This is a genomic window from Clostridium neonatale (genome assembly GCF_001458595.1).
Lineage (GTDB): Bacteria > Bacillota > Clostridia > Clostridiales > Clostridiaceae > Clostridium > Clostridium neonatale.
The window spans coordinates 173,015-288,357 of sequence record NZ_LN890326.1; the positions used below are offsets into that span (position 1 = coordinate 173,015).

Sequence of the window (115,343 nt, forward strand, 5' to 3'; positions counted from 1 at the left end):
TAGTTAAGTTTTTAATTAATCCTGTTTTAAAATCAACTTCTAATTCATCACCAGCATCAATATTCTTAACTGCTTCATCACATTCTAATATTGGTAATCCTATGTTTATTGAATTTCTATAAAATATTCTTGCAAATGTTGATGCAATAACACAGCTTACCCCTGCTGTCTTTATTGCAAGCGGAGCATGTTCTCTTGAAGAACCACATCCAAAGTTTTTATTCGCTACAATTATATCTCCATCAGTTACATTTTTTACAAACTCTGTATCAATATCTTCCATACAGTGTGCTGCAAGTTCTTTAGCATCTGATGTGTTTAAATATCTTGCCGGAATTATTACATCTGTATCTACATTATCTCCATATTTGAATACTCTACCTTTTACGCTCATTACTAAATACCTCCTACACTAATTCTGGATCAGTTATTTTTCCAGTTATTGCAGATGCTGCTGCAACAGCTGGACTTGCAAGATAAACTTCCGATTCAACATGTCCCATTCTTCCTACAAAATTTCTATTTGTTGTTGATACACATCTTTCACCTTTTGCTAATATTCCCATATGTCCACCTAAACATGGTCCACAAGTTGGAGTAGAAAAAGCAGCTCCAGCTTCAATTAAATCTTTAATAATTCCTTCTTCTAAAGCTTGTAGATATATTTTTTGAGTTCCTGGAATAACAATACATCTTATTTTCTTGTTAACCTTCTTACCTTTTAATATATCTCTAGCAACTCTTAAATCTGAAATTCTACCATTTGTACATGAACCAATTACAACTTGATCAATTTCAACATCGCCAGTATTATCAATTGTTCTTGTGTTATCTGGTAAGTGAGGGAATGAAACTGTCGGTCTTAATGTACTTAAGTCAATTTCATATACTTCATCATATTCTGCATCTTCATCTGCTTCATACTTCTTCCATTCTCTCTGTGCATGTTCTTTTAAATATTCTTCTGTTTTATCATCTACAGGGAAAATTCCATTTTTTCCACCTGCTTCAATAGCCATATTAGCCATTGTGAATCTATCATCCATAGAAAGATATTGTAATCCATCTCCTACAAATTCCATTGATTTATATAATGCACCATCAACACCTATCATTCCAATTATATGTAGGATTATATCTTTACCACTTATCCATTTAGCTGGCTTATTTTTAAGAACAAACTTTAATGCTGAGGGAACCTTAAACCAACATTTTCCTATAGCCATTCCAGCTGCCATGTCAGTTGATCCTATTCCTGTTGAGAAAGCTCCAAGTGCTCCGTAAGTACAAGTATGTGAGTCAGCTCCAATTACTACATCACCTGCAACAGCTAATCCTCTTTCTGGTACTAAACAATGTTCTATCCCCATTTCTCCAACTTCAAAGAAATTTTCTATTTCCATCTTATTTGCGAATTCTCTGATATATTTTACTTGTTCTGCTGCCTTTATATCTTTATTAGGAGTAAAGTGATCTGGCACTATAGCTATTTTGCTTTTGCTAAATACCTTATCTGTTCCAAATTTCTTAAATTCATTTACAGCTACTGGAGTTGTAATATCATTTCCTAATACTAAGTCTAGATTTGCTTCTATTAATTGTCCGGCTTTTACGCTTTTTAATCCAGCATGTGCTGCTAATATTTTTTGTGTCATTGTCATACCCATCTTAAAATCATCTCCTTAAAAATATGTTTCTAATTTTCTTTGAATATCTTTAATTAATTTATATTCTATTGAATCTACCAAAGCTATCCAACTAGCTTGAATTACGTCTCTGGATACCCCAACTGTACTCCAATTTTCTATACCGTCTGTTGATTCAATTAAAACTCTAACTTTTGCTTCTGTAGCACTTTCAGAATCTAAAACTCTAACTTTATAATCTACAAGTCTTGTTTGTTTTAGTTCTGGATAAAATACTTCTAATGCCTTTCTTATTGCCTTATCTAATGCATTTACAGGGCCTTCACCTTCTGCAGCTGTCATTTCAGTCTGTCCATCAACTGTAATATTTATTACTGCTGTCGAACTAAATTCTTCTGAATTATAAGGCTGTTCTCCAATTATCTTGAAATGATTTAATTTAAAGAACGGTTTATACTTTCCAATAATTTTTCTTATTATAAGTTCTACAGTTCCTTCTGCCCCTTCAAACTGATATCCTTCAAATTCCAAGTCCTTCAGCCTATCAGTAATCTTTTGAACTTCTTTATCATCTTTAGATATATTAGGAAAGACTTTTCTTATTTCCTGTAATATAGTGCTTTTCCCACTAACTTCAGACACTAAAAATCGTCTTTTGTTTCCAACCAATTTAGGATCTATATGCTCATATGATTTAGGTGATTTTGTAACTGCATCAATATGCATTCCACCTTTATGAGCAAATGCTGAATTTCCTACAAATGGGCTTTGATCCTCTAATGTAATATTGCATATTTCTGAAATTGCTCTTGCTGTTTTTGTTAATTCCCCCAATTCATTATTTCCAAGCACATTATAATTAAGTTTTAACTTTAGTATTGGAATTATGCTGCTTAAATTAGCATTTCCACAGCGTTCCCCTATTCCAATAAAAGTTCCTTGAACCTGATTTGCACCTGACTGCACTGCTACTATAGAATTTGCTACTGCCATTCCCATATCATTATGACTATGGATTCCTATTTCAATATCTACTTGGCTTCTCACAAATTTAGTAATACTCGCTATTTCTTCTGGAAGCATTCCACCATTTGTATCACACAGTACAACTGCCATTGCCCCATTTTCTTCGGCAGATTTTACTGTTGACATTGCATATTCTTTATTAGCCTTAAAACCGTCATAAAAATGTTCTGCATCAAATATTACTTTTTTCCCTTTATCTGAAAGATATTTTATTGTATCTTTTATCATCTCTAAATTTTCATCCAAGGTTGTCTTTATTATATCCGTAACTTGAAAATCCCATGACTTGCCAAATACAACAACTGTATCACATTCTGCAGAAAGTAAATCTTTTAAATTTTTATCATCTTCTACTTTAATATTTGGTCTTCTAGTAGAACCAAAAGCAACAACCTTTGAATGCTTTAAATCTATTGTCTTTATTAGCTTAAAGAATTCCATATCTTTGGGATTAGATCCTGGATTTCCAGCTTCAATATAATCTATCTTCATTTCATCCAGTAGTTTTACTATTTTTATCTTATCCTCTAAAGAAAATGAAATTCCATGGCCTTGAGCTCCATCTCTTAAAGTAGAATCAAATATTTTTACCGACCGCTTGTCCATATATTGAATTCCCCCTTAACTTATTGCCATTCATTAATTTTTACAGCTTAAATTACTCTAAATCTAATTCTTCAACACTTTTCTTTAGTGTTTTTTCCCCTCTTTGAAGAGCTGTTATTCCAGTCCTAACCAATTCCTCTATTCCATACTCTTCCATAAGACTTATTAATGCTGATACTTTATCTTCATCCCCAGTTAATTCAATAGTTAATGTATTCGTAGAAAGATCTATTATTTTACTTCTAAAGATTTTTACAGTTTCATTTATTGCTGCCCTATTTTCAGCATTTGCCCTAACCTTTATGAGCACTAGCTCTCTATACACTGATTCATTGTCATTTAAATCCGTTACACATATAACATCTTCCAGCTTATTCAATTGTTTCTTAACTTGTTCTAATACATCTTCGTCTCCGTTCAAAGCAATAGTCATTCTAGAAATATTTTGATCTTCAGTTCTTCCTACAGTTAAGCTATCGATATTATATCCTCTTCTAGAAAAAAGACCACTTACTCTGCTAAGCACCCCTGATGAGTTTTTAACTAACACAGACAACACATGCTTATCCATATAATTCCTCCTCAAAAATAGTTAAAAAAAACCCACCCTTAATGATATAAATCATAAGAAGTGGGATAAATTTCCGCCTTACATAATATCACTAGGTTCTAACAAACCCTTGCATATAACGGATGCACACCGGATATCTTTTACTCAAGAATTAAATTCTCTTTCTGGATTCTGCTCTGGAGTGATAATTATAAAATTAAAGTATCGATTCTCACCTGCCATCGACTCTCTGAAACTTTTTATCTTTTTTATAACTTTCTCCTTCTCAGCATTTTTTGCTAAAGGATATATTAATTTTTTGTTGTTACGTTAAAGTTTACTACTGTAAATAATCTATGTCAATAATATAAAAAAATTTTTCCACTCTGGTTTTTTAAGATAAGTTTTTTGAAGATTATTTATCTAATTGTTATTAAATTCTTTATTTTTTTAACATTTCGATACATGTTTTCTTATAAATTTAGTATTTTATCTAAATGTATCATATATACTTTTTATTATGGTAGAATAATAATTTTATTTCATTTCTCCATATGGTTCCATAATATCAACCGATTCAATATCTGCTAAAACCAAATCTAGATTGTAGTCATTTATATTAAAATCTATATCCTTTTGGATTAATTTTGATATTATCTCTTCTTGTTCCTCTTCAAATACTATATCTGATTCTATCTTTTTTATAAAATCATCTATCTTATAAATTTTGCAAATTCCTGTCTCAGCACCTGCTTGAGTACATATATTAACTCTTGGTGCTTCTCCTCCAATATCAGTCAAGTCATTATAATCATTTTTTACTATTTTATGATCAATAAATCTTTCATAATACATATTTACATATGATTTTGCCCCTTCATAATCAGTAAATCCCTTGCATGTTCCATCTGGCTCTACTAATAAATACTCATTATAAGATAATACTTCACTCATAACTAAATTCTCCTTACATAATTAAATTTCAAAGCATAAAAATTGTCCCTATTATTATTCCCATGAAAAATATTAATTATAGCAATTATTAATCTATTATAATAAAGTCAGCATAAAATGAGCATATTCTTATATTCCTAAGAATTTATATTATTGTATTCTTAGGCATGGATCTCAAATCTTGCATTTAGTGCGAATCGCTAGCATTTAACACTTAGTGAGGTACGAACTTAGTGGTAAAGCCCGCATTTTTCTGCAAGAAAAATACGTTTCTACTAATATGAGTAAGTGTTTCCTAAAAAAATCCCCTCTAGACCTCATAAAATAAGCAAATTCTTAAATTCTTAAATTCTTAAATTCTTAAATTCTTAAATTCTTAAATTCTTAAATTCTTAAATTCTTAAATTCTTAAATTCTTAAATTCTGGGAATTTTATTTTACTTAACAATGTTTGTCTACTTTTTATTTAAAAATATTTTCACTATATGTTTTTATGTATGCTATAAAGTAATATATCAAAAAAATAGATAAAGATGTAACTAAAAATAAATTTTTTTAATTACACCTTTATAAAAAAGACTACATTTTATTTTAATATACAAAATATTTTGCTGTTTCCAGAGTTAATTTTTATTTTGGTATCATTTTCTTCTAATATAAATTCTGCACCTTCTACAGATTCTACATTAACAACATCTTTTAATACCAATGTCCATTCTTCCTCTGTCCCTGTTGATTCAATTACTATTTTATTACCATTCTTTAAAACCTCAACAGAAAGTTTTTCTTCATTGTTCATATCAAAAACTTTTGCACATGCTTTAGTATTTTCTTTTAATTCATATGCTAATAATGAAACATCTTTTCTATAATCATAATCAGGTTTACTATCTTCAGCACCAACTGCAATAATACTATTTTCTTTAATCATCATAGGTACACTTAAGTAGTCATGTTTTTCTTTAATCCATCTTCCACCTTCATATTTCTTTCCAGTGATGAAATTTGTCCACTTTCCTTCTGGTAAATAGTATTTTGCTTTACCTTCATCATTAAATATAGGTGCTACTAAAATTGATTCTCCAAGCATATATTGTTTATCTAAATAAATACATGCATCATCATCTTGATATTCTAAAACCATTGATCTCATAACTGGAATACCAGTTTCATGAGTTATCTCTGCCATTCTATATAAATAAGGCATTATGCTACATTTTAATTTAGTGAAGAATCTAACTACATCACAAGCTTCTTCATCATATAACCATGGTACTCTATATGATTTACTTCCATGTAATCTACTATGAGATGATAGTAATCCAAATGCAACCCATCTCTTATAAACATCAGCTGTAGATGTGCTCTCAAAGCCTCCTATATCATGGCTCCAAAATCCAAATCCAGACATACACAATGATAATCCACCTCTTAAACTTTGCTCCATAGATTCATAGTCAGCTTCACAATCTCCTCCCCAGTGTACAGGGAATTGTTGTCCACCTGCTGTAGCTGACCTTGCGAATAATACAGCTTGATCATCACCTTTGTATTTCTTAAGTGTTTCAAATACCACTTTATTATACATATAAGTATAGTAGTTGTGCATTTTCTTTGTATCTGATTTATCAAAGTATTGTACATTTTCTGTAGGTATACGTTCGCCAAAATCAGTTTTAAAACAGTCTACTCCCATATCAATTAATTCTTTAAGCTTTCCTGAATACCATTCACATGCTGATGGATTTGTAAAATCAACCAATCCCATTGCTGGTTGCCACATATCCCATTGCCATACATCTCCATTAGGTTTCTTTAAAAGATAACCATGTTTCATTCCTTCTTCAAATAGCTTTGATTCTTGTCCTATATAAGGATTTATCCATACACATATATTTAATCCCTTTTCTTTAAGCCTCTTAAGCATTCCTACTGGATCTGGGAACACATCATCATCCCATTCAAAATTACACCAGTTAAAGTCTTTCATCCAGAAACAATCAAAATGAAATACTCTAAGTGGAATATCGCGTTCTGCCATTCCATTAACGAAGCTTGTTACTGTTTCTTCATCATAATTTGTAGTGAATGATGTTGTAAGCCATAATCCAAACGACCATGCTGGTGGTAATGCCGGCTTTCCTGTTAATGTTGTATAATTCTTAACAACTTCTTTCATTGTTTCTCCACCAATTATAAAGTAATCTAAGCACTCTCCTGGAACACTAAATTGAACTTTATTAACATTTTCTGATGCTACTTCAAATGATACCTTTTCTGGATGATTTACAAATACACCATAGCCTTTATTAGTAATATAAAACGGAATATTTTTATATGATTGTTCTGTACTTGTTCCTCCATCTTCATTCCATACGTCGATAGTTTGCCCATTCTTAACAAAGGCTGTAAACTTTTCTCCTAGCCCATAAACTAGTTCTCCTGCACTTAAACGTAACTGCTCTCTCATATAAACACCATCTTCTACAATGTTTATAAAATCTTCCTCTTGTATAGTTTTGATATAAGCAAGTCCTTTATTTTCGCTACAAGTTAATTTTTTATTACCTTTATAGAATGCCATTTCCCATTTTTCTTTACTGAGTATCATTTTAGTATTTCCAGATTTAAATATAACTTCATTTTCATTATCTTCAATTAATACTTTAGTATCTTTGTTTTCATGTATTTCAAAACTAGGTGATTTCTTTTGTTCTCCCATAAAATGATATGCTCTAACTCTAATTACATCTTCCATTGGTGATGTAATCTTATATGTGATGACCGCACCTCCTAAAGTATCACCTCTTGTATTTATTTTAGTACAAGGTGCAGATACTGTTAATGTATCTCCTTCTATTTTTATTCTATGAACTTCTTTTGGGCTATAAATTTTTACTCCTTCTTTATCTAACCAACATCCATTACTAAATTTCATAAAGTTCTCTCCTTTTCATAAATATAATCCTGATTTAAAAATCGTATTCTATGTTATAATATCCCTTTTCTAAATTTATAATTTTCACTATTTTTTATTAAATCATTTAGAAGATATATTAATTTTTATCCCTTTACAGATCCTGCTGCTACTCCTCCAACAATATATTTTTGACCTAAAATAAATACTATTAATACTGGAAGTAATGTTAGCATAATGTCTGCACTAACTAGATTCCATGAATTTTCAAATGCTCCAAAGAAGTTATAAACTGCTAGAGTCATTGGCCATTTTGCTGAATTATTTAAGTAATACAATGGCATTGTGAAATCATTCCATACAGCCATGAAATTTAAAACAAATAATGTTGACATTATAGGTTTTAACAAAGGTAATATTATTTGTACAAATAATTTAATTGGACCACATCCATCAATTACTGCCGCTTCATCTATCTCTCTTGGAATAGTTGATATAAATCCATAGCATAAGAATAAGCTAAGTGGTATATTTATAGCTGCATAAACTAATATAACTCCAATTCTTGTATTAACAAGATTTAATGCTTGCAAAACTTTCATTAATGCAACATTATTAATTGGTATTGCTATACCGGAAATAATAAAGTAGTAGATAAGATTATTTATGCCTTTACGATTTCTAGCAATAACAAAAGCTGCCGCTGATACTACAATTACTATTATTACTACACTTACTGTTGCATATAGAAGACTGTTAAAAAATGAAGATACTAGCTTTCCTTGCTCAATTACTGTCTTATAATTTTCAAACTGCCATGTACTTGGTAAGGCTAGAGACATCTTATTAGATTCTCCCTGTGTCTTAAAGGAGTTAAGAAATAAAACCACTAATGGTATTAATATTATTAAACTTATAAATATTGTTGCAGTATTTGCTACTATTGACTTTATAGTTTTCTTTGAACTCTTCATTAAGCTTCAACCTCCTTATTTTCCATGGATTTAAGAATATAATATAACAGTAGTAGTAATATAAAGAATAGAATACTAGACAAGGTTGTACCCATTGCATAATTTCCTTTTGAAAATTCTTTATATACTGCCGTATTAATTACTCCAGTTGCATTTCCTGGTCCACCATTTGTTAGTGAATAGATCATATCAAATACTCTAAAGCCATATGTTACGTTAAGTACAGTAACATTCACAATAATTGGTTTTAATAAAGGTAATGTTATGCTCTTAAATCTTTGCCAGAATGTAGCTCCATCAATACTTGCTGCTTCATAATACTCTGGTGCAATTGACATTATCCCAGCTATTATTACAACCATTATATATCCCATACCTTTCCAAGTATCTACTGCCATTACAGTTGGGAATACAACCTTTAAGTCTGTTAACCAATTTTTTGTTAAAATATCTAAGCCCATTGTTCTTAGGAAATTATTTAAGAAACCTGTTGTTGGATGTAACATGCTTTTGAAAACAAGACCAACTACTAGATAAGACATTACTTGAGGAGAAAATATAATCATTCTATGAAGATTTTTGAATTTTATTATTTTCTGCGTTAATAAAAGTGCTAATCCTAACCCTACTATTGTTTTTAATGCTGTTGTGACTACTGTAAATATAACCGTATTCCAAATATATGTGCGATATTCTGGTTTACCTCTAAATACTTCTATATAATTCTTTAATCCAACAAAATTCACTTCACTAGAAAAGTTATTCCAATCAGTAAAAGAATAAAAAATACCTATAATTCCTGGTAAAAAGCAAAGTAAAAAGAATATGACTAATGCACCACTTGTAAAATACCATGGATATAACTTTTTTCTGTCCATAATTATGCCTCCTATTTTTAGTAATTTTTTATTTAATAGTCCTGCTGACAATGAAGGAAATCAAACTTATTATTTTCATTCCTTCATTATTCATTTTTTTGCAGAACCCTATGAGCAAACCTTAATATAAAAAATCATTTCTGCTCATTATTATATTGTTAATAACTTCTAAACTTTGTACATAGTCAAAGATTATTTTGTCCAATACTCATCCTTTTGTAAATTTGCTTGTTCTGTCCTTCTATCTATTATTGTTTGTAGTACTTGTTCTGGAGTCATAGCACCAGTATACATAGACTCTAAATCCTTACCAACTTCCATCCATTGGCTATCAACATATTTAACACCAGCTTGAACAACCATGCCTTTTTCCAAAGAATCAATATAAGCTTGGTCTTCATCTGAATATTTTGATTTTATTTCAGGCCAGCATACTTCTGACAATCCTGGTTGTCCATCTAAACGTTTTTGTAAATTTTCTGGTTTTGCTAAAAATTCAAAGAACTTTAATGCAGCATCTACATTTTTTCCATTTTTATTTATAAAATAAGCATTACTAGCTGGATTTACACCAATTGTTTGATTATCACCCCAAGGCATTGTAAAAATGCCTAACTTACTAACATCAAAATCAGGGAAATCTGCTTTTACTTCATCTCTCCAAGCTGATTCAGCCATGAACATTGCTACATTACCATTTGCCATAGCTTCTTTAGCATTTTCAACTGAATTACTTAAATAATCATCACCATAAAATCCTAACTCAGAAAATTCCTTTAATTCTTTTATTATTGTTAATAATTCTGGAACAGAATCTAAGTCAACTTCGTTTTTATTAAGCTTTTCATATAAGTCAGGATGCTTTGCTTGATACATAGCTCCTGTTTCAAATAATGGAAGAACTTGATGCCATCCATTTTGAGTTCCTTCATAAATAGGAGTTGTTCCCGAATCTTTGATTTTTTGACATACATTTTTAAACTCTTCATATGTCTTTGGAATTTCTAATCCTAACTTTTCAAATATTTCTTTATTGTACACATAAAAATACATTTTCTTTCCCGGGAATGTTATACCATATACCTTATCATTATATGAAATTGATGGAATAACATTTGGATCCATTCTTGATACCCATTCTTGATCAGTTACATCCACACAATATTTTTCTGGATTTACCCTAGTAACTAAATTTAATGGATCAGCATCTGCACAAAATATATCTGGTGCTTCACCTGAGTCTAGTTTTACCTTTAAAAGATCACGCCATTGGGCATCTGGTGAAATTTGAAAGTCTATCTTTATTCCTGTCTCTTTCTCAAATTCTTTCGCTAAATCTTGTACCACTCCTGATGTTGGAAGACCTGATTGATGAGAACCAAAAGTTAACGTTACAGAACTTCCGTTGCCAGAAGCTGACGAATCAGATGAGCCTCCACATCCTGTAAGAATACTCCCTGCCATTACCCCCATCATAATAGCACTTAACACTTTTTTTAAACCTTTTACCATATTAAATACCTCCATCCTTTTAATATTTTCATTTACCATGTTTATCATTGTCCATAGCTTTATGATATCATTTACATCACCTATATTACATAGACAAAACAGAACTTTCCTTTGCACTTTTTTGAACTGTATTATATAATACACATTAAAAGGAGGCTAAAAAATGAAGCGTGAATTTTATTATTCTCAAAAGACTTATTTATTCTTTATTTACGGGCTTTTAGTAACAACATTACTATCAATTTTCTTCATTTGTTTTTACTCATTTTACAAGGATAATATAGTAAGTGATTCAAAAATAAAATCCGAATCATTATGTACTTCTATACAGAACTCATTAAATAGTGAATTAAATAATATGTCTACAATATCCATGAATATTGTTTACTCAAATGCATTAAAAAAGAATTTTACTAGCTTTTATAAGAATTATAATTCTAATGAACTAAATACATCAACATTTTCAACATCAAGAGAAAACGTTTTATTAATATATGATATTATTACTGCTATTATAGGCCCATTTCAATCTGCTACCCAAGTAAATATTTACACATTAAATGGGACATGCATCGGTTCTGGTTATTTTCAAGGGGTAACTCAAATTAATTTAGCCGAATTACCTTGGTATGAACCAACTATAAATAAAAATGGATCTAAGCATATATCCACAATATCAACTCTTCCAAATAGCAAAAATTTATATACTGGAATATCTAAATATATCACTTTAACTCGCTTATTTTTTGACAGCAGTGGAGAAGCTGAAGGAATAGTTGAGGTAATACAGGATGGCGATATTGTATTTTCTTTAATTTCAGAATTACAGCAGAAAAACCCATCTACATCATTTTATGTATATAACGAAAATAACGAACTAATATATCCATACAACGTTAAAGAAGATGATAACATAAACTACTTAAAATTAATTAATGAAAATTCACTCATCCCATCTTCTGCTCAATTTGTGAATACAGGTTACATGAAGGAATTTCTAGTATCATATGAAAAAATTCAGCCATATAATTGGACAGTAGTTATAAGTGAACCTAAAAATATAGTTTTTGAATCATTAAATTCTTTTAAAATAAGCTTTATAGTTATAATTTTTCTTTCAGTTGGATCTACACTAATTTTATGTTTCATTATTTCTAGTCGAATTACACACCCTTTAAGCAATTTAAGTCATGCTACTAAAAAAATAACAATTAACAATGTACTTGATGAAAACGAAACTATAATTACTCCTATTCATTCAAATATTCAAGAAATCTCTGAATTGTACACATCCTTTATAGATATGTATAGCAAACTTAGAGATTCTTCACATGAAATTTTATTATTAAAATCTGAAGAAACACGAGCAAAGCTACAAGCTACTCAATCATTATTAAATCCTCATTTCTTATATAATAGTCTAACGAATATAAGTGTTATGGCAGAAGAAAACATGAATAATGATATAGTACGTATGTGTGATTCTCTTTGCAGTTATTTTCGATATATAAGTACTAGTGATGAGACTATAGTTTCTTTATTTGAAGAAATTTCATTTACAGAGCAATATATAGAATGTATGAAAATAAGATATGGTAATGATTTTATATACCATTCAGATATTAATGAAAATACAAAAGACATATTTATTCCTAAATTAATAGTTCAGCCATTTGTTGAAAATGCCTTTAAATATGGCTTCAGCGCTTCTCCACCTTGGTATCTTAAGATAAGCTCAAATATTGAAGATGAAAAATGGATAATTTGTATTGAAGACAATGGCGGATGTTTAACCAATGATAAACGTATAGAATTATTATCTAAATTCTATAATCTAGATAAAAACAAAGAGCTAAAGTCTTTGAAAATAGGCGGTATGGGATTAAAAAACGTATATATTCGTTTAAAGATTCTTTATGGAGATGAAAGTATCTTTTATATAGATAATTCAATTTATGGTAAGACAGTATTTATAATTGGAGGTCCAATTTATACAAATAAGGAGGAGTTTTATAATGACCACACACAAATATAAGTATATTGTAGTAGAAGATGAACATCTTATTAGAAAAAATCTAATTAAAAAAATCGAATCTTTATCCATTCCTCTTGAGTTAGTTGGCGAAGCTAATAATGGAGAAGATGCTATTGGCTTGGTTAATGATTTATGCCCATCCATTGTTATTACTGATATTAGAATGCCTCGTTCAGATGGATTAGAGTTAATAAAATATATCCATCATAACTATCCATATATAAAGACAATGGTACTTAGTGGATATAATGATTTCAAATATGCCCAAACTGCACTTAAATACGAAGCCAAAGATTTTCTTTTAAAACCAGTAAAAATAGATGAGTTAAACTCTTCTCTTCAAAACATTTTAATTTCGCTTGATTCAGAAAATAAAGAAGAAGCTAGCTTCTCAATTGATCCACATAACTTAAAGCCAGAAAGGTTAAGCAAATTACTTGAAAATTATTTGATTAACAATTATTCATCAATAACTTCAATTAATGATATTTCTGATAAATTTGGATTCACAAATGAGTATTTAAGCAAAATCTTTAAGAAACATATTGGAGAAACTCCACTTAAATACATCACAAAAATTAGAATAAACAAAGCAAAGCAACTTTTACTGAATCAACCAGAATTAGAAATCAAGAAAATTGGTGAATTAGTAGGTTATAAAGATGCATTTTATTTTAGTCGTGTATTCAAATCAAATGTTGGTCTATATCCTTCTGATTATCGTGAACAAAAACTCAAAACTAATAATAAGTAAAGCAAAAAATGCACTAGAGAACAAATCTCTAGTGCATAACAAAATCATGCTCTATAAACTCTTCTCTTATCTCTAGTCTAAAATGACTACAGGAATTAGCACCATATAAAATAATAAATGAATAATTTTATTGGTTGCCGGGCTTCAAAGGGCCAGTCCCTCCACCTATCTTGATAAGAAATATTTATTTTTTTAAATTATATACTTGTCTGATTATTATTGTCAAGTATGTTAATTAATATCTTCTCAATTCTTTTTTCATTAAATTTATCTATTTTAAAGTTTATATTTTTATAATTAATATCCATCTCATCTTCTTTAGATGGGATTTTTCCAATTAAATTTATAATAAAACCACTTAATGTGTCTACTTCCTTGCACTCTAGTTCTAATTGAAGTTTTTCATTTATTTCATCTAGTGGCGTTATTCCATCTACTAAAAATGTTTTTGAATCTATTTGCTTTATTTCATCATCATCATCATCGTCACAGTCATTTAATTCACCAGTAATTTCTTCAATTAAATCTTTTACTGTAACTATTCCTGAGAAGCCACCATATTCATCAATTACTACTGCCATATGCATTTTAGATGACTGCATTGACTTAAGCAATGAATGTATATTTTTCCCTTCATGAACGAAGTATGGCTTTTGAAGTATTTCTCTAATATTGACATTTTCAAATCCCTTTTTCTTAGCCTCTATTATAAAATCTTTTATATAAAGGATTCCTATTATATTATCAATACTTTCCTCATATACTGGAACTCTAGAAAATTTTGATTCTAATAATTCATCTAAATATGATTCTAATTCATCTTCTATATCTATACAATAAACTTCTGTTCTAGGTATCATTATCTTTTCTGTCTTTTTATCATTAAATTCAAAGATACCTTCTATCATGTCTTTCTCACTTTCATTTATTGCACCATATTCTTCGCCCTCTTCTATCAGTGATTTAATTTCTTCCTTAGTAACCCTCTGCTCATCACCTTCACTATCTAATCCTAAAAGTTTAACTATTAAATAAGTTGACATAGATAGAATCTTCACAAAAGGTAACACTATTTTACTTATAAGCAATATTGGTTTAAGAGATAACATTGCTATAGTTTCTGATTTTTTTAGTGCTATTCTTTTAGGTACCAATTCTCCAAATACTAATGTGAAATAAGATAAGATAATTGTGACTCCTGCAAATGCTATCTCACTTCCATATGGTATTCCCATATTACTTAAGAATTGTCCAAAATCTTGAGATATTCCTGTTGCAGCTGAAGCACTGGCAAAAAATCCAGCCAATGTTATTCCTACTTGAATAGTAGATAAGAAATTTGTTGGTTCTTCTATCAGTTTGTACAAAATAGCAGCTTTCTTATTTCCTTCATTAGCTAGCATCTTCATCCTATTTTTGTTCAAAGATACTATAGCCATTTCTGCTGATGCAAAAAAAGCATTAATTGCTGTTAATAAAAATAGTATTGAAATTTGAAATAAATAATTGTTGGTCAGGACCGATTCACCGTCCATAGTTTTCCCTCCTAAATTTTTATGATTATAAATTATTATATTTTTAATAATATCATAATTAGAATACAATCGGTATATTTATTTAAATATTTTACATAAATTTCATTTATTATTAAGACTGTATTCATAATTCATAACAAAATCGCCAAAGCGACTATGATATAATCCCTATAAAACATAAATCCGATATAATACGATAACTTAAATTTAAAAAAATCCTTTAGCCATCGATTTTTTTCAACGCATACTGGATTTTCTGAGCTTGCCAAAGAAAAGGCCAGGCGCATATATTTTATTTTTTTATTCTTTAGGTTCCATAGTATTAGTTTATTACAATATTTTTCAAGTCAGTCTATCCACAGATTTTCAATGAATATAATTTCCTAAAGAATAAAAAATAAGCATTTAAATATCTTGAAATGTTTAAATGCTTATTTAGTAATTCATCCATCTATTTAATTTGCATATTTCTTTTCTATTAACTCAGCTAATCCATGAGCCATCTTATCAATTTCTTCTTGATCTTCACCTTCTAGCATTACCCTTACTAGTGGTTCTGTTCCTGAAGGTCTTATAAGAACTCTTCCTACTCCATCAAGAGCATTCTCTATTTTTTTTATTTCTTCTTGGATTTCATCATCAGCTAGGTATAAGTTCTTCTTTTCATTTGGAATTGTCGCATTAGCAAGTACTTGTGGTAATTCCTTCATCACTGAACATAATTCTGATATTGAAGTCTCTTTTTTCTTTGCTATTGTTGCAATTTGAAGTGCAGTAACAAGACCATCACCTGTTGAATTATAATCTAAGAAAATTATATGTCCTGACTGTTCCCCGCCTAAAACATATTTATCTTTAAGCATTTCTTCTAAAACATATCTGTCACCAACACTAGTTTTAATCAATTTAATGCCTTCTCTTTTACAAGCAATGTCTAATCCTAAGTTACTCATAACTGTTACTACAATTGTATCATCTTTTAGCTTTCCGATTTCTTTTAAGTACATTCCGCATAACATTAAAATAAAATCACCGTTAATAAGATTTCCTTTTTCGTCAACAGCTAAACATCTATCGGCATCTCCATCAAAAGCAAATCCCATATCGCATTTTTTTCTAACCACATAATCCATTAATTCTTCTGGATGTGTTGATCCGCAATTTTCATTTATATTTGTTCCATCTGGATTATCGTTGATTATAAATACATCTGCACCTAAATCTCTAAATGTCTTTACTGCTACGTTATAAGCAGCTCCATTTGCACAGTCTAAAGCTATTTTTAAACCTTTTAAACTATATGGAACTGTACTTTTAGCAAATTCTATATAATCATCTAAAGCTGTTTTTTCAACTTTTTCTCTTTTTCCTATTTCAGTTCCTGTTGGACTTGGTACATTCTCAAATCCGTTTTCTATAACCCTTTGTATTTCATCTTCCAATTCGTCTGAAAGTTTATATCCTCTATCATCAAAAAACTTTATTCCATTATATTCTACCGGATTATGTGATGCAGAAATCATAACACCTGCATCTGCCTTATACTTTCTAGTTAAATATGCTACAGCTGGTGTTGGAACCACTCCAAGAACTACAGCTTCTGCTCCTACTGATAATATTCCTGCAATTAATGCAGCTTCAAGCATATCTCCTGATATTCTTGTATCCTTTGCAACTAATATTTTAGGCTTATGAGCTCCTTCTGTTAATACATATGCACCTGCTCTTCCTAAATTATATGAAGTTTGAGCTGTTAATTCTGTGTTAGCTATGCCTCTAACTCCATCAGTTCCAAACATTCTACTCATATTTTTCCCTCGCTTTTTATAATTATATTATTATACTTTATTCTATAGTATTTATTATATTCTTCAAACTCTACACTATTTTATCATATTCCTTATAAAGTATAATATTTTTTATAATTTTTTACAACGCTATCTCCTAAATAAACAATTAATATGTGTCTATTTTTATAAATCATTATCCTTCATTCTCTCTAAAACCAAATTATACCCATCACTTCCATAATTAAGACATCTATTTACCCTACTAATAGTAGCCGTGCTTGCTCCTGTTATTTGGGCAATTTCAGAGTATGTTTTCTTTTCATCAAGTAATCTAGCTACATACAATCTTTGTGCTAAAGATTTAACTTCATTTATTGTCGCCACATCCTCAAAAAATTTATAGCATTCTTCTATATTTTGAAGCTTTAATATACCTTGGAAAAATAAATCTAATTCTTTACTTTTTATTTTTGATTCTAAATCACTCACACCTATCACCTCTACTATTGTTCTTTATCTAGATTATACATATATATCATTCTCTTTACAACTTTAATATAGCAAAGTAATAAATATCATTGTGTGTAACCTCCCAAAATATTACTTTCTATAATTACTCACTTGATTATTTGTAGTATTAAAGTATAATAAAAATGTTCAATATGCTAATTTATTGTAATTGATATTAATTATAGAAAAAAATCAATACAAAAGTTCCTTATATTTGTAGTGTATAAAACTTTAGGAGGAAATATTATGACATTTAACTCGCCAAACTTTCTTATATTTTTCCCAATAGTGGCTCTTATCTATTTTTTGATAGTCCCAAGATTCAGATGGATATGGCTTTTAGTATCAAGCTATTATTTCTATATGTGCTGGAACCCTAAATATGCAATAGTTATTGTATTTTCAACAATAGTAACATATATCACCGGATTATTAATACATAAAAGTAATTCTATCATTAATAAGAAAAAATCTATTTTTTATAAAAACTTTTTTCTTTTATCCTGCTTACTTATAAATCTAGGCATATTATTTCTATTTAAGTACTATAATTTCTTTTCATCAATTGTAATAAGGCTAGGAACATCACTAGATTTAACAATTAATCTTCCTACATTTGATTATATGCTCCCTGTAGGAATATCATATTATACGTTCCAAGTAATAAGCTATTTAATGGATGTATATAGAGATGATATTGAACCAGAAAAAAACTTAGGAAAGTATGCTTTATTTGTTTCTTTCTTTCCATCTATAGTTGCAGGTCCAATTGAAAAGGCCAAGCATATGATTCCTCAATATAATTCAGTTCATAAGTTTGAGTATGACAGAGTAAAAAATGGCTTACTTCAAATGTTATGGGGATATTTCAAAAAGGCCATTATTGCTGATAGAATAGCTTTTTTAGTTAATACTGTTTTTAATGATCCTAGTAAATATTTTGGATATCAAATAGTTATTGCTACATTAATGTTTACAATACAGATATACTGTGATTTCTCTGGTTATTCAGATATAGCAATAGGATGTGCTAAAGTTATGGGCTTTTCACTTACTACCAATTTTAAAGAGCCATACTTTGCTACTTCTATTAAAGATTTTTGGAAAAAGTGGCATATAAGTCTTACATCTTGGTTTAGAGATTATTTATACATTCCTTTAGGTGGTAATAGAAAAGGTAAATTCAGAACTCAATTAAATGTTATGATTGTTTTCTTAGTAAGTGGATTATGGCATGGAGCAGCCCTTACATATATATTATGGGGATTTTTACATGGTGCCTTCCAAGTCATTGAAAACTTATTAAATCCACTTAGAGAAAATCTAATTAGGAGATTTAAAATAGATATAAATTCATTTTCATATAAATTTGGTCAAATATTAGTCACTTTTTTACTTGTAAATTTTGCATGGATATTTTTTAGAGCAAATTCAATACATGATATAAAAATTATATTTAGAAATATGTTTGTTAATAACCCTTGGATCTTTACAGATGGTTCTCTATTTAATTTAGGATTGAACTCAACAGAATTTATGCTTTCAATTATTAGCATTATCATTCTTATTTTAATAGATTACCTAAAAACAAAATTTGATTTACTTGATGAACTCTCTAAACAAAATATAGTTTTTAGATGGTGTATTTATATTCTTGCAGTATTATCAATACTTCTATTTGGAGTATATGGTTCTGGATATAATGCGCAGCAGTTTATATATTCTCAATTTTAGGAGGTGTTTATCTTATGGTAAAAAAATTTCTTTTTAAATGTTTAATAATAATATGCATAATATTAACCTTTATAATAAAAATGGCACCATATGTTGTAGATCCTGGTCATACAGAACAATTATATCAAGGATTGTATAATAAAGATTCATCATATGATGTATTATTTATGGGATCTAGCCATATGAATGGTATGATGGATCCAAGTGTACTTTATAATAAATATGGTATCACAAGCTTTAATTACGCGACTGGAGGCCAGCCAGTTAATGTAACTTATTATTTATTAAAAGAAGCTTTAAAGACTCAATCACCCAAAATAGTAGTTTTAGACTTATACTATTTTGGCCTTACTGATGAGTATGGTGATGAAGGCTATATAAGATATGTTCTTGATAATTTGAAGTTCTCTAAAAATAAACTTGAAGCTATAAACAATTGTGTTCCTAAAAATCAGAGATTAGAATACTTATTTCCATATATAAAATACCATGATAGATGGAGTACACTTACAGAATCAGATTTTGCTACTGATATAAAATTAGATCCATCAATAACTGGATATGGAGCTGGTGATAATCTGTATGGTGAACCTTTGGTAGAATATCAACATGGATCCGAAACAGGTGAACTACCTACTGAAAGTGAAAAATATCTAAATAAATTTATAGAGCTATCTAAAGAAAAAGGATTTAAATTAATATTTACAAATGCACCTTATGATTACTCGGCTAATAATACAGATTCCTGGTATAAAGATGATTCTGTATTATATAATACGATTTCATTAATAGCAGATAAAAACAATATACCATTTTTGAATTATTCTACAGAAGATCTCATGTCTGAAATAAACTTTGATTTTCCAAATGATATGAATAATGTAGGTCATACTAATATTTATGGTGCTGAAAAAGTAAGTTCAAATTTTGCAGATTTTCTCCATAATAATTACCAGCTAGAGGATCACAGATAATGTATGCAATACATGTTATGAATAACTAGTTTTTATATTATATTTATGAGTAAACTCTGTAGATAAAATTCGTCACAGATACCCTCCTAAAATCAATATAATGTTTATAAAAAATAGAAAAAGACCATTGGAATAAGAAATACTCCTATTCCAATGGTCTTTATATGTTATTAAAATAACTAATATATTAGTTATTTATTAATTTGTCATTTTCATTATTCCAGCTGTAAAGCTTACGAATTTCTTCTCCAACCTTTTCAGATTCATGTTCAGCTGCTAACTTTCTCATAGCTTTAAAGTGAGCTTGTCCTCCAGCTTCAGACATATCTAATAAGAAATCTTTTGCAAAAGTTCCATCTTGGATATCCTTAAGGATCTTTTTCATAGCTTTCTTAGTATCTTCAGTTATAACCTTAGGTCCAGTGATATAATCACCATATTCAGCTGTATTAGAAATTGAATATCTCATTCCAGCAAAACCTGATTGATAAATAAGATCTACGATTAACTTCATTTCATGAATACATTCAAAGTAAGCATTTCTTGCATCATATCCAGCTTCTACTAATGTTTCAAATCCAGCTTGCATAAGTGCACAAACACCACCACAAAGAACTGCTTGTTCACCAAATAAATCTGTTTCTGTTTCTGTTCTAAATGTTGTTTCAAGTACACCAGCATTTGCTCCACCAATTGCAGCTGCATATGCAAGTGCTTTTTCTAAAGCCTTACCAGTAGCATCTTGATGTACTGCCACAAGACAAGGAACTCCCTTACCTTCTTGATATTCGCTTCTTACAGTATGTCCTGGTCCCTTTGGAGCGATCATTGTTACATCAACATCTTTAGGTGCTACGATTTGACCAAAGTGAATGTTGAATCCATGAGCAAACATTAACATGTTTCCTGCTTCAAGATTTGGTTCAATATCTTTCTTATACATTGCTGCTTGTAATTCGTCGTTAATAAGGATCATGATTATATCTGCTCTTTTTGCGGCTTCTGCTGCAGTATATACTTCAAATCCTTGTGCTTCTGCTTTTGCCCATGACTTACTGCCTTCATATAAACCTATAATCACATTGCATCCTGATTCCTTAGCGTTTAATGCATGTGCATGTCCTTGGCTTCCGTAACCAATTACAGCTATTGTTTTACCATTTAATAATGATAAATCACAGTCTTGTTGATAAAAAATTCTTGCTTCTGCCATTATATAAAACCCCCAAATAATAAATTTTGTCTTAAATTTGCATTACTTACAATATATTAGGTTGTAAGTTATGTAACTTTAAAATTATGATTTAATTTTAAAATAGGTTATCAAACTTCTAATAATTTAATAACTTTTACTTAAGATTTTTAACGATTTTTCATCATTTCGTTATTATTTTTAGTATAACAACGGCAATGTTTTTTGTCAATCCATACTTTTAATAACTGAAACTTCAGTGTTTATATTAGCCTATTTTATCATATATTGTATAAATCACCTTAAACACCTATACCAGTAAAATTCACACGATTATTTACACTTCTGTATTAATATAATTCTGCGATTTTATTAAATCTTCCATTGGTTTTGTTCTTAATTTATTATAGATATTTTTTGTTGGAATAAGCCAAACCTCTCCAGATCCTCTATATACATTTACAAATCCCTCACCACTTGTTAATGATCCAACTATTGATTTAGATGATTTTTCTACTGAAAATTCTATATTCCCAGTTCTTAATATTGCAAAATTTCCATCAACTTTTAGCGTATCATTTATAAGAACACACTTAAATATTTCACTCTCAGGCACAGGAATTTCAAGCGCAACTATTCCACTTCCAGATAATTTAGTTTGATACAACCCCTCATTTCCTAATAGGCTAGATGATAAAGTTCTTTGCATAGCCACTCCTACTTCAACATCTTCTTCACATGCATAAAACATTCCATCGTCAACTATAATTTCATCATCTTCTAATTCAATTAATGCAAAATGTCCAAACGATGGCTCTAAAAATATTTCTCCTGTTCCCCTATAAGAGGGCTTAAATGCTGTTTCTCCTGTTAATTTGCTTGAAATTATTTTTTTCCCTAATCCTAAAACGCCACCCATTTTACTATAGATATTAATATCTCCCTTCATGTAGCTCAACGCTCCAGGTTCTAGCCTTACTGTACTATCATCTAATATTATTCTAATCTGCTTTAACTTTATTCCGCTTTCTTTCATTATATTTAATCCAAAAGCTGTTTCAATGTCTGTAGCTCCATCTAAACTATCATATTGTAATATTTGAAACTTCGAATCATTTTCCATTTCATACAGCATTCTTAACTTATTACTAAAATTTAATGAACTTCTCATATGTCCTCTCCTATTTCATCTAAATAATATTATTTTCATTATATAATATTATAGACAGGTTGTATAAAAGTTTATTCATTAGTTCTAAAAATTATAGTTAGTGACTAGTCTAAATTATAATAGTGTCTTATCATTTTTTATAAAAAAAAGAACTATACAGAGCATAATTCACTTCATATAGTTCTTTTTAATTAATATTTATTCTTAATATACTTTTGCTTTTTCTTCTCCACTTAAAACACTTATAGCACCTTGAGCTAATGCTAATAATTCATCTTCTCCTGGATATACAGTTACTGGTGCAATCCATTCAACATTTGCTTTTAAATCTGGTATAAGTGTTGGCGAATATGCAATACCTCCAGTCAAAATGATTTGATCAACTTTACCGTTTAAAGCTGCTGACATCTCTCCAATTGCCTTAGTTATTTGATATAAGAAAGCTTTATAAATTTTTTCACATTCTTTATCTCCAGCTTCCATCTTATCAATAGTTCCTTTAACGTCATTAGTGTTTAAGTAACCAACAAATCCACCTTTTCCAACTACTTTGCTATATACTTCTGCTTCAGTATATTTTCCACTAAAGCACATCTTTATTAAATCTCCTGCTGGAACTGATCCTGCCCTTTCAGGTGAGAATGGACCATCTCCATCAAGTGCGTTATTAACATCAACAACTTTACCATGTTTATGAGCTCCAACAGAAACCCCTCCGCCCATATGAACAACAACAAGATTTAAGTTTTCATATCCTTTTCCAGATTCTTTTCCATATCTCTTAGCAACAGCTTTTTGATTTAAAGCATGGAACTTACTCTTTCTTGGGATATCAGGTGTTCCAGATAATCTTGCTACATCAGCAAGTTCATCAGTAACAACTGGATCAACAATATATGAAGGAATACCTAACTCATCAGCAATTGATCTTGCTAAAATCCCACCTAAATTTGAAGCATGTGGTCCTTGAACTCCAACTTTTAAGTCTTCTACCATTGCATCATTAACTTCATAAGTACCGCCTTCAACTGGTTTAAGCATCCCACCTCTACCAACAACAGCATTTAATGTTTTTATATCAAAGTTTTTTTCATTTAATACTTTTAATATTACATCTTTTCTAAATTGGAATTGATCAAAGATTGTATCAAATTGTTTTAATTCTTCATTAGTATGTCTTAAAGTTTCTTCAAATAATTCTTTTTCATCTTCATAAACACCTATTTTAGTAGATGTTGAACCTGGATTAATTATTAATAATTTGTAAGCCATTTTCTTTCCTCCATATATCTTTATAATTTATTTTTTATTTCATTCTGAAATATTTTTAAAATTACACTCCAAATTTTCCCATTTAATTTGAAATAAATTATTTATTTTTTGCTGCAACTAAAGCTGCTAAGGCAATTGAATTAACTTTTGTTTCAAATGTATCAGCTCTTGAAGTTAATATAGCTGGTGCAGATGTTCCAACTAAAAGACAACCATTCTTAGTTGGTGCAAAATATGTTAATGTCTTATACATTACGTTTCCTGTTTCAATATTAGGTAACATTAAAATATCAGCTTGTCCAGCTACTTCACCTTTAACACCTTTATGATGAGCAGCCTCTAAAGATATAGCATTATCTAAAGCAAATGGTCCATCAACTACGCATCCTTTAAATTGTCCTCTATCACTCATTTTAGCTAATAATGCTGCATCTATTGTTGATGGCATATTAGGGTTTACAACCTCTACTGGACATACAACACCAACCTTTGGATTTGGAAGACCACATGCATGAGCTACAGAAACTGCATTATTTATTATTGCTACTTTATCTTTTAATTCTGGATATGTATTGAATGCAACGTCTGTTAAGAAGAATAATCTATCCCATCCTTCTATTTCAAATACAGAAACGTGAGACATTACTTTTCCTGTTCTAAGACCGACTTCTTTATTTAATACACTTCTTAAAAATGTAGCTGTATCAACTAATCCCTTCATTAACATATCTGCATTTCCACTTGATACAAGCTTAACTGCTTCTAATGTTGCTTTTTTAGGATCTTTTACATCCATTATTTCAAAGTCTTTTAGATCCATATTGATTTTATCTGCAATCTCTTGGATTTTTACTTTATCTCCTACTAATACTGCCTTTGCTATTCCTCTTTCATTAGCTTCTTTTATTGCTTCCAAAACTGGTTCATCTTGTGCTACTGCTACTGCTACCTTTTTAGTTTCAATTTCTTTTAACTTTGAAAATAAATCATCAAAATTCTTACTCATCTTTGCACCTCTTATTTTTTATAATAAATTTATTTATATTTTACTAATAGATTTAATTAACTTCATACATTATTAATTATCTCAATTCGTTAAAATTATGTCAATCAAAACTATCATTATTTCTTATCTAATTTAATTTTAACAAATTTATTTTAAAAATCTTGATTTTTCAGAATATTTTTATAAACTTTTCTAAACTACAATCATTTACTTTCTTTTTAGTGGTATTTAATGAAATAATTTCAACCATAAAATTGAAAAAAATACACAAGAGTTATTGCATAATCAAAACATTCACGTTAATTATGTAACAACTCTTTTAATCTATATAATTATTTTTTTCTTATTGCATAAATATAGTCTTCTATATATTCTCCAATTATATCTTTTAGTAAATCGTAAGCATTTAACTTTAAATCTCCTTCTCTTACCTTTTTATATTGATTATGCATATACTGACTTAAAACTGTAAGAGGAATCTCTGCATTTGATAAATTATCTAACATTTTATTTAAAGCAAATTCTACATCTTCATCTGGCATATAATATCTGCATCGATCTGATAAACTATATTTTCTTTCTAATTTAACTTTATATCCAGTTCCGCTATAATGTTTACTCCATTGAGCAGGATTTTTTATCATGGTAAAATCTAATATTTCCTTAAATTTTGATAGCTCAATATTGGAATCATATTTTAATAATTCTTCTTCAATGCAATTCAATAAAAAAGCTCCTTCTCTAAATGCAAATGTAAGTGCTGGACCTACTTTTAATATTATATATCCATCTTCCACCATCTGCCTTAGTGCATATCTTGTTTGATAATCAGTTGAATGTGCTTCAAAAACTAAATTATCATATTCTTTAATAGCTTTTGATAATTCTGATGCTGCCTCTCTGTCATATTCCCAAACACTATCAGAACCGTATTCAACACCTGGTTGTACAACAATACCAACAACATACCCAAATGCATTTTCCACTCCATGCTTCTTAAAAGATTCTTTAAATGTTTCTACTGTTTTCTTAAAGTGTTCTACCTTAGTAACCTGCATTCCTTCTTCTACTTCTTCTTCTGCTTCAGCACCTCCTGGAATAGGTACTTCACTACCAATAATATATACTGGATGTACTGCATCAGTATCTTCTTTTAATAAATCCTTATATGCATCTTCAGCTACTTTACATAGTATTCCTGCTCTTTCGGCTATAATACCATCTCCAAAATGACCTTTTTCAATATCACCCTTTATCGGCATACTCGTATCTATATGAATTTTTGTAAATCCAACCATAACATATTGTCTTATTAACTCTTTTGCATTTTCCATAGCTTGTTTTTCATCTGTTTCTTTCCAAGTTAAAGGTCCTAGGTGATCTCCTCCTAATATAAGCTTATCCTTTGGAAAATCATTTTTTTCACATAAATCATATATAAATTTCTTATACTCTAGTGGTTTCATACCTGTATATCCACCAAATTGATCAACCTGATTAGCAGTTGCCTCTACAAGTAAATACATATCAGTATTCTTTATTTTATCCATAGCAGCTTCAATGACAAACTTATTTGAACAACAAACAGAAAATATTCCATCATGTTTTCCTGATTTATAATTTTTTATTATATCTATTATTGGATGTTTATACATATATTTACCTTCTTTCATTGCATTAATAAAAATATTTTTCACATAATAGCATTTCAATTCAAGTTACCTTTATTTATTGTTTATCATCAAAATTACAGCGTAGGTTGTAATACCTACGCTTCACATTATGTCATGTCTATTAAAGTTTTACGAGAAATTTACTACTATTGTATTTGTATTTTTTTTATTATAAAATATAGTTGCTTATTTGTTTTATTACTTAGATGTACTAAGTAATAATCATTATTATCAGCTTAGGATTTATTTGACCATTTCCTAAGCTATTTTTTGTTTTAATATCTATTTGCACTTCCACATACTTCAATCTTATGTTTAACTATCTCTTTCATAGCTTCTTTTCCTGGTGTCATGTATTTTCTTGGATCATTTTCTTTTGAGTTTTCGTTGAAGAATTTCTTTACTGCATTAGCAAAAGGTATCTTTAAGTCTGTCGCAACATTTACTTTACATATTCCAAGCGAAATAGCTTCTTTTACTAATTCATCTGGTACATCAGAAGCTCCATGTAAAACTAATGGAATACTCACTTTACTTCTGATTTCTTTTAATCTTTCAAAATCAAGTTTAGGTTCTCCTTTATATAATCCATGTGCAGTTCCTATCGCTATTGCTAATGAGTCAACATTTGTTTTATTAACGAATTCTGCTGCATCATCAGGATTAGTATACCTTGTATCTTTCTCATCAACTACTAAATCATCTTCTCTTCCACCAAGTTTTCCAATCTCAGCTTCTACAACTGCATCATATCTATGTGCATATTCCACAACATCTTTAACAATTGCTATATTTTCTTCAAAAGGCTTTTTTGAAGCATCTATCATACATGATTTAAATCCAATATCAATATCCCTCTTTATAGCATCTACATCTTCAAAATGATCTAAATGTATCGCTATTGGGACATCATATTTGTTTGCTGCTACTTCTGCCATAGCTTTAATATAATCAGGACCTGCATAATCCTCTATTGTTGAAGGTGTTCCTGCTATAATTACAGGTGATTTCATTTCCATAGCAGTTTCTGCTACCACTTGTAATGTTTCCATATTGTGAATGTTAAATGCAGGTACTGCATAACCTTCACGTTGTGCTTTTAAAAGCATTTCTCTTGTTGATAATATCATTGTAAATTACTCCCTTCTTACTAGAATTAAAATTTTTAATAACTTTAAATTCCATCATTAAGATTCTCATCATCAAGTTGTTTTTCTTTTAGTTTAAATATGTTTATTCCATTAGCACCAGCTTCTTTTGCTGTTTCTATTAAATCTTTCAGCTCCACATTATCTCTTCCAAGTACTACTTCTAATAACATAGGTATATTGGTTCCAGATATAACTTCTATGTTTTTATTTATTAATTCTTCCTTTAAAAGTACAGAGTTTGTAAATGGAGACCCTCCTGCTAAATCAGTTAAAATAAAGATATCATCTCCAAAGTTGTTTATAGTTTCCTTAATATTATTTTTCAATTCAGCAGATCCTTGCCCATCTATAAAATCTATTCCTATGACATTTTCTTGTTCGCCTGCAATTAATTTTAATGTGCTTAATAAGCCTGAAGCAAAATTTCCATGACCTGATACTATTATTCCCACCATATACCTTAACTCCTTGTCCTATTTGTATTGATGAATTACAACACCTTTAACAACTCTATTTACAGTTCCATCTGGCCTTGGATTATCTGGAGATATATTAAGTTTTAATGAACTTAAATATCCAAACATTTGACCAAATATCATATAGTTAAATACTTTATATATATTAGGTACACTTTCTCCATTTATGCAGATATAATTACTACAATTTTCTTTCATAGCTTCATCATTTTCATACGTAATTACTGTAAGTTTATGATTTCCTAAATCATTATGAATTTCTTTTATTAAATCAATATCATATAATTTTGTGTATTCCTCATTAGTTGCCATAATTATTACTAAAGTTTTATCATTAATTATTGATTTAGGTCCATGCCTGAATCCCAATACTGATTCACATACTGTAGTTACTTTTCCACTTGTAAGTTCAAGATTTTTTAATGCCATCTCCTGACATAATCCTTTTAGCATTCCAGAACCTAAATAAACAACTCTATCACATTCATAATCAACTAATTCTTTAACTTCTAGCCATCTATTGTCTAATATTTCTTCTGCTTGTAGTGAAACTATCTCAATAAATTCTTTATTTTTTTCTATATTTTCTATATCAAAAACAAGTAATGTTGCAAGAGTCATACAACTAAAAGAGCTTGTCATTGCAAAACTTTTATCATTAGATTTTTCAGGCATTAAAATCAACATATTTTTTTCATTATTTATACATTTTTTAGCTAAATCTCCATCCTTGTTGCATGTTATTACAATTTGAAAAATATTATTCACATTATTTTCAAATAAATCATATGCACCTATACTTTCTGGAGAGTTTCCAGATCTAGCATACGAAACTAATATAGTTTTAGTGTCTTTTTCTATATATTCTTTTGGATTGGAAACTATATCTGTTGTAGCAATTGCCTCAACTCTAGCATTTAATTTTTTATTTAATTCTAAAACAACTGTATCTCCAACATAATCAGATGTACCTGCTCCAGTTAATACAATTCTTGTATTTTCATCTACATTTTTATCTATGAATCTTTGTATATTTTCTTTTTGATCTAATATCAATTTATAAGTTTCTCTCCAAAGTTCTGGCTGCTGTCTTATTTCTGTTGCTGTAAATATAGCTTTTATTTTTTCTAGTTCTTCTAAACTTTTTCCAAAAATCATTTTTCTTCTCCTTATCTGTAATTTTTAATTGATAAGTTGTAATTTAAAAATATCTAAATCACAACTTATCAATTAAGAAAATTATATTCAATATAGATTAATATTCTTTATCGTATCAATCAATATTATCAGCATCATTTATTAAACAAACCCTATATTTAAACTTATCTCCTCTAGTAATACTTACTGTATACTCAATTATCTGTTGATTTTCATATGTAAGCCTCTCCACCTTTAAAGCACATTCTCCTTCTTTTATCTTTAAATATATACTTTCAAGCTTATTTACTAAGATAGGCCTAAACAATTCTTCTGCATATGTTATTTTAGTATGATAATTTTTATTGAAAACATCATACATAGAATTTTCTTCTAACATTTTTTTATTTAAATCTTCAAATCTGTTATATGGAAGATATGATATTTCATATATCATAGGTACTCCATCAGCTAATCTTATTCTAGCAATCTTATATACTAAATCATTTTCTCTTAATTTTAATTTTGATGCTATTTTTTCATCTAGCTCTACAATTTCAAATGTTAATATTTCTGTAGTAGGCACCTTTCCTTTCTTTCTCATATCTTCAGAGAAAGAATAAAATTTTGTTAGATTTTGTTCCATTGTACGTTCGGCAACAAAATTACCTTTACCTTGGATTTTATATATATATCCATTCTTTTGAAGATAATCAAGAGCCTGCCTCACAGTTACTCTGCTTAAAGAATATTGCTTACTAATTTCTCTTTCTGTATCTAACTTATCATTTTCATGCATATTTTTTTCAATATCTTCAATAAAAATATCAGCTAATTGTATATATAATGGAATTTTTGAATTCTTATCAATTTTTTGTTTCATGGTATGGCCACGCTCCAATTCTACAGTATATTTTTACTTATTATATCATTATATAGTAATAAATATATCATTTTTCCAGGCATTAAATCAATACCAATTTCGCAGCATAACCATACCAATCTTAAATTATATTTTATAATATAGCGAATCCTGTAAATTGTTGAATAGCTTTAGCTACTATTCCCATAATAACTGTAATTGTTATTAATTTAACTGGTGAATATCCCTTCTTTAACAACTTATACATTAACAATGTATAACCAAGAGCTAACATATTAGGCATTACAGCATCTAAAACGCCTTCTTGAACCTTAACTGCTGAATCTCCAACTGCTGAACCTACTGCAATTACCATTGTAGTTTTTAATTTTACCATTGAAGCTATTAATCCTCCAACAACTGTTAGACCAACAATTGATGCTGCATGAGAAATCTTCTTTGTTTGTTCTTTCAATGTAGCTATTGCATTAACGCCAGTATTGTATCCATATTTCATTAAGAAAAATCTTAAGAAGAAATGTAATGCATTAAATAAAATCAAGAATACAAATGGTCCTGCTATATTTCCTTCCATTGCAATTGAAGCACCAATACCTACGCATATAGGAAGTGCAGTCAGCCAAAATAATGCATCTCCTATACCTCCGAGAGGTCCCATTGTAGCAACCTTTACAGCTCTTATTGTATTTCTATCTTCTTTATTTTCTTCCATAGCAAGTATTAAACCCATTATAAAATTAACTAAAAATGGATGTGTATTAAAAAACTCCATATGATCTTTCATTGATTTTGAAAGGTCTTCTTTATTTTTATGAATCTTTTTTAATCCTGGTAATAATCCATATAACCAACCACAAGCCTGCATTCTTTCATAGTTAAAAGATGCTTGCAATAATAATGAACGCCACACCATTTTATTTAAATCACCATTAGTAATAACCTTTTTCCTTGAAGGGTCTTTATAAGTATTAGATTCCATCATCATATACCTCCTCTACCACTTTTTCTCTTGAATCACTATTATTTTTTGAGAAATAATCATATAAAGCAATACATACTCCTAGTAATGCTAATCCTAAAATTGGTAAGTTGAAATATGTTACTAATAAGAATCCTAAAATCATAAATCCAACATATTCTTTCTTTAACATTATCTTTAATAACATTGCGAAACCTATTGCTGGCATTATTCCACCTGCTACTGATAGTCCATCTATTATCCATGTTGGAATTGAACTTACAATAGCTGCTGCCTTATCAGCACCTAATAATATTGGTAAAAAAGCTATAGTAAAATAGAATATAAATAGCACTACTAGTCCTAAATAATTTATTCTTTCGATTCCTGCTGTATCGGCATCTTCACAATACTTGTCCGCTTTATGCATAAAGAAAGAAAAAGCAGTAAATAGTAATGTTATTGCAGCTTGTACTGCTACAGCAAATGGTACAGCTATACCAATAGCTGCTTGTGCATCTAATTTGCCTAAAATAGCTATACTAGTTCCTATGATTCCCCCTATAACAACATTTGGTGGTTGTGCTCCTGCAAGTGGTACCATACCCATCCAAACAAGTTCAAGTGATGCTCCAACTATAAGTCCAGTTTTCATATCTCCTAAAATCAATCCCACTACAAGGCCTGTTACTATTGGTCTATGAATATGTGTTAATCCATCAAACATATCCACACCTGCTATACCAGCCCATAGCCCTATTAATAGCGCTTGTACAAACATAAAGTTTCCTCCTTAAAATTAATTCTTATTTAAATATGTTTATAAATATCTTCATCAATATTTTCATCTGGTACTCTTCTTATTTCTAATGCTATTCCTAATTCTTTTAAGTTTCTAAATGCTTCTTTATCATTTTCATCTATTGAGACTGTTGATGAAATTTGTTCCTTACCTTCTGAGAAATGCATATTTCCTATATTTATCTTGTCAATTGGTACATTACCTTCTGCTAACCTCAAAGCATCTTGTGGATTTCTTACTACTAGAAAAATCTTTTGTCTTGGTGCTGCCTTATGAATTACATCAATTGTCTTTTGTATAGAAAAAAATCTAATTCCTATAGCATCCGGTATTACCATTTCCATCAGATTTTGTTGTACCGGATCTTGGGACACTTCATCATTCGCAACTACAATTAAGTTTGCACCTAGATGATTCACCCAAGTTACTCCCACTTGTCCATGTACAAGTCGATTATCAATTCTTGTTAATAAAATATTAGGCATAAAACCATTCCCCTCACTTATTTTGGTATTAACCAATTTATATTTTTATTTTATATCCAGTTATATAAGTTGTCAACATTTTCATAGGAATTTTTTCAAATAATTATTTTTACTTTTTAAACCAGCTACTATGCATAATGTTCTTAATATATTCCTTATATTTTTAATTTAAAATAATACTTGTCCAGATCTTATTTATAAAACATATAAATTTTTCTTGAAAGCAGTATCATGTATATTCTATAATTAGAATATACAATTGGATAATACCAATATTAAAATTTCAAATATATATAAAATTGGAGTGATATAGTATGTTAATAAAAAATTGTAAAATAATTAAACTAGACCATATCGAATTAGGATCTGTTCTTATTGAAGATGGAAAGATACAAGAATTAAATCCCGCAAATTATGAATGCAATGAAGTTATTGATGCAAATGGCTTATTTTTGTCACCAGGCTTTATAGATATACATATTCATGGTGCTGGAGGCTATGATACAATGGACGGAACTGTTGATGCCATTGATTCTATATCAAAAACAATAGTCAAGCACGGAACAACTTCTTTCCTTCCAACAACAATGACAGTTTCTGTTGAACAAATAAATAAATCAATGCATGCAATAAAGGAATTGAAAGAAAAAGGCACTTCTGGTGCTCAGGTGCTGGGAGCTCATCTCGAGGGGCCATTTGTAAGTCCTTCTGCAATAGGTGCTCAAAATCCTAAATATCTTCTAGCTCCTTCTATAGAGACCTTTAATGAAATGACTGCCGAATGTGAAGATGTTGTTGTATCAATAACATTAGCACCAGAATTAAATGGAAGTTTAAATCTTATAAAGCATTTATCTAAAAAAAATATTAATTGCTCATTAGGACATACAAGAGCTACATACGAAGAAACAATGAAAGCTATAGATGCTGGTGCTAATCATTCTACTCATCTTTATAATGCAATGCCACCATTTAATCATAGATCACCTGGCATTATAGGTGCATTATTTGATAGTTCTAAAATAACCATAGAAACAATATCAGATGGAATCCATATTTCTTACCCAGCATTAAGAATAGCTTATAAACAAAAAAGCTCTGATAAATCTATTTTGGTAACAGATGCTATGATGGCCTGTTGTATGCCTGATGGTAATTACACACTTGGAGGTCAAGATGTTATAGTTAAAGATAATGCAGCAAGAATTAAAACAGGATCATTAGCTGGATCAGTTCTAACATTAGATGCTGCTATAAGAAATGTTTATAATAATTGTAATATGCCTTTATATGAAGTTGTTAAAATGGCTACTTATAATCCCGCAAAATATTGTAATGTATCAGATCATAAAGGACTAATAAAAAAAGGCTATGACGCAGACTTAGTATTATTTGATGAAAATATAAATGTTAAGCAAGTATTTATTGACGGAAAATCCATTTTTAATGCATAATAAAATAGAGATATGCAGATTATTTCTGCATATCTCTATTTTATTAATTCTATATAATTATCTGGTAATTCATTATCTGATAGTAAATAAGCTAACAATGCAGCTCCATGCCATGGTTTAAGTTTAGGCTCTATTAATATACATTCTATTTTGTCGTTTTTTAACATTTCCTTTAAAGGATTTAATATAAATTCTCCAGCTTTAAATACTCCACCACTATATGAAACTAAAAATCCATTTTCTAGATTCAATTCATTTTTCAATACTTTTATATGAAAAAATAATTCTTTAGCTGCCTCTTTAAATATATTTCTACAAGTCTCACATCCAGCTGATGCCGCTAAATAAGCTATTTCGGAAAATTTAGCAATATCTGTTCTAGAAAATTTTAATCTATTAAATGCTATGTCAACAATTTCAAAATAATCTTTTATATTATATTCTTTTTCTAATGTATCAACTAGAACAGTCTTTTCATTTCTGCCATCTTTCTGTTTTGTATATTCATTCAATATCTTTAATCCAATCCAGTATGCACTTGCATCATCACCAATGCCAGGTCCCCATCCTCCACATCTAGCTTCATTTCCTTTTTTATTTCTTCCATACGCTATACTTCCTGTTCCAGCAACAATGTTTATACCTTCTTTACATCCGGTTCCAGCTGCCCATCCAACAACAGAATCATTTCCAATAACGTAATTAATACCATCAAAAACCTTCTTAACCGAATATTTTATATCTTCAATATCGCTTTTACTTTCTCCATATCCAGGTATACCTAAAAATGCATATTCAATTTCATTCTTATTTATACATCCCTTCTCACAAATTAACTCCAAATTTTCATTTAAAACTTCAATTAATTTTTCTTTTCCAATTTGATGAATATGGGTTGTACCACTTTCTACATCACATATAACTCGTAGTTCTTGATTTATTAATAAATACTTAGTCTTAGTTCCACCACCATCAACTCCTAAAAAGTACATAATCTCTCCTTTATTACTTAAAAAGGGAATATAAATATTCCCTTTTTATTAATAGATTTATTTGATTATTGCTTCTCTTAATTTAGCACTTGTTTCTTCAAGTGATTTTTCCCAATCTTCTACTGTTTTATTTCCAGACATGATTGAATCTATAGTTCCAAGATAAATATCTGTCCAGCTTACGCCTTCAACAGCATTAGTAGCTACAAATCCACCCATTATAGGTAATGCACCATTGTCATATATTTTAAATAACTCTACTTGTAATGGATCTAAATAATCATTAGCAATTTCAATGGCACCTTTAACTGGTACAACTGCTTTTGCATTTTCAGCTATAATTTTAACTGCTTCATCACTATACATATAAGCCATAAATTCTTCTGCTAGTTCTTTATTAGCAGCATCTTTAGGAATATACATTTGTTCAAGGAAACTTACAGAATATTGTTCTTTTCCATTTTCAAATGCTGGATATGGCATGAATCCCCATTCAAAACCTTTACTTCTTGGTGCATCCTTCATTTCATCTGGAAGCCAAGTTCCATTTGGTATAAATAAAGCTTTATTATCTAAAATTAATTGTTGATTCTTTGTGAATCCTTGATTGTTTGCATTTGCAACAACTGATGGTTCTAAGTAATCCTTAAGTTTTCCAACTACACCTAAAGCTTGCTTAGCTTCTTTTGATGTCCACGTACCTTCTTCATAATTATAAGCCTTATTAACTAAATCTAAACCACCAGCACCAGCGAGTAACGCAGGGACTGCACAATCAAAATATCCACTTGTTGAGTAAGTAAATAATGATATTCCATCATTTTTAGCTTTATCTCCAAGAGCAAACATTTCATCCCAAGTTTTAGGAACTTCATATCCCTTTTCTTCAAATAAATGCTTGTCATAAAACAATCCTGTTGGACTATAAAATAAAGGTGCTAAATATGTCTTTCCATCTCCGTATGGATTAGTAGCTGATGTATCTAAAAATCCTGGTAAAATTTTTTCTCTTACAGTAACGTTTTCACCTGGTACTTTCTTATCAAGTACTCCTGTTAAATCACTTAAAGCTTGGTCTTTTATAAATGTCTCTGTTAATGCGTCAGGTCTTCCAGTTGCTAAATAAACTAAATCTGGTATATTTCCTGATTGTATTTGTGGACGAATTACCTCTTCTAAATTTGAAGCTACTGTAAGTTCAACTGTAACTCCTTCATGGCTTTTTTCGAAATTTTCTTTTAATTTGTCCCAATAAACTTTTCCATATCCACCTTCAAAGGCAGCTATTTTTAATACTTTTCCTTCTGCTGTATCTTTTGATGCCTCACTATTACTTCCGCACCCAATTAACCCTGAAACCATCATTAGTGATGCAAGCATTGTTGCTATAATTCTCTTTTTCATTCTAAATCCCTCCTAATTTTTTATTTATATTTATTTTTTATAGTTCACATTGTCTATTAAATATTAAAATATTATTTAATTCATTGTTATTGGTACTGTTTGTTATACAAATAAATTTCTGACAATATTCCTATTAGCCCAACAAACATCATTGCAAGTCCAAAATAGTTTGTTATGGTTCTACCTTTAATGACTAGAAATAAGCTTATAATAAAAGTTATTAAGTATATTATCTTTTTCATATAATCATCTCCTATAAACGAAAGATTATTTTATTTTGAACCATCTTATAGCTGCTGGTTCTAATTCTATTTCAAATGCATTTTTAGAACCCTCATATACTTTTGTTTTTTGTTTCTCATTAGAGTTATTAATAACAGCATATTTGTTAGATTCTATGTATGCCGATACTTCACAATAAATATTGTCACAATACCATTCCTTTAAATGTTCTTCTTTGTTTGCAGCATAATAACATGATCTCATTAATATTCTAGCATTCTGTGATGAATACGGAAGCCCTGCAATGTATACTGCTCTACCTTTTCCATATACATTAGCGGCCATCATTACATCATCATTTTCTATTTCTATTATTTCTGTACTGTCAGAATTAGCATATATATTCTTAACACTTTCTCCAAAATCAAGTTCAGAATTTATATCTTCAGTTATAAAATGCTTTTCAATCTTTGTCTTAAAATATTTATCTGTACTTAATGAAAATCCAAGTTCTTTATCTACACCAAGCGCATCTGCCATTTGAAAGAATCTTCCTCCATTTAACATTGCTGATGGTTCACCAATTCCTACAAATCCTCCACCATTAAAGATCCATTCTCTTAAAGTAACACTTATTTTTTCATCAATCCATTTTTCTCCACCACTAAATGCAGTTCCTGAATCTCCAGCATTTATTATTACATCAACATCGCTAGATATTCCATTTTCTTTTATATCATCAAAGCTTATAAACTCTACATCGAAGCTCATTCCGCTTAATGCTTCTATAACTCCAAGATAAGTATATATTTGTTTATACCAAAGTGAATGTGCCACCATATGTGTTTGCCAAGTGCGAAGTTTCCCCCAGCAATTTAATATTGCTACTTTCAGCCCACAATATGGTTTAACGTTATTTATATTGTCATATATTTCTCTAAATTCATCACAAACTTTTCCAACATATTCAACAAAATCAGGAAATTTATATGCAAGTGATAAATATCCACCGTATCCTATTCTATCTACAGGTTTTCTCATTATCGCTCTTCTTGCTGTTAACCAGTTTTCTCTAGCTTCTATAATAGGATCATTACCTTCAAAAAATGTATCTGGAAAGAAGTATGGCAAAAAACGTCCTTCTGTATATTTAATCCCTGATATATCAGATATCATTCTAAGAGTTGCACCATTCCCAACAGATCCTACTACTGCATCCAATCCTATATTTTCAAAATATTTTCCGTAAGGTTCAGTTCCAATCCACGTGTCTCCTAAAAACATCATTGCTTCTCTACCATGCTCATGAACTACATCAACTAATTTCTTTACATTATCTGCAACAAACTTTTGTTGAAAATCCATATAATCTAAGTATGCTTTCTTAGGTACTCTAAATGGCGAATTATAATATCCTTCATCTATAATGTCTTCCGCCCTTAATTTGTAACCCTTTTCTTTTTCAAATTCTCTTAAAGCCTTTGCACTTACACTTGAAGAATATCCAAACCAATCAACATATTTCTCTTTTTTTAAATTATTAAATACTAAAGCAAAGTGATAAAAGAAAGTGGTAAATCTAACCACGCTAGTTCCTGGATGTTCATCTAACCAATTATGCATAGCTTCAACTATATGCTTGTTAGTATTTTCATTTCTAACATCAAAAGGAATATCATGTGGTTTGTCATTCCAATCATTAGTTATATGATTATACATCTGAGTTGGATCCCATATACAATAAGCTAAAAATGAAACTGTATACTCGTGCCATTCTTTAGTACCATGTACTATAACTTTTTGTCCTTCTTCCTTATAATCCCAGTTATTTGTATCAACGACTTCATTTGTTGTTCTATCTATAACTTCCCAGAATTCTTTGATGTCATTTTTTATATCTGGCTGAACTTGTTCCTCAAAATACCCGTCCATAATAGATATTTCTAATACATCACTAGTTGCTAGGTTATGTCTGCTCATTAAATATGTCTGCTGAAGTTCATCCATATGTTCTTCTGCCCAGTTATTGTCTCCACGACTTACAAAATATGTCGAATATATCTTTTCTGCTAAACCTTCAATTTCAGGTGTTAGCTTAAATCCATCACAGTCTCTAATTGCATCCGCTCCCCATTTTTCTAATATTTCACATGTTTCTTTTATAAAATTATCATCTGTTGGAATAGTTATTCTTCCTTTACTCATTTTTTTCCTCCTTATTCTTTGACCCCGCCAACTGTCATTCCTTCTGTTAATTTCTTTTGAACTAAAATATATAAAATTATTGTTGGAATCATAACTATAACAAGTCCAGCATACATAGCACCATAATCAGTTGCTGTTTTTTGTACTTGCATTAAGTTTATGAGTCCTAATGGCAACGTTTTTGATTTATTTGGTAAAAGTGTTAATGCTATTATATATTCATTCCAAAAGGCTAAGAAATTAAATAATATAACTGTAATTATGCTTGGTTTAGCCATTGGTATGATTACATGAATTAATGTTTTTAACTTACTACATCCATCAATATAAGCAGCTTCTTCATATGATTTAGATAATGTTCTAAAATAATTTATCAATAGATATACAGTAAATGGTATTGCTGTTGCTGCATAAACTATACTTACTACTATTCTGCTATCCAAAAACACTGTCATACTCGACGGTAATGCAAAAATATTTTTGATAAACTTTTCACCATCAAGTATTAATAAAAATATTGGGACTACTATATAATTTACATTTACAAATAATCCTGCTGTAAATAAAGCACTTATTATTTTCTTACTTTTAAATTCAAATCTAGCTAACACATAAGCTGCTGGTATAGAGACTAAAAGTAATATAATTAAAGCTAAAGCTGTTATAAATACAGAATTCAAAAAGTACTCTCCCATGTTTGCTTCTACAAATGCCCTTCTAAAATTTTCCAAATAAATCCCTTTTGGTAATGACCATGGGCTTCCATAAAATTCTGTTTTATGCTTTAATGATGCCAAAAACGCCCATCCAAGTGGAATTATTATGCTTAATGCAAAAGCCCATAAACAAAAATACATAAAGAACTTTACTAATTTCTTTTGTAATTTATTATCATTCATAAAATTCACCTCTTAAAACTCTATTATATCTCTTTGTGTTATCTTATTAATAACTAATGATAAGACAAATGAGAATATAAACACTACAACACCAATTGTCATACCATACCCATAAGAAGAATTACTATAAGCCTGCTTGTACATATAGCTTAAAAATACTTCTGAAGATCCATCCGGACCGCCAGAGGTCATTACCTTTACAAATAGAAAGCTCAAATTTATTGTACTTATTACAAAAAAAGTTAAAGTAGTTCTTATTGTATTCCAAACCAATGGTAACGTTATCTTAAAAAATTGCTGTACTGCAGTTGCACCATCTAAGCTTGCTGATTCATATAAACTTATAGAAATTCCACTTATACTCGACATGTACATAACCATATAGTATCCAATAGCTTGCCATATCATAGCAAATGCAATACACCATATTACAACTTTCTGATCACCTAGCCACATTCGAGTTAATGAATTTAGATTTAAAAAATTTAATGTTGAATTTACTATTCCTTGATTAGGATCAAGTATTGCTGAAAAGATTGCTGAAATTACAACTACAGATAAAATATTAGGGAAATAAAAGATTATTCTGAAAAAGTTTTTAAATTTTGTATCTTCTCGTACTAAGATTGCCGCAGATATTATAGCCAGAATCATAGTAACTATTGTTACTATCACTAGTAAAAAAATTGTATTTTGAAATGACTTCAAGAAATTGCTATCTTTCAACAACATCTTAAAATTATCTAATCCAACAAATTTTTTATTATTTACAAGTCCGCCCCATTTGAACATAGACATCCAAAATACATTTATTGTTGGTATAATCATAAATATAATAAACAGTATTACTGCTGGCGCTAAAGATAATCCAATAAAAGTCTTGTTTCCTTTATTCTTCACGTTTTTCCCTCCATTCTTTATATGTTTATGATATTACTTTGTAATCATTTGCACAACAAGATTGTTGTTATATTCTTTAGTTATATTGCTATAATATCATTTTACTTTATTTATCTATATAGTATAATAATTGTATAAAAACCAATAAGTAACACAACGCAATAGTCCTTGAATCTATAAAGTAAGAGGTGTATTATGGGAAATATACGATATTTAATTGATGATAAAAATTTCTCTGATTTTAATTTCGAATTACTCTATATAACTAAGTCAAAGTTTGAAAACGATTGGCATAGCACAGCTCATATTCATCCTTTCATGGAAATATTTTTTATTACAGAAGGAAATGGTGCTTTTCAATTAGAAGATAGTATTGTTAATGTTAAGGAAAATGATTTAATAATAATAAATCCAAATTGTCTTCATACAGAAAAATCAAATTTAAATGATTCCCCTCTTGAATATATCGTTTTAGGAATTGGTAATTTTTCTATCAACTTTTTTAATTTAAATAATACAAAGTTTTCACAATCTGACATTAAAACTTATCATATAATAAATTTTAAAGAAAATAGTTCTAACATACTTAATCAGTTAAATCTAATAATTGATGAAATCAAACTTAAAAATTACAAATATGAAGTTGCTTGTAAAAGTATGCTTTCTCTATTTATATTGAATATATTAAGAACAACTCCCTCAGTGTCAATTCTTCAAAATGAAAAAAAGAACTTGAACTTAGAATGTGCTAAAATAAAGAATTATTTAGATGCACATTATTCAGAAAATATAACTTTAGAAACTTTATCAACTCTCTCATACATGAATAAATTTAGTTTAATACATACATTTACAAAACAAATAGGAATGTCTCCTATTTCTTATTTAATTGAGAAAAGAATTAATGAAGCTAAAAGTCTACTTGAGACTACTAATTATTCGATTAAAGATATAGGCTCAATTGTTGGTTTTTCAAATTCATCATACTTTAGCCAAATGTTTAAAAAACAAACTAATCTTTCTCCTAAACAATATAGATTTCAAAAAAGTTCTTACTAGAAATAAAATTATCTTAGAAAATAAATAAAGCATATATTTTTAGTACATGCTTTATTTATTTTCTAAGATAATTTAGAAATATTAAATTTTTTAATTATATATTCAGCCGATTTCATACCATCAACAGCTGCCGATATTATTCCACCTGCAAATCCAGCGCCTTCCCCTGAAGGATATACTCCTTCTACATTAATACTTTCAAAATATTCATTTCTATTAATTCTAACTGGAGCTGATGTCCTTGTTTCAATTCCTGTTAAAACTGCATCTTCCCTACCATATCCTTTGATTTTTTTATCAAAGTCTACTACTGCTTCTTTTATTGCTTCTACAACATATTCTGGTAAGCATTGTTTTAATTCCTTAAATTCATATCCTCTAGTATAGCTAGGTGTTACTTCTCCTAATTTAGTTGACGGTCTATCCTTAATAAAATCTCCCAATAATTGTATTGGAGCTTTATATTCTCCACCACCTAATTTGAATGCTAAACTTTCATAGTATCTTTGAAATTCCATTCCTCTTAAAGGTGAATTTCCTTCAAAATCGTCTGGGGATACTGTTACTACTAATGCTGAATTCGCATTTTCTAAATCTCTCGCATGATAACTCATTCCATTTGATACTAATCTTCCATCTTCTGATGCTGCTGCAACTACAACTCCACCTGGACACATACAGAATGAATATACAGCCCTCTTTAATTTCTCACTCTGATAAGTTAGTCTATAGTCTGCTGCCCCTAAACGAGGATTATCATAAAAATCACCATATTGACTAATATTTATCATTTTTTGTGGATGTTCAATTCTGACCCCTACAGCAAAAGGCTTAGCTTCCATTTCTATGCCTTCTTTATGTAACATTTCATACGTATCTCTTGAACTATGACCTATTGCAAGAACTAAAGCTTCACAAGGTATATTTTCGCCATTAACAACAACACTATCTAATTTTCCATCAATTATTTGAATTTTTTCTAATCTTGAGTTAAATCTAACCTCACCGCCTAATGACTTAATTTCTTCTCTTATATTTTTTACAACACCTTTTAATAAGTCTGTTCCTACATGGGCCTTACTTTCATATTTTATTTCTTTTGGTGCTCCAGCTTTTATAAACTCATCTAATACAAATGAGCATCTAGGATCTTTTATTCTAGTAGTTAACTTTCCATCTGAAAATGTTCCAGCTCCGCCTTCTCCAAACTGAACATTAGATTCTAAATTAAGTTTTCCAGTCTCCCAAAACTCATCTACTGTCTTAGTTCTATTATCTACATCTTCACCTCTCTCTAATACAATAGGTTTATATCCTTCTCTTGCTAAAACTAAAGCAGCAAAGATTCCTGATGGTCCAAACCCAACAACTATAGGTCTATGATTAAGTTGTTTATTTCCTGGAATTAATTTCTCTAATTCCTTTCTTTCATCTATTTTTATATCTTTGTCATGAAGCTTTGATAATATCTTTTTTTCATTATTGCAAAAAACATCTACACAATATTTAAATTTAATATCATTCTTTTTTCTTGCATCTAAACTTTCTTTTATCAGCTCAATATTCTTAATATTATCTTTTGATATTTTTAGTTTTTTACAGACTTTTCTTTCTAAATCATTAAAATCTTCATCTATATTTAAGTTTAAATTATTTATTCTTATAGCCATATGAATCTTATTCCTTTCTAAAATTATATAATAATTATATTAGAAAAATTATATCATAAAATAACCACAGTATATAAATACTGTGGTTATTTTAATTATTTTTTTATGGTATATAATCCTATACTTTCTTTTTTAGTGTAACTTCTGCATTTTCAACACTTATTACAGTAACACTATCATTATTTGTTTTTACTTCTGGAGTATATGTGAATGTACCCTCTTCTGTAATATCAGCTAGATTCACAGTCACCTGTATATTTTCTGCATTAACTTTATCTAATTGATCTTTTAGCCCATGTAAATTAACTTTTACACCTTCAGTAGAATTTTCTAATATAAATCCTTCAGGTACATTTATATAATTAACATTTCCAACTACTTCCTTGGATACTGGATCTTCTTTTACTACAGTAAATTTTACATCAACCGTATCACTAGCATCCTTTAACGTAATTCCATCAGGAACATTTAATTTCAGTGTAAGTGTATTGGTAGATGTCAAGTTTGATATATCTATATATTCAGTATCTATTTTATCAATAGAATTTAATACATCATCATCTCCACTTATATTAACAGTCGCTTTACTCAATTCACTTTTTTCCAATACATATCCTTCTGGTAATGTTCCTGTTGTCCTTATGTTTATTGGAACAGATTTCCCATTTTTAACCGTTACTATTAATTGGGCATTTGTATTACTTGGTTCTAATCCAGTTACTTCATGTCCTGCTTCGTCTAAAAATTTAATTTCATATGTTTTACTGAAATTTGATTGTATATCTTTTTCTTCTCCTAATAAAACAGCCTTAGATATTTTTTCCACCTGGCTTTTTCCCCCTGAAACCGAAACAGTTCGTGGATTTATGGATTTGCTATTTTCATAAATATGATCTTTATATGATAATTTAACCTCTGAAATAATATCAAAGTTCTTACTTATATATTTCTCTAACATAACTTTAATTCCTAAGAATCCATTATTTTTAATTGTTACATTTTCCGGATATGTTATTATTTGAACCGGAATAGTATTTTCTCCTTCTCTGAGTGCATATGTTTCCATATCAGCTACTATCTTAAAATCATCTTTTTTTACTTTAGACATTTCACTAGAAGGCCCCTCTAGTTTTAAATCGACTGTAAATTGCTGATCATTAACCACAGAAAAATCTGAATTTTTTAAAATATCTGTATTAACTAGTTCTACTGGTACTTTTTTAATTTCATAAGTTCTAACTGGATTTTCAACATTAGAGATGTATAACCATAATCCAAAAGACAGAAGTATACATACAAGTTTAACAATTAGTGTTTGGTTTTTACCTTTATCCACGAACTCACCTTCTCTCTAGCTGTTTTTACAGTTTTATCACTTCTCTTTTCTATTATTTTAGACAATACCATTTTTAATTTTTCTTTATCATATCCTCGTGTCAATTTACCATTAATAGCCAATGAAATAGTTCCTGTTTCTTCTGAAACAATAATAATTAATGCATCTGATACTTCTGACAAACCAATCGCAGCTCTGTGCCTAGTTCCTAGCTTTTTATTTATATTTACATTATTTGTAAGTGGCAGAACACAGCCTGATGCTAGTATTCTATTATTTCTAATAATAGTTGCTCCATCATGTAGTGGTGTATTTACCACAAAAATATTTTCTAAAAGATTTGAGGTTATATTTGCATCAATCAAAGTGCCTGCTCCTATTACCTCATTAAGACCTGTACTTTGCTCTAATACCAATAATGCACCTGTTCTGCTTTCAGATAAATTTTGTACTGCAGTTACAATTTCATTAATTGTTGTATCTACTAACTTTTTATCATTTACATGAGAAATATCATCAAAAGCAGTTCTTCCTAAATGCTCTAATGCTCTCCTAATTTCAGGTTGAAAAATTATAACTATTGATAATACTCCTATAGTTAGTGTTTTATTTAATATAAAATACAACATATCTAACTTAAGTATATAACTAATTGGTATAAGAAATCCTATTAAAACTATGCCTTTTAATAATTGTTCAGCTCTTGTTTCTTTAATCAAAGTATAACCTTTATAAAAAATATATGATACCACTAAAATATCCACTACTGACCAAATTGACATATTAGATAAACTTTTACTAACCATACTTATAATTTCTTGCACTTTGTTCACCTCTTTTCTTTACACTTAAATTATATAACAATTTTTTATTTAATACACTTAAAATAGAATTACTATTTTCTTACTTTTTAATTATTTTTATAATAAATTTAAATTAATATAATATATTTATTATTAAGTATACAAATCTTTATTGTACTAAAGGAGGATATTATATGATTAAATTCAAATACAGAGATATTAAATTTTCTATAATTACTTTGAGCATGTTATTTATTTCTATTATAGTATTAACTTTATCCTTCAAAAATAATGATTTACATAAATTATCTATTGTTTCTCAAGAGATTTGTAATGTAAATAAAGACTTAGGTAGTACCATAAATAATAATGATTTTAATTCTAATGAATCTATAAACATTTTAAAAGAAAATCTAATTAAGCTACAAAAGCTTAATAACTCATTAGAAAATATTAATGTGAAAGATAAGAATATTAACTTAAAAAATCAATTATCATCTTATATAGAATCTAATATCAAGCTTTACGAATCTTCATTATCTATATTAAATATGCAAAATCCAGACAATTTCTCATCTCTTTATAATAATTTACTTAAATCAGAACAAAATATATTAATAAATACAGATAGCTTTAAAAATAGTAGGTTAAATATATCTTTTCCTAAAGAAGCTAATATATTTTTTATAAAACTAAATCAATATGTTAATGATTCATTTAAAAGCACTCGTGAAAAAGATATTGTTTATTCTCAGAAACAAGATTTCTTAATCGAAATCAATTCAATATTATCTGATTTTTCTTATTTGAAAGAAGATTTAAATCCTATTATAAATAATATTAAAGATACCAAAAGAAGCCTATTGATATTAATAAGTGATATAAACACAAAGCGTTCTAAATATCTAGAAATCAGAGAAAAGTCATATTCTATGATTCTTCCTACTGGCACTCAAGAATGTTATGAATCACTAATTGAAATGCTAAATTCTTATGAAATTTATTTAAATAGCATAGAAAGTAGTATAAAGTACGATATAGAGAATTCAAAATTAGATGACAATAAATTAAATACAGTTATTAATAATAATTATAAAGATTCCTTTGATAAATATAATACGTTTTTATCATGCTATGATACTTTAAAAAATAATATAAAAATTTATAAAAAACATTAATGTATATAATTAATACTTATTTAAAAATATATGTAGTAGTATAGCCATTTATAAGGGTTTTTCGTAGCTTGTTGTATCAGTTTTGCCCCTTTTTTGCCCCTTATAACTTTTTTATAGCAAAAAAAGAGGCTTTATTTAGCCTCAATTTCATTAAATAAATTTTCTAATTTTGATACTGTTTTTTCCTTTTCATCTTCCAGTACATGAGTATATGTGTTTAAAGTTATTGATATATTACTATGCCCTAATAATGTTTGTACCTTTTTAGGGCTTTCCCCTAGCTCAAATAATCTAGTTGCATATGTATGCCTTAAGTCATGAAATCTTCTTTCTTCCATTCCATTATTGGCCAATACCTCTTTTAATTTCCCGACTACATGACTAGGCGATAAGTATTGTCCTTTTCTATTGGCAAATACAAGATTGTTATTTTGATATATTCCATTACTTTTTAATATAGTTTCAGCCTGTTTTATCTTATATTTTCTTAATACATTTACTAATGATATTGGAATATTAACTTTTCTGATACTTCCTTTTGTTTTAGGTGTCTGTACTATTGATTTGCTTTCCCCTCTGCCTTCTTCCGATACGCTTTTAATTCTTGATGTAGTTTTGTTTACATCAATGTAACATTCATCAAAATTAATATCGTCCCAGGTAAGGGCTAATATCTCCCCTCTTCTTAATCCACTATATAAAGCAGTTAAAAACAATACTTCATATACATTACCTTTTATAATCTGAATAAATTTCTTCTGCTCTTCTAATGTAAATGGATTAATTCTATCAGCCTTTTCAAGTTTTGTCTTTTCATTTTCCTTTGGCAGCTGAATTGCTCTTGCAAAATTTTTTATTATAATATCATTGTCATATAAGTATCTTATGAATGGATTAATTAATCTATGAACCTGTCTTACTGTATACGGAGTAACACCCTTTTTAATGAGATTATTATAGTATCTTTGGAAATCTGCCACGCATAGATCATTGACTTTTATATCTGACAATTCACATTTCTTAATATGAACCCTATAAATACTCTCATATGTGTTTTTGCTAGTTTCCTTCAATTTTATAAAATGAATATTAAAAAGCCATTCAGTAAAAGCCGTATCAAAATATTCTTTAGTTTGCTTTATATTATTATCTAAATCCCTTGTTATACTTCTTATTTTTTCTTTGAGCCCTTCCACTGTGGGTGAATATATATCCTTAGGCTTTCTTAAATTCTTATGTCTTAATCTGAAGAAGTAATATTCTTTACCGTTTTTTATTTTTTTCTTATAGATTGTCCTGGCCATAATATCACCTACCTAAAAATCTTTTTAAACTTCATCATTCCATCAAATGAAGGTTTCTTTTTTAATTCAACGCATGGCTGCATATACTTGTCCATTAACTTAAAATTCATAACTATTACCTTCTTTCTTTTCCCACCATAAATAATTTATATGCTCCATTCTTCTTTTAACTTATTTAAAAATTGCATACCAGCTCCATCATCTTTTATAATATCCGGATGTAGTTTTGCAGCTGCAGCTCTATAGATTTTCTTTAAATATCCTTTTTCTTCTTCTGTATAATTAGTTGTAGTGTTGCCACTACAAAAGCTATTAAAATATTCCTGGTATTGATATTCTTCTTTGTATCTTCTCTCTGCTTCCTCCTGTTGCTTTTTTCTTTCTAAATCCAATAAGTCATATCTAATATTTGTAAACTTATCATAAACAATATCGTTATAAATATCCTTATCAAACCCCTTTTCTTTACATTTCCTTGTGATAGCTCTGCTTATAGCTTTAAGCATATGAGTATCAATCATATAATCATAAGGTATTGATATTATTAGCTTATCACTACATTTTATTTTGCCTGTTTCTTTATCTCTTTTTCTTTCACATAGATAGAATCTATATACAATATCATCTTTTGTATTATATTTCTTCACTGAACAAAACATATAAATACAACCTCCTTGTAGTGTTATCACTACATTTTTATTAAAATTGAAGAGGTACCCTAATATTATTTGGTAACCTCTCCATCACGCCTATTCTTCTATCTCCCCTATATATCCAATGCACTCATGTTCTTCATTCTGTATGAGATAGCACCATTTAAAATCTTCAATAATTTCTTTTACTGGTACTTTAATTAATGCTCCATAGCAACAATAATAAAATGTACCTCTTGATAATTGCTCTTTTAATTCTTCAATTCTAATATTCATAACAACACCTTCTTAACTTAACTAGAATACCTATTATCAGTGAAATCAAATTCAACAATATTATTTTTATTTGATCCATCCTTTAGTCTTTCTGTAATCAATCTAATCAATTCTAACCTATCACATTCCGGAATTCCAAGTTCACCATTAGCAATAATTCTAATTGTTTCAATTATGGATAATCCATAGGCTATCTGTTGCATTCTTATATCATTTGATATCATTCCTTCTAGTTCTTTTTGAAATGAATTATCACATGCATTTGTTGAATTAAATTTTAAAATATCTTCTGCCATATTCTTTAGTTGGTTATTAACTATCTTCATATTTCTACCTCCAATACAACCATAATCATTTAACTTTATTCATTGCTCTTATATATCCATATATAAGTTGTAGCTTACGATAATCTTGTATACCTTTAATCTGCTCTGTTATTCTTTTCTATATATCTTTTCCTAATTCTATATATAATAAAAACTGTTCCGCTTCATTCATTAAATACATCTTCCTCACTTTCTTTTAAATCTTCTTGATATGCCTTGTCCCATTCTCCAATAATGCCATCTCTTAAACTTTCTAATGCTTCAATATGTTCACATATTCCGTTATATCGCCATAAATATTTATTATGTGTTTTTTTATTAAGCTTATTGTATTTATCTGCCATATCATAAAGATAAGTTAATTTATTTCTTAATCTTTCTTCCATTGATAACTGCTCTTTTAATTCTTGAATATCAATCATGCTACATCATCTCCACTTCTAACATCTATTTTGTAATTTTTTCATAGCTCTTACATAAGCTAATATATATGTCAGCTTATCTTTATCCTGTATATCCTTAATAACATTTACAATCTGAATCTTATGATTATTATCTAGTATTTCACATAAATATTTTTGTGCCTCATTCATTAGTGTATAATCTCCTATCTATTTATAATCTTATATAATTCAATACTTTTACTTATTTGCTTTAATGTTAGATTTTGAACTCTGATTCCTTGATCAATAAGCTCCTGAACAAAATTTCTATACAATTTAGCATTCATAAATATATCCTCCTTTACAGGAGCGAAATTAAAAGCTATAATCATATTGCGAGTATGGTTGTAAGCTTTTAAGTTTGCAGCCCCTTTTTATTATTCCAATGTGCCTAAATTCCACAACATAACTTTGTTGTTCCTTATCAACATTTATCATTATTGAATTAATTCATAAAATCCAGTATATCAATTACTTTGCTTTTTTTACGAAATTTTATTTTTCTGCTTTTATAGTAGTCATATGTTATCTGACGTACATCTTCTATTATTTCGTCCCTAATTTCTCTATATTCTTTTAGTTTTAAACCAAAAATACACATAGATTCTTTAGTAGTAGTTGGATTCAAATAGTGAAACTTAATAATATGTCTATATGTTCTATTCTTTTTTGAATAATAGTCTTTAACTAATTTATCTATTTCACTATTATCACTACCTAGATTAATAATTCCAAACACATCACGCAAATTTCTAATTTCTATCATTCTTACTACCTCATGATCTATGGAATATTATTAATACGTGATTGTATTTGATGTCTCTTTTGTTCTCTGATAGCTCGTTGTATTGCATTATAATAAAAATCAAAAAGTGATGTAGCAAACCTTTCAGCATATTCAGTCAATATTTCAGCAGCATAACAAGCATTACCCAAATGAAAATAAATACTACTACGCTTTATTATTTTTAAATCTTTCAATACCATTAAAACCAAGCCTTTATCATTTAAATCTTTTCTTATAAAATCCATAATATCTCCGTGATCTTGTGCTATAGCTATTAAATCAACTTCTACATATGAATATTTTTTAGTTTTCTTTCTTACTGTTATATATGGTATCATCAATTTTTCACAATATGTGAAATGTGAATTTTCATCATATGGTGAATTATTTATAATTTTATATTTAACATATTTAGCCATCACTTTTTCTCCTTAATTTTCTAAACTTCACTAAACCGTTGTTGCTGCTCCTGTGGCTCTTCATCTTTCAACTCTATTGAGTCATCTTCTTCAATACTAAAATTCATTGGAGGAACACACCACCATTTTTTTGACCCTTTATATCCTTTTACTCTGAATGTTCTATTATCCTTTGGTGGTATTGCACCAAACTTAACTAATGATGTTCTTGTTTCAGCATTCATCTTGAGATCTAGCTCATTACATATATCAGATAATGTTTTATATATCCAATATTCTTGAGGTGCTGACCAATTATACATATCCATTATTTTAATATCTGATTCTGTCTTTGCTTCAAAATTAGAGTTTATTATATATAGCTCCTTTTCTTCTTCCTTGCTTAGCCAATGGGGTTCTTTATTATCTCTTAATAAATGCATTACTTCGCCCCATAACTGATTGATATCAATATTATGATTAACTATCATTGACTCAACTTGTATACACCAATAACGTCTATTCCCTGTATTATCCTCTAAAAACTCTTCATTGTTAATTGTCGCGTAAAATGATGTAGTACGTGGGTATTCTTCTAAATTTACTCCATATGGTCGCCTATATCGGTCTTTTGTTCTTGTAAAAAACATCTTCAGCATATCAACTGTATCTTTTTTTAAACTGGTTTTTAGTTCTCCCAGTTCTACAATCAAAGCTGATGTAACGTCGACAACATCATCAACTTTTTTCGGATTAATAAATTTATCTGTATCAATCCAATGTAAATTAGGTAATAATGTTTTTATCCACCGTGTTTTTCCTATACCTTGCTTACCTTGAATTACAAGTACACCATTTGTATTTTGTGTACCATCATTAAACGCTATATTCGTAGTACCAATCAGCCATTTTCTTAATAATAATTCTTTGAAACTATCGTTATAACTATCCGGAGTAATTATTGTATCAGCAAGCTCTTTTATATATCCTTCTTTGTGATTCCAATTTTTGTAGCATTCTTCAAAATACTCTTTGGCCGGATTATATGAATTTTCTTGAGATACTCTAAATATAAAACTTTGAATGTCTTTTCTTGATATAGAAGTAAAGTACTTATTCAAACATAATTGATACAAATCTTCAAAACAGGCTTCGCTTTTATCCGATAATGAAAACATATCGCCTTTAAATTCAACCTTTTTTGATAATTCATTATACTTAATGGATATATTGTTAAGTTCACATATACGTTTGAAATTTCCCCATACCTTTTTTGGCGTTCCTTTGCTATTAACATATTTGAAATTCTTATTTTTTATATAATCCCATTTATCGCTAAGTGCTGCTTTAAAATGCTCTAATGTTTTACCACTTTGAAACCAATCAGTAATATCTTTATTGTCCCCTAGCTCCTTCAAGCCTTTTGGATAAATAACATTAAATTCTTTTACATAATCTTTCATTTTGTAGAATAAATCATCTTTGTATTTTTCCCCGGCCTCTCCGGTATCCGGAATTATATAAACAATTGAATCTTGAAATATACTATAATTAAAATCAGTAACCCCTTTGAATGATGTTGCTATATATCTCATGTATCGGAGTGTTTCACAGTCTTTTTCTCCTTCACATATAAATATAGCTTTATCTTTTTTTAATCCTTCTAATAGCCTATAATAGTTATATGGTAATTCTTTGTTTGGACCACGTCCTGGAACGATTTTATTATTTTTGTTAATGTGTAAATATCTGCTTTCACTAACATTTTTACTATTTTTGAACTTGATTTTAAAATATACAGGATTGTTTTGCTGATCCACAAATATATATGTTTTTATATAGTTTAATAATTTCCCGTCATTGTCTTTAAATCCAATATTTTTAACAGATAGCTCTACCTTATCCAATAAGGATAAATAAGTTCTGTATTCCTTGCTTACTTCTAAATTTAAGTATTTACAAGCCTCATTATATGTCATATGCTTATATTCTTTTATAAAATCAATAATATCACCCTTACGGCCACAACCGTAACAATAATATCTCCATTTATCATTGTATTTCTTTACTGAAAAGGACGCCGTTTTTTCATTATGAAACGGGCAGCATATTGAATTATTTCTATTAAATTTTTGACCTGTTTCAGATTCAATTAAATCTTTTAAATTGATATTTGATATTTCTTCTTTTGAACTCAAATTCTCACCTACTTTAACTAAGGTTTAATATACTCAAACCTTCCAGTAATATAGGTTTGTTGCATTTTCTGCATAAATATATATTATTGGTCATTAATTTCACATACATATGATCCCTCGCTTTATCTTTTATTTGTCATATTATCTATCCACTCCTGGAGCTTATCGGCATTAATGAACCATCTGACTCCAATTCTAAAAGCCGGAAAAGTATCATCATTTGCTAAAATATCATATATCGTATTTTTGCTAAATCCAAGAATCTCCCTTGCCTCTTCCGGTGTTAATATCAATTTCTTTAATTCTTCCTTTACTTCTTCTCTTGCTATTTCTGACATATAGCTTTCTCCTTTCAATTTTTTATTTATATCGTTGTAATGCATCTCATACCGAGTGTGATTTTTTATGCCTTTAACTCTGAATTGTCATAATTAGAATTTTATAGATGTGAGATTTTAGATAAATTATTAGGTTTTCGTCATTTTTGACAATATTAATTGATTTTCATATTTGTTTTATAAGTTCCTTACAATCTTGATAGATATTTTTATATTCAATCCCTTGTGATATCTTATATAAAATACAATTTCCTATGATCTGCTCTATTCTTTGAAGCTCATCCAAAGTTTTGGGAGCTAATAAATTTCTATCTGATATATTCAGTTTTCCATTAATCATTTTAGTAAATATCGTATAGTATCTATTGGAATGTTTACTCCCATGTTCTCTAGCATAATCAATAAATGTCTTTAATATATCGGTAAAGCTCTTTCTTACTTCCTTTGCTTCTGCCCTCATATGCTGCCAATAAGAAGTATGAGTTTCCATCAATACATTCTTCATATCATAGAACTGTTTTACTAGATTTAATTTGAACTCTCTTACAACATCATTATTTTCTAGTAATGTTATTAGATAAGTCGCTTGTGGTTCATTAAGTAAATATATTTTTGTCTTTCTTCCTTTTACTTCTGTTTTATTTACGGATGTGGTATCCATAAAACAATTATTTCCATCTGATGATTTTAGATCAATATTACAATATCCAATCTCACCAAAGATTTTAAAATCCTCTTCAAAATCCCTAATCTTTCGAGTTATACTATGATGTTCATAGCCTGTCCCTTCTGCAATAATTAGACTATTTGTAAATACATCATCATTTTTAACCATTACTAAGCTATCCACAATAACACCTCCCTCATTCATACTCAATCATTATTATCCAAATTATTCTTCATCATCTGAGAAGAATAGCTCCGGCACTGTTGTATCAAGTGCTTTTGCTAATTTTCTTAATACTGCTACTGGTGTATTTTCTATTCCATTTCTTTCAATATTAGAAATAGTTACTCTGCCAACTCCTGATTTTTGGGAAAGTTTTTCTTGAGTCAAATTTTTTTTCACTCTTTTTAATTTTAGAGCCAACATGTTTATATACACTTCCTTTTTAAAGTTTATCTTCGTTTTTGTTCAGAGTATTGAACATTTACGCACTTTTATATTACACCTGCTTTTGTATTTATGCAATACTTTTTTTAATATTTATTGTATTTTTGTTCAATGCACTGTACAATTAGTATAGAGGTGATGACATGATACGATGTAATTTATCCGTGCTTTTAGCTGAACGAAATTTGAAAATATCAAAAGTATCAGAAGAAACAAAATTATCAAGGACAACATTAACAGCCCTTGTAAGTAATGTAAGCAAAGGAATTCAATTTGATACCATTAATACATTATGCTGCTATTTAAAAGTAACGCCTGAAAAATTAATCTCATATATTCCTGTAGATATAATAATTACTCGAGCCAATCTAAATGGAGAGATATTACAGATAGATTTAGATATTATAAAAAATATGAAGACTTACAAGTGCGAATTAACAGGCTATTGCTACACTTCATATAATGATGATAATGAAATAAAATCTTTAGATATAGAAATTCTACTTTATGATGATGAATCGAATTCCGACGATGAAGAACTAATCGAAAACAATAAAGTACTAATAAACACTTTTACTAAACTTCCAGTGCCTTTTAGAAATGATATACGAAAAGAAATTCTAAAATATATGGGACGTACTTTTAGATGGGCATTAGCAGAAGATTGCACTATGCACTTTACTTGGGACAATAAATTAATTGATGTTGAATAATCAATCATGCACCAATAATATATAGATAAAAAATTCTGCGATATATTAGAACTTGAATTTTATAAATTAAATAAATAACTGCAGTTCCATGATCCTTTACCTATGTAAGGGATTTTTTCTTTGCCATTACAGATAGGAAATCACACTTTGAATCAGATTCATACTATTTCAGTAATTTAGAATTGACTTTTAGATGTATTTTAATGAATTTTTAACCCAAAAACATAAGTTTTTTTGTTTTTTTGATGTAAAAACACTAAAAATTCATTAAAATTTGCACAAAAAACATAAAAAATGATAGCCAATAAGGATAAAATTATATAGGTTTTAGGCTGATATTATCCAGTTTTTAGGATTTCAGTGCATTTTGTGTCCCTACTTTGTGACCCTACATAAAACACTTAAAAGCCCTATATTTTGAGGGTTTGAGAGGTTGTGACCGTGACCTTAAAAAATTTTTTCTACGAGCGTATATATGTATATATACTATACTACCTATTATATTAAATATTATTATTATATATATAAAATAACAAGGTCACATATATAGCCTAAAACCTTATGTAATGGGAGTTTAAGGGTGTGACCTTACAAGTCCACATAAATACACAAAAGTCACATTTATAAAATATATACTAATATATTTATTTTATTATATATATAGTAACAAGGTAACATATATAGATATAAGTCTTATATATTGAGGGTTTAGAGGGGTGACCTTATAAAGCAACATTAAGGTTACAAGGTGACATTTATAAAATATATTAGGTTTAGGAGCCAACCAAAATTTTTTGGAGGGGTTACAAAGTAACATTTTATAAATTACGGATTTTAGATCATGATATTCTTTTCCCTTTACTGGCATTTGTAAGAAGAAGGTTTTATATTTCCAATAGCTTTAAAATGCTCTCACAATGATTTTAGAGTCAATGTAATTAAACATACGTTGAATTATTTAAATCTTCTCTATGGCTTTAATTTCAAAGCAGAATAAAGGAATAAAACATATATTCTTCATCATAAAGAAAAATATTCTTGCTGCATAAAAATAAGAGTATCTACTTTTTAGTAAATACCCTTTTAAATATAGATCATTAAGCTATTTTATATATTGGTTTCATGAAGAAGTTAATTTATAAAACTTATGCTGCAGCATATTAATAATTCCAATCGCTTGGAGATTTGGTCAAAATTTAATCCAGGTAAGAATAATTTACCGAGCTTATTTTATGTTAGTCCGAAAAACGGACTATGTTGTTCTAATGTAGGAATTTCATACTTTTACTATATTCACAAATTCATATATGAATAGCACTAGGAATATAATAAAACCCACTAAGATAATACCTAGTGGGTAAATTATGTCTCATCCATTTGAGCATTGTTAAACACAAGAGGCTTGATGAGCTCTTTAAATAATTTCTATTGGCTTGCACGGTTCGCACTGTTAGTAGGCGCTACAAACTCTGTTAATATTATATTATTCATTTTTACAACTTTTGTACATATATTTTGTGATCTAATAATATTTATTAGACACATTTTTAGTCACTTTTTCTTCTTTAATCTCTTTTTTGCTACTTATAGCTAATTATTTCAACTCACACTATGTTCGATTATTCTTTTCACTGCTCCAGTTGGTTTTATTCCATTATCTATAATATATTTTATATAAAGCCCCTGAATTTCTTCCATAGAATAATACTGTTTCTTTTCTATACATGGATTGTTGCAACATTTTCTGAATATTTGCCCCCAATCTTCATAATAAAACGGTATTGATTCATAGGCTAATTTATCAAATATAGATCTTTTTAATTTCCTCTTATTCTTAGCACTGCATAATTCTATTCCTAAATCCTTGAATGGTATTATTGGACTCCATTCCATTTTAATCCCTCCAATATACTAATTATACTTTATTAATTGTTAATTTTTCGGCTTACTCTTCTTTAATTTCAGTATTATTAAGTAACTCTATTGGATCCACTTCCAGGATATCAATCATTCTTTTTAGAGTTTCTAATCTTATATTTTGATAATTGCCCTTTTCATAATTGCAGTATGTATTTTTGTTTAATTTTAATTGTTTGGCCACTTCTTCTATAGTTAAATCTTTTTTTACTCGTGCTACCTTTAATATTTTAGTATCCATCAATTTATCACCTCTATGATATTGTATCATATTTGTTACTATATTTTAATATAAATTATATATTATAACTACTATTATTCTATTTTAAGGTATGTTGATTACTCAAAATTATTTCGAGAAATACGCATTTCCCGAAATTTTTATTAATTTAGAGTATATTTATTACCTATATTTAATATTTATTTGTTATAATTTGCAATTATTCTATTCGCTTCTTCCTCTGAAATATGTTCAAATCCATCTTCAAGTCCTATTATAGCTTCTATGGCATTATTATTTACTTTCCATGTTCTTCTTTGAGATGTCCAATCTTCCGTTACTCCGTCTCTATATCTAACTAAATAATTTCTATTACCAGGTAAAGTTGGTAATGTGGTTTCCATCACATTTTCCCATAATATGACCTCTATATCTAATATAAAAACAACTCTTCACAATTAGATTACTTTTTCCTATAGCATTGAATAATATTGAACTTTCTAAAAGCCTATACCAATATAGAAAACAAAGGGAATACAGATAAAGTTGCAAAAACTATCTATATTCCCAAAAAGCTTTGTAGGTTATATGTTATAGAATTTATTTTAAAATCCCTTGCATATCCATTTGCTTTGTGTTCCTGTTCGTTCTTTGTAATAAGAACATCTAGTACATTTACTTCCAGTCACATAAGTACGAACTTGTTCATAATCATGACCATTTGAATATTCATGTTTACAGTTTCTTGATTTACCAGAATAGTGCCAATTACCATAAGTTGGTGAAACATTAACTAATCTACCACCACATGCACAATCGGCAGATCTTGTTTTGCTATTTTCATGTTCTGAAAAAGGTATTCCACAACTGCATATAACACCATATTCTTCATCATATGTTATATCATCTTCAAAATATAGTCCATCAGCTTCTTCTGATGTTATTTCGTGGCAATCATCAGAAATATTGAATTGAACGGCGTCATTTGTAGTCACATCATCAGAAGCAATAGCTGGAAGCATAAAACTACTTATTATTCCTGTCATAGTTAATAGACATGCAATTAATTTTTTCTTATGCATTTTTTTCCCACCTTTTAATATGTTTTTTTAATTGTAATACGTATTACTAATTATAGTATATAACATTATATTTGATAAATTTGACAAAAAATGAAATGTAAGCAGTATTAATTATTTTCATTATTTTTTTTAATTCTACATATAATTTATAAAATGTATAAATGTGTAAACTTTTATATGCTAAATAAGTTAATGTTCCAAAAATATAAATTAAAAGGGTGGGGCAACTAAATTAAATAGTTTTAATCAAATCTTATTAGTTCTATATATTGTGAATATATCTTAAGTAAACTTTAAAATTAAATAAACAAAAGCATTACCTTTGAATGGAGTACTCCGTATTTTCTTTTGGAGTACTCCAAATAAAAAAAGTGTGCAAAAAAATCTTAGTGTTTCTTAGTGTACAGCATTATAACGTTTCAGACAAAAAAAATTATCTAATTCCTTTAAAATTGGCCTTGATATAAATTGATAGTTAAATGAACGCTTCAAAAAAGTTAGGGTTTGTTATGGTGCAACGTTCGGAAAAATACTAGCATTTTATACGGAACGTTCTTATAGAGCACTACATAAATATACTGCTCCAAAGCCAGTAATAGACAGGTATTTCAATGTAGTACTTTTTTATTTGTTCGTTTTGTAAATTTAATGGAACGTTCCATATTTATCTTAGCAAATCCTAGCATTTTAAACGAACGTTACTTTTAAGAAGCTCCGATTTGAGAGTGTTTACAATGTTGTACAACATATTCGTGTTGTTTTGTAAATTTTAATAAAGTACTCCATATCTTTCATGATCTAATTCAAATTTCTTTTTTAGGGTTGCCGAAATTGCCGAAATATTATTTGATATATTTGTTATAAGGTTGTAAGATTTCTGACAAGGCTGAAATTCACAATATGACGACTCAAAAATATAATATAGCTCCATATACTTCTTTTTTATAGTGGGGAAAAATTATTTTTGTATACATATATAAAGTCAAGTTTTGACAAGTTCTTGATAATAGAATACTAAGTTTTCTAAGCTATATATATTTAAAACTTTTAATAATTTCTTTTTTTAGGAGTTCAAAAAGTTCATTTACCCTTTTTATGGACTCAGAAAAGTCAGAAATGTTTATTCTAATTAAAATATTTTAAACTCTTTTTCTATAACTTCTCTCCCCTTTTTGTGGCCTGTAAAAACTGTTGTTCTTTTTTAGAGACTCCAAAAACTCAATATATTATTTATTAAATTGATTATTGTAATATGATATAAGCATAATATAAGTCCTATATATAGCTATTATTGAGCTTTTACGCAATTTATTATAATTTAAATTTTTGCCCTATTTTTTGCCCCTTATTATATGTGACTAATAGGGATTTTAAAATATTATCTGATTAGTTAATTATGACTTTTTGAAGGTTTAAGAATGATAGGAAATATACAAAATCGAACAATCTCACCTTTTTTAATGTATATAATTACTCCTTCTGGCAATAATATTATTTGTCGTGATAAGCGAAGGAGGGTTTTATGAAAAAAATATATAGTATTTTTTTTGCTACATTAATAATCTGTCTTTGTGTTATTAATATCAATACAGCTTATGCTAAAAGCCAAAACTCAGGTTTTAGTACAAATTTAATTAAATCTGATAATTATTCAAATAAATCAGTATTAACTAATAAAAATAATTATACTGATGTTAGTGTTTTTAGCTATGCAACACAACAATTATATATAACACAAGATGACATAGAGTTAATGGCAAAGCTTGTTGCAGCAGAAAGTATTGGCGAGCCATATACGGGTAAAATAGCAGTTGCATCTGTTGTTCTAAATCGTGTCGCTAATCCAAAATTTCCAAATAGTATTCAAGGAGTGATTTTTCAAAAAAATGCTTTTTCATGCGTTAGAAACAACCAGATTATAAGCACTCCTAATGAGGACTGTTATAGAGCTGTATATGAAGCAATAAATGGTAGTGATCCAACAAATAAAGCTTTATTCTTTTACAATCCTGCTATTGCTACATGCAATTGGATGAAACAAAGCAATAAAGTTAATGAGACAATAATTGGTCATCACACATTTTTCAAAATCGAATAGAATATAATTATATAAAAAATAGACTATCCTTTAATATGAATTTAGGATAGTCTATCTTAATTTTTATTCAAAAATGAAAATTAAAAACTTTCTATTCAAAGTACCCTTTAACTATAGCTTTTCTATTTTGAACCATTATTTTACCTTTAGCAATTACAGTTTCAATCTCTAGTGATTCCTTATTAACCATTACTAAATCTGCATCTTTTCCATTTTGAATAATCCCTTTATCTTTCAAGCATAATCTTTCTGCTACATTAGATGTGATAACTTTTAATGCTAACTCTATTGAAACATCAAAATCTTTGATTGCTGAACATACTTCATCATATAAAGATTTAACAGAACATATTCCATAACTTATTAAATTACCATCTTTATCAAAGTTGGGTAGGCTTCCATTTCCATCAGATGAAAAAGTTATATTTTCTATAGGTACATTATTATCAATTAAAAATTTTAATGCTTTTCCTGCCCTAAATTCTCCTTCTTCTAAATTATCTGGATCACAGCTAGTAGTCAAATCTATAAATCCACCTTCTTTAGTGTATCTTATTCCATCTTGAAGTAAATCACTATTTCTATTTATATGGGTAGGTAATAATTGTGATGCAGGTATCTCAGTGCCCTCTATTAAATCAAACAAGTACTTTAATCTTCTCGCTCCATCTCCTAAATGAATATTAACTATTCCACATTTACCAGATAAAATTCCTCCTACTCTACTTTCTGCTATAGTCCTTAAAAATTCTTCATATGTAGCCTGTGAACTTCTATTGTCCGATATAGCTATTTCTCCAACACCTATAAACTCTTCTATTAGCAATAAATCTCCCTTTATAGATCCTGTTAATGTTTTTACTGGAATTTCATATGATCCGGTGTAGCAATACACTGATAATCCAAGGTTTTTTAAAGATTTTGCTTTAGCAATTAAAGATTTAGAACTTCTACATACGTTATCTGTTCCAATACATCCAACCAAAGTAGTTATTCCTGATTCTGTTATTGTTGATAGTCCAATTTCTGGTGTTCTTGTCTCATATCCACCTTCTCCACCGCCTCCAAGTATGTGCACATGTGAATCTATAAAACCTGGAAATAATAATTTTCCGTGTCCATCAATTATTTCTATATCTAATTCTACATTTTGTATATTTAGTGAATCATAAATCCCTTCTATTTTTTCTCCTACTACTAGGACATCTTTTACCCCGATATATCTAGGTGAATATACCTCACACCCTTTAATAATAGTTATCATATATACTTCTCTCCTTTAAATTTAAAATAAAAGATAATCTAATGATATATAAAATCACATATCATTAGATTATCCTTAAAAAGCAATTCAATTCAGTTTTTATTAACTATTTAAAATATTAACTATATAATCATTTATATATATTGATCCTGGAAACTTAATAATTAATTCATTTGCATATGCTTTACTTTTTTCTTTATCTACAGAATTAGTTAACATAGCCAATTCATATAAAGCACCTTCTGTATATGCTCCAATTGGATACTCTTTATAATATTCTTCATATTGCTTTATAGCCAACTCATTTTTCATAAGCATAGATAAGTTACTTGCTCTATAAAATAAAATGTGCTCTTTATAATCATTATTTTCACAAAAATCGTATGCTTTATCGAATTCTATCTCTGCATTCTCATAATCCTTTTGATTATAATATTCTAATCCCATATTATAATAGTTTACTACACCTTCTGAATTTATTAAATTAACAGCCTGTCTATATAAATATATATTCTCACTTCCGATATTTTCTTTATTTATTCCTCTTACTTCATCTACAAGAGCATCAATATTTTTATTTGATATTAGTCCTTTTATCTTTTCAGCATCAAAAACTGTACCTGTATTCTCATTATCATTGTTATTATCTTCATCACTATGCATTTCTTCATCAGTTTCAGCCTTCTTATTATCCATTTCATCTTTTTTATCTTGTTTCCTAGAATCACTATTTTCTTTATTTAAATTTTTTTCTTTATCATTACTTGTAATTAAATTATTACTGCTTTTATTATTAAATAAATTTTCATAATTATTTCTCATGAATAGAGTAATAAAACTGCATATAATAATTATTGTAATAAATAAAATAGTTGATAATATAATTTTTTTTGAAGATTTCTTTTTTAGTTTATATCCTCCAAAATCAATCAATTCTTTTTGAATTCTAATAGCCTCTTTATCATTACAATCTATCTTTAATGCTTTCTCTATATAATCATAAGCCTTGCTATAATCTCCCTTTTTTTGATAGCAAATAGCCAGTCCAGTATTTACTTTTATAGAATTAAAATCGCTTAATGCACATCTTGAAAGCAATTCTAACGCTAGTTCAATATTCAATTTTTTCAATGCTTCTTCTGATCTTTCGTATAAATCTAATCTCTCAAAATCACTTTGAGCATCCTTTATATAATTTGATGCAATAGTATCGTTGTTTAATTCCTTATTCAATTTCCATACTGTTATAGCTTCATTTAATCTTCCTTTTTGATACAAGAGCATTCCTTTAAAATTCAAAATTGAAGAGTTATTTAATTCTTCTGAAAGCGCTAATTCACAGATATCTAATGCATTATCAATCTTACCTTGTTCATATAAACTCATAGCTTTCTCATATAATTTTCTCGATTTTTTTTCCATAAACAATCCCCTTATTTATAAGTAAAATCTGTGCTATATATAGTATATAATTTAATACTAATATTTACAATAAAAGCCGCCCCAAAATACTTGAGACGGCTATTAAAAGAATATATATTATTCTTGTTCTAACATTATTTTTTTAGCATTTAAGATTGAAGTAGCACTCATTGAGAACTCATCTAATCCATATTCAACTAATGTAGGGATAGCAGCTTCATCTCCTGCCATTTCTCCACACATTCCAACCCATTTACCGTGCTTATGAGCTCCATCAATTGTCATCTTTATTAATCTTAATACAGCTGGGTGCATTGGATTGTAAAGATATGAAACTTTTTCGCTCATTCTATCAGCAGCTAATGTATATTGGATTAAGTCATTTGTTCCGATTGAGAAGAAATCAACATGTTTAGCTAATTCATCAGCATAAACTGCTGCAGCTGGAATCTCAACCATGATACCCCATTGAATATCTTCTGAATATGCTTTTCCTTCAGCTTTTAATTCTGCTTTACATTCTTCAACAACTTCTTTCGCTTGTTCGAATTCTTGTAATCCTGAAATCATTGGGAACATAACTGCAAGCTTACCAAATACAGAAGCTCTAAGTAATGCTCTTAATTGAACTTTAAATATGTCTTTTCTATCTAAACAAAGTCTTATTGCTCTATATCCTAAGAACGGATTCATTTCTTCTGGTAATGGTAAGTATGGAAGAGTCTTATCTCCACCTATATCTAAAGTTCTGATAACAACTTGCTTACCTTCCATTTTTTCAAGAACAAATTTATAGCTTTCAAATTGTTCTTCTTCAGTTGGTGCACTATCTCTATCCATATATAAAAATTCAGTTCTGAATAAACCTACACCATCACCACCGTTTGCTATAACTCCAAGAACATCTTCTGGTTTACCAATGTTTCCGCAAACTTCTATTCTTCTACCTGATTTAGTAGTAGTTTTTACATCTATTAATTTCTTTAATTCTTCTTGTTCTTGTCTAAATTTTTCTTTCTTAGCCTTATATTCAGCTAAAATATCATCTGAAGGATTTATGATTACATCACCAGTTAATCCATCAACTATAACAGAATCTCCATTTTTAACACTGTCTGTTATATCTCCTAAGCCAAGAACTGCTGGTATTTCTAAAGTTCTAGCCATAATTGCTGCATGTGAAGTTCTTCCACCTATATTTGTGATAAAACCTACAACCTTACTTCTATCTAATCCAGCTGTATCTGATGGTGTTAAATCATGTGCTACTACTACAGTATTTTCTTCTGTTATAGCTAAAGAATCTCCACCTTTTCCTGCAAAATTTGATAAAATTCTTTTTGAAACGTCTTTTATATCAGCCGCTCTTTCTCTCATATATTCATTATCCATTGACTCAAATATAGCAACGAATGTATTTGTAACATTTTCAATAGCTTTTAAACCATTTAAATTGTTGTTTTCGATTTCACTCATCATAGCACCAGTAAATTCTGGATCATCTAATAATGTGATGTGAGCTTCGAATACTTCTGCTTTTTCTGCTCCCATTTCAGTTGCAGCTTTAACCTTTATAGCCTCTAATTGTGATTTTGAATCATCTAATGCTTTTTGCATTTTTGCCTTTTCTGTATCAACATCAGTAATTTTTGCATCAGTTACAACTATTTCTTCATCTACGTGCAAAAATACTTTTCCTATTGCATATCCTTTAGAAGCAGCAATACCTTTTTTCATAATATGGAACTCCTCCTTGAATGTATATTTTCTTCTCAAATTAATTAATTTAGTACTCTATATGGTGTCTGCAATTACTATTTTAGTATAAACAACTACAATTATAACATACTTTTTGTGAATTTTAACAGTTTGTTATAATTTTTTTTATGTAATAAACTATTAAATTATACATTTTTTATTAATTCAATGTATTATATTTAACTTATTTTTTAAAATTTGAGCATATAAGTTAAATATAATACATTTTGTATTTTTTCTATAAATCATCAACTAATGTCGCAGCTTTGGCATAAGCCGTAGATCTTGCTTCAAAGAAATCAGTCTTAACTGAATTGGCATTAGATAAACTATCCACCCATGAGGCTGGATTTTTATCATACTCAGTTGAATATAGAGGCTCTAAATTTATCTCTCTAAGTCTTTTGTTACCTAGGTATTTTATGTAGTCTTCAATTAACTTTTTATTTATTCCTTGTATATTATCTCCAATAACATAATGTCCCCAAAGAATTTCTTGGCTTACTCCATATTCCATCATCTCTCTTAATTCACTCTTTATTTCATTTGTGAATAGTTCTGGATTTTCATTTTGTAATTCTTTTATTATATTTCTAAATAACCAAAGATGTGTATTTTCATCTCTGTTAATATATCTAATCTCCTGTGCAGATCCAGGCATTTTCCCATTTCTTTCTAAATTATAAAAGAACATAAATCCTGAATAGAAATAGATTCCCTCCAATATATAATTAGCCATTAGCGCCTTTAATAGGTTTGTTTCTGTTGGATTATCTATAAATTGATTATATAAATCTCCAATAAATTTATTTCTATTTAAAAGAATCTCATCATCTTTCCATTGATATAGTATTTCATTTCTCTTTTCTGGAGAACAAATGCTATCAAGCATATAGCTATAACTTTGAGAATGTACTGCTTCTTGGAAACTTTGTATTGTTAAGCATAGATTTACTTCACTAGCAGTTATATAGTTATTAATATTTCCTAAATTAGCAGTTTGAATCGAATCTAAAAAGATTAAAAATGATAATATCTTATCATAAGCAGTTCTTTCTTCCTCAGATAATTTCTTATAATCTTTTAAATCTTGAGAAAGATTAACTTCTTCAGGTATCCAAAAGTTATTCATTCCTTGCCTATACCAATCTGACACCCAAGTATATTTCATATTATTAAAATCATTTAAATTAGTAGTATTTCCATTTATAATTCTCTTCTTACTTATTTCCCTATCCCCAAATTCGTTAAAAAGGGGTTTTTTTTCAATTTTCATAAAATATTACTCCTATCATTAATTAAACATTTATATTTATCAATTTAAATGTATATCTTTAGAATACTTATTCTTGTATTCTTATATTCCTAAGAATACATATTTCTAAGCTGAACAGCTCTCACATTCTGACACTTCTAAGGATTTTGATCTTACATAATATATAGATTTAACTTTACATTTACATGCCTCTATATATAAATTCATTATTTGTCGCATTGTATAATCACTTGTTATATAAAGGTTAAAAGATTGCCCCTGATCAATATGTCTTTGACGTATCCCATTTATTTGTACTGACCATTTTTGCTCTATATTATATGCAGAATTATAATACCAGTAATTATCATCACAAAGGCTTGGTGCTGTTTTAGGAATTATGCTTCCTTTTTTCTCTTCCAAATAAAATCTAGACATTATTGGATCAATACCTTCAGACGTTCCTGCTATAGTCGCAGTTGATCCATTAGGTGCTATAGCTATTAAATATCCATTTCTAAGCCCATTCTTATTTACTTCTTCTTTTAACTTAATCCACTTTTCATCATTATAATGTCTTAATTCAAAATAAGCTCCATTCTCCCAATCTGAACCTTTAAATAATTCATATGCTCCTTTTTCTTTAGAAATTTTCATACTTGATTTTATAGCATAATAATTTATTTTTTCATAAACTTCATCTGCAAAATTCTTATGTTTTTCTTCCGTCCAATGAATTTTATTATTAGCAAGCATATGATGATATCCGCTTGTTCCAAGTCCTATTGCTCTATATTTTTTATTAGTTATCTCTGCAAATGGAACTGAATAATAATTTAAATCTATAACATTATCCATTGCTCTTATTTGAGTTTCAACAACATATTCCACTTCTTCATCGTTGCAAACATCTATATTTCCAAGTACTACTGATGAAAGATTACATACTACGAAATCACCTGGAATTATTTTATTAATTACAGAATATCCTTCTTCAGACTCTACAATTTTATTGCCCTCAATTTTCATAGGACTCATATTTTGCATTATTTCTGTACACAAATTAGAAGAATATATCATTCCTGCATGTTTATTTGGATTCATATCATTTACTGTATCTCTAAAGAATGCAAAAGGGGATCCAGTTTCAGCTGCACTTTTTATTATTAATCTAACTATATCATTAACTGACATAACTCTTTTGTCAATTCTTTCATCATTTACGCAATCATAATATTTTTCTTCCCATTCTTCTCCATAAAAATCTTCTAGAGAATATCCCTTAACTAATTTTATCTCGTGAGGACACATCATATACCAGTCTGCATCAATATCATTTTCTGCAAGTTTCCAAAACAAATCTGGATAACATATCCCGGGAAATACATCATGTGCCTTCTTTCTATCGTCTCCATTATTAGTTCTTATTTGTAAAAATTCCGGAATATCTTTATGCCATGCATCAAGCCATATTGCTACTGAACCATTTCTTACACCCAATTGATCTACAGCAACTGCTGTATCATTAAATAGCTTTACCCAAGGAATAACTCCTCCAGAAGCACCTTTAAAACCTCTTATAGAAGATCCCAATGCTCTAACTTTTCCAATATATATTCCCATTCCGCCACCGAATTTTGAAACCTCCGCAAAATTGTCAAGTGATTTATATATTCCTTCTAAACTATCTTCAACACTATCAATAAAACATGAACTTAATTGATAAAATGGCTTTCTAGCGTTAGACATAGTTGGTGTTGCCATAGTAGCTTTTAATGAACTTAAAACATCATAAAATCTTTTTGCCCAATATACTCTATTTTCTTTCTTTTCTGGAATTGCTAAATGCATTGCTATACCCATAAACATTTGTTGTGGAAGTTCTATGACATCTCTATTAAAATCTTGAACTAGATATCTCTTTGTGATTAAATCTATTCCACTGTAATTAAATATAAAATCTCTCTCTGGCTTTATTTCTTTTTCTAACTCTAAAATATCTTCCTTTGAGTAATTATCTAATATATATTTCCCGTATAAATTCCTATTAGTCAATTCTTCTATAAACTCATAATAATTTTTATATAGATCATTTATGCTTTCTATTCCCCTTAACTTTTTAACCTTCTCATACAATTCATATGTATATAATTTAGACGCTACGTATTGCCAATTAGGTTCCATATCATTAGTTAGCTCTAGAGAAACTTGTATTAATGATCTTCTTGTTTCACTATAATCCATGTTTTCTCTAACAATATGTTTTAGTGCTTTTATTAATTTATCTTCTGTATATATTCCCTCATTATCTTTAATTCCGTCAACAGCATCTTTACACAACTCTTTTATATCAAACATTTCTACCTCCACTATATCTTGTGCATGTTTTAGATTATTTCATACAATATATCGTATATTATAATTATTTGTTTAATATTTGTAAAACTTTAAAATTTCTAAATTAAGCTAAGAAAAAGCAGCTAATCTCTTCTTTTCTACGAATTAACTGCTTAAATAATAAATTTTATTTACTAGTATTTTTTCTTAATTAACAGGTAATGATATATATAGTTTAAACATATCTCCTTCTCTCTTTATATTAACTTCTCCACCATGTAACTCAATTATACTTTTGGTTATTGCAAGTCCTAATCCTGATCCTTCAACTTTTGAATTTCTAGACTTATCACCTCTAGCAAACCTTTCAAAAATCTCACTCTCATTAAAATTCATCTCATAATTCGCAATATTTTTAACAGAAATTTTTACATTGTTTTCTTTCTTTTCAGCTTTTATATATACTCTGGTATTATCCATAGAATATTTCAATGCATTCACAATCACGTTCTCCAATGCACGAGACATCAATTTTCCATCTAACTCCATGTATATAAATTCTTCTTCTGATGTAACTTTAAAAGATATGTTTTTTTCTTCATATAGTGTACTATATTCTCCTACTTCTTGATGGATTAATGATAGTAAATCTATTAATTCTTTATTTAATTTAATCTTTCCACTATTAATTTTAGACATCTCAAATAGATCTTCTATTAACGATTTTAATTTTAATGATTTTTTTTCTAAAATTAATAAATACTCCGTTCTTTCTTCTTCTGTTATATCTGGATTTTTTAATATATTAACATAATTGATTATTGATGTTAATGGTGTTTTTAAATCATGTGAAACATTTGATATAAGTTCTGTTTTTAATTTCTCATTTTTTACCCCTTCATATAAAATATCATCATATATTTTCTTTATTAGGTTTATATTATGAGCTAATTCTTCAATTGCAGGAGAACCTTCTAATTTTATATCCTCTTCCCAATTCCCCTCATTCACCTTTTTAAGAGCATCATTAACTATAATTACATCTAATGTCTTTTTTATAATATAAATTGTCGCCAGGAATAGCAATACAATTATAAGTATAGTTCCTTTAAATGGATAAGTCTTAAAAAAGCGAACAAATATATTATTTTCATATCCACCGGTTGCAAGAAAGTATAAATACGTAATTAAAAGAATTGTTAATACAGTCATAGATATAATCAAAGTTTTTCTAGTATCATCATAATTAAATCCATTTTTCATGACATAGACTATGTTATTTATTAACTTAGATTTTATTTGTGGCGACTTTGGATTCCTTTTAATTATTATAAAGAGCTTAATAATATATACTATGTAAATAACTAGAATCATTAATCCCACTATTAAATTTTCGCCTAACTTGTTTCCTATCTGATAGTCTATTCTATTATTTTTAACGTAATCCCCTATTTCTGATATTAAAAATAATGTTATTGTGGAAACTACTATTACATCAAAAAGATATATGCTAGAAAAATACTCTTTAATTTTCTTTTTCAATCTTATATCCAATACCCCACACCACCTTAATATACTCTGGCTCCTTTGTATTTAATTCTATTTTTTCTCGTATTCTTCTGATATGTACTGTAACTGTATTTTCACTTTTATAAAAAGGTTCTTCCCATACCATCTCATATATTTCTTTAATTGAAAATACTTTTCCTAAATTAGAGGCTAATAAGTGTAATATCTTATACTCTGTTGCAGTAACTTTTACTTCTTCTCCCCTTAATGTTATTTTTTTAGCTATGGTATCTATAACTAAATCTTTAACTTTTATAACATCTTCACTTTCTCCACTATTCAACGGTTTTTCATATCTTCTTAATTGTGATTTAACTCTTGCAACTAATTCTAAGTGATTGAATGGCTTTGTCATATAATCATCAGCACCTACATTTAGCCCTAAAATTTTATCCGAATCTTCTCCCTTTGCAGATAACATGATTATAGGTAAATTTTGCTTTTCTCTTATTTTAAGGCAAGTTCTTATTCCATCCAATCTCGGCATCATTATATCTAGTATAATTAAATGAATTTTTTCCTCTTCTAATATTTCTAGTGCTTCTATACCATCTCCAGCTTTAAATACCTTCAAATTTTCGCCTCGTAAATATATCTCAATTGCATCTCTTATTTCTTTTTCATCGTCAACTACTAAAACATTAAACATACTTTAGATCCTCCCAAATAATTTTCTAAACAATAATACTACTTTAATTATATACTACTTTTTGAAATTCTTCAGATGATCTTACTGGTTCAAAATCATGCTCATTTTGTGCAACTTCTTTAGCTGCCGGATCAATTTCTATAGCTTTATTCAGATATTTCATTGTATTATTAATATCACCTCGTCTTCCATATATAGATGCAATGCCATAATAACTCCATACATAATCTTCTATTTCTAAATCTTTATTATACCACTTTAATGCTTCATCCATATTTCCATATAGTTCATAGGTGAGTGCTTTATTAAAAATTGCATAACCATAATCATCTTTTATAGATAGAGCCTTATCTATATCATTCATTCCCTCTTCATAATCACCATTATATGCTTTTGCTATTCCTCTTATGTTATATCCCATATAATTATTAGGGTAATTATTTACAAGCTCATTAGCTTTATTTATTGCATTTTCATATTCATTAGAAAAAAATAATCTATATGCCTCATTATATATATTATTTTCCTCTTCTGATATAGTATATATGCCATCCATATCATTAGGCTCTTTTCTATTTTCATTATTTTCTTCAATATAATCGGAATTATTGCTATTTATAATCATAGTATTTGAACTATTATTTATTTCCTCTCTATCTTTAAATTTTCTATTCATTATTCCTTCATATATCAATATTCCAATTGCTATTATTAATAGGGTTATTAATAATACTTTTTTCATTTTATCACTGCCAGGTAATTTAACTCTCATAATTAATCTCCTTATTAATTTAATTCGATTCTAATTTATAGTTATTATATAAATAAATTATACAAATACTATCAATATACAATAAAGATTATTATATATCTGTTACAGTATTTTGTTTTAACATTAGAATTATTATTTTTATATTTTTATCCATTTATTTTAAACAAATAATTAATAATGTTTTTTATTTTTTCTATTTTAATATAGAAATATTATCTCTTATTAAAATTATTATTTCAACATTATTTATCCTTTTATATTATTTCTTGATTTTTGTCTTATAAAAGTGTATTAATATATTGACTATACATATAGATAGTAAAGGAGCATTTAAAATGAATACGTACTACAAATATAAAGCTACATTAATTGATGTTATCTTCATTTTTTTAGGTTGCACAATAGCTTCACTCGGAGTTAACCTATTTCTATCACATGCAAAATTATTAAGTGGTGGAGCTACAGGATTAGCATTAATTTTAGAGTATACAATAGGACTTCCTGCCGGAATAGTCGTATTTCTTTTGAATATTCCTTTATTAATAATAAGTTATAAAAAATTAGATAAATCATTTACTATATATACTACACTAGGAATGTTATCTCTTTCAATATCACTTATGCTTACTAAACCATTAACTAATTTAATACCATTAGAAAATGATCTACTTATTTTTTGTATTTATGGTGGTGTATTATGTGGTATTGGATATGGATTAGTATTTCTTAGAAATGGTTCTACTGGCGGAACAGATATAATAACAATGCTTATTAGAAAAAAATTTTCTAATTTTAATATAGGTGCATTAGGATTTTCTCTCAATATAATAATCATTATATTAGGTGCTATTATATTTGGAATTCCCCAAGCTTTATACACTTTAATTTCATTATTTATTCAAAGTACAGTACTAGATAGGATGCTAAAAGGATTTAGCAGTAAAAAACTACTTCTTATATTAACTGAAAAAGAAGAAGAAGTTATAGAATACGTAATAAAAGATTTACATCGTGGTGTTACTTCACTTGTTGCTGAAGGCGAATATACTCATGATAGAAAAAAGATGCTTTACTGTATTGTTACGTCACGTCAAATGATTTTATTAAAAAATATTGTTCATCAAATAGATCCAATGGCATTTATAACTATAATTGATATATCAGAAGTACGAGGCAAGGGTTTTATAAATATATAATATATTTATAAATTTAATTCACTAAATTTAAAATTAATCCACAATAAAAAAATAATCTATTGTTTTTATCCACAATAGATTATTTTTTTGTTGTTTTTGTTGATTATTTTTACTTTACTGATTCTAAATAACTTTTTTGTCCTATATCATAAAGGTTATTACCTTGTGGATCTATAATTACAACTAAAGGCATATCCTTTACTTCCATTCTTCTAATTGCCTCCGCACCTAAATCTTCATAGGCAATTATTTCAGACTTAATTATACTCTTCCCAATTAAAGCTGCAGCTCCACCAATAGCTCCAAAATATACTGCTTTATTTTTCTTTATAGAATCTATAACCTCTTCATTTCTTGCACCTTTTCCAATCATTCCTTTTAATCCAAGATCCATTAATCTAGGTGCATAGGCATCCATTCTATAACTAGTAGTCGGACCTGCTGAACCAATTACTTGACCAGGCTTTGCTGGTGATGGTCCAACATAATATATTGTTTCATCTTTTATATTTAGAGGCAATTCTTTTCCTTTATCTAATAATTCAATTAGACGTTTATGAGCAGCATCTCTTGCTGAATATATAACTCCACTTAATAATATGTTATCTCCAGCTTTTAAATTTGATATTTTATCTTCTGTAAGAGGTGTATGTAATTTAATATCCATAATCCAATCTCCTATAATATTATTTCTTTGTGTCTAGTTGCATGACAATTAATATTTACTGCCACTGGCAAACCTGCTATATGAGTAGGATAAACCTCTATATTTAGACCTAGCGCAGTAGTTCTTCCCCCGAAGCCTTGTGGCCCTATACCAAATTTATTTACTTTTTCTAATAATTCTTCTTCTAATTCTTTATAAAACTCATTTTTGTTTCTAATATCAATAGGTCTTATAAGAGCCTTTTTAGCCAAATATGCAGCTTTGTCAAATGTCCCTCCTATTCCTACTCCAATTACCATAGGAGGACATGGATTTGGGCCAGCAGCCTTTACAGTTTCTAATATAAACTTCTTTACTCCTTCAATTCCATCTGAAGGTTTTAACATTCCTATCTTACTCATATTTTCAGATCCAAATCCCTTTGGTGCTAATGTAATTTTAACTTTATCTCCTTCTACAATATCATAGTAAATTATAGCAGGAGTATTATCCTTAGTATTTATTCTTTCTATTGGATCTCCTACAACTGATTTTCTTAAGTATCCCTCCTCATATCCTCTTCTTACACCCTCATTTATGGCATCTTCTAGCTTTCCTCCTACAAGATGAACATCTTGTCCTATTTCCATAAAAACACATGCCATACCAGTATCCTGACAAATAGGCATCTCATCTTTACATGCAATTTCAGAATTAATAATTATTTTATCTAGTACATCTTCAGCTAGCTTCCATGTTTCTTTCTTCTTAGATATCTCTAAAGCTTCTTTTATATCATCTCCTAGATAATAATTAGCTTCAATACATAAATTCCTTACTGCCTCTGTTATAACTCCAACATTTAATTCTCTCATCCTAAAAACTCCTTTGCTTGTACTAAATATAAGTTTAAATATATTTCTTAATATTTACAAGCAAAAAACAAATTAGATTATTAACTAAAATTATCTAAACTACTATAATTTTAAATTGTTAAATAAATTTTTATTTTTCCTTCATAATTTAATATTTTCTTTATTATATTTAAATTATAAATAGTTATATTTGAGGTGATTTATGAAAAACTCACTACTTAACAAAATTGCTAATATTATAATATATTTTTTAGTCATCTGCCTAATATGTCTAATAACTTATAATATATTTCTATTAGTACATAGCACCTATTATATCCAATCTCCACCTAAGAATAGCATAGAAGTTGGTCCAAATTTATAAATAAATTATATATAAAAAAATTACCATCTTATTTTTATTGTTAAATAAGGTGGTAATGTTTAATTTACTTATTATCTTCAAAATATTTTTCTATTCCTAATGCTATCCCTTCAACTATTTTATCTTGATGATTTGAATCTTTTAATCTCTGCTCTTCTTCATGATTAGATAAAAATCCACATTCAACTATAATACTTCCACCTTCATAACCATCACGCAATATCTTATATTGATTTTTAGCTGCCTTAGGAATTCTTTTATTATTATCCTTTATTACACTCTTCATTGATTCTTGAACACTTTCTGCAAGCAATCTACTATTCTCATTATCCGAATACCATACCTGCGCTCCAAAGCAGCTAGACTGTTGAAACATGTTTTGATGTATAGAAATAAAAATATCGCAATTTGTTTCCTTTTTTAATTTGCATCTTTGTGTAAGATCATTTACTTTTTTAGTATCAAGTTCTTTATCTTCTTCTCTAGTCATATGAACTTCATACCCTTTTTCAAGTAAATAATCCCTTAACTTTAATGAAATATCTAAATTTATATCTTTCTCGATAGTTCCACTTTTACTTTTTGCTCCACCATCAATTCCACCATGACCTGGGTCTATTAATATTATATGTTTATCTTGATTACTCTCAGCGAAAACTGTAGTTGGTAATGAGAATAACATAATTGTAATGCATAATAATGTTAGTGCTCTTATATATCTCATTCTTTTGAATCCTCCTATTAGTAAAGCTTTATAAAATTAGTATTTGCTTACTCATAAGTATTTATACAATAGTAAATCTGTATATAATATCACTCACAGATAAAAAATAACGCTATCAAATAATTTTTTTATTTGATAGGGTTAAAACAAATTCTGTTATAATTATTTTAATTCACATAATTCTCTATAACACTTTCAGCTATATTAGTAGAATGATCTCCTATTCTTTCAAAAGAGCTTACTAAGTCTAGGAAAATAGCTCCTGCAAATGCATTACATTTTCCATCATATAATCTTTGAATATGTTTTTCTCTATATTTCTTTTGATATGTATCAATTTTATCCTCAATTTCAACAATATTTCTAGCTTGATTGATATTCCTATTTTCATATGATTCTACTGCTATCTCTAATGCTTCTAATGTAGTGTTATATATTTCATATAATTCATCTATGGCGTCTTTACTATATTTAAGTTTTTTATTAATTTTTTCGATTGATAAATCCGCAATATTCTCAGCATGATCTCCGATTCTTTCTATATCTATTATTACATGAAATGTAGATGCCACTATTCCTTTTTCTCTATCGGATAAATCACATTTTGCAAGCTTTATTAAGTATGTAGTTATACTTTCTTCTAATACATTTATTATTTTTTCATTTTCATATACCTTTTGTATTAATTCTTCATCATTATCTACAAATGCCTTCATTGCTAATTCAACGTTTTGCTTAGCCTTATTAGCCATTCTAATTGTTTCCTTTATTACTTGACCAGCAGCTATAACTGGTGTTTCAAGCACTCTATCATCTATATATTTAGGTCCAACTTTTTCTTCATTTTCTTCACAAGGTATTACTCTATTTATAAATTTTATTATGTACGTAGTAAATGGTAATAATAAGGCTGTATTCGCTATATTAAATACTGTATGTGCATTAGCAATTTGTCTACTAACATCATCTGGACTAGTATATTGAACAAATCTTGCTAATACGCCTAAGAATGGCAAGAATATTATAGTACCAACTATATTGAATATAAGATGTAGTAAAGCTGCTTTATGTGCTGTCTTATTAGTTCCTATACTAGCAATCATTGCAGTAATACATGTTCCTATATTACATCCAAATACAACTGGTAAAGCAAGACCAATATCTATAGTTCCAGTAGTAGCTAATGCAATTAGTATACCTGTTGTTGCAGATGAACTTTGAAGTATCGCAGTAATTGCAGCTCCTGCTATAATTCCTATAAACCAATTATCACCTATAGCAATTAGTATGTTAGTAAAAGCAGGCGAAGACGCTAGTGGCTTCATTGCTCCACTCATTATTCCCATCCCAGTAAATAATATACCAAAACCTAATATTATATTTCCTATTTCTCTTCTTTTCTTTGCTCTTGCAAACATTACTAATGCTGCACCAACAAATACAAACAATGGAGCTATTTGATCTAATTTAAATGCTACCAATTGAGCTGTTATTGTTGTTCCTATATTAGCTCCCATTATTATTCCAGCAGCTTGTGCTAAACTCATTAGTCCTGCATTAACAAAACCAACTACCATAACAGTTGTAGCACTACTACTCTGAATTACCATTGTAACAATCGCACCAATTGCAACTCCCATTAGACGATTACTTGTTACTTTTTCCAGGATTGATTTTAAACCGTCTCCTGCTGCATTTTCCAGTCCATCTCCCATTAATTTCATACCATAAATAAATAGTCCTAGTCCACCCATTAATTGAATAATAACTTTTATTGTTTCCAAAACCTTATTCTCCTTTGGCTAATTTATTTATTACCAATCAACAGTTTACATTAAATTTAACCTATTGTTAATATATTTACTTAAATTTTAACTTACATTTAATATTAATTATTAATTTAACCAATTTTTGTTGATTATTATTGAATTTATTCTATATATTTGTAATTTTAAGTCTAATTATATACTATTTATTCTAATTATTTCACAAATAATATACTCTATTTATTAATTATTTTTTCTATAAGTACAACTTCATATGTTACTTTCAATTTAATTCTATAAAAGCATCTTTTATTTGATCTTTTGCTAATTTTATCTTTTCTTTTTTTCTTAACTTCTTCCCATTCATCTATAGCTGCTATAAGTTGTTTCTTATTAACATTATTAAATATATGTTTATAATTAGAATAAAATATTGAATAATCCTTTTTTGTATAATTGATTCTTGATATAAATGAGTTTTCAAATACATTCCTTTTATCCCCATCTAATTCAATACGCTTAAACATTACTTCTAAGCATACTATTAAAGTAATAAGTAAACCTGCTATAATTCCTCCAATAAATTTTTCATTAATACCATGACGAATGAACACAATCCCCAATATAGGCCACTAAAAATTATTAATTATTTTTGTTCTTATAGTTATTTTATTATCATTCATTTAGTAACCTACCTTTTTAAATAATATAGAATATTTTACCAGAAGTTGTTCTATATTTCTATATTACTATTAATAGATCTTTTATTTATTACTTATAGATAAAAAACAACCTATTTTCATAAAATTTTATATAAGAGAAAACCCCACGAATATTGAATTCGTGGGGTTTGTATAACTCCAATAATTATCTCTTTGAGAATTGAGGAGCTCTTCTTGCCTTTTTAAGACCGTATTTCTTTCTTTCCTTCATTCTTGGATCTCTAGTTAAGAATCCAGCCTTCTTTAATTCTGACTTTAAAGCTTCATCAGATTTAACTAATGCTCTAGCTATACCGTGTCTGATAGCTCCTGCTTGACCTGTAAATCCACCACCGTGAACATTTACTAAAACGTCAAACTTTTCTTTAGCTCCAGTTAAAACTAATGGTTGGTTAACGATAACTCTTAAAGTTTCTAAACCAAAATAATTTTCGATATCTCTTTTATTTACAACTACGTTACCATTTCCTGGTACTAGTCTTACTCTTGCAACTGATTTTTTTCTTCTTCCAGTTCCCATATATTGAACTTTTGCCATTTTTCTTCCTCCTCCCGAGATCATATTAGTATCTTAATTCAAGTACTTCTGGTTTTTGAGCTGCATGTTTATGATCAGCACCTCTATATACATTTAGTTTCTTTAACATTTGTCTTACTAAAACACCTGTTGGAAGCATTCTTCTTACAGCTTCTTCGAAAGCAAATTCTGGTTTCTTATCTAATACTACTCTGTATGGAGTTTCTTTTAATCCACCTGGGTAAAGGCTATGCTTTCTCATTAATTTTTGATCTAACTTCTTACCAGTTAAAACAACCTTTTCAGCGTTAATTACGATAANTATACATTTAGTTTCTTTAACATTTGTCTTCCTAAAACACCTGTTGGAAGCATTCTTCTTACAGCTTCTTCGAAAGCAAATTCTGGTTTCTTATCTAATACTACTCTGTATGGAGTTTCTTTTAATCCACCTGGGTAAAGGCTATGCTTTCTCATTAATTTTTGATCTAACTTCTTACCAGTTAAAACAACCTTTTCAGCGTTAATTACGATAACAAAATCTCCACAGTCAACGTTAGGTGTGAATGTTGGTTTATTTTTACCTCTTAAAATTGAAGCAACTTGGCTAGCAACTCTACCTAATGGCTTACCAGCAGCATCAACAACATACCATTTTCTTTCAATTTCACTTGCTTTTGCAATGTATGATTTCATCTGTTTCCCTCCCTGAACTTACATTAATTTTTTACTTTCACTTAAAGTAAATTTTTTATGTCAAGACCCGGGGCTAGTGGATCTTAATTACATAAATATTTAACAAACAAATCTATTATAATACACGCTTACGGGCGTGTCAACAATTTTTTGGTATTTAATAAAAAACTTTTTCTAATATTAATCCATTAGCTGGAACGCACATTCCCGCACGCTTTCTATTTCCTTCTTTAATTATGCTCTCAATTTCTTCTGGTTTTATTTTGCCATTTCCTACTTTTAATAATGTTCCTACTATAATTCTAACCATATTATATAAAAATCCATTTCCAGTTATAAAAATCTGTATTTTATCTCCATCTCTTTTTAAATATAATTCGTAGATTGTTCTAATTGTGGTTTTTATTGAACTCCCTGGAGACATAAATGCTCTAAAATCATGAGTACCTACAAAATACTTACACGCTTCCTCCATCTTATTAAAATCTAATGGATATCTATAATGATATAAATATTGATGCCCTAGTGATAGCCTCTCATATCTATTTATTATAGTATATGAATAAGTCTTTCCTTTCGAAGAGTACCTTGCATGAAAATTTTCAGCCACTTCCTCTGATTTAATAATAGAAACATCTTCTGGCAATCTAACATTAATTGCTTCTCTAAATTTTTCAGATGGAATTGTGCTATTTGTAAAAAAATTGGCTACCATGGATTTGGCATGAACTCCTGAGTCAGTCCTAGAACTTCCATTTATCTCTATTTGTTCATTAGTCGCTTTAAATATAGCCTTTTCTATGGTTTCTTGAACTGTTCTTCCTTTAGGCTGTTTTTGCCATCCACAAAAATTACTACCGTCAAATTCAATTGTTAACTTAATATTTTTCATTTTAAATTCCTCTTAACTAAACAAAGGCAGTTATACTATAAATAAATATATAGTATAACAACCTCCATTGCTTATTATTATATTATCCAATTTAAAAAAATTAATACTATTTTAAATTCTATCATAATTAAGAATTATATGATTCCTGTAAATACAAATCTAACTGCTATACACCATATAATTAATACTCCAAACACACTAAAAGCTATAATATCTCTAGAAGTAAATTTCAAAACTTTCATTCTTGTTCTTCCAGCTCCACCTCTATAACCTCTTGCCTCCATAGCCATTGCTAATTCATCTGCTCTTCTAAATGAGCTGATAAATAAAGGCACTAATAATGGTATTAAATTTTTAGCTTTTTGAATTAATCCTCCACTTTCAAAGTCAGCTCCCCTAGCCTTTTGCGCTTTCATTATTTTATCCGTTTCATCCATAAGTGTTGGTATAAATCTAAGCGCTATTGTCATCATCATAGCCAACTCATGTGCCATCTCTTTTCCAATCGGCCTAAGTAGTCGCTCTATTCCATCTGTTAGCTCTATAGGAGAAGTTGTTAATGTTAATAACGATGTGCCTGTTATTAATAATATCAATCGTATGGCCATAAATCCAGCAATACTTAATCCTTCTTTATAAATATATAAAAATCCTATTTTATATATTAATGTATCAGGTGTTCCTTTAACCATAAATATATTTAAAATAGCTGTAAGCATAACCAAAAATAGTACTGGTTTTAATCCATTAAAAATGAATCTTGGTGGTATCTTGGCAATCATTATTATCATTATTAAAAACGCTACAACAACTGTATATCCAACAAATTTATTTATTAAAAAAAGACATACTATAAATAATAATGAAATTAAAATTTTTGTTCTAGGATCAAGTTTATGTATAAAGGACTCTCCTGGTAAATATTGTCCTATAGTAATATCCTTTAACATCCCCTATTCTCCCCCTCTCATATTATTATCTTTTAATATCGATAATAACTGTTTCTTAGCTTCTTCTATAGTAAATATATCATCGCTTAAATTAAATCCTCTTTTTCTTAACTCTCTAGCCAAATATGTAACCTGCGGTACTCCTAATCCTATCTTCTCTAACATATCTATTTCTTTAAAAACTTCAGAAGGCTTTCCTTGAATAGCCACTTTTCCATGATTCATAACGATAATTCTTTGAGCCATATTGGCAACATCCTCCATACTATGACTTACAATTATTATTGTCATATTTGAAGTTTTATGTAGTTCTTTAATTTGATTTAGTATATCATCTCTTCCTTTTGGATCTAATCCCGCTGTTGGTTCATCTAAAATTAAAGTTGTTGGCTTCATAGCTAGAACACCTGCTATTGCAACTCTTCTTTTCTGTCCTCCACTTAAATCAAATGGTGATTTATCTTTATATATCTCATAATCTAAACCCACCATTTTCATTGATTCCTTAACTCGTTCTTGGATTTCTTCTTCTGAAAGTCCTAAATTCCCAGGTCCATAAGCTATATCCTTTGCTATAGTCTCTTCAAACAATTGATATTCTGGATATTGAAACACTAGTCCAACTTTTTTTCTTATTTCTGAAAGCTTTATTTTCTTATCAGTTATATCAATTCCATCTACTATTATTTTTCCACTCGTTGCTTCTAAAAGGCCATTGAAATGTTGAATTAAAGTTGATTTTCCTGAACCTGTGTGACCTATCAATGCTATAAATTCTCCATCATTAATATCTAAAGAAACATTATCTAACGCAACTTTTTCAAATGGGCTTTTAGGCATATATATATGTGTTAAATTTTCTACTTTAATTGACATAATTCTTCCACCATTTCATCTACATTTAATATTTTTTCATTTATATTAATTCCAGCTTTTTTTAATTCATATGCTAATTCAGTCACCTGTGGAACATCTAATCCAATAGTCTTCATACGTTCCACTTGTGGAAATATTTCTCTTGGAGTGCCTTCCATTTTTATGCTTCCATCATCCATTACTATTATTCTATCTGCTTGAGCAGCTTCATCCATATAATGCGTAATAAGTATTATTGTCATTCCATGTTCTTTATTTAAATATTTTATATTATTCAGCACTTCTTTTCTTCCAGAAGGGTCTAACATTGCTGTAGGTTCATCAAAGATTATACATTCTGGTTCAATTGCAAGTATTCCAGCTATAGCCACTCTTTGTTTTTGACCACCAGATAATAGATGTGGTGCATGCCTTTTATATTCGCTCATACCAACTTTCTCTAAACTATCATCAACACGCTTACGTATTTCAGCAGGATCTATACCTAAATTTTCTGGGCCAAAAGCAACATCCTCTTCAACTATAGTAGCAACAAGTTGATTATCAGGATTTTGAAATACCATACCTGCCTTTGCTCTGATATCCCATAATACTTCTGGATTACTAGTATCTAAACCATCTACAATCACAGTTCCTTCTGATGGAGTTATTAAAGCATTCATATGTTTTGCTATTGTAGATTTTCCTGATCCATTATGCCCTAATATAACTAAAAATTCACCCTTTTTCACTTCTAAATTCACATTTTTTAATGCGTATTTCTCTTCATTTTTTCCTTCTGTATTATTAATATATTTAAAAGATACATTACTGCACTTAATCATTGCATCTCTCATTTTTTACCTCCAGTATGCATTATTACTACATTATACAAATGTTTAATAATATTCTTCTAGTATTGAGTATTTTTCTATACGTTTATTATATACTAATCTAATAAATATTCAATAAAATATATATTTTTTTATATATTCTCTCTAAAACATCTCTATAATATATTAATTTAATATTAATTAACTTTATTTAGATAAATTTTCTTATAAAAAAGGGATTAAGTTCAAACTTAATCCCGTACTATAATTATACTAATTCAAGTATAACTATTTCTGCTCCATCTCCTCTTCTAGGACCTTTCTTAATGATTCTAGTATATCCACCGTTTCTATCGGCATACTTTGGAGCTACATTATCAAATAAATTCTTAACAACTAATTCTTCTTGAACATAAGCTAACACTTGTCTTCTAGCATGAAGATCCCCTCTTTTTCCAAGAGTAATCATTTTTTCAGCTATAGATCTAGTTTCTTTAGCTCTAGTTTCAGTTGTTTCGATCTTACCATGCTTTAATAAACTAGTAACAAGATTTCTTAGCATAGCTTTTCTTTGGTCTGTAGGAAGACCTAATTTACGATAACCTGCCATGGATTTACCTCCTTACTCCTCACCTAACTTTAGGCATAAGCCTAATTCTTTAAGCTTTCTTTCAACTTCTTCTAAAGATTTCTTTCCTAGATTTCTTACCTTCATCATATCTTCCATTGACTTTCCGGCAAGTTCTTGTACTGTATTGATTCCTGCTCTCTTTAAACAGTTATATGATCTAACTGATAAATCAAGTTCTTCTACAGTCATTTCTAGAACTTTTTCTTTTTTATCTTCTTCTTTTTCAACCATTACTTCAATATCATTTGTATTATCTGTTAATGACATGAATAATTTGAAATGTTCAATAAGTATCTTTGCAGATAAACTGATAGCTTCATCTATTTTTATAGTACCATCAGTCCAAATCTCTAAAGTTAATTTATCATAATCAGTAATTTGACCAACTCTTGTGTTATCAACAGTAAAATTCACTCTCTTTACTGGTGTATAGATAGAATCAACTGCTATGGCTGATATTGGAAGGTCTTCGCTCTTATTTTTATTTTGAGTAACGTATCCTCTTCCTCTATCAACTGTTAATTCCATGTAAAGTCTTCCGTCAGCATCTAAAGTTGCTATATGTAGATCCTTATTAACAACTTCAACATCTCCATCAGTCTTTATATCTGCTCCAGTAACTTCTCCCGGTCCTTTGGCATCAATATAAATTACTTTTGGACCTTCACCGTTCATTCTTAAAGCTAATGATTTAATATTAAGAATTAATTCTGTAACATCTTCTTTAACTCCTTGAACTGTAGAAAACTCATGAAGCACACCATCAATTTTAACAGAAGTTGGTGCTACACCTGGAAGTGATGATAATAAAATTCTTCTTAATGCATTTCCTAGTGTAATACCATATCCTCTTTCTAGTGGTTCAACAACGTACTTACCATAAGTACCGTCTTCATTAACTTCTATACATTCTATTATTGGCTTTTCGATTTCTAACATTGATAAACCCTCCTTTTATTATAAATGGCAACCTTATTATGAGGGCAACTGATTCTATATTTGCATATATTTTGATAAATTTCTGCAACAAATATAAATATATTACTTGCTGTATAACTCAACAATAAGTGTTTCGTTAACAGGTACATCAATATCTTCTCTTGATGGCTCTGCAACTACTTTTCCTTCATAGTTATCAACATTAGCTTCTAACCATTTTGGTAAAGTCTTTGGATTTTCTGCAAAAGTTTTGAACTTTTCGCTTCCTCTGCTCTTTTCACATACAGTGATTACATCGTTAACTGAAACTTTATATGAACATATATCAACTTTCTTACCATTTACTAAGAAATGTCCATGAGTTACTAATTGTCTAGCTTCATTTCTTGATGCACCGTAACCTAATCTATAAACTACGTTATCAAGTCTTAATTCTAGTAATTTAAGTAAGTTTTCACCTGTAATACCTTTCATGTGTTCAGCTTTTTCATAATATGTTCTAAATTGGCCTTCTAATACGCCATAAATTCTTCTTGCTTTTTGCTTTTCTCTTAATTGAATTCCATAGTTAGACATTTTTTTCTTACTTGCACCATGTTGTCCTGGAGCATAGCTTCTTCTTACAAAAGCACATTTATCAGTAAAACATCTATCACCTTTAAGGAAAAGTTTCATACCTTCTCTTCTACATAATCTACATGTAGCACCAGTATATCTTGCCATTAAACTACACCTCCTATATAGATCTATAATTAGACTCTTCTTCTCTTTGGTGGTCTACAACCATTATGTGGGATTGGAGTAACATCTTTAATTAAAGTTACTTCTAGTCCAGCTGCTTGTAAAGATCTTATTGCTGCTTCTCTACCTGAACCCGGTCCTTTAACATAAACTTCTATACTCTTTAATCCATGTTCCATTGCTGCTTTAGCTGCTGTTTCTGCTGCCATTTGAGCTGCAAATGGAGTACTTTTTCTTGATCCTCTAAATCCTAGTGCTCCTGCACTTGACCATGATAACGCATTTCCTACTGCATCTGTTAAAGTAACTATTGAGTTATTGAAAGTTGACTTAATGTGTGCAGCACCATGCTCAATGTTTTTTCTTTCTTTTCTTCTTCTAGTCTTTTTAACCTTTTGAGCTGCCATTATCTTCCCTCCTAACTATTTCTTCTTATTAGCTATTGTCTTCTTAGGGCCTTTTCTAGTTCTAGCATTAGTCTTAGTTTTTTGTCCTCTAACTGGAAGACCTCTTCTATGTCTAATTCCTCTATAAGAACCAATTTCTACTAATCTCTTAATGTTTAAAGCAACATCTCTTCTTAAGTCACCTTCCACTATTAAGTTCTTATTTATATAAGTTCTAATTTCATTAACTTCTTCTTCTGATAAATCCTTAACTCTTGTATCTGGATTAACTCCTGTTGAAGCTAATATTTTTTGTGAAGTTGAAAGTCCAATTCCATAAATATAAGTTAAACCTATCTCAACTCTCTTTTCTCTTGGTAAATCAATACCTGCTATTCTTGCCATTAAAATTTACACCTCCTGATAATTGAAATGTATTAAAGTTGATTTTTTTATTTATAATAAAATTTCAGGCAATGTAATTTCATTGCAGCCGCCCTGAAATTTATTGTTTTGATTAATTAAACGACTATATAATCATATTTGACTTTTAATAAATTGTCAATATTATTATATCTATTTATTGTAAATAATATTGTCTAATAATTTATTAGCCTTGTTTTTGTTTGTGCTTAGGATTTTCACAGATTACCATTACTTTTCCTTTTCTTTTTATAACTTTGCACTTTTCACAAATAGGCTTAACTGATGGTCTTACTTTCATAGCTAACCCTCCTCATATTACTTTTGTGATATCTTTATTTAGCTCTCCATGTAATTCTACCTCTTGTTAGATCATAAGGAGAAAGTTCAACTGTAACTTTATCTCCAGGTAGAATTCTTATGAAGTTCATTCTTAATTTACCTGATATATGTGCTAAAATCTTATGCCCACTTTCAAGTTCCACTTGGAACATTGCATTTGGTAATGATTCTAGTACCGTACCTTGCATTTCTATAACGTCATCTTTTGACATAAGGTAATCAACCCTCCTTAACAATGCCTTTTAACTTTAGGAATCTTTTTATTTTTAAATCAGTACCCTTATCGCATGATTTGATTGATGAAATTATCTCATCATCAGTATCTTCTAAAATACTTAAGTGTTTTAACTTTTTCTTTTTAGGCATATTTATTGATTTTGTATTTCCATTAGCTAGCAACACATAATCTTCATTCATCTGCCTAACAATAACGTATAAGTTATTTTTATCTCTTCCTGCTTTTGAAAGTACTACTTTTCCAATCAAGTCATTGTTTTGCAAATTTTTCACCTCTATGATTACCTTAGTATAAATTAGCGATACTATTTCTAGTATAATGCAAATTTATAACTAAGCAACACTCTAATTTCTACTTAAACTAGTGTTAATATTTCTGGTCCGTCTGATAATATTGCAACTGTATTTTCATAATGTGCTGATAATGAAGAATCTCTTGTCACAACAGTCCATCCATTTCTTAAAGTTTTTACTTTATGATTCCCTATGTTAACCATAGGTTCTATAGCTAAAACCATTCCTTTAACTAAGTCCGGACCGATACCAGCCTTTCCAAAATTAGGTACATTAGGATCTTCATGAACATTAGCTCCAATCCCGTGTCCTACAAAATCTCTTACAACTGAGAAACCAGCTGCCTCAACGTAGCTTTGTATTTCGTGTGATACATCTCCTAATTTATTTCCAACCTTGGCATATTCTATACCTTTAAAGAAACTTTCTTTAGTGATATCAATTAGCTTTTGTGCATCAGAACTTATATTTCCTACTGGAAAAGTTCTTGCTGCATCTCCATGAAATCCATCAATACATGCTCCACAATCAATACTTACTATATCTCCGTCTTTTAACATGTATTCCCCTGGTATTCCATGTATTACTTGCTCATTTACTGAAATACATAGTGAAGAAGGAAAACCATATAAGCCTTTGAATGAAGGTTTTGCTCCATGCTTAGTTATAAATTCCTCTGCTATTTTATCTAATTCTGCAGTTGTTATTCCTGGTTTTATCTCATTCTCGAGCAAGAGCAATGTTTCTCCTACAATTTTACCTGCTTTTCTCATTAAGGATACTTCATTATCATTTTTTATAATAATCATTACTTCTTATTCTCCAGAATTTCACATATTCCTCTGAAGACTTCAATAATAGCCTTTGTTCCATCCACTGTAGATAATTTGTTTTTATCTGCATAATAATCTATTAATGGTTGTGTTTCTCTTCCATATACTTCAAGTCTTTCTTTTACAGTCTCTTCTGTATCATCTTTCCTTTGTATTACTTCAGTTCCACACAAATCACACTTTTTGCTATCAGCTGGTGGATTAAATTTTATATGATAACTTGCTCCACATGATGGACATACTCTTCTTCCAGTCATTCTTTCTAAAATGAATTCGTTTGGTACCTCTATTGCTAATGCAGTATCTAGTTCTTCATTTCTTTCTTTAAGAAAACTATCAAGAGCTTCAGCTTGAGCCACAGTTCTTGGAAAACCATCTAATAAATATCCTTCTTTGCAATCATCTTGGCTAAGTCTATCTTTAACCATATTTATCGTTACTTCATCTGGCACCAATTGACCTTTATCCATATAAGATTTTGCTTCAATCCCCAAAGATGTATTTTCTGAAATATTCTTTCTAAATATATCTCCTGTAGAAATATGAGGAATTGAATATTTATTACTAATAGATTTCGCCTGTGTTCCTTTTCCTGCTCCAGGAGGACCTAATAATACTATCTTCACCGGCTTCATCTCCATTTATTTAATCTATTTAAGAAATCCTTTGTAGTGTCTAACTACCATTTGTGATTCTACTTTTCTAGTAAAATCTAAAGCAACGTTAATCATAATTAACAATGATGTTCCTGAAAAAGATATATTTTTAAAAGCTGTGTTATTTTCTATTAAAATTGGAGTTACTGCTAAGATTGCTGCTAATACTCCTCCGATAACTGCTAATCTATTTAATATCTTTTCAAAATAAATTGTTGTCTCTTCACCTGGTCTTATCCCTGGAATAAAGCCAGCTGATTTATGCAAGTTTTCTGACATCTCATCTGGTTTAAATGTAATCTGCATATAAAACCAATTGAAAAATATAGTAAGTACAGCATAAATCACTATATAACTCCAACTTTTTGAGTTAAATGGACATGTGTTATTAGTTAAAATCCATTGTGCCCAACTTTTATCACCACCAAATAATGTTGCAATAGTTCTCGGAAATTCCATAACTGACATAGAGAAAATTATGCCTAAAACTGCCGAACCAATTATACTAAGTGGAATATGTGTTGATTGTGATTTAACCATCGCATTATTTCCTGAAGCAAACTTACCTGCATATTGTACTGGTATTCTTCTTTCAGATAATGAGAAGAACAATACTGCTGCTAACAGTAATAAAATAAATGCTGTAAATAATACAATTGAAACAATACTTACACTACCTGCATCCTTAAGAACAATTATAGATCCAATTATTGTTGGAATTCTTGAAATTATATTAACAAAAATTAGTATAGATGTTCCATTTCCAATTCCCTTTACTGTTACCTGATCACCTAGCCACATACAAAATGTAGAACCGACCACTAAAGTGAATACTATTACTATTTTTTGAGTTATTTCTAATCCCGCTGTTGCTCCACTATTTGCTAAAGTAGCATATATTCCATAGGCTAATACAAAAGAAATAACTAATGCTACATAACGTGTTGCATTTTGTATCTTCTTTCTCCCTGAATCACCTTCTTTAGAAAGCTGCTCAAGCTGTGGAATAGCTACAGTCAATAATTGTATTATGATAGATGAATTAATATATGGCATAACTCCAAGAGCTAATATACTTGCTCTACTAAAAGCCCCTCCAGATATTAAATCATAAAAACCTAGTAAACTCCCTGATTGAGATATATTCTTTAAATAATCAGAGTTAATTCCAGGAAGAGGAATGTGACTTCCCATCCTGAAAACTGCAACTAGTAATATTGTCCATAAGAGTTTTTTCCTTAGTTCAGGTACCTTAAATGCATTACGTAGGGTTTGAAGCATTTTACATCACCTCAACTTTTCCTCCAGCTGCTTCTATCTTTTCTATAGCAGACTTAGAGAACTTACATCCTTTAACTGTTAAGCTCTTTTCTAAATTTCCGTTTCCAAGAATCTTAACTCCATCCAATACTTTACTTATAACTCTTCTTTCAAGTAAAACTTCTGGAGTTATTTCTGTACCATTATCAAAGATGTTTAATCTATCAACATTTATGCTAACAATTTGTTTTGTAAATGGATTTGTGAAGCCTCTCTTAGGAAGTCTTCTATATAGAGGCATTTGTCCTCCTTCAAATCCAGGTCTTACTCCACCACCTGATCTAGCATTTTGGCCTTTTTCACCTTTACCAGCATTTCTACCTAATCCTGAACCAGTACCTCTACCAATTCTTTTAGGAGCCTTTTTACTGCCTGCTGCTGGTTTTAATTCGTGAAGTTTCATACTCAGTGCACCTCCTCTATATATTAAACTTCTTCTACTTTTAGTAAGTAGTCTATTTTCTTAATCATACCTTGTACTTGAGGTGTTCCCTCAACTTCTACTGTTTTTCTTATCTTTCTAAGTCCTAGAGCATTTGCAGTAGCGATATGGTCTTTTTTTCTACCTATTAAGCTCTTTACTAATGTAACTCTTAATTTAGCCATTGCAATATCCTCCTAACCTAATATTTCTTCTACAGACTTGCCTCTTAATTTAGCTATTTCTTCAGCTGTTCTTAAGTTTGCTAATCCGTTTATTGTAGCATTTACCATGTTATTTGGATTGTTTGAACCCAATGATTTAGCTCTTACATCTTTTAATCCTGCTAATTCTAATACAGCTCTTGCTGGACCCCCAGCGATAACTCCTGTACCTTCTTTAGCTGGCATAATTAGAACATCAGCTGTTCCAAATTTTCCGTGTATTTCATGAGGAATTGTGTTTCCTACTATTGCAACTTCTACTAAGTTTTTCTTAGCATCTTCTATTCCTTTTTTTATTGCTTCTGGGATTTCGATAGATTTACCCATTCCAACGCCAACGTGTCCGTTCTCATCACCAACAACAACTAATGCGCTGAATCTGAAGTTTCTACCACCCTTAACAACCTTAGTAACTCTGTTTATGAAAACAACCTTTTCTTTAAGGTCTAGTGTACTAGGATCGATTCTCATTGATTTCCCTCCTTATTATTAGAATTGTAATCCTGCTTCTCTTGCTGCTTCTGCTAATTCTTTAACTCTTCCATGGTATATGTATCCGCCTCTATCAAATACCACTTCAGTGATTCCTTTTTCAATAGCTCTTTTAGCAACTACTTCACCTACAAGTTTAGCTCCTTCTTTATTTCCGCCTTTAGCCGAAAAATCCTTATCTAAACTTGAAGCTGCTACTAATGTAACGCCATTTATATCATCTATAACTTGTGCATATATATTCTTTTCACTCTTGAAAACTGAAAGTCTTGGTCTTTCAACTGTACCAAATACTTTTTTACGAACTCTAAGGTGACGTTTTTCTCTACTTGCCTTTTTGTCTACCTTTTTGAACATATGGACTCACTCCTTCCTACTTATTTTTTACCAGTTTTACCTTCTTTACGTCTGATCACTTCATTTTCGTACTTGATACCTTTACCCTTATATGGTTCTGGTAATCTCCACTTTCTGATATCGGCTGCTGCAAAACCAACTTTTTCTTTGTCAATACCTTTAACAACAACTCTAGTAGCAGCTGGAGTTTCGAATGTGATTCCATCAATAGGTTCTATTTCAACTGGATGTGAATATCCAAGGTTCATTACAAGCTTCTTTCCTTGTAATTGAGCTCTATAACCAACACCAACTAAATCTAAAGTCTTTTGGTAACCTTCAGTAACTCCAATTACCATGTTATTAATTAATGCTCTTGTTAAACCATGAAGAGCTCTGTGTTCTTTTACATCACTATCTCTAGTAACGACTACTTCGTTATTTTCAATAGCTATGTTAATGTCTTTGTGCATATCTTTAACTAATTCACCTTTTGGTCCTTTAACTGTAACAACGTTGTCTGGTGTTACAGTTACAGTTACGCCAGCAGGAATAGCTATTGGTAATCTACCCACTCTTGACATAAGTGCACCTCCTGTATTATTTGAAAATTGTATCGTAATTCAACAATTTATACTTATTATCTATAATTTATACTATTACCAAACGTAGCAGATTACTTCTCCACCTAAACCGTTCTTTCTAGCTTCTCTATCTACCATTATTCCTTTTGAAGTTGAAACAACTGCAATACCTAATCCATTAAGAACCTTAGGAACTTCATCTTTCTTACAGTATACTCTTAATCCTGGCTTAGATATTCTCTTTATTCCAGTAATAACTCTTTCTTTGTTAGCTCCATATTTAAGAGATAATCTTAGCATTGGAACAACACCATCGTTATATTCATTAATTTCTTTAATATAACCCTCTTGTAATAATATATTTGCAATTTCCTTCTTAACCTTTGAAGAAGGTACTTCTACCACTTCATGTCTTACAGAATTAGCATTTCTCACACGAGTTAATAAATCTGCTATTGGATCTGTCATAACCATTTAATGTGCCTCCTTTCATTACATGTTTCTTCTTACCAACTTGCTTTTCTACAACCTGGAATTTCGCCCTTATAAGCAAGTTCTCTAAAACAAATACGGCATACTCCATATTTCTTTAATACAGCATGTGGTCTTCCACATATTCTACATCTAGTATAAGCTCTAGTTTTATATTTAGGAGTTTTGCTCCACTTTTCGATTATAGCCTTACGTGCCATCGTGTTACCTCCTTAATTATTGAGCAAATGGCATTCCAAGGAATCTTAATAATTCCCTAGCTTCTTCATCAGTATTTGCTGATGTTACGAAGATTATATCCATTCCTCTTACTTTATCTATTTTATCATATTCTATTTCTGGGAATATTAATTGTTCTTTAATTCCTAATGAGTAGTTTCCTCTACCATCGAACGCTTTGCTTGAAACTCCTCTAAAATCTCTAACTCTAGGTAAAGCAATAGATACTAATTTATCAGCAAATTCATACATTTTTGCTTTTCTTAAAGTAACCTTACAACCTAAAGGCATATTTTCTCTAATTTTGAAATTAGCTACTGATTTCTTAGCTCTAGTCAATATTGGTTTTTGGCCTGAGATTAATGTTAGATCATTAACAGCTGCTTCTAAAACCTTTTGGTTTTCTCTAGCTTCACCAACTCCCATGTTAATTACGATTTTTTCTAATTTTGGTACTTCCATAATATTCTTGTATCCGAACTTCTCGATCATAGCTGGAACTACTTCTTTTTCGTATCTTTCTTGAAGTCTTACCATATTTATTTACCTCCTTTCAAAATGTTAGAATGTTTCTCCACATTTTTTACAAACTCTAACTTTAGTGCCGTCATCTAATATTTTATTATTGATTCTAGTTGCGTTTTTACACTTAGTGCAATATAACATAACTTTTGAACTATTAATAGCAGCTTCTTTTTCAATAATAGCGCTTTCCATTTGAGCTTTATTAGCTTTTTGATGTTTCTTTACTATATTAACTCCTTGAACAAGAACTTTTCCTGTCTTTGGAGATACCTTTAAAACTTCTCCAGTTTTCCCTTTATCTTTACCAGATATAACTATAACTGTATCATTCTTTCTTACATGTACCTTCAATGTTTAGACACCTCCTTTTATAGAACTTCTGGTGCTAATGATAATATTTTATTGAATTCTTTATCTCTTAGCTCCCTAGCAACAGGCCCAAAGATACGAGTTCCTCTTGGTTGTTTGTCATCTTTGATTATAACCGCTGCGTTTTCATCGAATTTTATATATGAACCATCTGCTCTTCTTACGCCTCTTACAGATCTAACTATAACTGCCTTTACAACATCACCTTTTTTAACAACTCCACCTGGTGTTGCACTTTTAACGCTAGCTACTATAACGTCACCGATGTTACCAAACTTTCTCTTTGATCCGCCTAAAACTCTGATACACATAATTTCTTTTGCACCTGAATTATCTGCAACCTTTAATAAGGTTTGTTGTTGTATCATTATATTACCCTCCTTTCAGTCTTCAAGCCTCTATTTAGCTTTTTCAACTATTTCAACAAGTCTCCATCTTTTATCTTTAGATAAAGGTCTAGTTTCCATTATTAATACTCTATCATTAATTTTTGCATCATTATTTTCATCATGAACTTTAAATTTTGTTGTTCTATTAACAGTTTTTCCATACAACGGATGTCTAACCTTAGTTTCAACAGCAACTACGATAGTTTTTTCCATTTTGTCTGAAACAACTCTACCGATTCTTTTCTTTCTTAATCCTCTTTCCATTAGAGTTTAACCTCCTTCCAACTTTTATTGTTCCAATGCTCTTAATTCTTCTTCTCTTAAGATGGTTTTTATTTGGGCTATAGATTTTTTAACTTCTCTTATTCTCATTGGATTTTCTAATTGTCCTGTAGCTAGTTGGAATCTTAAGTTGAATAATTCAGCTTTAAGATCTCCTAATTTAACTGCTAAGTCTTGAGGATTGCTTGATCTTAATTCTTTTAATTCTCTAGCCTTCATTATTTTTCACCACCCATTTCCTCAAAATCTCTTTTTGTAACAAACTTTGTCTTTACAGGAAGTTTATGTGATGCAAGTCTCATAGCTTCTCTTGCAGTATCTTCTGCTACTCCTGATAATTCAAATAAAACTCTACCTGGTTTAACTACTGCTACCCAGTATTCTGGTGAACCTTTACCTGAACCCATTCTTGTTTCTGCTGGTTTTTCAGTAACTGGCTTATCTGGGAAAATCTTTATCCAAAGTTTTCCTCCTCTTTTAATATATCTATTGATAGCAATTCTGGCAGATTCAATTTGGTTACTAGTAATCCATCCACAAGTTGTTGCTTGTATACCGTAATCTCCATAAGCTAAGAAATTACCTCTAGTAGCTTTACCTTTCATTCTACCACGTTGTACCTTACGATGTTTTACTCTTTTAGGCATTAACATGACTTATTCCTCCTTTCTTATGCGTTAGCCTCTTCCTTTTCAACTTTCTTAGTTGGAAGAACCTCTCCATTATAAACCCAAACTTTAACTCCAATTTTTCCATATGTTGTATCTGCTTCTGCAAATCCATAATTTATATCAGCTCTTAATGTTTGTAGTGGAATTGTTCCTTCATGATATTGTTCAGTTCTTGCGATTTCAGCTCCACCTAATCTTCCTGAACATGCAGTCTTAACACCTTTAATTCCGTGTTTCATAGCTCTTTGCATTGTTTGCTTCATAGCTCTTCTGAAAGAAATTCTCTTTTCTAATTGTGCTGCAATGTTTTCTGCCATTAATTGAGCATCACATTCAGCACTCTTAACTTCAACAATGTTTATTAAAACATTTTTATCTTTAATAAATGAAGTTAATTTACCTTTTAAAGCTTCAATTCCTGCTCCACCTTTTCCAATAATAACACCTGGCTTTGCAGTGTGTATATTTAACTTAACTCTCTTAGCAGCTCTTTCGATTTCTACTTTAGAAATACCCGCTGAGAAAAGTTCTTTTTTAACAAACTTTCTTATTTTGTTATCTTCAACTAGGTTATCTGCAAAATTTTTCTTGTTAGCATACCATTTTGCATCCCAACCCTTGATGACACCTACTCTAAGGCCGTGAGGATTTACTTTTTGACCCACTTGCTTTTCCCTCCTTCTAAACTAAGCTCTTTCTTTAACAACTAGTGTTATGTTGCTTGTTTTCTTTAAAATCTTAAATGCTCTACCTTGTGCATGTGGTTGGAATCTCTTCAATGTTGGACCTTGACCCACAAAGCATTCTGAAACAAATAAGTTATCAGCATTTAATTCTAAATTATGTTCTGCATTTGCAACAGCTGATTTTAATACTTTTTTAATTACTACTGCTGCTTCTCTTGGCGTATATTCTAATATAGCAAAAGCTTCATTAACTTGCTTTCCTCTAATTAAATCTAGAACAACTCCTACTTTTGTTGGAGACATTCTAACATATTTTGCTATAGCTTTAGCTTCCATTTATGATCCTCCTTTCAAGGCTATCTCTTTGATGTTTTATCATCGTGACCTTTATAAGTTCTAGTTAATACAAATTCACCTAACTTATGGCCAACCATATCTTCTGATATATAAACAGGTACATGCTTTCTTCCATCATGAACAGCAATTGTGTGTCCTATGAAAGCTGGATAGATAGTTGAACTTCTTGACCAAGTCTTTACAACCTTTTTTTCTCCAGCTTTATTCATTTCTTCTACCTTATTAAAAAGTCCTTCATGAACAAAAGGTGCTTTCTTTGTTGATCTACTCACTAATATGCCTCCCTTCATAAAATCATCAAGTTTAAGCAACTTGAAGAGAAATAAGTATTCTCCTCAAACTACTTTCTTCTATCTTTAATGATGAATTTATCTGAATATTTCTTAGTTTTTCTAGTTTTGTAACCAAGAGCTGGTTTACCCCATGGAGTAACTGGACTTGGTCTACCGATTGGTGATTTACCTTCACCACCACCATGAGGGTGATCGTTAGGATTCATAACAGAACCTCTTACTGTTGGTCTCCATCCCATATGTCTCTTTCTACCTGCTTTACCGATATTTACAATATCGTTAGTAGTATTTGAAAGACTTCCTATTGTTGCTCTACATTCGATTCTTACATATCTCATTTCACCTGATGGTAATCTAAGAGTTGCATAATCTCCTTCTTTAGCCATTAATTGCGCAGAAGTACCAGCCGATCTTACTAATTGACCACCTTTACCTGTTTGTAATTCCACGTTATGAATTACTGTACCTACTGGTATATTCTTTAATGGTAAAGCGTTACCTGGTTTGATATCAGCATTTACTCCTGATTCAATAACGTCTCCAACTTTTAAAGCTGATGGTGCAAGAATATATCTTTTTTCACCGTCTGCGTATATAACTAAGGCTATATATGCTGTTCTATTTGGATCATATTCTATAGTCGCAACCTTTGCTGGAATTCCATCCTTATTTCTTTTAAAATCTATAATTCTATATTTTCTCTTAGCACCGCCACCACGATGTCTAACAGTAATTTTACCTTGAGCATTTCTACCCGCTTTACTTTTTAAAGTAACAAGAAGTGACTTTTCTGGTGATTGTGAAGTAATTTCTTCAAATGTTGCCATTGTCATTTGTCTTCTTGATGGAGTAATCGGATTAAATTTTTTAACTGCCATTAAAATTCCCTCCTTCTTTAAGCTTTTCTGGTGTTCCTACACCAATAATGGCTTTAATATTATTGCATTCCTTCGAAGAATTCAATTCCGTTGCTTTCTTCTGTTAATGTAACAACAGCTTTCTTGTAGTCTGATCTTTTACCTACATGTACGCCCATTCTCTTAGTTTTTCCCAAACCATTTATAGTATTAACACTTTCAACTTTTACGTTGAATACCTCTTCTACAGCTCTCTTTATTTGAGATTTATTTGCATCAACATGAACGATAAAAGTGTACTTCTTTTCAGCCATATCAGCCATACTCTTTTCAGTTATAACTGGTTTTCTGATTATATCATGACTAGTTAATTTCATTATGCGTACACCTCCTCAATTTTAGATACAGCATCTTTTGTAACGATTAATTTTTCATATTTTAATAAATCATATACATTGATGTTGTTAGCTGGAATTACGCTTACGCCTTCAATATTTCTTGCTGACTTGTATACAGCTTCATTTGATTCAGCAGTAATTATCAATGCTTTTTTAGCTTCTAAAGCTTTTAACATATCAACTACTATTCTTGTTTTTGGTGCCTCAAAACTTAATTCATCTAAAACTATCATTTGTTCATTTTGAACTTTAGTAGTTAAAGCTGATTTCATAGCAACCTTTCTCATACTCTTTGGAACTGCCATTCTGTAATCTCTTGGCTTTGGAGCGAATACTATACCACCTTTAATCCATTGAGGTGCTCTGATAGAACCTTGTCTTGCTCTTCCAGTACCTTTTTGTCTCCAAGGTTTAATTCCTCCCCCTCTAACTTCAGATCTTGTTTTAGCAGATTGAGTTCCTTGTCTTTTATTAGCTAATAACGCTACTACTACTTGATGTAATGCATATTCATTAACTTCTGTCGCAAACACTGTTTCATTTAATTGCATTTCATCAACTTTTTTTCCTTCTTTATTAAATATTCCTACTGTAGGCATTCTATTTCCTCCTTTCCTATAAAAATTAAACTCTTACTGTATCTTTAATTACTACTGTACCTTTGTTAGGTCCTGGAATTCCACCCTTAATTAATATTAAGTTCTTTTCTGGAATAACCTTAACAACTTCTAAGTTTAATACAGTTGTATTTACAGATCCCATATGTCCTGGCATTCTCTTATTTTTGAATGTTCTTGATGGATCTGAAGAAGCTCCCATTGAACCTGGTGCTCTATGGAACTTAGAACCGTGTGTCATAGGTCCTCTTTGTTGATTCCATCTCTTGATAGCTCCTTGGAATCCCTTACCTTTTGAAACTGCTGATACATCTACTTTATCTCCAATTTCAAATACATCAGCTTTTATTTCTTGACCTACTTCATAAGTACTTATGTCTTCTAATCTAAATTCTTTAAGAGTTCTTCTTACACTAACCCCTGCCTTTGCGAAAGTACCTTTTCTTGGCTTGTTAGCTAATTTTTCTCTTATTTCTTCAAAACCAACTTGTATTGCTTCATAACCATCTTTTTCTACAGTTTTCTTTTGAACAACAACACATGGGCCAGCTTCTACTACAGTAACTGGAATAACTTTACCCTTTTCATCAAAAATTTGAGTCATTCCAACTTTTTTACCAATTATAGCTTTTTTCATGTATTTACACCTCCCAAACTAATTAGCGGACTTTTTACAATCATAACTAGCCGTTTTCTTTAAATTTTATATTATAGTTTAATTTCTATATCTACACCAGCTGGAAGATTTAATCTCATTAATGCATCAACAGTTTTTGGTGATGGATTAACTATATCGATTAATCTTTTATGCGTTCTGATTTCGAATTGTTCTCTTGAATCTTTATACTTGTGCACTGCTCTTAATATTGTAACAACATCTTTTTCAGTTGGTAGTGGTACTGGACCTACAACTTTAGCTCCTGTTGTTTTTGCAGTTTCAGTAATTTTTTCAGCTGATTGATCTAATATTGTATGATCAAAAGCTTTTAATCTTATCCTTATTTTTTGCTTTGACATTTCATTTCCCTCCTTTTTTATGTACGTTTTACTTCTAACGCACAACAGCGACTATGTGTAAACTGTTCCAGGTGTTTCATATACACCAAAGACGCTACAAAGCCCTGTTGTTGAGTTCTAGACTCAAACTTACTCATCAAGAATTACCCGGAAGTCCGGCAACCTCTCGAATCCGTGTCGTTATACAACTTCTTTATTATACTATTCTCAATAAATATTTTCAAGTTTTTTTTTATTTTTTAAAAAATTTAATAAAAATAATTATCCTGAAGTATTTAACACAAATATATTTTAGATTTTTACTCATAAAAATACAATATATTTATTTAAGGTTTTATATCCATATTTTATCTTTTACTGCTTTAACAACACTACCATTAATATTTTATGTAAATAATTGAGGTAAGGAATAAATTCCCTACCTCAATTACAATTTAATATTATTCAACTATACTAGTAACAACTCCAGAACCTACAGTTCTTCCACCTTCTCTGATAGCGAATCTTAATCCTTCATCCATTGCGATTGGAGTGATTAATTCAACATTCATGTCAATGTGGTCTCCTGGCATTACCATTTCCATTCCATCTGGTAATTTGATTGAACCAGTAACGTCAGTTGTTCTGAAATAGAATTGTGGTCTATATCCATCGAAGAATGGAGTATGTCTTCCACCTTCTTCTTTTTTAAGTACGTATACTTGACCTACGAACTTAGTATGTGGATGTACTGAGTTTGGTTTTGCTAAAACTTGACCTCTTTCGATTTCAGTTCTTTGAATACCTCTTAATAATGCTCCGATATTATCTCCTGCTTGCGCTTCGTCTAATAACTTTCTGAACATTTCGATTCCAGTTACTACTGTCTTCTTCTTTTCTTCTTGTAATCCAACGATATCTATTTCATCTCCAACATGAAGAACCCCAGCTTCAACTCTTCCTGTTGCAACTGTTCCTCTACCAGTGATTGTAAATACATCTTCAACTGGCATTAAGAATGGTTTATCTGTAGCTCTTTCTGGTGTTGGAATATAACTATCTACTGCATCCATTAAATCTAATATTGGTTTGATAGCTTCTTCATCTGTTGGATTTTCTAATGCTTTTAATGCTGATCCTGTTATTACTGGAATATCATCACCTGGGAAGTCATATTCACTTAATAATTCTCTTACTTCCATTTCAACTAATTCTAATAATTCTGGATCATCTACCATATCTGCTTTGTTTAAGAATACTACTATGTATTCTATACCAACTCTTGATCCTAATAAGATATGTTCTCTTGTTTGTGGCATTGGACCATCTGCTGCTGATACAACTAAGATAGCTCCATCCATTTGTGCAGCTCCTGTAATCATGTTCTTAACATAGTCAGCATGTCCTGGACAGTCTACGTGAGCATAGTGTCTGTTTTCTGTTTCATACTCAACGTGAGCTGTATTGATTGTAATTCCTCTTTCTTTTTCTTCTGGCGCTTTATCTATATCAGCATAGTTAAACGCTTCTGCATATCCTCTGTTTGCTAATACAGTTGTTATAGCTGCTGTTAATGTTGTCTTACCGTGGTCTACGTGACCGATTGTTCCAATGTTAACATGTGGCTTACTTCTCTCGAACTTTTCCTTTGCCATTGTTAAATTCCTCCCTTATGATAGAAATTAATTTTTCAAATCTTTCGTAATTATTATAGCGTATAAAATAGATAATATCTATATATATTATCTATTTTATTATTAATTATTATACTATAATTTAAAATTATTTTGCTCTCTTACCAGCTATTTCTTCTTGTATGTTCTTTGGAACTTCTTCATAGTGGTCGAATACCATAGCGTAAACACCTCTACCTTGAGTTCTTGATCTTAAAGCTGTAGCATATCCAAACATTTCAGATAATGGTATATATGCTCTAATAACTTGAGCTCCATTAACAGCCTCCATGCCTTCCATTCTACCTCTTCTTGAGTTAACGTCTCCAATAACATCTCCCATGTATTCTTCTGGAACTGTTATTTCAACTTTCATCATAGGTTCAAGAAGTACTGGATCTGCTTTAGCCATAGCATTTTTGAACGCCATAGAACCAGCAATTTTAAATGCCATTTCAGATGAGTCAACTTCATGATATGAACCATGTACTAACTTAACTTTGAAGTTAATAACGTTGTATCCAGCAACAATACCATTTAAAGCTGCTTCTTGAATACCTGCATCGATAGCTGGTATATATTCCTTAGGAATAGCTCCACCAACAATAGCATTTTCAAATACATATTCTCCATCAGTTGGTTCCATTTCAATTACAGCATGACCGTATTGACCTTTACCACCTGATTGTTTAGCATATTTAGCTTCAGCTTTAACTGCTGATCTAATTGTTTCTTTGTAAGCAACTTGAGGAGCACCTACATTACATTCAACCTTAAACTCTCTTTGAAGTCTATCAACGATAATATCTAAGTGAAGCTCTCCCATACCTGCAATTATTGTTTGACCTGTTTCTTCATCAGTCCAAGTTTTGAAAGTTGGATCTTCTTCAGCTAACTTAGCTAAAGCTATACCCATCTTTTCTTGACCGGCCTTTGTTTTAGGCTCAATTGCAATATTTATAACTGGTTCTGGGAATTCCATAGACTCAAGAACTACTGGAGATTTTTCATCACATAAAGTATCTCCTGTAGTAGTATTCTTTAATCCAATAACTGCTCCTAATTCACCTGCTTCCAAAGCTTCAACTTCTTGTCTTGAATTAGAGTGCATCTTTACAAGTCTTCCGATTCTTTCTTTCTTACCCTTAGTTGAGTTAAGAACATATGAACCACTTTGCATTACACCTGAATAAATTCTTGTGAACGCCAACTTACCAACAAATGGATCTGTAGCAATTTTAAATGCTAAAGCAGATAATGGTTCGCTATCATCAGCTTTTCTTTCAACTTCTTCACCTTCTAAAGTTGTTCCTTTTACAGCTGGAATATCTAATGGTGATGGTAAGAAGTCCACAACACCATCAATCATTTCTTGAACGCCTTTATTTTTGTATGAAGAACCACAAATACATGGATAAATTTCATTAGCGATTGTTGCTTTTCTTAAAGCAGATTTTAATTCTTCTACAGTAAGTTCTTCACCTTCTAAATACTTTTCCATTAATTCTTCATCTGTTTCAGCTATAGCTTCAATCATGGCAGCTCTATATTCTTCAGCTTGATCTACTAAATCAGCTGGAATTTCTTCTTCTCTCATATCTTTTCCAAGATCATCATAGAATACGATAGCTATATTTCTTATAAGGTCAACCATACCTTTAAAGTTTTCTTCGCTACCTATTGGAATTTGTATTGGAACAGCATTTCCTTTTAATCTATCCTTAACAGTTTCTACACATCTAAAGAAATCTGCACCTGTAGCATCCATCTTATTTACATAAATCATTCTTGGAACACCATATTTATCCGCCTGTCTCCAAACTGTTTCAGTTTGAGGTTCAACCCCACTTTTAGCATCTAAAACAGTAACGGCTCCATCTAGAACTCTTAAAGATCTTTCAACTTCCACTGTGAAGTCTACGTGTCCTGGAGTATCAATGATGTTTAATTCATGACCTTTCCATTCACATGATGTCGCAGCAGAAGTAATTGTTATACCTCTTTCTTGTTCTTGAACCATCCAGTCCATTGTAGCTTCACCATCATGAACTTCTCCTATTTTATGGCTTACACCTGTATAAAATAATATACGCTCAGTAGTTGTTGTTTTACCTGCATCTATATGAGCCATTATTCCGAAATTTCTAAATTTCTCTAAAGGATATTTTCTTGCCATTTATTTGTCCTCCTCTCAAATAGTAAATATAGTAAAATAATTTGACAAAACTGCCTTAGCATTAGCCAAAACAGTTTTGATATATATATATTAGTATCTGTAATGAGCGAATGCTTTATTAGCTTCAGCCATTTTATGAGTATCTTCTCTCTTTTTAACAGCTGCTCCTGTGTTATTAGATGCGTCCATTAATTCTCCTGCAACTCTTTCAGCCATAAGCTTTTCGCCTCTTTTTCTTGCCGCTATTAACATCCATCTTATTCCTAACGTCTGTCTTCTTTCTGGTCTAACTTCTATTGGAACTTGATATGTAGCACCACCTATTCTTCTAGCTTTTACTTCTAATAATGGCATTACATTGTTCATAGCTTCTTCAAATACTTCTAAAGCATCTTTTCCAGTTCTTTGAGCTATTAATTCAAAAGCGTCGTAGCATATTTTTTGCGCTACACCTTTCTTACCATCTAGCATTATGCTGTTGATAAATTTAGTAACAACCTTTGAGTTATAAACTGGATCTGGTAATACGTCTCTTTTTGCAATATGTCCTTTTCTTGGCACTTTTCTTCCCTCCTTAACATTTTGAATTTAAGTTCATCGGTACTCGGCATTATTTTCTAATACCGCAAAGTGCTAATCTTTACATCTATATATAAACTTAACTAAATTCAATATTTATGTTGAAGATAAGCACTATCATAAGTTAAGATTCCTATTTCTTAGGTTTCTTAGCACCGTACTTAGATCTTCCTTGCATTCTGTTAGCTACTCCGGCACAGTCTAACGCACCTCTTACAATATGGTATCTAACACCAGGAAGGTCCTTAACTCTTCCACCTCTTATAAGAACAACACTATGTTCTTGTAAGTTGTGACCAACTCCACCTATATATGCAGTTACTTCATATCCATTTGTTAATCTAACTCTGGCAATTTTTCTTAAAGCTGAGTTAGGCTTCTTAGGAGTTGTTGTTTTAACTACTGTACATACCCCTCTTTTTTGTGGACACTCTTTAAGTGCTGGTGCAGTTGATTTAGCTATAGTTGTCTTTCTGCCTTTTCTTACTAATTGGCTAATAGTTGGCATTGTTTCACCTCCTGAAATTTATTTTATCTATATAAATAAAGATAAAAACTAATTTATTTTTAAATATTGGGTAATCTACTATTATTTTAAAATTTCAATATTAAATTATGTAAATAATTTATAAAATATACGAAACTTATTTATTGTGTTGACACATATCTGTATATTTTATAGAGTAAATCACACAAATTGTATTTTATCATTTTAATATACACATGTCAACACAATAAGTTTCTAATATTAAACTGTTTCTATTTCTTCTACAGATTCTTCCTCTGCTGCTTCTATGTTAAGATTTCTATATCTCATCATTCCTGTACCAGCTGGAATAAGTTTACCAATTATAACATTTTCTTTTAAGCCTACTAATGGATCTACTTTTCCTTTTATTGCTGCTTCTGTTAATACTCTTGTTGTTTCTTGGAATGACGCTGCTGATAAGAAGCTATCTGTTGCTAATGCTGCTTTAGTAATTCCCAAAAGAGTTTCTTCTCCTTTGGCTTCTTCTCCACCAAATTCTCTAACTCTAGCATTTTCTTCTTTGAAATCAAACATATCTATCATTGTTCCTGGTAAAAGATCTGTATCTCCAGATTCACTAACTTTTATTTTTCTTGTCATTTGTCTTACAACTACTTCTAGATGTTTATCATTAATATCAACACCTTGTAATCTATAAACTTTTTGAACTTCTGAGAGTAAATATCTTCTTGCACCATCAATTCCTTTGATATTCATTATATCATGCGGATTAACAGAGCCTTCTGTTATTTCATCTCCTGCTTCTATATAGTCACCTTCAGTTACTCTTAATCTAGATCCAAATGGAATATCATAGCTACGTTCTTCTCCATCAGAACTCATAACTATAACCATTCTCTTTTTCTTTGTTTCTTCTATTTTAATACTTCCTGCTATTTCTGATACAATTGCAAGCCCTTTTGGTTTTCTAGCCTCAAATAACTCCTCAACTCTAGGTAAACCTTGAGTGATATCTGCACCTGAAGCAACTCCACCTGTATGGAATGTTCTCATTGTAAGTTGTGTTCCTGGCTCTCCGATTGATTGTGCTGCTATAATACCAACTGCTTCACCTATATCAATCTTTTTAGCAGTAGCCATGTTCATACCATAACATCTTGAACATACACCCACTTTACAATCACATGTAAATACTGATCTTATTTTTACTTTTTTAATTCCTAACGAAGTAATTTTTTCAGCTGCATCTATATCCATATATTCATTTCTAGGAACTACAACTTCTCCATTTTCTGGGTTTATAACATCTTCAGCAGTATATCTACCAATTAGTCTTTCTTTTAATTCCTCAATAACTTCATTTCCTTCTTTGATTTCTGTAACATAAAGACCTTCAGAAGTTCCACAGTCTTCTTCTCTAACAATTACATCTTGAGAAACATCAACAAGCCTTCTTGTTAAATACCCTGAATCCGCTGTTTTTAATGCAGTATCAGCATTACCTTTTCTAGCACCATGTGTAGATAAGAAATATTCTAATACATCCAAACCTTCTTTGAATGATGCTTTGATTGGCAATTCTATGATTTTACCAGATGGACTCGCCATAAGTCCTCTCATACCAGCTAATTGCTTAATTTGTGACTTAGAACCTCTCGCTCCTGAGTCTGCCATCATATATATTGGATTAAACTTATCAAGACTGTCCATTAAAGCATTCGCAATGTCCTCAGTTGTTTGAGTCCACTTTTCAATAACTCTTTCATATCTTTCGTCATCAGATATGAATCCTCTCTTATACATTTTTTCAATTTTTTCAACTGTTTCATCAGCTTCTTTAAGTAATTCATATTTAGCATCTGGAACTATAATATCCGATGTCGCAACTGTTACCGCTCCAATTGATGAATAATGATATCCTAGCGCTTTTATATTATCAAGCATCACTGATGTCTTTATTGGGCCATGCTTCATATAGCAATTATCTATAATTCTACCTAATGATTTTTTAGTTACTAAGAAATCAACTTCCAAATCAAATTTTGTTTCTTCATTGCTTCTATCGACTAATCCTAGATTTTGAGGTATTGATTCATTGAAAATTATTTTACCAACTGTAGTTTTAATTATTCTTGATTGTTTTACTCCATCAAATTCTCTACTTACTTTTACATTAATCTTTGCATGGATATTAATAGCCTTTGTCTCATATGCCATTATAGCTTCATCTACACTAGAGAAAGTCATTCCTTCTCCTTTAGCACCATCTCTATCCATTGTTAAGTAATATGATCCAAGAACCATATCTTGTGTAGGAACACAAACCGGTTTACCATCTGATGGCTTTAATATATTGCTTGCACCTAGCATTAAAAACCTTGCTTCCGCTTGTGCTTCAACAGATAATGGAAGATGGACAGCCATTTGGTCACCATCAAAGTCAGCATTGTATGCTGTACAAGATAATGGATGAAGTTTTATTGCCTTACCTTCTACTAAGACTGGTTGAAATGCTTGAATTCCAAGTCTATGCAGTGTAGGAGCACGATTAAGTAATACTGGATGATCAGCAATAACCTCTTCTAGTACATCCCAGACTTGTGGTTGAACTCTTTCAACCATTCTCTTAGCACTTTTAATATTATGAGCAATTCCATCTTGAACTAGTTTCTTCATAACAAATGGTTTAAATAACTCTATAGCCATTTCTTTTGGAAGACCGCATTGATACATTTTTAATTCTGGACCAACAACAATAACTGATCTTCCCGAATAGTCAACTCTCTTACCAAGTAAGTTTTGTCTAAATCTTCCTTGCTTACCTTTTAACATATCAGAAAGAGATTTTAAAGGTCTATTTCCCGGACCTGTTACAGGCCTACCTCTTCTACCATTATCAATAAGTGCATCTACAGCCTCTTGAAGCATTCTTTTTTCATTTCTAACAATTATATCAGGAGCTCCTAAATCTAATAACTTCTTTAATCTGTTATTTCTATTTATAACTCTTCTATATAAATCATTTAAATCAGAAGTAGCAAATCTTCCACCATCTAGTTGAACCATTGGTCTTAAATCTGGCGGTATTACTGGTATAACACTTATAACCATCCACCCTGGTTTATTCCCAGATTTTCTAAATGATTCTACCACTTCTAATCTTCTAATTATTCTTACTTTTTTTTGACCAGTACTCTGTTTTAATTCTTCTTTTAGTTCCTTTGACGCTGATTCTAAGTCAATCTCATTTAATAATTCTTGGATTGCTTCTGCACCCATACTAGCTTCAAAGCTTTCATCACCATATTTTTCAACAGCTTCTCTATACTCTTTTTCATTAAGAAGTTGTTTCTTTAATAGTGGTGTTTCTTTTGGATCTGTAACTATATAAGAAGCAAAATATAATACTTTTTCTAAAGATCTTGGTGACATATCTAGTAACAATCCCATTCTTGATGGGATTCCTTTAAAGTACCAAATGTGAGATACAGGGGCAGCCAATTCAATGTGCCCCATTCTTTCTCTTCTTACCTTAGCCTTAGTAACTTCTACTCCACATCTATCACAAACTATTCCCTTATATCTAACTCTCTTATATTTTCCACAATGACATTCCCAATCTTTCATTGGTCCAAATATTCTTTCACAGAATAAACCATCTCTTTCTGGCTTTAAAGTTCTGTAATTAATTGTTTCTGGTTTTTTAACTTCTCCTCTTGACCACTCTCTTATTTGTTCTGGAGATGCTAAACCAATTTGTATTGCATCAAAATTATTTAATTCAAACAAGGGTAAATCCTCCCTTCAAAATTAGTGTTCATCATTAAATCCATCTAAATCTAGCTGATCTAGTTCTTCGATATCTGCATTTTCGTCATAATCAATATCATCAAGGTCATCTTCCCTAGTCTCATCATAGCCATCATTTATAATTTCCGGTTCTGGAGTAATACTTTCTTCAGTTCCCTCTATATTAACTTCCAAATCTGCCATGTCATCATCAGTAAACTCTTTTAATTTAACTTCTTCATGCGAGTCATTTAGAACCTTTATATCAAGACATAAAGCTTGAAGTTCCTTTATAAGAACTTTAAATGATTCCGGAACACCTGGTTCTGGTATATTTTCACCTTTAACTATAGCCTCATATGTTTTAACTCTACCTACAACATCATCTGATTTAACTGTTAAAATTTCTTGTAATGTATGTGCTGCGCCGTATGCTTCAAGTGCCCAAACTTCCATTTCTCCAAATCTTTGCCCACCAAATTGAGCTTTACCTCCAAGTGGTTGTTGCGTAACTAAAGAGTATGGTCCAGTTGATCTAGCATGTATCTTATCATCAACTAAGTGATGAAGCTTTAAGATATACATTATTCCAACAGTTACTTCATTATCAAACGGCTCTCCTGTTCTTCCGTCATATAATATAGTCTTAGCATTAGCATTAAATCCAGCCTTTTCTAAGCATTCTGTAATTTCACTTTCTGTTGCTCCATCAAATACTGGTGTTGCTATGTGCCAACCTAAATGGCTTGCTGCCCATCCTAAATGAACTTCAAGCACCTGCCCTATATTCATACGTGAAGGAACTCCTAGCGGATTTAAGCAAATTTGAAGTGGTCTTCCATCTGGTAAAAACGGCATATCTTCTTCCGGTAAAACTCTTGATATAACCCCTTTATTACCATGACGTCCTGCCATCTTATCACCAACTGATATTTTTCTTTTTTGTGCGATATAGCATCTTACAAGTTCATTAACTCCTGGATTTAATTCATCTCCATTTTCTCTTGTAAATACTTTAATATCAACAATTATACCAGCTTCTCCATGTGGCACTCTTAATGAAGTATCTCTTACTTCTCTAGCTTTTTCTCCAAATATTGCTCTCAGCAATCTTTCTTCTGCTGTTAATTCTGTTTCGCCCTTTGGTGTAACCTTACCTACTAATATATCTCCAGATCTTACTTCAGCACCTATTCTGATTATTCCTCTTTCATCCACATCTTTAAGCGCATCATCGCTTACATTTGGAATATCTCTTGTTATTTCTTCTGGGCCTAGCTTCGTATCTCTCGCTTCGCATTCATATTCTTCAATATGCATAGAAGTAAAGATATCTTCTCTAACTAATTCTTCAGAAATCAGCATAGCATCTTCGTAGTTATATCCTTCCCATGTTATGAATCCCATTCTGATATTTCTACCTAATGCAATTTCACCTAAATCTGTTGATGGACCGTCTGCAATAACCTGATTCTTATATACAACTTCTCCTGTATCTACTATTGGCCTTTGATTAATACAAGTACCTGAGTTACTTCTCTTAAACTTTAATAGTTTATATACATCTATACCACCATCTGAATCTCTTTTAATTTTTATTTCAGAACCAGATACATATGTAACAATTCCTGCATTTTTCGCTTTAGGAAGTACTCCTGAATCTACAGCTGCTTTATACTCAATACCAGTACCCACTATTGGTGCTTGTGGCTTTAATAATGGAACTGCTTGACGTTGCATGTTTGATCCCATAAGTGCTCTTGTAGCATCATCATTTTCAAGGAACGGAATCATAGCTGTTGCAACTGATACCATCTGTCTTGCAGATACATCAATCAAATCTACATCTGTAGACGGAACTACGAACACGTCTTCTAAGTGTCTTACTGTAACCTTTTTATCGATAAAATGTCCTTCTTCATCTAGCGGTTCTTTTGCTTGAGCTATTAAAAACTGATCTTCTTCATCTGCAGTAAAGTATCTAATTTCATCTGTAGCTCTACCGTGTTCTTTATCAACTATTCTATATGGTGTTTCTATAAAACCATATTCATTGACTTTAGCAAAAGTAGCTAATGAATTAATAAGACCTATATTCGGACCTTCTGGTGTTTCTATAGGACACATTCTTCCATAATGTGAATGGTGAACGTCTCTAACTTCAAACCCTGCTCTTTCTCTTGAAAGTCCCCCTGGTCCTAATGCTGATAATCTTCTTTTATGAGTTAATTCCGATAATGGATTTGTTTGATCCATGAATTGTGATAATTGTGAGCTTCCAAAGAATTCTTTTATAGCTGCTGCCACCGGTCTTATATTTATTAACATCTGTGGAGTTATTGCTTCTTGATCTTGAATAGTCATTCTTTCTTTAACTACTCTTTCCATCCTTGATAAACCAATTCTAAATTGATTTTGTAATAATTCTCCAACTGATCTTAATCTTCTATTTCCTAAATGGTCTATATCATCAACATAGCCTATTCCATATGCTAATCCTAGTTCATAACTAATAGTTGCGAAAATATCATCTCTTATAATATGTTTTGGAATAAGTCTTGAAATATTCTTCTTTATCTCTTCTTTAATAGTTGATTCATCAGAAAAGTTATCTAATATTTCTCTTAATGTTGGATAGTGTACTAATTCTTTAATTCCTAAATCTGAAATATCAAATGAAACTTGTTTATTTATATCAACAAAATGGTTACTTATTACCCTAACCACCTTATCTTCTATTAATAGATCAACAGATTTAACACCAGCATTTTGTATTTCTTCAGCCATCAACCTACTAATTTTTTGATTTTTCTCAACCATTATTTCTCCAGTTTGTGGATTAACAATATCCCCTGCAGATACTTGGTTTGCTATTCTTAAATTTAATGCTAGCTTTCTATTAAATTTATATCTACCTACTCTAGATAAATCATATCTTTTTGCATCAAAAAATAGAGTATCAATTAAAGATATAGCACTATCAACTGTTGGTGGCTCTCCTGGTCTTAATCTTTTATATATTTCAAGCAATGCCTCTTCTTTAGTCTTAGTATTATCTTTTTCTATTGAAGCTCTAAGTCTTTCTTCTTCTCCAAAAAAGTCTAATAATTCTTGATCACTGCCAAAACCCATAGCTCTCGCTAATATAGTGATTGGTAGCTTTCTTGTCTTATCTATTCTTACATAGATTATATCATTTGAATCTGTTTCATACTCTAACCATGCACCCCTATTAGGAATTACAGTAGCAGAATATAATTTTTTACCACTCTTGTCTATAGAGTAATTATAATATACGCCTGGTGATCTTACTAATTGACTTACTATAACTCTTTCTGCACCATTGATTACAAAAGTACCTTGTTCAGTCATTAAAGGAAAATCTCCCATGAACACTTCTTGTTCTTTTATTTCACCAGTTTCATTATTTTGAAGTCTTACTGAAACTTTCAGTGGAGCTGCATATGTTGCATCTCTTTCTTTACATTCTTCAACTGAGTATTTGATATTTTCCATATCAAGTTTATAATCAACAAATTCTAAAACTAAATTACCCGTAAAATTTGTTATCGGATTGATATCCTCAAAAACTTCGTGTAATCCTTCATCTAGAAACCATTGATATGAATCTAATTGAACCTCAATTAGATTTGGCATTTCAGTAACATCTTTAACCTTACCGAAACTCATTCTTGTTCTTTTCCCAACTTGGACAGGATGTACCATGAACTTTCACCCCTTGTATAAACTAAAATAACCAAAAGCATACTTTCCCTAAGGACTTTGCTTTCGGACAGCGTCTTTTTATAGTATAACCATTAATAACCAAATTATACTCTGTTTTTCCACTAAGAATATATATTATTCCATAGTGAATAATACATTATATTATAATATCATATGATTTTTTTATTGTCAACACAATTTAAAATGTAATATTTAGTCATAAAGCTATATATAATATTTACTATGAATTTGTATAATAAACATTATATATAGCTTTATACAACCAACAAAAAAGGTGCATAAAGCACCTTTTTATTATTTAAATTCTACAGTAGCTCCAACTTCAGCTAATTTAGCTTTCATTTCTTCTGCTTCTTCTTTAGCAACGCCTTCTTTTAATGTCTTAGGAGCTCCATCAACTATTTCTTTAGCTTCTTTTAATCCTAATCCAGTTATTTCTCTTACAACTTTGATAACCTTTATTTTGTTATCTCCAGCGCTAGCTAATACTACATCAAATTCTGATTTTTCTTCAGCAGCAGCTCCACCAGCTACAGCTCCACCAGCTACAACAGCAGCAGCAGCACTTACTCCAAATTCTTCTTCACAAGCCTTTACTAATTCGTTTAATTCTAAAACGCTCATTTCTTTAATTGCTTGAATTATATCTTCTCTTGTCATTTTAATAGCACCTCCGAAAATTTTTATAAAATTATTTTTTTATTTTCCACAAATATTATTCTGCAGATTCTGTTCCCTTACTATCAGCAATAGCACTTATTACACGTGCAAAGCTTGATATTGGAGACTTGATACTTCCAAGAAGTTTTGCGATAAGAACTTCTTTTGATGGTATTGTTGCAAGTTGTTGAATCTTTGCTGCATCATATAATTCTCCATCTACGATACCAGCTTTAAGTTCTAAAGCTTTATGATCTTTTGCAAAATCATTTAATATTCTTGCAGGAGCTGTTACGTCATCATATCCAAACGCAATAGACACAGGTCCTTCTAAATATTCATCAAAACCTTCAATTCCTAATTCTTTAACAGCTAAAGTAACTAAAGTATTTTTATATACTTTATATTCAATTCCAGCTTCTCTTAAATTCTTTCTTAGTAAAGTATCTTCTTCAACAGTTAATCCTTGATATTTAGCAAGAACAACCGCTTGAGCTTTTTCTAACTTTTCTTTGATTTCTGCAACTTTTGCTTCTTTAAGTTGTCTGTTCTTATTTATCACTGCGGTCCACCTCCTCACAGTTTTAAACTGCTTATTTATTTAAAAAGATCTTCCCGCAGACAGGAAGATCTATAATAACTAATTATTATATACCTCGGTAGGTAGTTATCCTTTTATGCTTTCGCACCTACTGTCTACGGAAAAATTTATTCTTTTTTCAACAACATTTGATATTGTATCACTTAACTTATTTTAAGTCAATACTAATCTAAAACTTTTGTTGGATTTATTTTAGCTCCTGGTCCCATTGTACTTGAAACTGATACCGATTTTACATATTGTCCTTTAGCCGCTGCTGGTTTAGCCTTGATTAAAGCTTCCATTAAAGCATTAAAGTTTTCTTTTAACTTCTCTACTCCAAATGATTTCTTTCCAATAGGGCAGTGAACTATAGCAGTTTTATCTACTCTATATTCAACCTTACCAGCTTTTATATCTTCAATAGCTTTAGTAACATCAAATGTTACTGTTCCTGATTTAGGGTTTGGCATTAATCCTTTAGGTCCTAAAACCCTACCGATTCTACCAACAACCCCCATCATATCTGGAGTTGCTACAACTACATCATAGTCGAACCAATTTTCACTTTGAATTTTTTGAACTAATTCTTCTGCTCCAACAAAATCTGCTCCAGCTGCTTTAGCTTCATCAGCTTTAGCACCTTTTGCAAATACAAGCACTTTGACAGTTTTACCTGTTCCGTTAGGTAAAACAACAGCACCTCTTACTTGTTGGTCTGCATGCCTTGGATCTACTCCAAGTCTTACATGTAGTTCAATTGTTTCATCAAAATTAGCTTTTGCAGTCTTTAAAACAAGATCTAATGCCTCATTAGAACTATATAGTGTACTTTTATCTATAAGCTTTGCACTTTCAATGTATTTTTTTCCCATTTCTTTTCCTCCTCCGTGGTAATAACGGTTTTTACCTCCCACTTAATTTTACGAATTACTCTTCAATAGTTACGCCCATACTTCTAGCTGTTCCAGCAATCATTCTCATTGCTGATTCAACGTTAGCAGCATTTAAATCCGGCATCTTAGTTTCTGCTATTTTTTTAAGTTGATCTTGAGTTAACTTACCAACCTTAGTTTTATTAGGAACCCCTGATCCGCTTTCTAATCCTAATTCTTTCTTAATTAGAACTGCAGCTGGAGGTGTTTTTAATATAAAACTAAAAGATCTATCTTGGTAAACTGTTATAACTACTGGTATTATTAATCCTGCTTGGTTTGCTGTTTTAGCATTAAACTCCTTACAGAATCCCATTATATTTACACCATGTTGACCTAAAGCTGGACCAACTGGTGGAGCTGGTGTTGCCTTACCTGCTTGAAGTTGAAGTTTAATCATTCCAGTTACTTTCTTAGCCATTTTTGTTATTCCTCCTATTACTGTGGTATATGCGAACTTTTCGTTCTCCCACTTTATTAAATCAGTTTACATTAAACTAATTTTTCAACTTGATTAAAATCTAATTCGGCAAGAGTTTCTCTGCCAAACATTTCTACTAAAGCCTTAACTTTATGTTTCTCTAAAATTATCTCTTGTATTATAGCTATGGAATCTCTTAACGGTCCTGAGATAATTCTTATATTTTCCCCTATTTCTAAATCTATATCAATAGTAGTTTCTACCACTCCCATTGATTGAACTTCATCATCTGATAGAGGAACTGGTTTTGATCCTGGACCGACAAATCCTGTTACACCTCTTGTATTTCTTACAACGTACCAAGCTTCATCACCCATTATCATCTTAACTAGCACATATCCAGGAAATTTTTTCTTTAATGAGACTTTGCGCTTACCATCTTTTTCTTCAACCACTTCTTCCATTGGTACTTGTATATCATGGATAAGAGATTCAAGATTTCTGTTTTCAATTGCTTTTTCTAGATTTGCTTTAACCTTATTTTCATATCCAGAGTATGTATGTACTACATACCATCTTGCTCTTTCACTCATAGTCATTTCAGCAACAATGAATATTGCCAAACCTCCTTATTATTTTAATTTTAAAATCATTTCAAAGAGGCTCTTGAAAATAAAATCAAATCCACCAACTAATACTATGTATATTACAGTGAATATTAAAACTGCAATTAATGCTTTCTTTGTCTCATTCTTTGAAGGCCAAGTTATTTTTTTCACCTCAGCCTTAACCTCTCTAAAAAAACTAAACAAACTACTCTTTTGAACAGCCTTTCCAGTTTTCACATTATTTTTATCTGACATACTATCACATCCTTAATTTTAATAAGCATATGTCATTTTAGGCTAACTATTTTGTTTCTCTATGAAGAGTGTGTTTTTTGCAGAATTTACAATATTTTCTCATTTCTAATCTATCTGGATCATTTTTCTTGTTCTTCATTGAATCATAATTTCTTTGTTTACACTCTGTGCATGCTAAAGTTATCTTTGTTCTCATGACTGCACCTCCAGTTTCATATATTTCATATATATTAAACAAAAGATCTTATCTTTTGTTTTTGTTGAAAAGACTTACTTTTAATTTCACTTATATAAAATATCATACAAGATCTTTATTGTCAATCACCTTTAAATAGGACTAAGTTAAATAACTTAGTCCTATTTATTTAAAGAATAATTAATATTATTCAACTATACTAGTAACAACTCCAGAACCTACAGTTCTTCCACCTTCTCTGATAGCGAATCTTAATCCTTCATCCATTGCGATTGGAGTGATTAATTCAACATTCATGTCAATGTGGTCTCCTGGCATTACCATTTCCATTCCATCTGGTAATTTGATTGAACCAGTAACGTCAGTTGTTCTGAAATAGAATTGTGGTCTATATCCATCGAAGAATGGAGTATGTCTTCCACCTTCTTCTTTTTTAAGTACGTATACTTGACCTACGAACTTAGTATGTGGATGTACTGAGTTTGGTTTTGCTAAAACTTGACCTCTTTCGATTTCAGTTCTTTGAATACCTCTTAATAATGCTCCGATATTATCTCCTGCTTGCGCTTCGT

General features: G+C 29.8%; 125 protein-coding genes, 1 pseudogene, 1 riboswitch and 1 other annotated feature (2 of these 128 running past the window's edge). Of the genes and pseudogenes, 10 read left to right on the forward strand and 116 right to left on the reverse strand.

Annotation, left to right across the window (positions count from 1 at the left end):
* From leuD to BN2920_RS02735, 9 genes are all read right to left on the reverse strand, one after another.
* Positions 1-394: the 5' portion of a 3-isopropylmalate dehydratase small subunit gene (gene leuD / locus BN2920_RS02695; RefSeq protein ID WP_058293497.1), read on the reverse strand. It extends 95 nt beyond the left edge of the window; 394 of the gene's 489 nt are visible here — the first part of the coding sequence; its start codon is at positions 392-394; the stop codon falls past the left edge of the window.
* A 13-nt stretch (positions 395-407) separates the two neighbouring features.
* On the reverse strand, positions 408-1,667 hold the full coding sequence (leuC, locus tag BN2920_RS02700; RefSeq protein ID WP_058293498.1) for a 3-isopropylmalate dehydratase large subunit: 1,260 nt from the start codon (positions 1,665-1,667) through the stop codon (positions 408-410).
* 15 nt (positions 1,668-1,682) lie between these two features.
* Complete coding sequence (gene cimA / locus BN2920_RS02705; RefSeq protein WP_058293499.1) at positions 1,683-3,278, reverse strand: citramalate synthase; 1,596 nt, start codon at positions 3,276-3,278, stop codon at positions 1,683-1,685.
* Positions 3,279-3,330: 52 nt separating this feature from the next.
* Positions 3,331-3,849 carry an acetolactate synthase small subunit gene (gene ilvN / locus BN2920_RS02710; protein ID WP_058293500.1) on the reverse strand — a complete coding sequence of 173 codons (519 nt, stop codon included), beginning with the start codon at positions 3,847-3,849 and terminating at the stop codon, positions 3,331-3,333.
* 516 nt (positions 3,850-4,365) lie between these two features.
* Positions 4,366-4,782 (reverse strand): hypothetical protein, encoded by a 417-nt coding sequence (locus BN2920_RS02715; protein ID WP_058293501.1) that lies wholly within the window; start codon positions 4,780-4,782, stop codon positions 4,366-4,368.
* A 586-nt stretch (positions 4,783-5,368) separates the two neighbouring features.
* Positions 5,369-7,720: an alpha-xylosidase gene (yicI, locus tag BN2920_RS02720; RefSeq protein ID WP_058293502.1), complete on the reverse strand. Its 2,352-nt coding sequence runs from the start codon at positions 7,718-7,720 to the stop codon at positions 5,369-5,371.
* Positions 7,721-7,845: 125 nt separating this feature from the next.
* Positions 7,846-8,673: a carbohydrate ABC transporter permease gene (locus BN2920_RS02725; protein ID WP_058293503.1), complete on the reverse strand. Its 828-nt coding sequence runs from the start codon at positions 8,671-8,673 to the stop codon at positions 7,846-7,848.
* A complete protein-coding gene (locus tag BN2920_RS02730) occupies positions 8,673-9,551 on the reverse strand; it encodes a carbohydrate ABC transporter permease (RefSeq protein WP_058293504.1) in 879 nt (292 codons plus the stop codon). The genes BN2920_RS02725 and BN2920_RS02730 overlap by 1 nt, the downstream gene beginning before the upstream one ends.
* A 192-nt stretch (positions 9,552-9,743) precedes the next feature.
* On the reverse strand, positions 9,744-11,063 hold the full coding sequence (locus tag BN2920_RS02735; protein WP_058293505.1) for an ABC transporter substrate-binding protein: 1,320 nt from the start codon (positions 11,061-11,063) through the stop codon (positions 9,744-9,746).
* 163 nt (positions 11,064-11,226) lie between these two features.
* On the opposite strand from BN2920_RS02735, the gene BN2920_RS02740 reads away from it, so the two are divergent.
* Positions 11,227-13,098: a cache domain-containing sensor histidine kinase gene (locus tag BN2920_RS02740; protein WP_058293506.1), complete on the forward strand. Its 1,872-nt coding sequence runs from the start codon at positions 11,227-11,229 to the stop codon at positions 13,096-13,098.
* Positions 13,076-13,852, forward strand: a complete 777-nt coding sequence (locus tag BN2920_RS02745) for a response regulator transcription factor (RefSeq protein ID WP_097919246.1) — start codon at positions 13,076-13,078, stop codon at positions 13,850-13,852. The genes BN2920_RS02740 and BN2920_RS02745 overlap by 23 nt, the downstream gene beginning before the upstream one ends.
* A gap of 63 nt (positions 13,853-13,915) precedes the next feature.
* A riboswitch (SAM riboswitch) is annotated at positions 13,916-14,032 on the reverse strand.
* Between the two features lie 17 nt (positions 14,033-14,049).
* On the opposite strand, the gene BN2920_RS02750 is transcribed toward BN2920_RS02745, so the two are convergent.
* The 3 genes from BN2920_RS02750 to BN2920_RS02760 form a co-directional block, all read right to left on the reverse strand.
* Positions 14,050-15,387 (reverse strand): hemolysin family protein, encoded by a 1,338-nt coding sequence (locus tag BN2920_RS02750; protein ID WP_058293508.1) that lies wholly within the window; start codon positions 15,385-15,387, stop codon positions 14,050-14,052.
* Positions 15,388-15,842: 455 nt separating this feature from the next.
* Entirely contained in the window at positions 15,843-17,195 is a 1,353-nt protein-coding gene (gene glmM, locus BN2920_RS02755; protein ID WP_058293509.1) for a phosphoglucosamine mutase, read from the reverse strand.
* Between the two features lie 165 nt (positions 17,196-17,360).
* Complete coding sequence (locus BN2920_RS02760) at positions 17,361-17,666, reverse strand: YerC/YecD family TrpR-related protein (protein ID WP_058293510.1); 306 nt, start codon at positions 17,664-17,666, stop codon at positions 17,361-17,363.
* Between the two features lie 267 nt (positions 17,667-17,933).
* On the opposite strand from BN2920_RS02760, the gene BN2920_RS02765 reads away from it, so the two are divergent.
* Positions 17,934-19,421 (forward strand): MBOAT family O-acyltransferase, encoded by a 1,488-nt coding sequence (locus tag BN2920_RS02765; protein WP_058293511.1) that lies wholly within the window; start codon positions 17,934-17,936, stop codon positions 19,419-19,421.
* Between the two features lie 14 nt (positions 19,422-19,435).
* Positions 19,436-20,395: a hypothetical protein gene (locus tag BN2920_RS02770; RefSeq protein WP_083498694.1), complete on the forward strand. Its 960-nt coding sequence runs from the start codon at positions 19,436-19,438 to the stop codon at positions 20,393-20,395.
* Between the two features lie 187 nt (positions 20,396-20,582).
* Here the strand turns inward: BN2920_RS02770 and ilvC are convergent, their stop codons facing one another.
* The 12 genes from ilvC to agaV all read right to left on the reverse strand — a co-directional run bounded on the left by ilvC (position 20,583) and on the right by agaV (position 32,601).
* Positions 20,583-21,608, reverse strand: a complete 1,026-nt coding sequence (gene ilvC / locus BN2920_RS02775; protein WP_058293512.1) for a ketol-acid reductoisomerase — start codon at positions 21,606-21,608, stop codon at positions 20,583-20,585.
* A gap of 316 nt (positions 21,609-21,924) precedes the next feature.
* Positions 21,925-22,758, reverse strand: a complete 834-nt coding sequence (locus tag BN2920_RS02780) for an AIM24 family protein (protein ID WP_058293513.1) — start codon at positions 22,756-22,758, stop codon at positions 21,925-21,927.
* Positions 22,759-22,962: 204 nt separating this feature from the next.
* On the reverse strand, positions 22,963-24,030 hold the full coding sequence (gene buk, locus BN2920_RS02785) for a butyrate kinase (RefSeq protein ID WP_058293514.1): 1,068 nt from the start codon (positions 24,028-24,030) through the stop codon (positions 22,963-22,965).
* Positions 24,031-24,127: 97 nt separating this feature from the next.
* Positions 24,128-25,036 carry a phosphate butyryltransferase gene (gene ptb / locus BN2920_RS02790; RefSeq protein WP_058293515.1) on the reverse strand — a complete coding sequence of 303 codons (909 nt, stop codon included), beginning with the start codon at positions 25,034-25,036 and terminating at the stop codon, positions 24,128-24,130.
* Between the two features lie 332 nt (positions 25,037-25,368).
* Positions 25,369-26,733, reverse strand: a complete 1,365-nt coding sequence (locus BN2920_RS02795; RefSeq protein ID WP_338132737.1) for a class II D-tagatose-bisphosphate aldolase, non-catalytic subunit — start codon at positions 26,731-26,733, stop codon at positions 25,369-25,371.
* Between the two features lie 251 nt (positions 26,734-26,984).
* Positions 26,985-27,839, reverse strand: coding sequence for a tagatose bisphosphate family class II aldolase (locus BN2920_RS02800; protein ID WP_058293517.1), 855 nt, complete (start codon positions 27,837-27,839; stop codon positions 26,985-26,987).
* 44 nt (positions 27,840-27,883) lie between these two features.
* Positions 27,884-28,315 carry a PTS galactosamine/N-acetylgalactosamine transporter subunit IIA gene (gene agaF / locus BN2920_RS02805; protein ID WP_058293518.1) on the reverse strand — a complete coding sequence of 144 codons (432 nt, stop codon included), beginning with the start codon at positions 28,313-28,315 and terminating at the stop codon, positions 27,884-27,886.
* A gap of 18 nt (positions 28,316-28,333) precedes the next feature.
* Positions 28,334-29,494, reverse strand: coding sequence for an SIS domain-containing protein (locus BN2920_RS02810; RefSeq protein ID WP_058293519.1), 1,161 nt, complete (start codon positions 29,492-29,494; stop codon positions 28,334-28,336).
* A gap of 115 nt (positions 29,495-29,609) precedes the next feature.
* Positions 29,610-30,356: a GntR family transcriptional regulator gene (locus BN2920_RS02815; RefSeq protein WP_058293520.1), complete on the reverse strand. Its 747-nt coding sequence runs from the start codon at positions 30,354-30,356 to the stop codon at positions 29,610-29,612.
* 133 nt (positions 30,357-30,489) lie between these two features.
* A complete protein-coding gene (locus BN2920_RS02820; protein ID WP_058293641.1) occupies positions 30,490-31,335 on the reverse strand; it encodes a PTS system mannose/fructose/sorbose family transporter subunit IID in 846 nt (281 codons plus the stop codon).
* Positions 31,325-32,095 (reverse strand): PTS N-acetylgalactosamine transporter subunit IIC, encoded by a 771-nt coding sequence (agaW, locus tag BN2920_RS02825; RefSeq protein ID WP_058293521.1) that lies wholly within the window; start codon positions 32,093-32,095, stop codon positions 31,325-31,327. The genes BN2920_RS02820 and agaW overlap by 11 nt, the downstream gene beginning before the upstream one ends.
* 29 nt (positions 32,096-32,124) lie before the next feature.
* Positions 32,125-32,601 carry a PTS N-acetylgalactosamine transporter subunit IIB gene (gene agaV / locus BN2920_RS02830; RefSeq protein ID WP_058293522.1) on the reverse strand — a complete coding sequence of 159 codons (477 nt, stop codon included), beginning with the start codon at positions 32,599-32,601 and terminating at the stop codon, positions 32,125-32,127.
* 314 nt (positions 32,602-32,915) lie between these two features.
* Here agaV and nagA point away from each other — a divergent pair, with 314 nt between their 5' ends.
* Entirely contained in the window at positions 32,916-34,055 is a 1,140-nt protein-coding gene (gene nagA / locus BN2920_RS02835; RefSeq protein ID WP_058293523.1) for an N-acetylglucosamine-6-phosphate deacetylase, read from the forward strand.
* Positions 34,056-34,090: 35 nt separating this feature from the next.
* Here nagA and BN2920_RS02840 read toward each other — a convergent pair whose 3' ends face one another.
* From BN2920_RS02840 to BN2920_RS02860, 6 genes are all read right to left on the reverse strand, one after another.
* Positions 34,091-35,047, reverse strand: a complete 957-nt coding sequence (locus BN2920_RS02840; protein WP_058293524.1) for an N-acetylglucosamine kinase — start codon at positions 35,045-35,047, stop codon at positions 34,091-34,093.
* A 57-nt stretch (positions 35,048-35,104) separates the two neighbouring features.
* Positions 35,105-36,451: a carbohydrate ABC transporter substrate-binding protein gene (locus tag BN2920_RS02845; RefSeq protein WP_058293525.1), complete on the reverse strand. Its 1,347-nt coding sequence runs from the start codon at positions 36,449-36,451 to the stop codon at positions 35,105-35,107.
* An 86-nt stretch (positions 36,452-36,537) separates the two neighbouring features.
* A complete protein-coding gene (locus BN2920_RS22555; RefSeq protein ID WP_374116915.1) occupies positions 36,538-36,693 on the reverse strand; it encodes a DUF6903 family protein in 156 nt (51 codons plus the stop codon).
* A gap of 25 nt (positions 36,694-36,718) precedes the next feature.
* Positions 36,719-38,878, reverse strand: coding sequence for a 1,3-beta-galactosyl-N-acetylhexosamine phosphorylase (gene gnpA / locus BN2920_RS02850; protein ID WP_058293526.1), 2,160 nt, complete (start codon positions 38,876-38,878; stop codon positions 36,719-36,721).
* A gap of 11 nt (positions 38,879-38,889) precedes the next feature.
* A complete protein-coding gene (locus BN2920_RS02855) occupies positions 38,890-39,777 on the reverse strand; it encodes a carbohydrate ABC transporter permease (RefSeq protein ID WP_058293527.1) in 888 nt (295 codons plus the stop codon).
* Positions 39,778-39,789: 12 nt separating this feature from the next.
* A complete protein-coding gene (locus BN2920_RS02860; RefSeq protein WP_058293528.1) occupies positions 39,790-40,677 on the reverse strand; it encodes a carbohydrate ABC transporter permease in 888 nt (295 codons plus the stop codon).
* A 195-nt stretch (positions 40,678-40,872) separates the two neighbouring features.
* Between BN2920_RS02860 and BN2920_RS02865 the strand changes: the two genes are divergently transcribed.
* Complete coding sequence (locus BN2920_RS02865; protein WP_058293529.1) at positions 40,873-41,736, forward strand: AraC family transcriptional regulator; 864 nt, start codon at positions 40,873-40,875, stop codon at positions 41,734-41,736.
* A gap of 62 nt (positions 41,737-41,798) precedes the next feature.
* On the opposite strand, the gene BN2920_RS02870 is transcribed toward BN2920_RS02865, so the two are convergent.
* The 3 genes from BN2920_RS02870 to cdaA all read right to left on the reverse strand — a co-directional run bounded on the left by BN2920_RS02870 (position 41,799) and on the right by cdaA (position 45,566).
* On the reverse strand, positions 41,799-43,406 hold the full coding sequence (locus BN2920_RS02870) for an NAD(P)/FAD-dependent oxidoreductase (protein WP_058293530.1): 1,608 nt from the start codon (positions 43,404-43,406) through the stop codon (positions 41,799-41,801).
* A gap of 118 nt (positions 43,407-43,524) precedes the next feature.
* Positions 43,525-44,742, reverse strand: coding sequence for a CdaR family protein (locus tag BN2920_RS02875; protein WP_058293531.1), 1,218 nt, complete (start codon positions 44,740-44,742; stop codon positions 43,525-43,527).
* Entirely contained in the window at positions 44,715-45,566 is an 852-nt protein-coding gene (cdaA, locus tag BN2920_RS02880; protein WP_058293532.1) for a diadenylate cyclase CdaA, read from the reverse strand. Before cdaA ends, BN2920_RS02875 begins: the two co-directional genes overlap by 28 nt.
* Before the next feature lie 173 nt (positions 45,567-45,739).
* On the opposite strand from cdaA, the gene BN2920_RS02885 reads away from it, so the two are divergent.
* Entirely contained in the window at positions 45,740-46,723 is a 984-nt protein-coding gene (locus tag BN2920_RS02885) for a hypothetical protein (RefSeq protein ID WP_058293533.1), read from the forward strand.
* Between the two features lie 131 nt (positions 46,724-46,854).
* Here BN2920_RS02885 and BN2920_RS02890 read toward each other — a convergent pair whose 3' ends face one another.
* The 13 genes from BN2920_RS02890 to BN2920_RS02940 all read right to left on the reverse strand — a co-directional run bounded on the left by BN2920_RS02890 (position 46,855) and on the right by BN2920_RS02940 (position 54,539).
* Positions 46,855-48,027: a tyrosine-type recombinase/integrase gene (locus BN2920_RS02890; protein ID WP_058293534.1), complete on the reverse strand. Its 1,173-nt coding sequence runs from the start codon at positions 48,025-48,027 to the stop codon at positions 46,855-46,857.
* Positions 48,028-48,173: 146 nt separating this feature from the next.
* Positions 48,174-48,686: a hypothetical protein gene (locus BN2920_RS02895; RefSeq protein WP_058293535.1), complete on the reverse strand. Its 513-nt coding sequence runs from the start codon at positions 48,684-48,686 to the stop codon at positions 48,174-48,176.
* A gap of 90 nt (positions 48,687-48,776) precedes the next feature.
* A complete protein-coding gene (locus BN2920_RS02900) occupies positions 48,777-48,956 on the reverse strand; it encodes a hypothetical protein (RefSeq protein ID WP_058293536.1) in 180 nt (59 codons plus the stop codon).
* Positions 48,957-48,973: 17 nt separating this feature from the next.
* Positions 48,974-49,282, reverse strand: coding sequence for a hypothetical protein (locus BN2920_RS02905; protein WP_058293537.1), 309 nt, complete (start codon positions 49,280-49,282; stop codon positions 48,974-48,976).
* A 164-nt stretch (positions 49,283-49,446) separates the two neighbouring features.
* A complete protein-coding gene (locus tag BN2920_RS02910) occupies positions 49,447-49,704 on the reverse strand; it encodes a hypothetical protein (protein ID WP_242868290.1) in 258 nt (85 codons plus the stop codon).
* Between the two features lie 18 nt (positions 49,705-49,722).
* Positions 49,723-49,875: a hypothetical protein gene (locus tag BN2920_RS21180; RefSeq protein ID WP_157065752.1), complete on the reverse strand. Its 153-nt coding sequence runs from the start codon at positions 49,873-49,875 to the stop codon at positions 49,723-49,725.
* 14 nt (positions 49,876-49,889) lie between these two features.
* Entirely contained in the window at positions 49,890-50,012 is a 123-nt protein-coding gene (locus BN2920_RS22240) for a hypothetical protein (RefSeq protein ID WP_268258986.1), read from the reverse strand.
* Between the two features lie 158 nt (positions 50,013-50,170).
* Positions 50,171-50,491, reverse strand: coding sequence for a hypothetical protein (locus BN2920_RS02915; RefSeq protein WP_058293538.1), 321 nt, complete (start codon positions 50,489-50,491; stop codon positions 50,171-50,173).
* 17 nt (positions 50,492-50,508) lie between these two features.
* Positions 50,509-50,931, reverse strand: coding sequence for a hypothetical protein (locus BN2920_RS02920; RefSeq protein ID WP_058293539.1), 423 nt, complete (start codon positions 50,929-50,931; stop codon positions 50,509-50,511).
* A 20-nt stretch (positions 50,932-50,951) separates the two neighbouring features.
* On the reverse strand, positions 50,952-53,108 hold the full coding sequence (locus BN2920_RS02925; protein WP_058293540.1) for a VapE domain-containing protein: 2,157 nt from the start codon (positions 53,106-53,108) through the stop codon (positions 50,952-50,954).
* Positions 53,109-53,230: 122 nt separating this feature from the next.
* Positions 53,231-53,446, reverse strand: coding sequence for a helix-turn-helix domain-containing protein (locus BN2920_RS02930; protein ID WP_058293541.1), 216 nt, complete (start codon positions 53,444-53,446; stop codon positions 53,231-53,233).
* Between the two features lie 166 nt (positions 53,447-53,612).
* Positions 53,613-54,296 carry a Rha family transcriptional regulator gene (locus BN2920_RS02935; protein WP_058293542.1) on the reverse strand — a complete coding sequence of 228 codons (684 nt, stop codon included), beginning with the start codon at positions 54,294-54,296 and terminating at the stop codon, positions 53,613-53,615.
* A gap of 42 nt (positions 54,297-54,338) precedes the next feature.
* Positions 54,339-54,539 (reverse strand): helix-turn-helix domain-containing protein, encoded by a 201-nt coding sequence (locus BN2920_RS02940; RefSeq protein WP_058293543.1) that lies wholly within the window; start codon positions 54,537-54,539, stop codon positions 54,339-54,341.
* A gap of 164 nt (positions 54,540-54,703) precedes the next feature.
* On the opposite strand from BN2920_RS02940, the gene BN2920_RS02945 reads away from it, so the two are divergent.
* Positions 54,704-55,273: a helix-turn-helix domain-containing protein gene (locus BN2920_RS02945; RefSeq protein ID WP_058293544.1), complete on the forward strand. Its 570-nt coding sequence runs from the start codon at positions 54,704-54,706 to the stop codon at positions 55,271-55,273.
* 1,599 nt (positions 55,274-56,872) lie between these two features.
* On the opposite strand, the gene BN2920_RS02950 is transcribed toward BN2920_RS02945, so the two are convergent.
* The 4 genes from BN2920_RS02950 to BN2920_RS02965 form a co-directional block, all read right to left on the reverse strand.
* Complete coding sequence (locus BN2920_RS02950; protein ID WP_058293545.1) at positions 56,873-57,166, reverse strand: hypothetical protein; 294 nt, start codon at positions 57,164-57,166, stop codon at positions 56,873-56,875.
* 52 nt (positions 57,167-57,218) lie between these two features.
* Positions 57,219-57,431: a helix-turn-helix domain-containing protein gene (locus BN2920_RS02955; RefSeq protein ID WP_058293546.1), complete on the reverse strand. Its 213-nt coding sequence runs from the start codon at positions 57,429-57,431 to the stop codon at positions 57,219-57,221.
* 179 nt (positions 57,432-57,610) lie between these two features.
* Positions 57,611-57,814 carry a hypothetical protein gene (locus BN2920_RS02960; RefSeq protein ID WP_058293547.1) on the reverse strand — a complete coding sequence of 68 codons (204 nt, stop codon included), beginning with the start codon at positions 57,812-57,814 and terminating at the stop codon, positions 57,611-57,613.
* Between the two features lie 201 nt (positions 57,815-58,015).
* On the reverse strand, positions 58,016-58,492 hold the full coding sequence (locus tag BN2920_RS02965; RefSeq protein WP_058293548.1) for a hypothetical protein: 477 nt from the start codon (positions 58,490-58,492) through the stop codon (positions 58,016-58,018).
* A 1,522-nt stretch (positions 58,493-60,014) separates the two neighbouring features.
* On the opposite strand from BN2920_RS02965, the gene BN2920_RS02970 reads away from it, so the two are divergent.
* Positions 60,015-60,590, forward strand: coding sequence for a cell wall hydrolase (locus BN2920_RS02970; RefSeq protein ID WP_058293549.1), 576 nt, complete (start codon positions 60,015-60,017; stop codon positions 60,588-60,590).
* Positions 60,591-60,681: 91 nt separating this feature from the next.
* Here the strand turns inward: BN2920_RS02970 and iadA are convergent, their stop codons facing one another.
* The 8 genes from iadA to BN2920_RS03010 form a co-directional block, all read right to left on the reverse strand.
* Positions 60,682-61,854 (reverse strand): beta-aspartyl-peptidase, encoded by a 1,173-nt coding sequence (gene iadA / locus BN2920_RS02975; protein ID WP_058293550.1) that lies wholly within the window; start codon positions 61,852-61,854, stop codon positions 60,682-60,684.
* Positions 61,855-61,956: 102 nt separating this feature from the next.
* The gene (locus tag BN2920_RS02980; RefSeq protein ID WP_058293551.1) at positions 61,957-63,276 is read right to left on the reverse strand and encodes a tetratricopeptide repeat protein; all 1,320 of its coding nucleotides are present in this window, start codon (positions 63,274-63,276) and stop codon (positions 61,957-61,959) included.
* Positions 63,277-63,393: 117 nt separating this feature from the next.
* Positions 63,394-65,013: a phosphoenolpyruvate--protein phosphotransferase gene (ptsP, locus tag BN2920_RS02985; protein WP_058293552.1), complete on the reverse strand. Its 1,620-nt coding sequence runs from the start codon at positions 65,011-65,013 to the stop codon at positions 63,394-63,396.
* Between the two features lie 259 nt (positions 65,014-65,272).
* Positions 65,273-66,310 (reverse strand): ribonucleotide-diphosphate reductase subunit beta, encoded by a 1,038-nt coding sequence (locus BN2920_RS02990; protein ID WP_058293553.1) that lies wholly within the window; start codon positions 66,308-66,310, stop codon positions 65,273-65,275.
* Positions 66,311-66,415: 105 nt separating this feature from the next.
* Positions 66,416-68,647, reverse strand: a complete 2,232-nt coding sequence (locus BN2920_RS02995) for a ribonucleoside-diphosphate reductase subunit alpha (RefSeq protein ID WP_058293554.1) — start codon at positions 68,645-68,647, stop codon at positions 66,416-66,418.
* Between the two features lie 186 nt (positions 68,648-68,833).
* Positions 68,834-70,180, reverse strand: a complete 1,347-nt coding sequence (locus BN2920_RS03000; protein WP_058293555.1) for a sensor histidine kinase — start codon at positions 70,178-70,180, stop codon at positions 68,834-68,836.
* Positions 70,152-70,844: a response regulator transcription factor gene (locus tag BN2920_RS03005; RefSeq protein ID WP_058293556.1), complete on the reverse strand. Its 693-nt coding sequence runs from the start codon at positions 70,842-70,844 to the stop codon at positions 70,152-70,154. The genes BN2920_RS03000 and BN2920_RS03005 overlap by 29 nt, the downstream gene beginning before the upstream one ends.
* Before the next feature lie 43 nt (positions 70,845-70,887).
* Positions 70,888-71,619 (reverse strand): tetratricopeptide repeat protein, encoded by a 732-nt coding sequence (locus BN2920_RS03010; protein ID WP_058293557.1) that lies wholly within the window; start codon positions 71,617-71,619, stop codon positions 70,888-70,890.
* 332 nt (positions 71,620-71,951) lie between these two features.
* Between BN2920_RS03010 and BN2920_RS03015 the strand changes: the two genes are divergently transcribed.
* Positions 71,952-72,812: a YitT family protein gene (locus tag BN2920_RS03015; RefSeq protein WP_058293558.1), complete on the forward strand. Its 861-nt coding sequence runs from the start codon at positions 71,952-71,954 to the stop codon at positions 72,810-72,812.
* Between the two features lie 109 nt (positions 72,813-72,921).
* On the opposite strand, the gene BN2920_RS03020 is transcribed toward BN2920_RS03015, so the two are convergent.
* The 58 genes and pseudogenes from BN2920_RS03020 to tuf (BN2920_RS03305) all read right to left on the reverse strand — a co-directional run.
* On the reverse strand, positions 72,922-73,479 hold the full coding sequence (locus tag BN2920_RS03020; protein ID WP_058293559.1) for a Fe-S-containing hydro-lyase: 558 nt from the start codon (positions 73,477-73,479) through the stop codon (positions 72,922-72,924).
* 11 nt (positions 73,480-73,490) lie between these two features.
* Positions 73,491-74,333 (reverse strand): fumarate hydratase, encoded by an 843-nt coding sequence (locus tag BN2920_RS03025; RefSeq protein WP_058293560.1) that lies wholly within the window; start codon positions 74,331-74,333, stop codon positions 73,491-73,493.
* A 428-nt stretch (positions 74,334-74,761) separates the two neighbouring features.
* Positions 74,762-75,421: an N-acetylmuramoyl-L-alanine amidase CwlD gene (cwlD, locus tag BN2920_RS03030; RefSeq protein WP_058293561.1), complete on the reverse strand. Its 660-nt coding sequence runs from the start codon at positions 75,419-75,421 to the stop codon at positions 74,762-74,764.
* Between the two features lie 167 nt (positions 75,422-75,588).
* Positions 75,589-77,205, reverse strand: coding sequence for a Na/Pi cotransporter family protein (locus tag BN2920_RS03035; protein WP_058293562.1), 1,617 nt, complete (start codon positions 77,203-77,205; stop codon positions 75,589-75,591).
* 218 nt (positions 77,206-77,423) lie between these two features.
* Positions 77,424-77,810, reverse strand: a complete 387-nt coding sequence (locus tag BN2920_RS03040) for a hypothetical protein (RefSeq protein ID WP_098021069.1) — start codon at positions 77,808-77,810, stop codon at positions 77,424-77,426.
* A 244-nt stretch (positions 77,811-78,054) separates the two neighbouring features.
* Positions 78,055-78,447 carry a 30S ribosomal protein S9 gene (gene rpsI, locus BN2920_RS03045; RefSeq protein ID WP_058293564.1) on the reverse strand — a complete coding sequence of 131 codons (393 nt, stop codon included), beginning with the start codon at positions 78,445-78,447 and terminating at the stop codon, positions 78,055-78,057.
* 25 nt (positions 78,448-78,472) lie between these two features.
* Positions 78,473-78,745 (reverse strand): annotated as a pseudogene (rplM, locus tag BN2920_RS03050) (50S ribosomal protein L13); the annotation flags it as partial.
* A complete protein-coding gene (rplM, locus tag BN2920_RS03055) occupies positions 78,739-79,122 on the reverse strand; it encodes a 50S ribosomal protein L13 (protein ID WP_058293565.1) in 384 nt (127 codons plus the stop codon). The gene rplM (BN2920_RS03055) and the pseudogene rplM (BN2920_RS03050), both read right to left, overlap by 7 nt.
* 157 nt (positions 79,123-79,279) lie before the next feature.
* Positions 79,280-80,014, reverse strand: coding sequence for a tRNA pseudouridine(38-40) synthase TruA (gene truA, locus BN2920_RS03060; protein WP_058293566.1), 735 nt, complete (start codon positions 80,012-80,014; stop codon positions 79,280-79,282).
* Positions 80,015-80,148: 134 nt separating this feature from the next.
* Entirely contained in the window at positions 80,149-80,964 is an 816-nt protein-coding gene (locus BN2920_RS03065; protein ID WP_058293567.1) for an energy-coupling factor transporter transmembrane component T family protein, read from the reverse strand.
* 3 nt (positions 80,965-80,967) lie between these two features.
* Complete coding sequence (locus tag BN2920_RS03070) at positions 80,968-81,840, reverse strand: energy-coupling factor transporter ATPase (protein WP_058293568.1); 873 nt, start codon at positions 81,838-81,840, stop codon at positions 80,968-80,970.
* The gene (locus BN2920_RS03075; protein WP_058293569.1) at positions 81,825-82,676 is read right to left on the reverse strand and encodes an energy-coupling factor transporter ATPase; all 852 of its coding nucleotides are present in this window, start codon (positions 82,674-82,676) and stop codon (positions 81,825-81,827) included. Before BN2920_RS03075 ends, BN2920_RS03070 begins: the two co-directional genes overlap by 16 nt.
* Before the next feature lie 244 nt (positions 82,677-82,920).
* Positions 82,921-83,262 (reverse strand): 50S ribosomal protein L17, encoded by a 342-nt coding sequence (rplQ, locus tag BN2920_RS03080; RefSeq protein WP_058293570.1) that lies wholly within the window; start codon positions 83,260-83,262, stop codon positions 82,921-82,923.
* A gap of 12 nt (positions 83,263-83,274) precedes the next feature.
* Positions 83,275-84,222: a DNA-directed RNA polymerase subunit alpha gene (locus tag BN2920_RS03085; RefSeq protein ID WP_058293571.1), complete on the reverse strand. Its 948-nt coding sequence runs from the start codon at positions 84,220-84,222 to the stop codon at positions 83,275-83,277.
* A 102-nt stretch (positions 84,223-84,324) separates the two neighbouring features.
* Positions 84,325-84,945: a 30S ribosomal protein S4 gene (gene rpsD / locus BN2920_RS03090; RefSeq protein ID WP_058293572.1), complete on the reverse strand. Its 621-nt coding sequence runs from the start codon at positions 84,943-84,945 to the stop codon at positions 84,325-84,327.
* 29 nt (positions 84,946-84,974) lie between these two features.
* Positions 84,975-85,370 carry a 30S ribosomal protein S11 gene (rpsK, locus tag BN2920_RS03095; RefSeq protein WP_058293573.1) on the reverse strand — a complete coding sequence of 132 codons (396 nt, stop codon included), beginning with the start codon at positions 85,368-85,370 and terminating at the stop codon, positions 84,975-84,977.
* 15 nt (positions 85,371-85,385) lie between these two features.
* The gene (rpsM, locus tag BN2920_RS03100) at positions 85,386-85,754 is read right to left on the reverse strand and encodes a 30S ribosomal protein S13 (protein WP_058293574.1); all 369 of its coding nucleotides are present in this window, start codon (positions 85,752-85,754) and stop codon (positions 85,386-85,388) included.
* Between the two features lie 205 nt (positions 85,755-85,959).
* Complete coding sequence (gene rpmJ, locus BN2920_RS03105; protein ID WP_002509257.1) at positions 85,960-86,073, reverse strand: 50S ribosomal protein L36; 114 nt, start codon at positions 86,071-86,073, stop codon at positions 85,960-85,962.
* Positions 86,074-86,107: 34 nt separating this feature from the next.
* Entirely contained in the window at positions 86,108-86,326 is a 219-nt protein-coding gene (gene infA, locus BN2920_RS03110) for a translation initiation factor IF-1 (protein ID WP_002582630.1), read from the reverse strand.
* Positions 86,327-86,333: 7 nt separating this feature from the next.
* Positions 86,334-86,615, reverse strand: a complete 282-nt coding sequence (locus tag BN2920_RS03115) for a KOW domain-containing RNA-binding protein (RefSeq protein ID WP_058293575.1) — start codon at positions 86,613-86,615, stop codon at positions 86,334-86,336.
* A gap of 92 nt (positions 86,616-86,707) precedes the next feature.
* Complete coding sequence (gene map, locus BN2920_RS03120; RefSeq protein WP_058293576.1) at positions 86,708-87,454, reverse strand: type I methionyl aminopeptidase; 747 nt, start codon at positions 87,452-87,454, stop codon at positions 86,708-86,710.
* Positions 87,454-88,104 carry an adenylate kinase gene (locus BN2920_RS03125; RefSeq protein ID WP_058293577.1) on the reverse strand — a complete coding sequence of 217 codons (651 nt, stop codon included), beginning with the start codon at positions 88,102-88,104 and terminating at the stop codon, positions 87,454-87,456. Before BN2920_RS03125 ends, map begins: the two co-directional genes overlap by 1 nt.
* Before the next feature lie 24 nt (positions 88,105-88,128).
* Positions 88,129-89,415 carry a preprotein translocase subunit SecY gene (gene secY / locus BN2920_RS03130; RefSeq protein WP_058293578.1) on the reverse strand — a complete coding sequence of 429 codons (1,287 nt, stop codon included), beginning with the start codon at positions 89,413-89,415 and terminating at the stop codon, positions 88,129-88,131.
* A gap of 1 nt (position 89,416) precedes the next feature.
* Positions 89,417-89,857, reverse strand: coding sequence for a 50S ribosomal protein L15 (rplO, locus tag BN2920_RS03135; RefSeq protein WP_058293579.1), 441 nt, complete (start codon positions 89,855-89,857; stop codon positions 89,417-89,419).
* 23 nt (positions 89,858-89,880) lie between these two features.
* Positions 89,881-90,060, reverse strand: a complete 180-nt coding sequence (gene rpmD / locus BN2920_RS03140; protein WP_058293580.1) for a 50S ribosomal protein L30 — start codon at positions 90,058-90,060, stop codon at positions 89,881-89,883.
* A gap of 12 nt (positions 90,061-90,072) precedes the next feature.
* Positions 90,073-90,570 (reverse strand): 30S ribosomal protein S5, encoded by a 498-nt coding sequence (gene rpsE / locus BN2920_RS03145; RefSeq protein WP_058293581.1) that lies wholly within the window; start codon positions 90,568-90,570, stop codon positions 90,073-90,075.
* A gap of 18 nt (positions 90,571-90,588) precedes the next feature.
* Positions 90,589-90,948: a 50S ribosomal protein L18 gene (rplR, locus tag BN2920_RS03150; protein WP_058293582.1), complete on the reverse strand. Its 360-nt coding sequence runs from the start codon at positions 90,946-90,948 to the stop codon at positions 90,589-90,591.
* 20 nt (positions 90,949-90,968) lie between these two features.
* Complete coding sequence (rplF, locus tag BN2920_RS03155) at positions 90,969-91,511, reverse strand: 50S ribosomal protein L6 (protein WP_058293583.1); 543 nt, start codon at positions 91,509-91,511, stop codon at positions 90,969-90,971.
* A gap of 75 nt (positions 91,512-91,586) precedes the next feature.
* Positions 91,587-91,985 (reverse strand): 30S ribosomal protein S8, encoded by a 399-nt coding sequence (gene rpsH, locus BN2920_RS03160; protein WP_058293584.1) that lies wholly within the window; start codon positions 91,983-91,985, stop codon positions 91,587-91,589.
* Positions 91,986-92,017: 32 nt separating this feature from the next.
* A complete protein-coding gene (locus BN2920_RS03165) occupies positions 92,018-92,203 on the reverse strand; it encodes a type Z 30S ribosomal protein S14 (protein ID WP_009167825.1) in 186 nt (61 codons plus the stop codon).
* A 16-nt stretch (positions 92,204-92,219) separates the two neighbouring features.
* Positions 92,220-92,759 carry a 50S ribosomal protein L5 gene (rplE, locus tag BN2920_RS03170; protein WP_058293585.1) on the reverse strand — a complete coding sequence of 180 codons (540 nt, stop codon included), beginning with the start codon at positions 92,757-92,759 and terminating at the stop codon, positions 92,220-92,222.
* A gap of 24 nt (positions 92,760-92,783) precedes the next feature.
* Positions 92,784-93,098, reverse strand: coding sequence for a 50S ribosomal protein L24 (rplX, locus tag BN2920_RS03175; RefSeq protein ID WP_058293586.1), 315 nt, complete (start codon positions 93,096-93,098; stop codon positions 92,784-92,786).
* A 17-nt stretch (positions 93,099-93,115) separates the two neighbouring features.
* Positions 93,116-93,484: a 50S ribosomal protein L14 gene (rplN, locus tag BN2920_RS03180; protein ID WP_058293587.1), complete on the reverse strand. Its 369-nt coding sequence runs from the start codon at positions 93,482-93,484 to the stop codon at positions 93,116-93,118.
* A 30-nt stretch (positions 93,485-93,514) separates the two neighbouring features.
* The gene (gene rpsQ, locus BN2920_RS03185) at positions 93,515-93,769 is read right to left on the reverse strand and encodes a 30S ribosomal protein S17 (RefSeq protein ID WP_058293588.1); all 255 of its coding nucleotides are present in this window, start codon (positions 93,767-93,769) and stop codon (positions 93,515-93,517) included.
* Positions 93,770-93,793: 24 nt separating this feature from the next.
* Positions 93,794-94,006, reverse strand: a complete 213-nt coding sequence (gene rpmC, locus BN2920_RS03190; RefSeq protein WP_058293589.1) for a 50S ribosomal protein L29 — start codon at positions 94,004-94,006, stop codon at positions 93,794-93,796.
* A complete protein-coding gene (rplP, locus tag BN2920_RS03195; RefSeq protein ID WP_058293590.1) occupies positions 94,006-94,440 on the reverse strand; it encodes a 50S ribosomal protein L16 in 435 nt (144 codons plus the stop codon). The genes rpmC and rplP overlap by 1 nt, the downstream gene beginning before the upstream one ends.
* A 17-nt stretch (positions 94,441-94,457) precedes the next feature.
* Complete coding sequence (gene rpsC / locus BN2920_RS03200; RefSeq protein WP_058293591.1) at positions 94,458-95,123, reverse strand: 30S ribosomal protein S3; 666 nt, start codon at positions 95,121-95,123, stop codon at positions 94,458-94,460.
* A gap of 21 nt (positions 95,124-95,144) precedes the next feature.
* The gene (gene rplV, locus BN2920_RS03205; RefSeq protein WP_058293592.1) at positions 95,145-95,480 is read right to left on the reverse strand and encodes a 50S ribosomal protein L22; all 336 of its coding nucleotides are present in this window, start codon (positions 95,478-95,480) and stop codon (positions 95,145-95,147) included.
* Positions 95,481-95,500: 20 nt separating this feature from the next.
* Positions 95,501-95,773, reverse strand: coding sequence for a 30S ribosomal protein S19 (gene rpsS / locus BN2920_RS03210; RefSeq protein WP_058293593.1), 273 nt, complete (start codon positions 95,771-95,773; stop codon positions 95,501-95,503).
* A 68-nt stretch (positions 95,774-95,841) separates the two neighbouring features.
* Positions 95,842-96,672 carry a 50S ribosomal protein L2 gene (gene rplB / locus BN2920_RS03215; protein WP_058293594.1) on the reverse strand — a complete coding sequence of 277 codons (831 nt, stop codon included), beginning with the start codon at positions 96,670-96,672 and terminating at the stop codon, positions 95,842-95,844.
* A gap of 59 nt (positions 96,673-96,731) precedes the next feature.
* A complete protein-coding gene (rplW, locus tag BN2920_RS03220; RefSeq protein ID WP_058293595.1) occupies positions 96,732-97,028 on the reverse strand; it encodes a 50S ribosomal protein L23 in 297 nt (98 codons plus the stop codon).
* Positions 97,028-97,648: a 50S ribosomal protein L4 gene (gene rplD, locus BN2920_RS03225; RefSeq protein WP_058293596.1), complete on the reverse strand. Its 621-nt coding sequence runs from the start codon at positions 97,646-97,648 to the stop codon at positions 97,028-97,030. The genes rplW and rplD overlap by 1 nt, the downstream gene beginning before the upstream one ends.
* Before the next feature lie 25 nt (positions 97,649-97,673).
* Positions 97,674-98,303, reverse strand: a complete 630-nt coding sequence (rplC, locus tag BN2920_RS03230; protein WP_058293597.1) for a 50S ribosomal protein L3 — start codon at positions 98,301-98,303, stop codon at positions 97,674-97,676.
* 71 nt (positions 98,304-98,374) lie between these two features.
* The gene (rpsJ, locus tag BN2920_RS03235) at positions 98,375-98,683 is read right to left on the reverse strand and encodes a 30S ribosomal protein S10 (RefSeq protein WP_058293598.1); all 309 of its coding nucleotides are present in this window, start codon (positions 98,681-98,683) and stop codon (positions 98,375-98,377) included.
* Between the two features lie 440 nt (positions 98,684-99,123).
* Positions 99,124-100,317, reverse strand: a complete 1,194-nt coding sequence (gene tuf / locus BN2920_RS03240) for an elongation factor Tu (protein WP_058293046.1) — start codon at positions 100,315-100,317, stop codon at positions 99,124-99,126.
* Between the two features lie 127 nt (positions 100,318-100,444).
* Positions 100,445-102,511 carry an elongation factor G gene (gene fusA, locus BN2920_RS03245; RefSeq protein ID WP_058293599.1) on the reverse strand — a complete coding sequence of 689 codons (2,067 nt, stop codon included), beginning with the start codon at positions 102,509-102,511 and terminating at the stop codon, positions 100,445-100,447.
* A gap of 90 nt (positions 102,512-102,601) precedes the next feature.
* Positions 102,602-103,072 carry a 30S ribosomal protein S7 gene (gene rpsG, locus BN2920_RS03250; RefSeq protein ID WP_058293600.1) on the reverse strand — a complete coding sequence of 157 codons (471 nt, stop codon included), beginning with the start codon at positions 103,070-103,072 and terminating at the stop codon, positions 102,602-102,604.
* Between the two features lie 151 nt (positions 103,073-103,223).
* Positions 103,224-103,598 (reverse strand): 30S ribosomal protein S12, encoded by a 375-nt coding sequence (gene rpsL, locus BN2920_RS03255; protein WP_058293601.1) that lies wholly within the window; start codon positions 103,596-103,598, stop codon positions 103,224-103,226.
* A 240-nt stretch (positions 103,599-103,838) separates the two neighbouring features.
* Entirely contained in the window at positions 103,839-107,369 is a 3,531-nt protein-coding gene (gene rpoC / locus BN2920_RS03260; RefSeq protein WP_058293602.1) for a DNA-directed RNA polymerase subunit beta', read from the reverse strand.
* Between the two features lie 21 nt (positions 107,370-107,390).
* The gene (gene rpoB, locus BN2920_RS03265; protein WP_058293603.1) at positions 107,391-111,095 is read right to left on the reverse strand and encodes a DNA-directed RNA polymerase subunit beta; all 3,705 of its coding nucleotides are present in this window, start codon (positions 111,093-111,095) and stop codon (positions 107,391-107,393) included.
* A 315-nt stretch (positions 111,096-111,410) separates the two neighbouring features.
* A complete protein-coding gene (gene rplL, locus BN2920_RS03270; protein WP_058293604.1) occupies positions 111,411-111,776 on the reverse strand; it encodes a 50S ribosomal protein L7/L12 in 366 nt (121 codons plus the stop codon).
* Positions 111,777-111,831: 55 nt separating this feature from the next.
* On the reverse strand, positions 111,832-112,335 hold the full coding sequence (gene rplJ / locus BN2920_RS03275) for a 50S ribosomal protein L10 (RefSeq protein ID WP_058293643.1): 504 nt from the start codon (positions 112,333-112,335) through the stop codon (positions 111,832-111,834).
* A gap of 34 nt (positions 112,336-112,369) precedes the next feature.
* Positions 112,370-112,496, reverse strand: a sequence feature (ribosomal protein L10 leader region).
* A 45-nt stretch (positions 112,497-112,541) separates the two neighbouring features.
* Positions 112,542-113,231 (reverse strand): 50S ribosomal protein L1, encoded by a 690-nt coding sequence (gene rplA / locus BN2920_RS03280; protein WP_058293605.1) that lies wholly within the window; start codon positions 113,229-113,231, stop codon positions 112,542-112,544.
* A gap of 55 nt (positions 113,232-113,286) precedes the next feature.
* Positions 113,287-113,712: a 50S ribosomal protein L11 gene (rplK, locus tag BN2920_RS03285; RefSeq protein ID WP_022743540.1), complete on the reverse strand. Its 426-nt coding sequence runs from the start codon at positions 113,710-113,712 to the stop codon at positions 113,287-113,289.
* A gap of 71 nt (positions 113,713-113,783) precedes the next feature.
* Positions 113,784-114,305 (reverse strand): transcription termination/antitermination protein NusG, encoded by a 522-nt coding sequence (nusG, locus tag BN2920_RS03290; RefSeq protein ID WP_058293644.1) that lies wholly within the window; start codon positions 114,303-114,305, stop codon positions 113,784-113,786.
* Positions 114,306-114,344: 39 nt separating this feature from the next.
* Positions 114,345-114,575: a preprotein translocase subunit SecE gene (gene secE, locus BN2920_RS03295; protein ID WP_058293606.1), complete on the reverse strand. Its 231-nt coding sequence runs from the start codon at positions 114,573-114,575 to the stop codon at positions 114,345-114,347.
* Positions 114,576-114,621: 46 nt separating this feature from the next.
* The gene (gene rpmG / locus BN2920_RS03300) at positions 114,622-114,771 is read right to left on the reverse strand and encodes a 50S ribosomal protein L33 (protein WP_058293607.1); all 150 of its coding nucleotides are present in this window, start codon (positions 114,769-114,771) and stop codon (positions 114,622-114,624) included.
* A 186-nt stretch (positions 114,772-114,957) separates the two neighbouring features.
* Positions 114,958-115,343, reverse strand: the 3' portion of a protein-coding gene (tuf, locus tag BN2920_RS03305) for an elongation factor Tu (protein ID WP_058293046.1). It continues 808 nt past the right edge of the window; only the last 386 of its 1,194 coding nucleotides appear in the window; the start codon falls outside the window, past its right edge; it ends in the stop codon at positions 114,958-114,960.

Excerpts from the sequence above, each read along its gene's own strand:
- leuC (WP_058293498.1), bottom strand. The coding sequence starts at position 1,667 with ATGGGTATGACAATGACACAAAAAATATTAGCAGCACATGCTGGATTA.
- cimA (WP_058293499.1), bottom strand. The coding sequence starts at position 3,278 with ATGGACAAGCGGTCGGTAAAAATATTTGATTCTACTTTAAGAGATGGA.
- ilvN (WP_058293500.1), bottom strand. The coding sequence starts at position 3,849 with ATGGATAAGCATGTGTTGTCTGTGTTAGTTAAAAACTCATCAGGGGTG.
- BN2920_RS02715 (WP_058293501.1), bottom strand. The coding sequence starts at position 4,782 with ATGAGTGAAGTATTATCTTATAATGAGTATTTATTAGTAGAGCCAGAT.
- yicI (WP_058293502.1), bottom strand. The coding sequence starts at position 7,720 with ATGAAATTTAGTAATGGATGTTGGTTAGATAAAGAAGGAGTAAAAATT.
- BN2920_RS02725 (WP_058293503.1), bottom strand. The coding sequence starts at position 8,673 with ATGAAGAGTTCAAAGAAAACTATAAAGTCAATAGTAGCAAATACTGCA.
- BN2920_RS02730 (WP_058293504.1), bottom strand. The coding sequence starts at position 9,551 with ATGGACAGAAAAAAGTTATATCCATGGTATTTTACAAGTGGTGCATTA.
- BN2920_RS02735 (WP_058293505.1), bottom strand. The coding sequence starts at position 11,063 with ATGGTAAAAGGTTTAAAAAAAGTGTTAAGTGCTATTATGATGGGGGTA.
- BN2920_RS02740 (WP_058293506.1), top strand. The coding sequence starts at position 11,227 with ATGAAGCGTGAATTTTATTATTCTCAAAAGACTTATTTATTCTTTATT.
- BN2920_RS02750 (WP_058293508.1), bottom strand. The coding sequence starts at position 15,387 with ATGGACGGTGAATCGGTCCTGACCAACAATTATTTATTTCAAATTTCA.
- glmM (WP_058293509.1), bottom strand. The coding sequence starts at position 17,195 with ATGAGTAGAATGTTTGGAACTGATGGAGTTAGAGGCATAGCTAACACA.
- BN2920_RS02765 (WP_058293511.1), top strand. The coding sequence starts at position 17,934 with ATGACATTTAACTCGCCAAACTTTCTTATATTTTTCCCAATAGTGGCT.
- BN2920_RS02770 (WP_083498694.1), top strand. The coding sequence starts at position 19,436 with ATGGTAAAAAAATTTCTTTTTAAATGTTTAATAATAATATGCATAATA.
- ilvC (WP_058293512.1), bottom strand. The coding sequence starts at position 21,608 with ATGGCAGAAGCAAGAATTTTTTATCAACAAGACTGTGATTTATCATTA.
- BN2920_RS02780 (WP_058293513.1), bottom strand. The coding sequence starts at position 22,758 with ATGAGAAGTTCATTAAATTTTAGTAATAAGTTAAGAATGCTGTATGAA.
- buk (WP_058293514.1), bottom strand. The coding sequence starts at position 24,030 with ATGGCTTACAAATTATTAATAATTAATCCAGGTTCAACATCTACTAAA.
- ptb (WP_058293515.1), bottom strand. The coding sequence starts at position 25,036 with ATGAGTAAGAATTTTGATGATTTATTTTCAAAGTTAAAAGAAATTGAA.
- BN2920_RS02800 (WP_058293517.1), bottom strand. The coding sequence starts at position 27,839 with ATGATATTATCAACAAGAGAAATGCTTTTAAAAGCACAACGTGAAGGT.
- agaF (WP_058293518.1), bottom strand. The coding sequence starts at position 28,315 with ATGGTGGGAATAATAGTATCAGGTCATGGAAATTTTGCTTCAGGCTTA.
- BN2920_RS02810 (WP_058293519.1), bottom strand. The coding sequence starts at position 29,494 with ATGATTTTTGGAAAAAGTTTAGAAGAACTAGAAAAAATAAAAGCTATA.
- BN2920_RS02815 (WP_058293520.1), bottom strand. The coding sequence starts at position 30,356 with ATGAAACAAAAAATTGATAAGAATTCAAAAATTCCATTATATATACAA.
- BN2920_RS02820 (WP_058293641.1), bottom strand. The coding sequence starts at position 31,335 with ATGGAATCTAATACTTATAAAGACCCTTCAAGGAAAAAGGTTATTACT.
- agaW (WP_058293521.1), bottom strand. The coding sequence starts at position 32,095 with ATGTTTGTACAAGCGCTATTAATAGGGCTATGGGCTGGTATAGCAGGT.
- agaV (WP_058293522.1), bottom strand. The coding sequence starts at position 32,601 with ATGCCTAATATTTTATTAACAAGAATTGATAATCGACTTGTACATGGA.
- nagA (WP_058293523.1), top strand. The coding sequence starts at position 32,916 with ATGTTAATAAAAAATTGTAAAATAATTAAACTAGACCATATCGAATTA.
- BN2920_RS02840 (WP_058293524.1), bottom strand. The coding sequence starts at position 35,047 with ATGTACTTTTTAGGAGTTGATGGTGGTGGAACTAAGACTAAGTATTTA.
- BN2920_RS02845 (WP_058293525.1), bottom strand. The coding sequence starts at position 36,451 with ATGAAAAAGAGAATTATAGCAACAATGCTTGCATCACTAATGATGGTT.
- BN2920_RS22555 (WP_374116915.1), bottom strand. The coding sequence starts at position 36,693 with ATGAAAAAGATAATATACTTAATAACTTTTATTATAAGCTTATTTCTA.
- gnpA (WP_058293526.1), bottom strand. The coding sequence starts at position 38,878 with ATGAGTAAAGGAAGAATAACTATTCCAACAGATGATAATTTTATAAAA.
- BN2920_RS02855 (WP_058293527.1), bottom strand. The coding sequence starts at position 39,777 with ATGAATGATAATAAATTACAAAAGAAATTAGTAAAGTTCTTTATGTAT.
- BN2920_RS02865 (WP_058293529.1), top strand. The coding sequence starts at position 40,873 with ATGGGAAATATACGATATTTAATTGATGATAAAAATTTCTCTGATTTT.
- BN2920_RS02870 (WP_058293530.1), bottom strand. The coding sequence starts at position 43,406 with ATGGCTATAAGAATAAATAATTTAAACTTAAATATAGATGAAGATTTT.
- BN2920_RS02885 (WP_058293533.1), top strand. The coding sequence starts at position 45,740 with ATGATTAAATTCAAATACAGAGATATTAAATTTTCTATAATTACTTTG.
- BN2920_RS02890 (WP_058293534.1), bottom strand. The coding sequence starts at position 48,027 with ATGGCCAGGACAATCTATAAGAAAAAAATAAAAAACGGTAAAGAATAT.
- BN2920_RS02895 (WP_058293535.1), bottom strand. The coding sequence starts at position 48,686 with ATGTTTTGTTCAGTGAAGAAATATAATACAAAAGATGATATTGTATAT.
- BN2920_RS02900 (WP_058293536.1), bottom strand. The coding sequence starts at position 48,956 with ATGAATATTAGAATTGAAGAATTAAAAGAGCAATTATCAAGAGGTACA.
- BN2920_RS02905 (WP_058293537.1), bottom strand. The coding sequence starts at position 49,282 with ATGAAGATAGTTAATAACCAACTAAAGAATATGGCAGAAGATATTTTA.
- BN2920_RS02910 (WP_242868290.1), bottom strand. The coding sequence starts at position 49,704 with ATGATTGATATTCAAGAATTAAAAGAGCAGTTATCAATGGAAGAAAGA.
- BN2920_RS21180 (WP_157065752.1), bottom strand. The coding sequence starts at position 49,875 with ATGAATGAGGCACAAAAATATTTATGTGAAATACTAGATAATAATCAT.
- BN2920_RS22240 (WP_268258986.1), bottom strand. The coding sequence starts at position 50,012 with ATGAATGCTAAATTGTATAGAAATTTTGTTCAGGAGCTTATTGATCAA.
- BN2920_RS02915 (WP_058293538.1), bottom strand. The coding sequence starts at position 50,491 with ATGATAGAAATTAGAAATTTGCGTGATGTGTTTGGAATTATTAATCTA.
- BN2920_RS02920 (WP_058293539.1), bottom strand. The coding sequence starts at position 50,931 with ATGGCTAAATATGTTAAATATAAAATTATAAATAATTCACCATATGAT.
- BN2920_RS02930 (WP_058293541.1), bottom strand. The coding sequence starts at position 53,446 with ATGTCAGAAATAGCAAGAGAAGAAGTAAAGGAAGAATTAAAGAAATTG.
- BN2920_RS02940 (WP_058293543.1), bottom strand. The coding sequence starts at position 54,539 with ATGTTGGCTCTAAAATTAAAAAGAGTGAAAAAAAATTTGACTCAAGAA.
- BN2920_RS02945 (WP_058293544.1), top strand. The coding sequence starts at position 54,704 with ATGATACGATGTAATTTATCCGTGCTTTTAGCTGAACGAAATTTGAAA.
- BN2920_RS02950 (WP_058293545.1), bottom strand. The coding sequence starts at position 57,166 with ATGGAATGGAGTCCAATAATACCATTCAAGGATTTAGGAATAGAATTA.
- BN2920_RS02955 (WP_058293546.1), bottom strand. The coding sequence starts at position 57,431 with ATGGATACTAAAATATTAAAGGTAGCACGAGTAAAAAAAGATTTAACT.
- BN2920_RS02960 (WP_058293547.1), bottom strand. The coding sequence starts at position 57,814 with ATGGAAACCACATTACCAACTTTACCTGGTAATAGAAATTATTTAGTT.
- BN2920_RS02965 (WP_058293548.1), bottom strand. The coding sequence starts at position 58,492 with ATGCATAAGAAAAAATTAATTGCATGTCTATTAACTATGACAGGAATA.
- BN2920_RS02970 (WP_058293549.1), top strand. The coding sequence starts at position 60,015 with ATGAAAAAAATATATAGTATTTTTTTTGCTACATTAATAATCTGTCTT.
- iadA (WP_058293550.1), bottom strand. The coding sequence starts at position 61,854 with ATGATAACTATTATTAAAGGGTGTGAGGTATATTCACCTAGATATATC.
- BN2920_RS02980 (WP_058293551.1), bottom strand. The coding sequence starts at position 63,276 with ATGGAAAAAAAATCGAGAAAATTATATGAGAAAGCTATGAGTTTATAT.
- ptsP (WP_058293552.1), bottom strand. The coding sequence starts at position 65,013 with ATGAAAAAAGGTATTGCTGCTTCTAAAGGATATGCAATAGGAAAAGTA.
- BN2920_RS02990 (WP_058293553.1), bottom strand. The coding sequence starts at position 66,310 with ATGAAAATTGAAAAAAAACCCCTTTTTAACGAATTTGGGGATAGGGAA.
- BN2920_RS02995 (WP_058293554.1), bottom strand. The coding sequence starts at position 68,647 with ATGTTTGATATAAAAGAGTTGTGTAAAGATGCTGTTGACGGAATTAAA.
- BN2920_RS03005 (WP_058293556.1), bottom strand. The coding sequence starts at position 70,844 with ATGTTTAATGTTTTAGTAGTTGACGATGAAAAAGAAATAAGAGATGCA.
- BN2920_RS03015 (WP_058293558.1), top strand. The coding sequence starts at position 71,952 with ATGAATACGTACTACAAATATAAAGCTACATTAATTGATGTTATCTTC.
- BN2920_RS03020 (WP_058293559.1), bottom strand. The coding sequence starts at position 73,479 with ATGGATATTAAATTACATACACCTCTTACAGAAGATAAAATATCAAAT.
- BN2920_RS03025 (WP_058293560.1), bottom strand. The coding sequence starts at position 74,333 with ATGAGAGAATTAAATGTTGGAGTTATAACAGAGGCAGTAAGGAATTTA.
- cwlD (WP_058293561.1), bottom strand. The coding sequence starts at position 75,421 with ATGAGATATATAAGAGCACTAACATTATTATGCATTACAATTATGTTA.
- rpsI (WP_058293564.1), bottom strand. The coding sequence starts at position 78,447 with ATGGCAAAAGTTCAATATATGGGAACTGGAAGAAGAAAAAAATCAGTT.
- truA (WP_058293566.1), bottom strand. The coding sequence starts at position 80,014 with ATGAAAAATATTAAGTTAACAATTGAATTTGACGGTAGTAATTTTTGT.
- BN2920_RS03065 (WP_058293567.1), bottom strand. The coding sequence starts at position 80,964 with ATGTTAAAGGATATTACTATAGGACAATATTTACCAGGAGAGTCCTTT.
- BN2920_RS03070 (WP_058293568.1), bottom strand. The coding sequence starts at position 81,840 with ATGTCAATTAAAGTAGAAAATTTAACACATATATATATGCCTAAAAGC.
- BN2920_RS03075 (WP_058293569.1), bottom strand. The coding sequence starts at position 82,676 with ATGAGAGATGCAATGATTAAGTGCAGTAATGTATCTTTTAAATATATT.
- rplQ (WP_058293570.1), bottom strand. The coding sequence starts at position 83,262 with ATGGCAGGTTATCGTAAATTAGGTCTTCCTACAGACCAAAGAAAAGCT.
- BN2920_RS03085 (WP_058293571.1), bottom strand. The coding sequence starts at position 84,222 with ATGTTAGAAATCGAAAAGCCAATAATAGAATGTATAGAAGTTAATGAA.
- rpsD (WP_058293572.1), bottom strand. The coding sequence starts at position 84,945 with ATGGCAAGATATACTGGTGCTACATGTAGATTATGTAGAAGAGAAGGT.
- rpsK (WP_058293573.1), bottom strand. The coding sequence starts at position 85,370 with ATGGCAGCTCAAAAGGTTAAAAAGACTAGAAGAAGAAAAGAAAGAAAA.
- rpsM (WP_058293574.1), bottom strand. The coding sequence starts at position 85,754 with ATGGCAAGAATAGCAGGTATTGATTTACCAAGAGAAAAGAGAGTTGAG.
- rpmJ (WP_002509257.1), bottom strand. The coding sequence starts at position 86,073 with ATGAAAGTAAGACCATCAGTTAAGCCTATTTGTGAAAAGTGCAAAGTT.
- infA (WP_002582630.1), bottom strand. The coding sequence starts at position 86,326 with ATGTCAAAAGATGACGTTATAGAAATGCAAGGTACGGTACTAGAATCA.
- map (WP_058293576.1), bottom strand. The coding sequence starts at position 87,454 with ATGATTATTATAAAAAATGATAATGAAGTATCCTTAATGAGAAAAGCA.
- secY (WP_058293578.1), bottom strand. The coding sequence starts at position 89,415 with ATGCTTCAAACCCTACGTAATGCATTTAAGGTACCTGAACTAAGGAAA.
- rplO (WP_058293579.1), bottom strand. The coding sequence starts at position 89,857 with ATGAAACTTCACGAATTAAAACCAGCAGCAGGCAGTAAAAAGGCTCCT.
- rpmD (WP_058293580.1), bottom strand. The coding sequence starts at position 90,060 with ATGGCTAAATTAAGAGTTACATTAGTAAAGAGCTTAATAGGTAGAAAA.
- rpsE (WP_058293581.1), bottom strand. The coding sequence starts at position 90,570 with ATGAGAATCGATCCTAGTACACTAGACCTTAAAGAAAAGGTTGTTTTC.
- rplR (WP_058293582.1), bottom strand. The coding sequence starts at position 90,948 with ATGTTCAAAAAGGTAGACAAAAAGGCAAGTAGAGAAAAACGTCACCTT.
- rplF (WP_058293583.1), bottom strand. The coding sequence starts at position 91,511 with ATGTCAAGAGTGGGTAGATTACCAATAGCTATTCCTGCTGGCGTAACT.
- rpsH (WP_058293584.1), bottom strand. The coding sequence starts at position 91,985 with ATGGTTATGACAGATCCAATAGCAGATTTATTAACTCGTGTGAGAAAT.
- BN2920_RS03165 (WP_009167825.1), bottom strand. The coding sequence starts at position 92,203 with ATGGCACGTAAGGCTATAATCGAAAAGTGGAGCAAAACTCCTAAATAT.
- rplE (WP_058293585.1), bottom strand. The coding sequence starts at position 92,759 with ATGGTAAGACTTCAAGAAAGATACGAAAAAGAAGTAGTTCCAGCTATG.
- rplN (WP_058293587.1), bottom strand. The coding sequence starts at position 93,484 with ATGATACAACAACAAACCTTATTAAAGGTTGCAGATAATTCAGGTGCA.
- rpsQ (WP_058293588.1), bottom strand. The coding sequence starts at position 93,769 with ATGGAAAGAGGATTAAGAAAGAAAAGAATCGGTAGAGTTGTTTCAGAC.
- rpmC (WP_058293589.1), bottom strand. The coding sequence starts at position 94,006 with ATGAAGGCTAGAGAATTAAAAGAATTAAGATCAAGCAATCCTCAAGAC.
- rplP (WP_058293590.1), bottom strand. The coding sequence starts at position 94,440 with ATGTTAATGCCTAAAAGAGTAAAACATCGTAAGGTACAACGTGGTAGA.
- rplV (WP_058293592.1), bottom strand. The coding sequence starts at position 95,480 with ATGGAAGCTAAAGCTATAGCAAAATATGTTAGAATGTCTCCAACAAAA.
- rplB (WP_058293594.1), bottom strand. The coding sequence starts at position 96,672 with ATGGCAGTTAAAAAATTTAATCCGATTACTCCATCAAGAAGACAAATG.
- rplW (WP_058293595.1), bottom strand. The coding sequence starts at position 97,028 with ATGAAATTAACTAGTCATGATATAATCAGAAAACCAGTTATAACTGAA.
- rplD (WP_058293596.1), bottom strand. The coding sequence starts at position 97,648 with ATGCCTACAGTAGGAATATTTAATAAAGAAGGAAAAAAAGTTGATGAA.
- rplC (WP_058293597.1), bottom strand. The coding sequence starts at position 98,303 with ATGAAAAAAGCTATAATTGGTAAAAAAGTTGGAATGACTCAAATTTTT.
- rpsJ (WP_058293598.1), bottom strand. The coding sequence starts at position 98,683 with ATGTCAAAGCAAAAAATAAGGATAAGATTAAAAGCTTTTGATCATACA.
- tuf (WP_058293046.1), bottom strand. The coding sequence starts at position 100,317 with ATGGCAAAGGAAAAGTTCGAGAGAAGTAAGCCACATGTTAACATTGGA.
- fusA (WP_058293599.1), bottom strand. The coding sequence starts at position 102,511 with ATGGCAAGAAAATATCCTTTAGAGAAATTTAGAAATTTCGGAATAATG.
- rpsL (WP_058293601.1), bottom strand. The coding sequence starts at position 103,598 with ATGCCAACTATTAGCCAATTAGTAAGAAAAGGCAGAAAGACAACTATA.
- rpoB (WP_058293603.1), bottom strand. The coding sequence starts at position 111,095 with ATGGTACATCCTGTCCAAGTTGGGAAAAGAACAAGAATGAGTTTCGGT.
- rplL (WP_058293604.1), bottom strand. The coding sequence starts at position 111,776 with ATGACAAGAGAAGATATAATTCAAGCAATTAAAGAAATGAGCGTTTTA.
- rplA (WP_058293605.1), bottom strand. The coding sequence starts at position 113,231 with ATGGGAAAAAAATACATTGAAAGTGCAAAGCTTATAGATAAAAGTACA.
- rplK (WP_022743540.1), bottom strand. The coding sequence starts at position 113,712 with ATGGCTAAGAAAGTAACTGGAATGATTAAACTTCAACTTCAAGCAGGT.
- nusG (WP_058293644.1), bottom strand. The coding sequence starts at position 114,305 with ATGAGTGAAAGAGCAAGATGGTATGTAGTACATACATACTCTGGATAT.
- secE (WP_058293606.1), bottom strand. The coding sequence starts at position 114,575 with ATGTCAGATAAAAATAATGTGAAAACTGGAAAGGCTGTTCAAAAGAGT.
- rpmG (WP_058293607.1), bottom strand. The coding sequence starts at position 114,771 with ATGAGAACAAAGATAACTTTAGCATGCACAGAGTGTAAACAAAGAAAT.